We start from the raw sequence: 114,751 nt of genomic DNA, 5'->3' as shown, positions 1-114,751 counted from the left end.
TAACCGACAGCCGAGTACATCGCGGCCTTGGCCTCCTCGGTGGGCTCCACCCGGATGTTGCGGTAGCGGGACAGACCCGTACCGGCCGGGATGAGCTTACCGATGATGACGTTCTCCTTGAGGCCGATCAGGGAGTCCGACTTGGCGTTGATCGCCGCGTCGGTCAGAACCCGGGTCGTCTCCTGGAAGGACGCCGCCGACAGCCACGACTCGGTGGCGAGCGAGGCCTTGGTGATACCCATCAGCTGCGGACGGCCGGAGGCGGGGTGACCGCCCTCGGTGACCACACGACGGTTCTCCGACTCGAAGCGCGTGCGCTCCACGAGCTCGCCCGGCAGCAGCTCCGCGTCGCCGGACTCGATGATCGTCACGCGGCGGAGCATCTGCCGGATGATGATCTCGATGTGCTTGTCGTGGATCGACACACCCTGCGAGTTGTAGACCTTCTGGACCTCGCCGACCAGGTGGACCTGGACGGCACGCTGACCCAGAATGCGCAGGACGTCGTGCGGGTTGGTGGCACCCACGGTGAGCTTCTGGCCCACCTCGACGTGCTCGCCCTCGCTGACCAGCAGACGGGCACGCTTGGAGATGCCGAAGGCGGTCTCCTCGGAGCCGTCGTCCGGGGTGACGACGATCTTCTTGGTCTTCTCGGTCTCCTCGATCCGCACGCGGCCGGCGGCCTCGGAGATCGGGGCGACACCCTTGGGCGTACGGGCCTCGAAGAGCTCGACGACACGGGGCAGACCCTGGGTGATGTCGTCACCGGCCACACCACCGGTGTGGAAGGTACGCATCGTCAGCTGGGTACCGGGCTCACCGATGGACTGGGCGGCGATGATGCCGACCGCCTCACCGATGTCCACCAGCTTGCCGGTCGCCAGCGAGCGGCCGTAGCAGTAGGCACAGGTGCCGACCGCGGACTCGCAGGTGAGGACCGAGCGGGTCTTGACCGTCTCGACGCCGTGCGCGACGAGCTGCTCGATGAGCACGTCACCGAGGTCGACGTTGGCCGGCGCGATGACCTTGCCGTCGACGACGACGTCCTCGGCCAGCATGCGGGCGTAGACGCTCGTCTCGACGTCGTCGGTCTTGCGCAGGACACCGTCGGCGCCCTTGGTCGCGATCGCCAGCTTGAGGCCGCGCTCGGTGCCGCAGTCCTCCTCGCGGATGATCACGTCCTGCGAGACGTCCACCAGACGACGGGTCAGGTAACCCGAGTCGGCGGTACGGAGGGCGGTGTCCGCGAGACCCTTACGGGCACCGTGGGTGGAGATGAAGTACTCCAGCACGGTGAGACCCTCACGGAACGACGCCTTAATGGGTCGCGGGATGGTCTCGTTCTTCGCGTTCGACACCAGACCACGCATACCGGCGATCTGTCGCATCTGCATCATGTTTCCTCGGGCACCCGAGTCAACCATCATGAAGATGGGGTTCGTCTTGGGGAAGTTCGCGTTCATCGCCTCGGCGACCTCGTTGGTCGCCTTGGTCCAGATCGCGATGAGCTCCTGCGTGCGCTCGTCCTTGGTGATCAGACCGCGCTCGTACTGCTTCTGGACCTTCTCGTCCTGAGCCTCGTAGCCCTTGACGATCTCCTTCTTGGCCTCCGGCACGACGATGTCGGAGACGGCGACGGTGACGCCGGAGCGCGTGGCCCAGTGGAAGCCGGCCGCCTTCAGGTTGTCGAGCGTCGCCGCCACGATGACCTTGGGGTAGCGCTCGGCGAGGTCGTTGACGATCTCGGAGAGCTGCTTCTTGCCGACCGAGTAGTCGACGAACGGGTAGTCCTCGGGCAGCAGCTCGTTGAAGAGCGCGCGGCCCAGGGTCGTCCGCAGGCGGAAGGTGTCACCCTGCTGCCACTCCGGCTCGCCCTCCTCGGCGACCGGCGGGGTCCAGCCACGCGGCGGGACGGTGCCGATCGGGAAGCGGATGTCGACCTTCGCCTGGAGCGAGAGCTCCCGGGCGTCGAACGCCATGATCGCCTCGGCGGTGGAGCCGAAGGACCGGCCCTCGCCGATGACCTTGCGCTCCGCCTCGTCCGTGGTGAGGAAGAACAGACCCAGCACCATGTCCTGGGTCGGCATGGTGACCGGCCGGCCGTCGGCCGGCTTGAGGATGTTGTTCGAGGACAGCATCAGGATGCGGGCCTCGGCCTGCGCCTCCGCGGAGAGCGGCAGGTGGACGGCCATCTGGTCACCGTCGAAGTCCGCGTTGAACGCGGTGCAGACGAGCGGGTGGATCTGGATGGCCTTGCCCTCGACCAGCTGCGGCTCGAAGGCCTGGATGCCGAGGCGGTGCAGCGTGGGCGCACGGTTCAGCAGCACCGGGTGCTCGGCGATGACCTCTTCGAGGACGTCGTACACGACGGTGCGGCCGCGCTCGACCATGCGCTTGGCCGACTTGATGTTCTGCGCGTGGTTCAGGTCGACCAGGCGCTTCATCACGAACGGCTTGAAGAGCTCCAGCGCCATGGCCTTGGGCAGACCGCACTGGTGCAGCTTCAGCTGCGGACCGACGACGATGACGGAACGCGCGGAGTAGTCCACACGCTTACCGAGCAGGTTCTGACGGAATCGACCCTGCTTACCCTTCAGCATGTCGCTGAGGGACTTCAGCGGACGGTTGCCGGGGCCCGTGACCGGGCGACCACGACGGCCGTTGTCGAAGAGGGCGTCGACCGCCTCCTGGAGCATCCGCTTCTCGTTGTTCACGATGATCTCGGGGGCACCGAGGTCGAGCAGACGCTTCAGACGGTTGTTGCGGTTGATCACACGGCGGTACAGGTCGTTCAGGTCGGAGGTCGCGAAGCGGCCACCGTCCAGCTGCACCATCGGACGCAGGTCCGGCGGGATCACGGGGATGCAGTCCAGCACCATGCCGCTGGGGCTGTTGCGGGTCTGGAGGAAGGCGGAGACGACCTTGAGGCGCTTGAGCGCACGGGTCTTCTTCTGGCCCTTGCCGGTCCGGATGATCTCGCGGAGGCGCTCGGCCTCCTCGTCGAGGTCGAAGGACTCCAGGCGCTTCTGGAGCGCCGCGGCGCCCATCGCACCCATGAAGTAGGTGCCGAAGCGGTCGCGCAGCTCGCGGTAGAGCAGCTCGTCGCCCTCGAGGTCCTGGACCTTGAGGTTCTTGAAGCGGCTCCACACCTCGTCGAGGCGGTCGATCTCGCGCTGCGCGCGGTCGCGCAGCTGCTTCATCTCACGCTCGGCGCCCTCGCGCACCTTGCGGCGCACATCGGCCTTGGCGCCCTCGGCCTCGAGCTCGGCCAGGTCGGACTCGAGCTTCTTGGCACGGGCCTCGAGGTCGGCGTCACGGCGCTGCTCGATCTGCTGACGCTCGACGGAGACGTGCGCCTCCAGCGAGGGCAGGTCACGCGTGCGGCGCTCCTCGTCCACCCACGTGATCATGTAGGCGGCGAAGTAGATGACCTTCTCGAGGTCCTTCGGGGCGAGGTCGAGCAGGTAGCCCAGACGCGACGGGACGCCCTTGAAGTACCAGATGTGGGTGACGGGAGCGGCAAGCTCGATGTGGCCCATCCGCTCACGACGCACCTTGGCGCGAGTGACCTCGACGCCGCAGCGCTCACAGATGATGCCCTTGAAGCGGACACGCTTGTACTTGCCGCAGTAGCACTCCCAGTCCCGGGTCGGACCGAAGATCTTCTCGCAGAAGAGTCCGTCCTTTTCGGGCTTCAGGGTGCGGTAGTTGATGGTCTCCGGCTTCTTGACCTCGCCGTGGGACCAGGTTCGGATGTCGTCCGCGGTCGCCAGGCCGATCCGCAGCTCGTCGAAGAAGTTGACGTCGAGCACTGTTCGTCAATCCCTCTTTCAGGGTCGTGTCTTCATCATGGTCTGGGGGTCCGGGGACGGCGGGGGCTCCGCTAGGGAGCCCCCGCCAGACCCGTCAGACCTCTTCGACGCTGCTCGGCTCGCGCCGGGACAGGTCGATACCGAGCTCCTCCGCTGCGCGGAAGACGTCCTCGTCCGTGTCGCGCATCTCGATGGACATGCCGTCCGAGGACAGCACCTCCACGTTGAGGCAGAGCGACTGCATTTCCTTGATGAGCACCTTGAAGGACTCGGGAATGCCCGGCTCGGGGATGTTCTCGCCCTTGACGATCGCCTCGTAGACCTTCACTCGGCCGGTGACGTCGTCGGACTTGATGGTCAGCAGCTCCTGGAGGGCGTACGCGGCGCCGTATGCCTCCAGCGCCCACACCTCCATCTCACCGAAGCGCTGGCCACCGAACTGAGCCTTACCACCCAGCGGCTGCTGCGTGATCATGGAGTACGGACCGGTCGAGCGGGCGTGCAGCTTGTCGTCGACCAGGTGGTGCAGCTTGAGGATGTACATGTACCCGACCGAGATCGGGTCCGGGAACGGCTCGCCGGAGCGGCCGTCGAACATCCGGGCCTTACCGGACGGGAGCACCATGCGCTCGCCGTCGCGGTTCGGGATCGTGGACTCGAAGAGACCGGCGATCTCGTCCTCGCGGGCGCCGTCGAAGACCGGGGTCGCGACGTTGGTGCCGGCGGCGACGTCGTCGGCGCCGATCGCCTGGAGGCGCTTCATCCACTCCTCGTCGCCCTCGACCTTCCAGCCGCGGCTGGCGAGCCAGCCGAGGTGGATCTCGAGGACCTGTCCCGGGTTCATTCGGGACGGGACACCGAGCGGGTTGAGGATGATGTCGACCGGGGTGCCGTCCTCGAGGAACGGCATGTCCTCGACCGGAAGGATCTTGGAGATGACACCCTTGTTGCCGTGACGGCCGGCGAGCTTGTCACCGTCGGTGATCTTGCGCTTCTGGGCCACGTAGACGCGGACCAGCTGGTTCACGCCCGGCGGGAGCTCGTCGCCCTCTTCGCGGTCGAAGACGCGGACGCCGATGACCTTGCCGATCTCACCGTGCGGGACCTTCAGCGAGGTGTCACGGACCTCACGGGCCTTCTCACCGAAGATCGCGCGGAGCAGGCGCTCCTCCGGGGTCAGCTCGGTCTCACCCTTGGGCGTGACCTTGCCGACCAGGATGTCGCCGGCGACGACCTCGGCACCGATGCGGATGATGCCGCGCTCGTCGAGGTCGGCGAGGACCTCCTCGGAGACGTTCGGGATGTCCCGGGTGATCTCCTCCGGGCCGAGCTTGGTGTCACGGGCGTCGACCTCGTGCTCCTCGATGTGGATCGAGGAGAGGACGTCGTCCTGCACGAGGCGCTGCGACAGGATGATCGCGTCCTCGTAGTTGTGACCCTCCCACGGCATGAACGCCACGAGCAGGTTCTTGCCCAGCGCCATCTCGCCCTCGTCCGTGGACGGGCCGTCGGCGAGCACCTGACCGGCGATCACGCGGGCGCCCTCGTCCACGACGACCTTCTGGTTGAAGGACGTGCCCTGGTTCGAGCGGGAGAACTTGGCGACCCGGTACGTGTTGTACGTGCCGTCGTCGTTGGCGACCGTGACGTAGTCCGCGGAGACCTCCTGGACCACACCGTCCTTCTCGGCCTTGATGACGTCACCGGCGTCGACCGCGCAGCGGTACTCCATGCCGGTGCCGACCAGCGGGGCCTCCGCCTTGATCAGCGGAACGGCCTGGCGCATCATGTTCGATCCCATGAGCGCGCGGTTGGCGTCGTCGTGCTCGAGGAACGGGATCATCGCGGTCGCGACCGACACCATCTGGCGCGGGGAGACGTCCATGTAGTCGACGTCGTCGCCGGCGATGTAGTCGATCTCGCCGCCACGGCGGCGGACCAGCACGCGGGCCTCGGCGAAGCGCATGTCCTCGGTGAGGGCGGCGTTCGCCTGGGCGATGACGAAGCGGTCTTCCTCGTCGGCAGTCAGGTAGTCGACGTCGTCCGTGACGACACCCTCGACGACCTTGCGGTACGGGGTCTCGACGAAACCGAACGCGTTGACACGGCCGTAGGAGGCGAGCGAGCCGATCAGACCGATGTTCGGGCCTTCGGGCGTCTCGATCGGGCACATGCGGCCGTAGTGCGACGGGTGGACGTCTCGGACCTCGAAGCCGGCCCGCTCACGCGACAGACCACCCGGGCCCAGCGCGGACAGACGACGCTTGTGCGTCAGACCCGAAAGCGGGTTCGTCTGGTCCATGAACTGGGACAGCTGGCTGGTGCCGAAGAACTCCTTGATGGAGGCGACGACCGGCCGGATGTTGATCAGGGTCTGCGGCGTGATCGCCTCGACGTCCTGGGTGGTCATCCGCTCGCGGACGACGCGCTCCATACGAGCCAGACCCGTGCGGACCTGGTTCTGGATGAGCTCGCCGACGTTGCGCAGACGACGGTTGCCGAAGTGGTCGATGTCGTCGGTCTCGACGACGATCGAGGTGCCGTTCTCGCCGACCGTGTCCTGCTCGCCGGCGTGCAGCTTGACCAGGTACTTGATGGTCGCGATGACGTCGTCGACGGTGAGCACACCGGCGTCGAGGGGAGCGTCCGCGCCGAGCTTCTTGTTCACCTTGTAGCGGCCGACCTTCGCGAGGTCGTAGCGCTTCGGGTTGAAGTAGAGGTTCTCGAGCAGCGTCTGCGCGGCCTCGCGGGTCGGCGGCTCGCCCGGACGCAGCTTGCGGTAGATGTCGAGGAGCGCGTCGTCCTGGCCCTGGGTGTGGTCCTTCTCCAGGGTGGCGCGCATCGACTCGTACTCGCCGAACTCCTCGAGGATCTGCTCGGTCGTCCAACCGAGAGCCTTGAGCAGAACGGTCACGGACTGCTTGCGCTTGCGGTCGATGCGGACACCGACCATGTCGCGCTTGTCGACCTCCATCTCCAGCCAGGCACCCCGGGACGGGATGATCTTGGCCGTGAAGATGTCCTTGTCGGACGTCTTGTCGATGGAGGAGTCGAAGTAGACACCCGGCGAGCGGACCAGCTGCGAGACGACGACACGCTCGGTGCCGTTGATGCAGAAGGTGCCCTTGTTGGTCATGAGCGGGAAGTCGCCCATGAAGACCGTCTGGGACTTGATCTCGCCGGTCTCGTTGTTGGTGAACTCGGCGGTGACGAAGAGCGGAGCCGCGTACGTGAAGTCGCGCTCCTTGCACTCGTCGATGGAGTTCTTCGGCGGCTCGAAGCGGTGGTCGCGGAAGGTCAGCGACATCGACCCGGAGAAGTCCTCGATCGGGGAGATCTCTTCGAAGATCTCCTCCAGACCGGACTTGGTGGGGACGTCCTGTCCACTGTCCAGCGCAGCCTCGACGCGAGCCTTCCAGGCGGCGTTGCCGAGCAGCCAGTCGAAGCTCTCGGTCTGCAGCGCAAGGAGGTTCGGAACCTCGAGGGGCTCCTTGATCTTCGCAAAAGAGATGCGCAGCGGGGCGGTGCTGGCGCCGTTGTTCGTATTGGCAGTCGAGGCGTTGCGCGAGGCGGCCAAGAGGGGTCCTTCCGAGGGCTCGGACTCACTACGCGCGTACCGGCCCCACTCCGTGCACACGAGAGAAATCCCAGCTCAGCGGGTTTCCATCAGCATGGCTCGACAGTGGGCATGCCCCTGGTGACGGGCAGGGAGCAGCTAACAGGCAGCGCAAAGGGTCAGTGTAGCCACTTGGCCCACTGATGTCCAGAGCGGATTTCCGGAGACCGGTGCGATACCAATCTCTCCCTCCGGGATCCTGTTGTTCCTCATGCCTGGAGCAAGGCTTCCCTCTTCGCCGACGATCCATGCCTCGGTGGTGAATCGATGTGGCGACGCGTCCCTGAGAATTGCGCGCGGCGTGCCGTTCGTCAAGGCCCCTCGGCCTCCGGGTGCCTCCCGTGGCGGCCGAGCGGCTGCCCGCTCGGCAGACACCGATGATCACCATACTCGCCCCTGGCCTCAGGGCAACAAGCCGTCGCGGGAACGCCCAAGGGCGACCACCCGCATGGGTGATCGCCCTTGGTACGTGAAACAAGGAGTCAGGAGACTCCGCGGGTCACTTGACCTCGACGGAGGCGCCGGCGCCCTTGAGGGCCTCGGCGGCCTTCTCCGCGGCGTCCTTCGCGACCTTCTCGAGGACCGGCTTCGGGGTGCCGTCGACGAGGTCCTTGGCCTCCTTGAGACCCAGGGAGGTCAGCTCACGCACGACCTTGATGACCTGGATCTTCTTGTCACCGGCGGCGGTGAGGATGACGTCGAACTCGTCCTGCTCCTCAGCGGCCTCGGCGGCGCCACCGGCGACACCGCCGGCCATGACGACCGGGGCGGCGGCAGCGGCGGTGACGTCGAACTTCTCCTCGAACGCCTTCACGAACGCGGCGAGGTCGATGAGGGTCATGTCCTCGAACTGCGCGAGCAGCTCGTCCTGGGTGAGCTTCGCCATGATGGGCGATCCTTCCACTAATTCGGCAGGTGCCGGATGTACATTTCGGCGGGCGTACGTAGGGCCCGCTGCGACCGTGACGGGCGCGAGTGGTTCAGGCGTGAGCCCGAATTACTCGGCAGCCTCGGCCTCGACGGGAGCCGGCGTACCGGCACCGCCCTGCTCGACCTTGTCGCGAAGCGCGTCCACGGTGCGGACCAGCTTCGAGGGCAGGGCCTGGAAGAGCGAGGCAGCCTGGGACTGCTTGCCCTTCATGGCACCCGCCAGCTTGGCGAGCAGAACCTCGCGGGACTCGAGGTCCGCAAGCTTCTTGATCTCATCGGCGGACAGCGCCTTGCCATCAAGGACACCGCCCTTGATGATCAGGTTGGGGTTGTCCTTGGCGAAGTCACGAAGACCCTTCGCCGACTCCACCGGGTCACCGGTGACGAAGGCAACAGCCGTCGGACCAGCGAAAAGCTCGTCCTCCAGCGTGATCCCGGCGTTGCCAGCCGCGATCTTGGTCAGCGTGTTCTTCACCACGGCGTACTGGGCGTTCTCACCGAGCGAACGACGCAGCGTCTTGAGCTGCGCCACGGTGAGACCGCGGTACTCGGTCAGCACGGCGGCGTTCGAGCTGCGGAACTTGTCCGTCAGCTCGGCAACCGCAGCAGACTTGTCGGGCCTCGCCATGAGCCTCGGCCTCCTTCCGGGTGATTCGGACCGCTACGCGAAGGGACCTGGGCAAAACGAAACGCCCCGGCGCAGGCGCTCGGGGCGTGCACTCGACCATTCGGACCAGGGGTCCTCACGGGAGTTCATCCTCAAATCACCTGCGCAGGTCGCCCGCAGCTAGCGGATCCTTCGGCCACCACACCTTCTTGCGAAGGCACAGCAACGACCAGCGGTCTTTGGCTTCCGCATCAAGGTACGCGAACGGTTCGCCCGCAGGCAAATCGACCCGGGGGAAGGAGACCGAGGCCACAGCGGCCCGGCCGCGGGGCCCGGATCACGGCCGCCGACGGCCCGGCGGAGAGCCGCTACCGGGCCGTCCGCCCCCGGCACGGGCCGCCGGGGCGATGGGCGGGCAGCGCCCGCGCGCGGCCCTCTGCGGGGCCGTGGAGGGCCGCGCCGCCCTCCCCACGCAAAAAGGCCGGGCCCGCACCCCGAAGGGTGCGGGCCCGGCCCACAACGTGTGTCACACGCTACGAGACGTCGATCAGACGTTCTCGTCCTCCACGAGGAGGTTGCGGGTGCGGTTGGAGTCCAGCGGGATGCTGGGGCCCATCGTCGTGGTCATGGCCGCCTTCTTGATGTAGCGACCCTTCGCGGCGGAGGGCTTGAGACGGGTGATCTCCTCCAGCGCCGCAGCGTAGTTCTCGACCAGCTTGGCCTCATCGAACGACACCTTGCCGATGATGAAGTGCAGGTTCGAGTGCTTGTCGACGCGGAACTCGATCTTGCCGCCCTTGATGTCCGTGACAGCCTTCGCCACGTCCGGGGTGACCGTGCCGGTCTTCGGGTTCGGCATCAGACCACGCGGACCGAGCACGCGGCCGAGGCGGCCGACCTTGCCCATGAGGTCCGGGGTGGCGACGACGGCGTCGAAGTCCAGACGGCCCTTCGCAACCTCGTCGATCAGTTCGTCGGAGCCGACGATGTCGGCGCCGGCGGCTTCCGCGGCCGCAGCACGGTCACCGGTCGCGAAGACCAGGACCCGGGCGGTCTTACCGGTGCCGTGCGGAAGGTTCACGGTGCCACGGACCATCTGGTCGGCCTTGCGCGGGTCGACGCCCAGACGCATGGCAACCTCGACGGTCGCGTCGAACTTGGTGGCGGAGGTTTCCTTCGCGAGACGGACGGCCTCGAGGGGGGCGTACAGGCGCTCCGCCTCGATCTTGGCGTCCGCAGCGCGGAGAGTCTTGCTGCGCTTCACTGCTTCTCCTCAGTGGTTATGGAGTCGTGGTGCGGACCAGCGCTGGTCCTTCCACGGTTACTGCGAGGTGGCTGATCAGCCCGCGCTCTGGTCGCTCGGGCTTCCTCACTCGCTCGCTACGCGGACGGCCTCGCTGCGCTCGGCCGGCCACTGCGCGAACTCGTTCGTCAGCCCTCGACCGTGACACCCATGGAACGGGCGGTGCCGGCGATGATCTTCTCGGCGGCGTCCAGGTCGTTGGCGTTCAGGTCGGGCATCTTCGTGGTGGCGATGTCACGGACCTGGTCGCGGGTGATCTTCGCGACCTTCTTGGTGTGCGGCTCGCCGGAGCCCTTCTCCACACCCGCGGCCTTGAGGATCAGCTTCGCGGCCGGCGGAGTCTTGGTGACGAAGGTGAAGGAACGGTCCTCGTAGACCGTGATCTCCACCGGCACGACCATGCCACGCTGCGACTCGGTCGCGGCGTTGTAGGCCTTGCAGAACTCCATGATGTTGACGCCGTGCTGGCCCAGCGCGGGGCCGACCGGCGGGGCCGGGTTGGCGGCACCGGCGCTGATCTGGAGCTTGATAAGCCCCGTGATCTTCTTCTTCTTGGGAGGCATTGCTCTCTCCGGGTCCTAGTGAGAGTTTTTTGCCCGCGCACAGTGCGCGCAGGCATACCGCACCACGATAACGGGTAACATGCTGCGGCCAAAAACCGAGCAGGTCAGACCGGCTGTGAGCAGCCGATCTGACCTGTTCGGAAGTGCTTTGCCCAGAAGGAACTAGTTCTTCTGGATCTGGTCGAAGCTGAGCTCGACCGGGGTCTCGCGGCCGAAGATCTCGACGAGGCCCTTGACCTTCTTCGAGTCGGCGTTGATCTCGTTGATCGTGGCCTGGAGCGTGGCGAACGGGCCGTCCGTGACGGTGACCGAGTCGCCCACCTCGAAGTCCAGGACCTGGACCTCGACCTTGCGGGACGGAGCCGGCTTGCCCTCGGCCTCGGCGGCCTCGCGGGCGGCCTTCTCCTCGGCCTCCGGGGCGAGCATCTTGACGATCTCGTCCAGGGTCAGCGGGTACGGGTCGTAGGCGTTGCCGACGAAGCCGGTGACACCCGGGGTGTTGCGGACGACGCCCCAGGACTCGTTCGTCAGGTCCATGCGCACCAGGACGTAGCCCGGGAGCTTGTTCTGGCGGACGGTGCGGCGGTCGCCGTTCTTGATCTGGACGACCTCTTCCTGCGGCACCTCGGCCTGGAAGATGTAGTCCTCGACGTTGAGCGAGACGGCGCGCTGCTCGAGGTTGGTCTTCACGCGGTTCTCGTAACCCGCGTAGGTGTGGATGACGTACCACTCGCCGGGCAGACCACGCAGCTCGTCGCGGAGCGCGGCGACCGGGTCGACCGGGGCCTGCTCCTCGGCGGGCTCCTCGCCCGCCTCGACCGCCGCGGCGGCCTCGGACTCGGCGTCGCCCTCGACGTGGATCGCGGCCTGCTCGGCCGGCTCGCCCAGGGCGGCGTCCTCGGCGTCGAGCTCGTCGATGCCGTCGGCGTTCTCGACGATCTCCTGTGCGGTGTCGTCGCCCTCGACCTCGGCCGTAGCCGCGTCGACGTCGGCCTCTGCCGCCTCGACGGAGTCGACGGCGTCGTTCAGGTTCGGGTCAGACACGTGGCTGCTTCTTCCTGGCTTCAAGGGGTGGAACGTGCGAAGGGGCGGCTCTCCTGGAAGCAGCCGCCCTACGCGCGGGTTCAGCCGAAGACGTACTTGACGGCGTTGGAGAACCCATAGTCAATCACGGTGACGAGGCCGATGACGATGACGACAAAGACGATCACCACGGTGGTGTAAGTCGAGAGCTGGCCGCGCGTGGGCCAGACGACCTTGCGGAGCTCGGCGACGATCTGACGGTAAAAGAGCGCGAGGCGGCCGAAGGGGCCCTTCTTCCCGCGCTTCCCACCGCGGCGGCCCTTCTTGGTGGCCACCTCGTCCTCGGGACGACCGCTCTCAGGCGTCGCGGTGGAGCCAAGGGCTTCCGTCACTACGTCCTCACCTGAATCCGGGTCGTGAGCCGTGCCGCGCCCGGTTGAGCCGCACGGCGGTGCATTTCATTACCTACGCAAGCACGCAACCTGGTGAAGATGCGTGTAGCAGGGCCGAAGGGACTTGAACCCCCAACCGCTGGTTTTGGAGACCAGTGCTCTACCAATTGAGCTACGACCCTTTGTGGTTCCCTCAACGTACAGCATCCGGTCGTACGCACGCTGTGCGTCGATCGGATCGCCTGTGAGGGGCCAACGAGCCATGAGTGTACGTGTTCCGGCGGCCGTCGTCGAACAGCTTCGCCCGGGACACCCGGGGAAGGGGCCTTCCGCCGCCGCTTCCCCCGGGCGAGTGCCCCCTTCGGCCGCGGTCTGCGACGATGCGGGTATGACCGCTGCGACCCCTTCCCAGCCCCCCGTACAGTCCCCCACCGAGCGCCGGGTCTCGGCCCGCGTCGGGGCGATCTCCGAGTCCGCGACGCTCGCCGTGGACGCCAAGGCCAAGGCCCTGAAGGCCGCCGGGCGCCCGGTGATCGGCTTCGGCGCCGGTGAGCCCGACTTCCCCACCCCCGGCTACATCGTCGAGGCCGCCGTGGAGGCCTGCCGCGACCCGCGCTTCCACCGCTACACCCCGGCCGGCGGGCTCCCCGAGCTGAAGAAGGCCATCGCCGAGAAGACGCTCCGCGACTCCGGCTACGAGGTCGACCCGGCCCAGATCCTGGTGACCAACGGCGGCAAGCAGGCCATCTACGAGGCGTTCGCCGCGATCCTCGACCCGGGTGACGAGGTCATCGTCCCGGCTCCGTACTGGACCACCTACCCCGAGTCGATCCGCCTCGCGGGCGGTGTCCCGGTGGAGGTCGTCGCCGACGAGACCACCGGCTACCGGGTCTCCGTCGAGCAGCTGGAGGCCGCGCGCACCGAGCGCACCAAGGTCGTCCTCTTCGTCTCCCCGTCCAACCCGACCGGCGCCGTCTACAGCGAGGCCGACGCCCTGGCCATCGGCCGCTGGGCCGCCGAGCACGGCCTGTGGGTGCTGACGGACGAGATCTACGAGCACCTGGTCTACGGCGCCGCGAAGTTCACCTCGCTGCCCGCGCTCGTCCCCGAACTGCGCGAGAAGTGCATCGTGGTCAACGGCGTCGCCAAGACGTACGCGATGACCGGCTGGCGCGTGGGCTGGCTGATCGCCCCCAAGGACGTGGTCAAGGCCGCGACCAACCTCCAGTCGCACGCCACGTCCAACGTGTCGAACGTCGCACAGATCGCCGCCCTGGCCGCCGTCTCCGGCGACCTGGACGCCGTCGCCGAGATGCGCGTCGCCTTCGACCGCCGCCGGCAGACCATCGTGCGGATGCTGAACGAGATCGACGGCGTGCTCTGCCCGGAGCCGGAGGGCGCGTTCTACGCCTACCCGTCCGTGAAGGAGCTGCTCGGCAAGGAGATCCGCGGCAAGCGCCCCGCCACCTCCGTCGAGCTGGCCGCGCTGATCCTCGACGAGGTCGAGGTCGCCGTCGTCCCCGGTGAGGCCTTCGGCACCCCGGGCTACCTGCGGCTGTCCTACGCCCTGGGCGACGAGGACCTGGTCGAGGGCGTCTCCCGGATCCAGAAGCTGCTGGCGGAGGCCAAGGCGTAACGCCTGCCCTCCCCCGCTCGCGGGCCTCCGGCTGCCGCCGGGGGCCCGCAAGTCTTTTCGGGGCCGTGCCCGATTCGGTGCCCGTTCAAGGAAACTCCCTTCCGGTTGTCATGCTCGTACGGCAAGATCCTGGGATGGAGAGTGTCCGTGCCCGCGGCGGAGCCGCTGAAAGAAATCTTCGACTGCTGCCGAAGGCCCATCTGCACCTGCACTTCACGGGGTCCATGCGCCCGTCGACCATGCTGGAGCTGGCCGACAAGTACGGGGTCCACCTCCCCGAGGCGCTGAGCGGCGGCGAGCCTCCGCAGCTGCGCGCCACGGACGAGCGCGGCTGGTTCCGCTTCCAGCGCCTGTACGACATCGCGCGGTCCTGCCTGCGCTCTCCCGAGGACATCCAGCGGCTGGTCCGCGAGGCCGCCGAGGAGGACGTCCGCGACGGCTCGGGCTGGCTGGAGATCCAGGTCGACCCCACCTCCTACGCCCCGCGGCTCGGCGGGCTGATCCCCGCGCTGGAGATCATCCTCGACGCGGTGGACAGCGCCTCCCGGGAGACCGGCCTGGGCATGCGCGTCCTCGTCGCCGCGAACCGCATGAAGCACCCGCTGGACGCCCGCACCCTGGCCCGCCTCGCGGTGCGCTACGCGGACCGCGGCGTGGTCGGCTTCGGCCTCTCCAACGACGAGCGGCGCGGGCTCGCCCGTGACTTCGACCGCGCCTTCCAGATCGCCCGTGAGGGCGGCCTGCTGGCCGCGCCGCACGGCGGCGAGCTCTCGGGCCCGAGCAGCGTCCGGGACTGCCTGGACGACCTGCACGCGGGCCGCGTGGGCCACGGGGTGCGGGCGGCGGAGGACCCCCGGCTGCTGCGGAAGCTCGCGGAGCGCGGGGTGACCTGCGAGGTCTGCCCCGCGTCGAACGTGGCCCTGGGCGTCTACGAGAAGCCCTCGGACATCCCGCTGCGCACGCTCTTCGACGCCGGCGTGCCGATAGCGCTGGGCGCGGACGACCCCCTGCTCTTCGGCTCCCGCCTCGCCGCGCAGTACGAGCTGGCCCGCGAGCACCACGGCTTCACGGACCCGGAGCTGGCGGAACTGGCCCGCCAGTCCATCCGCGGCTCCCGGGCCCCGGCGGACGTCCAGGCTCGGCTGCTGGGCGGCGTCGACGAGTGGCTCGCGTCCTGACAGGTAGTGGGCAGTCGTTCCGCTGGGCTGGGGGCACCCCCAGCGGTAGCCGGGGGAGGGTGGGCACAACCGGACCCGCAGCCGGAACGCCTGACCAGCCCGTACCCCCTACAGGCTGACGCCCACGGTGACCGGCTCGTTCACCAGCGTCACCCCGAACGCCGAACGCACCCCGTCCCGCACCTCGCGCGCAAGCGCGAGAAGGTCCTCCGTCGTGGCCCCACCCCGGTTCGTCAGCGCCAGCGTGTGCTTCGTGCTGATGCGCGCCGCCCCCGAGCCGTACCCCTTCGCGAAGCCCGCCTTGTCGATCAGCCACGCGGCCGACGTCTTGACCATGCCGTCCCCCGCCGGGAAGGCCGGCGGCGTGACGTCCGCCCCGAGCCGCTCGGCCGCGCGGGCCAGGAACGCCTCGTGCTCGGCGGACGTGAGGATCGGGTTGGTGAAGAAGGATCCGGCGGACCAGGTGTCGTGGTCCTCGGGGTCGAGGACCATGCCCTTGCCCGCGCGCAGCTTCAGGACCGTCTCACGGGCCGTCGCGGCGGGCACCCGGTCGCCGGCCTCGACGCCGAGGGCGCGGGCCGTCTCGGGGTAGCGCAGGGGCGCGGACAGGCCGTCCGCGTCCTCCAGCCGGAAGCGGACGCGGAGGACGACGTAGCGCGCGGGGTCCTGCTTGAAGCGGCTGTGGCGGTAGGAGAAATCGCAGTCCGCGCCGGGGACGGTGACGGTCTCGCCGGCGTGCCGGTCGTAGGCGACGACCTCGGTGATGGTCTGGGAGACCTCCTGGCCGTACGCGCCGACGTTCTGGATGGGGGTGGCGCCGGCGGAGCCGGGGATGCCGGCGAGGCACTCGATGCCCGCGAGGCCGGCCTCGACGGTGCGGGCGACGGCGTCGGACCAGTTCTCGCCGGCGGCGAGTTCGAGGTCGGTGCCGTCGAGGGTGAAGCCGCTGGTGGCGATGTGCAGGGCGGTGCCGTCGAAGCCCTTGTCGGCGATGACGAGGTTGCTGCCGCCGCCGATGATCAGCAGCGGGGTGCCGTCCGCGTCGGCCTCGCGGACCGCCGCGACGACCTCGTCGTCGGTGACGGCGGTGACGAGCCGGGTGGCGGGGCCGCCGAGCCGGAAGGTGGTCAGGGGGGCGAGGGGGGCATCGTGGAGTTCCTGCACGCGCACAAGGGTACGGGGAGCTCCGCCGGGGTCCGGGGGCCGTGGTGCGGGCCGGGCGCCGGGGCCTCCGGGGGTGCCCCGGAATCGGATATTTACGGGCGGGAGCCGTTCCTGTGGGAGGCGCTCCGAACCGCCGCCCGCAAATATCCGGCAGCATTCCGGGGCACCCCCTGCGGCCCCGTCACCCTCCGTCGTCGTCTGCCGCCCGCCCGGGCATGCGTAAGGGGCGCCCGCCGTTGCGGACGCCCCTTACCTTGCTTGCCGGCCGGTCTCAGGCGAGGCGGATGACGGCCCGGGACATGCCCAGCACCTTCTGTCCGGCGCTCTTGACCAGGAGGTCGACGCGGACCGTGCGGGCCTCGTCGTCCTTGGCGCCGATCTTGCCGCCGACCTCGATGACCGCGCCCTCGTCGTCGTTCGGCACGACGACCGGCTTGGTGAAGCGCACCCCGTACTCGACCAGGGCGCCCGGGTCACCGGCCCAGTCGGTCGCCACGCGGACGGCCTCGGCCATGGTGAACATGCCGTGCGCGATGACGTCCGGCAGTCCGACCTCCTTGGCGAACTTCTCGTTCCAGTGGATCGGGTTGAAGTCGCCGGAGGCGCCCGCGTAGCGGACCAGGTCCGCGCGCGTCACCGGGAAGCTCCGGGACGGCAGCTCCTGGCCGACCTCGACGTCGTCGAAGGAAATCCGGGCAGCCATCACGCCTCCTCGGCCGCGCGGGCCACCAGCATCGTGTACGCGGTCACGACGTGCTCGCCGTGCTCGTCGTGGACGTCGCCGCGGACCGACACGAGGTCGTTGCCCGCCATGGACTTGATCGACTCGATCGTCGAGGTGACCGACAGGCGGTCGCCCGCGCGGACCGGGCGGCTGTAGGCGAACTTCTGGTCGCCGTGCACCACGCGGCTGTAGTCCAGGCCCAGCTGCGGGTCCTGGACGACGCGCTCGGCGGCCCGGAACGTGATGGCGAACACAAAAGTGGGCGGGGCGATCACATCGGGGTGACCGAGCGCCTTGGCCGCCTCGGGATCGGTGTACGCCGGGTGGGCGTCGCCCACGGCCTCGGCGAATTCACGGATCTTCTCCCGGCCGACCTCGTACGGATCGGTGGCCGGGTAGGTCCGTCCGACGAAGGACTGGTCGAGCGCCATGGGCTCGTTACCTCCTGGCTGGACTTTGCGTGGAAAAGGATGGAGATATGCCGCGAGGCCGCCCCCAAGGATGGGGACGGCCTCACGAGCTAGCCTGTCTTTATCGCGTCTCGCGGTGCGCGGTGTGAGCCTTGCAGCGAGGGCAGTGCTTCTTCATCTCAAGACGGTCCGGGTCATTACGCCGGTTCTTCTTGGTGATGTAGTTCCGCTCCTTGCACTCCACGCAGGCCAGCGTGATCTTCGGGCGGACGTCGGTGGCAGCCACGTGAGTGCTCCTTGACGGATGGACGGATGAACGCAGACAAGAGTAGCCGATCGGAGGACCGACCCCACAATCGGCTACTACATGTAGCGGTGACCGGACTTGAACCGGTGACACAGCGATTATGAGCCGCTTGCTCTACCGACTGAGCTACACCGCTGTGATGCAGGAGAGATCCTCACCCGAAGGTGAGGAACCCCCACACACCAGAGCCCCAATACGGAATCGAACCGTAGACCTTCTCCTTACCATGGAGACGCTCTGCCGACTGAGCTATTGGGGCGAGCGAGGAAGACATTACACGGTTGGCCGCCGAAGGTGAAATCCGTATCCGGAGGCCGCCCCACGGACCGCTTCCCGGCTCTTCGGCACCACACCAGTACGACTATTCGTCGCCTGCTCGAAGCCGATCCGAACGCGCCCTACGCTCGGAACACGCTGCGTGATCATGCACGCCCCGGCCCCCGGAGGAGCGCGATGCCCGACAGCCAGCCGCAGCCCCCGAAAAACCCGGGGGGAGACGCCACTCCGCCCGCCGCGCCGCCCGGCGACGGCGTCCTGCTGCTCTGCGGCGCCCGGCTCGCCGACGGCCGCACCGTGGACGTGCGCCTCAGCGACGGACGCATCGAGGCGGTCGGCACCGCCGGCAGCCTCGCCCCCGGCCCCCGCGTGGACCTCGGCGGCTATCTGCTGCTGCCCGCGCCCGCCGAGCCGCACGCCCACCCCGGCACCGCGCTCACCGCGGACGCCGACGGCCCGGTCCCGTACGCCCCCCAGGACGTCCAGCGCCGGGCCACCGAGGCCGCCCTGCTCCAGCTCGGCCACGGCGCCACGGCGCTGCGCGCGCACGTCCGGATCGGCGACGTCGAGGGCCTGCGCTCCCTGGAGGCCGTGCTCCAGGCCCGGCGGGCCCTGCGGGGCCTCACGGACCTCGGCACGGTCGCCGTGCCCCGGCTGCTCACCGGCGCCGCCGGGGCCGACGGCCTGGCCATGCTGCGCGACGCCGTGAAGATGGGCGCGGCCGTGGGCGGCTGCCCCGACCTCGACCCGGACCCGATCGGCTACGCCGAGGTCGCGCTCGGGGTGGCCGCCGAGCACGGCTGCCCCGTCGACCTGCACACGGACGCCGACGACCCGGCCCGGCTCGCCCGGCTCGCCGCGATGGCCGGCGGCCTGCGCCCCGGGGTCACCCTCGGCCCCTGCGGCGGCCTGGCCCGGATGCCCTACGAGCCGGCCGCGCGGGCCGCCGAGCGGCTCGCGGCGGCCGGGGTGACGGTGGCGTGCCTGCCGCAGGGTGACTGCGGCACGCTCGAACAGCGGGGAGCGCGGGTCTCCACCTGCGCGCCGGTGCGGCTGCTGCGCGCCGCCGGGGTGCGGGTGACCGCGGGCAGCGGCGCGCTCCGGGACGCGGCCAACCCCGTGGGCCGGGGCGACCCGCTGGAGGCCGCGTTCCTGCTGGCCTCCCGGGGCGAACTGCGCCCGGACGAGGCCTACGAGGCGGTGAGCGGGCGGGCGCGGGCCGCCATGGGGCTGCCGGAGGTGCGGGTGGAGGCGGGCTTCCCGGCGGAGCTGCTGGCCGTGCGCGGCGAGCGGATCGAGGGCGTGCTCTCGCTCGCGTACAGCCGCCTGGTGGTGCACCGCGGCCGGGTGGTGGCCCGGACGAGCGCGGTGCGCGAGTACTGCGACACCTCCGCCGCGGCCGCCCTGGAGCTGCCGAGGCAGTCCTCCCGCGGCGGCGAGCCGTCCTGAGGCCCGTGCCGCGCGGCCCTCTGGCGGTGCGCGGCACAGCGCGTACGGTCGGATCATGCGCATTGTCATCGCAGGTGGACATGGTCGGATCGCGCTGAGGCTGGAGCGGTTGCTCGCCGGGCGCGGGGACGAGGTCGCGGGTGTCGTCCGCCGGCCGGCACACGCGGGTGACCTGCTCGCCGCGGGTGCCGAACCGGTCGTGTGCGACCTGGAGTCGGCGACGGTCGGCGATCTCGTACGGCACCTGGAGTCCGCCGACGCGGCCGTCTTCGCGGCCGGCGCCGGGCCGGACAGCGGCATCGGGCGCAAGGACACCGTGGACCGGGGAGCCGCGGCCCTTTTCGCGGACGCGGCGGAGGCGGCCGGGGTCCGGCGCTTCGTGGTCGTCTCCTCGATGGGCGCCGACCGCGAGCCTCCGGAGGGTACGGATCCGGTCTTCGCCGCCTACCTGCGGGCCAAGGGCGCCGCGGACGCGGACGTACGCTCACGGGCCGGTCTGGACTGGACGATCCTGCGGCCCGGCCGGCTCACGGACGACCCCGGGACGGGCCTGGTGCGGCTGGCGGAGTCCACCGGCCGGGGCGAGGTGACCCGCGACGACGTCGCGGCCGTCCTGGCGGCCCTGCTGACCGAGCCGGGCACGGCGGGCCGGACGCTGGAGCTGGTCGGGGGCGACACGCCGGTGGCGGAGGCCGTGAAGAGCGTGGCGTGAGGGCGATCCCGGCGGCCTGATCCGTTCGCACGTGCCGCAGATCACATGATCATCGGCCCGGGGACTCCCCCGGACAACACAGAAGGCCCTCTCCGTAAGGAGAGGGCCTTCGCATGTGGCGGCGCCAGGGTTCGAACCTGGGTAGGCTGAGCCGGCAGATTTACAGTCTGCTCCCTTTGGCCACTCGGGCACACCGCCAAGGGTTGCCGCCCCGGATTCCGCCTTGCGGTGGTGCTCCGTGGCAACGACGTAAACCATACCCGATGACCTGGGGTGGTCCGCCACTCGATTCCTCACCGCTCACCGGCCCCCGGGTGGCTAGGCTGGCGGGGCGGCACCCCGGCCGCACCCCTGATGGATCTACGTACGAGGAGCCAACTCAATATGGCCGACTCCAGTTTCGACATCGTCTCGAAGGTCGAGCGGCAGGAGGTCGACAACGCCCTCAACCAGGCCGCCAAGGAAATCTCGCAGCGCTACGACTTCAAGGGCGTCGGCGCCTCGATCGCGTGGTCCGGCGAGAAGATCGAGATGCGGGCCAACGCCGAGGAGCGCGTGAAGGCCGTTCTCGACATCTTCGAGACCAAGCTGGTCAAGCGCGGCATCTCGCTGAAGTCCCTGGACGCCGGCGAGCCGCAGCCCTCCGGCAAGGAGTACAAGATCTTCGCCTCGATCGAGGAGGGGATCTCGCAGGAGAACGCGAAGAAGGTCGCCAAGATCATTCGCGACGAGGGCCCGAAGGGCGTCAAGGCGCAGGTCCAGGGTGACGAGCTGCGCGTCAGCTCCAAGAGCCGTGACGACCTCCAGGCGGTCCAGGCCCTCCTCAAGGGCAAGGACCTGGACTTCGCGATCCAGTTCGTCAACTACCGCTAGTCCGCCGTACCGCGAGGCGGCCAGGCGCGCAGTGAGGGCGTTTCACCGGGAGTTGTCCGGTGGGGCGCCCTCGCGGCGTTCAAGGGGCCTTGACGCGGCCCCTGTTGTCAGCGGGTGGCGAAGGGGCGGTCCGTCGGCACGATCTCCCGGCCGAGCGGCATCAGGGAGATCGGCACCAGCTTGAAGTTGGCGATGCCGAGGGGGATGCCGATGATCGTGACGCACAGGGCGATGCCCGTGACGATGTGGCCGAGCGCCAGCCACCAGCCGGCGAAGACGAACCAGATGACGTTGCCCAGCAGCGATCCCGCGCCGGCGTCCCGCCGTTCCACCGTCGTCCGGCCGAAGGGCCACAGGGCGAAGGAGGCGATCCGGAAGGACGCGATGCCCCAGGGAATGGTGATGATCAGAATGCAGCAGATCAATCCGGCCACGACGTAGCCGATCGCCATCCAGAGTCCGCAGAGGACCAGCCAGATGACATTAAGGATGAACCTCATAAAAACAGCCTCCCACGCGAAACAGCTCCTAGCGAGGGGGACGACCACGGGCGGCGCCGTGGTTGCCGGGGTCCCCGGCTGACCTGCGGGAGAGGGGCCCGGCGCCCCTCAGGGGCGGTGGCCGGCCATGCCTTCGAGGCGGCGGACGCGCTCGGCCATCGGCGGGTGCGTGGAGAAGAGCTTGGACATGCCCTCGCCCGCGCGGAACGGGTTCGCGATCATCATGTGGCTCGCGGTCTCGATGCGCGGCTCCGGGGGCAGCGGGAGCCGCTGGGTGCCCGCCTCCAGCTTGCGCAGCGCCGAGGCCAGGGCCAGGGGGTCGCCGGTGAGCCGGGCCCCGGAGGCGTCCGCCTCGTACTCCCGGGAGCGGCTGACGGCGAGCTGGATGAGGGAGGCCGCGATCGGGCCCAGCAGCATGATCATGATCATGCCGAGGATGCCGGGGCCCTCGTCGTCGTCGGATCTGCCGAAGGGGATCAGCCAGGCGAAGTTGACCAGGAACATCACCACCGAGGCGAGCGCGCCGGCGATCGAGGAGATGAGGATGTCCCGGTTGTAGACATGGCTGAGCTCGTGGCCGATGACGCCGCGCAGCTCCCGCTCGTCGAGCAGGCGCAGGATGCCGTCGGTGCAGCAGACCGCGGCGTTGCGCGGATTGCGGCCGGTGGCGAAGGCGTTGGGCGCCTCGGTCGGGGAGATGTACAGCCGGGGCATCGGCTGGCGCGCGGCCGTGGAGAGCTCGCGCACCATGCGGTAGAGCGCGGGCGCCTCGAACTCGCTGACCGGCCGGGCGCGCATCGCCCGCAGGGCCAGCTTGTCGCTGTTCCAGTAGGCGTAGGCATTGGTGCCGAGGGCCACCAGGACGGCGACGATCAGGCCCGTACGCCCGAACAGGCTGCCGATGACGATGATGAGCGCGGACAGGCCTCCGAGGAGGACGGCGGTCCTGAGCCCGTTGTGCCGGCGGTGCACGGTACGCCCTCCAAGTGGTGCGGCAGGGGAACCCTTTTGCTGTGGCGCTTCCACCTTCCAGTGGAACCTTCTCGTTCGGTCAACGCCAGATGAGCACAGCTGGTTCCCTCGCGCACGGGCGGGCACGCTGGGCCTTACGGGTGACGCCGGCTACAGCAGCGCCCCCGAGGCGAAGCGGAGCACGAGCTGCGGGGCGCCCGACAGGACGATGCCGAGGACCGCGGCGAGGGCCATGGCGGCCGCCAGCGGCAGCGGGACGCGCGCGGGGGCCTCCGGCTCCTCCCCCGCCTCCGCGGCCGGTCCCGCGGCCTGCTCCTCCGCCGGGCGGAAGAGCAGCGCCGTCCACTGGAGGTAGTAGTACAGGGCGATCACGACATTGACCGCCATGACGACCGCCAGCCAGCCCAGGCCCGCGTCGACGGCCGCCGAGAAGACCGTGACCTTGGCGAACAGCCCGATGACGCCCGGCGGCAGGCCGGCCAGGCAGAGCAGGAAGAAGCCGAGGGCGAGGGCGGCGAGCGGGCGGCGGGCGTAGAGGCCCCGGTAGTCGGCGAGGCGGTGCGCCGGGCTCGTACGGGCGACGAGCGCGGCGACGGCGAACGCGCCGAGGTTCACGGCCGCGTACATCAGGGCGTACGCGACGGTGGAGCCGATGGCGTGCGCCGGGTCGCCGGTGTACCCGGCGGCCGCGATCGGCACCAGCAGATAGCCGGCCTGGCCGACGGAGGACCAGGCGAGCAGGCGTACCGCGCTGTGGGCGCGGTCGGCGCGCTGGCGCAGGGCGGCGACGTTGCCCGCGGTCATGGTGAGGGCGGCGAGCACGGCGAGGGCCGGGCCCCAGACGTCCGCGTAGGACGGGAAGGCGACCACGGTCACCAGGATCAGACCGGTGAAGCCGACGGCCTTGCCGACGACGGAGAGGTAGGCCGCGACGGGCAGCGGCGCGCCCACGTAGGTGTCGGGCACCCAGAAGTGGAAGGGCACGGCCGCGGTCTTGAAGGCGAAGCCGACGAGGGTGAGGGCCACGCCCGTCTGGGCGAGGACGCCGAGGCGGGTGCCGTCGCCGGGCAGGCCCCCGGCGACCTGGGTGAGGTGGAGGCTGCCGGTGGCGGCGTAGACGAAGCTGACGCCGAGCAGCATGACGGCGGTCGCGGTGACCGACGACAGGAAGAACTTCAGGGCCGCCTCGGACGACTTGCGGTCGTCGCGGCGCATGCCGACGAGGGCGAACGCGGGCAGCGAGGCCACCTCCAGGGCCACGACGAGGGTCGCGAGGTCCCGGGAGGCGGGCAGCAGCGCGGCGCCCGCGGCGGAGGACAGCAGCAGGAACCAGTACTCGCCCGAGGGGAGCGAGAAGTCCACGAGGTCGCTCACGGACAGCAGGGCCGTCAGCAGGGCGCCGCCCAGCACCAGGAACTGGATGACGAGCGTGAAGTGGTCCGCCGTGTAGCTGCACGCCTGGGTGCCGGACGACGTCAGGCAGAAGGTGGAGCGGTCGCCGTCGAGGAGCGGCAGCAGGGAGAGCCCCGCCAGCACCAGGCCCACGAGGGCGATGACGCCGAGGAGGGGCTTCCGTCCCTCGGGCAGGAAGAGGTCGGCGACCAGGATGACGAGCGCCACCACCGCGGTGATGGTGGGCGGGGCGATGGCGAGCCAGTCGACGGACTGGACCAGGGAGCCCATCAGTTGCCTCCTCGGAGGAGCTGCGACACGGCCGGGTCGGTGAGGCCGAGGAGGGCCGCGGGCCAGAGTCCGGCGAGGACGGTGAGGACGACGAGGGGGGTCCAGGCGGCGAACTCGTACGTGCGGACGTCGGCGAGCGCGGGCTCGTGCGCGGGCCTGCCCTCGCCGTCGCCGCCCATGCACACCCGGCGCACGACGATCAGCATGTACGCGGCGGTGAGCAGGGTGCCGAAGCCGGCCAGGGCCATGAAGGTGAGGAAGGCGGGGCGGCTGAGGCCCTCCGCGGGGCGGAAGGAGCCGAACATCGCGAGCATCTCGCCCCAGAAGCCGGCCAGGCCGGGCAGCCCGAGCGAGGCGACGGCGCCGAAGGCGAGCAGGCCGCCCAGGCGCGGGGCCTTGCCGTAGAGCGCGGCGCCGGTGGCTCCGGAGAGGGCGTCGAGGTCGCTGGTGCCGTAGCGGTCCTTGACGGCCCCGACGAGGAAGAACAGCAGGCCGGTGATGAGGCCGTGGGCGATGTTGGCGAAGAGCGCGCCGTTCACGCCGGTCGGGGTCATGGTGGCGATGCCGAGCAGCACGAAGCCCATGTGGCCGACGGAGGAGTAGGCGACGAGGCGCTTGAGGTCGCCCTTGGCGCCGGTGCGGGCCAGGGAGAGGCAGACCAGGGAGCCGTAGATGATGCCGACGACCGCGAAGGCGGCCAGGTACGGCGCGAAGGTGTGGGCTCCTTCGGGGGCGATGGGCAGCACGATGCGGACGAAGCCGTAGGTGCCCATCTTCAGCAGGACGCCCGCGAGGAGCACCGAGCCCACGGTGGGGGCCGCGGTGTGGGCGTCCGGGAGCCAGCTGTGCAGGGGCCACATGGGGGCCTTGACGGCCAGTCCGGCGCCGATGGCGAGGACGGCGATCAGCTGGGTGGTGTGGCTCAGCTTCGAGCCGTTGTCAGTGGCCAGTGCCACCATGTCGAACGTGCCGCCCTTGATGCCGAGCAGGAGGAGGCCGAGCAGCATCACGACGGAGCCGAGCAGGGTGTAGAGGATGAACCGCCAGGCCGCGCGCTCACGGCCGTCACCGCCCCAGCGGGCGATGAGGAAGTACATCGGGATCAGCACCATCTCGAACGCCAGGAAGAACAGCATCAGGTCGAGGACGGCGAAGCTCGCGAGGGTGCCGGACTCCAGCACGAGGATCAGCGCGACGAATGCCTTGGGGCTGGTTCCCCGCTCACGCGGGGGTGAGCCGTAGCTGTACAGCGCGCAGAGGAAGGTCAGCAGCGCGGTCAGGACGAGGAGGGGGAGCGAGACGCCGTCCACGCCGAGGTGGATCCGGATGCCGAGGGAGGGGATCCAGCTGATGTCGGTGGTGCCCTGCATCCGGGCCGGGCGGTCGTGGTCGAAGCCGGCGGCCAGCGCGACGGTGAGGGCGAGCACGGCGCCTGTGACGGTGACGCCGTGCCGGAGCACCGCCTGCTCGGGGCTGCTCCCCTTGAGGCCGGGCGGGGCCGGGAGCAGGGCGGCGACGGCGCCGAGCAGGGGGAGGACGAGTGCGGCGGCGAGGAGGTACTGCATGACGGTGTGACTCATGTTCAGGCTCCGGTGGCTACGAGCACGGCGGCGACGGCCAGCACCACGGAGCCGGCGAGCAGGGCGCTGAGGTAGGTCTGCACATTGCCGGTCTGGGCCTTGCGGACGGCCGCGCCGAGCAGGCCGGGGGCGGTGCCCGCGCCGCGGACGTAGGTCTCGACGACCTCGCGGTCGAGGAAGTGCGCGAGCCGGGCGGCGCCGCGCACGGGCCGGACGAACAGGGCGTCGTAGACGGCGTCGAGGTGGAAGCCGGCCGCGGCGTGGCGGTGCAGGGGGCCGAGGAGGAGACGGCCGGGGTCGGCCGGGTCCTTCGCGGAGGCGATGTTCCCGTAGACGGCCTCGTGGGTGGCGATGGCCTCCTCCTCGGAGACGGCCGGGGAGGCGCCGGGGTCGGCGGCGACGGCGCCCATGGGGGTGCGGGCGGCGAGCGCGGCGGTGCGCCGCCAGGCCCCGTAGGTGAGGAGGCCGCCGACGAGTGCGGCGCCGGTGCCGAGGACGGAGGTGGTGAGGGTCGGGGTGAGGGAGTGCCCGTCGAACCAGTCGGGGAGCTTCCAGGCGGCGAGGCCGAGCCCGAGGGCGGGGACGAACAGCACCCAGAGGACGGCGTTCATGGCGACCGGTTCGCGGCCGTGCGCGGGGGCCTCGGGGCCCTTGCCGCGGAATGCCAGCAGCCACAGGCGGGTGGCGTAGGCCGCGGTGAGGAGGGCGGTGAGGAGCCCCGCGGCGAGGACGGTCCAGCCGGCCGCGCCCGGGATGCCGGGGGTGTCGCCGCTGGCGGCGTGCTCCGCGGCGCCGAGGACGGCCTCCTTGGAGAAGAAGCCGCTGAAGGGCGGGATCGCGGCGAGCGCGAGGAGGGCGACGGTCATCGTCCAGCAGGCGTCGGGGACGCGCTTGGCGAGCCCGCCGGTCCTGGCCATCGCGGCCAGCGAGTTCGTGCCGGCCGCGTGGATGATCACGCCTGCCCCGAGGAAGAGGAGGGCCTTGAACGCGCCGTGGGTGATGAGGTGGAAGACGGCCGCGTCGCGGTTGCCCACGGCGAGGGCGCCGGTCATGTAGCCGAGCTGGCCGACGGTCGAGTAGGCGAGGACGCGCTTGATGTCGTCCTGGGCGAGCGCGGCGAGGGCCGAGCCGGCCATGGTGACGGCGGCCGTCACGGCGAGCACGACCAGGGCCGCGGCGGAGGCCGCGAAGACGGGCAGCAGCCGGGCGATGAAGTAGACGCCGGCGGCGACCATCGTCGCGGCGTGGATCAGCGCGGAGACGGGCGTGGGGCCGGCCATCGCGTCCGGCAGCCAGGTGTGCAGCGGGAACTGCGCGGACTTGCCCGCGACGCCGGCGAGGAGCAGCAGCGCGATCAGCGTGGGGTGGGCGAGGTCGCCGGAGACGGCGGCGGTGAGGATGCCGTTGATCCGGAACGTTCCGGCGTCGGCGGCCAGCGCGAGGATGCCGATCAGGAAGGGGACGTCGCCGAGCTTGGTGACCAGGAAGGCCTTGAGGGAGGCGGCGCGGGCGGCCTCGGTCTCCCAGTAGTGGCCGACCAGGAAGTACGAGCAGATGCCCATGATCTCCCAGCCGACCAGCAGCACCATCAGGTCGCCGGAGTAGACGACGAGCAGCATGGCGGAGGTGAAGAGGGAGACGAGGGCGGCGTAGGAGGGGTAGCGGGGGTCGTCGCGCAGGTAGGCGGTCGAGTACAGCTGGACGCAGGACGCGACGACGCCGACGAGGACGGCGACGAGGACGGCGAAGCCGTCGAGGTGCAGGGCGAGGTCGATCGGGACGGAGCCGGTCGGGGTGAGCTCGACGGCGGCGTCGATCGCCTCCTCGCCGGTGCCGCCGCCCTGCCGCCAGGCGACGACGACGGCGAGGACGGCCGCGGCGACGGTCGGCAGCACGGCGAGGGGCCGTACGAAGCCGGGGGCGCGGCGGCCGAGCAGGAGGCCCGCGACGGCGCCGAGGAAGGGCAGCAGCGGGACGAGGACGGCGGTGGTCGTGGTCGTCATGCGGCGGCCTCCGCCTGGTGCTCGCGGTCGGCGGGTTCGGTGCGCTGCCCGCTCTCCGCGAGGTCGCGGAGCCGGTCGACGTCGGCGGTGCCGCGGTTGCGGTGGACGAGCAGCACGATCGCGAGGCCGATGCCGATCTCGGCGGCGGCGATGGCGATGGTGAAGAGGGTGAGGGCCTGTCCGGCGTGGAGCTCGTCGCGCAGCCAGACGTCGAAGGCGACGAGGTTGAGGTTGACGGCGTTGAGCATGAGCTCGACGGACATCAGGACGAGGATGGCGTTGCGCCGGGCGAGGACGCCGTAGAGGCCGGTGCAAAAGAGGAGCGCGGCGAGGACGGCGGGGTAGACGAGATGCATCAGCGCTGCTCCCCGCTCTTGCGCCGGGAGAGGACGATCGCGCCGACGAGCGCGGCCAGCAGCAGGACGGACAGCGCCTCGAAGGGCAGCACCCAGTGCCGGAAGAGGAACTCGCCGGTGACCTTGGTCGAGCCCTCCCCGGCGGCCGCGGCGCCCTCCAGGTCGATCCACGTCGCGCGGAAGGCGTCGGTCACCACCCAGACGAGGGCGGCGGCAGCGGCGACGGCGACGCCGAGGGCGGGCCATCGGTTGCCGGAGTCGGCGTCCGGGGAGCGGCCGATGGGGGCCTTGGTGAGCATCAGTCCGAAGAGCAGCAGGACGACGACGGAGCCGACGTAGATCAGCACCTGCACCCAGGCGATGAACTCGGCCGTGAGGAGGAGGTACTCCACGGCGAGGCCGCCGAGGGTGACCACCAGCCACAGGGCGGCGTGCACGAGCTGCTTGGTGGTGACGGTCACGAGGGCGGCGCCGAAGGTGACGAGGCCGACGAGGAGGAAGGCGACCTCGACGCCGGTCGGGGAGAGGAAGCCGTGCGCCTTCGCGGCGAGCGCGGTGGTGCCGTGCGCCTGGGCGGCGAGCGCGGTGAGGCCCGTGCCGGTCATGCTTCTCCCTCCTTCTTCTCCTGCTGCTCCTGGGCCGCGGCCGCTTCCTGGGCCGCCAGCTTCTCGGCGGTCTTGCGGGCCGCCGCGATCTCCTTGGGCTCCTCGGCCGCGGGGTCGAGCGCGGGCGGCTCGGGGACCGTCCACATCCACTCGCGGAGCTTGTCGCGCTCGTGGGTGAGGTCGTGGATGTCCGTCTCGGCGTACTCGAACTCGGGGGACCAGAAGAGCGCGTCGAAGGGGCAGACCTCGATGCAGATGCCGCAGTACATGCAGAGCGAGAAGTCGATCGCGAAGCGGTCGAGGACGTTCCGGCTGCGCTCGCGGCCGCCGGGGGCGGCCGGGGGCACGGTCTCCTTGTGGGAGTCGATGTAGATGCACCAGTCGGGGCACTCACGGGCGCACAGCATGCAGACCGTGCAGTTCTCCTCGAACAGGCCGATGACCCCGCGGGTGCGGGGCGGGAGCTCGGGCTGGACGTCCGGGTACTGGGCCGTGACCGTGCGCTTCGTCATCGTCCGGAGGGTGACGGCGAGGCCCTTGGCCAGGCCGGAGCCGGGGAACGGGGACACTACTGGATCACCACCTTGACGACGCCGGTGAGCGCGATCTGCGCGAGGGAGAGCGGGATGAGGACGGTCCAGGCCAGCTTCTGGAGCTGGTCCTCGCGGAGCCGCGGATAGGTCACGCGGAGCCAGATGACCACGAAGGCGAGCAGGGCGGCCTTGAGCAGCGTCCACAGCCAGCCGAGGCCGTCGGCGCCGAACGGGCCGTGCCAGCCGCCGAGGAAGAGGACCGTGGTCAGGCCGCACAGGACGACGATGCCCGCGTACTCGGAGAGCAGGAAGAGGGCGAAGCGGAGGCCGGTGTACTCGGTGTACGCGCCGAAGATGATCTCGGAGTCGGCGACCGGCATGTCGAAGGGCGGGCGCTGGAGCTCGGCGAGGCCGGCGATGAAGAACACCACCCCGCCGACGATCTGCCAGGGGACCCACCACCAGTGGAAGGCGTCCACGATGCCGGGCAGGGACACCGTGCCGGCGGCCATCGCGACCGAGGCGGCGGTGAGCAGCATCGGAAGCTCGTAGGCCATCAGCTGGGCGGCGGTGCGGAGGCCGCCGAGCAGCGAGAACTTGTTGGCGGACGCCCAGCCGGCCATCAGCGAGCCGAGGACGCCGACGCCCATGACGGCGAGCACGAAGAAGATGCCCGCGTCGACGAACTGCCCGACGGCGTTGCCCGGACCGACCGGGATCGCGACGAGGACGAGGAGGTAGGGCAGCAGCGCCACGGCGGGCGCGAGCTGGAAGATCCGCCGGTCCGCGCCCGCGGGGACGACGTCCTCCTTCTGCGCGAACTTCACCCCGTCGGCGACGAGCTGGGCCCAGCCGTGGAACCCACCGGCGTACATGGGCCCGAGGCGCCCCTGCATATGGGCCATGACCTTGTGCTCGGTCTGCCCGATCGCGAGCGGCAGCACGAGGAAGACGACGAACACGGCGAGGAGGCGCAGGACGACGTCGAGAGTGTCGCTCATGCGGGGTCGCCTCCGGCGGGGGTGTCGTCTTCGGGGGTGCCGTGTGCGGCTTTGCCGCGGGTGGGGTCGGTGGGGCCGGCGCCGGGGCCGGGCCCGGCCGGGGGCGCGGCGGGCTCGTCGGCGGGACCGCCGGGTTCCGCGGGGGCGGCGGTGCCGGCACCGGCCGGGGGCTCGGCCGGGGCCTGCGGCTCGGCGCCGGGCCTCGCGGGGGCGGGCTCGGCGGCCGGGGGCGCCGGGGCCGTGGCGGGGCGGGGCTCGGCGGACCGGGCGCCCGCGCCCGTACCGGAGTCCGGTGCGGCGGCCTGGCTCTCACGGGTGTGAGGTGTCTGCGGCTCGGCGCCCGGGACGGCACCGGCCGGGGACTCGCCGGACCCGGCCGCCGGGACTTCCGGTGCCGTGGCCGGCTCGGCGCCGGTCGGAGACGCGGCGGGCCCGGCCTCGCGGGCGGCGGGGGCCTGCGGCTCGGCGCCGGACCCTGCCTCGGCCGGGGGCTCCGGCGTCGAGGCAGGGCGAAGCTCGGCGGACCGGGCGGCCTGGTCCCCACGGATGTCAAGCGCCTGCGGCTCGGTGGCCGGAGCGGTGCCGGTCGGCGACTCGGCCGGCTCGGCCTCGCGGGCGGCGGGCGGCTCGGCGCCGGACCCCGCCTCGGCCGGGGGCTCCGGTGTCGTGGCGGGGCGGGGCTCGGTGGGTTCCGGCTTGGCTTCCGGGGCCGGGGGCGTGGGGGGCTTTGCCGGGGGGTTCTCGTCGAAGGCCGGGCGGGCGTGGTGCCAGGGGGCGTCCGAGGAGGACGGGGCCGGGCGGGTACGGGCGGGGCGCGGCTGGTCCGCCGCGGCCTGCTGGTCCGCCGCGGCCTGCTGGTCCGCCTCGATCGGCTGGTCCGCCTCGATCGGCTGGTCCGCTGCTGTCTGCCGGCCAGCCTGGTTCGGCTGGTCGGCCGCGGGCTGCCGGCTCGCGGAGCCCTCGTTCACGCCGCGGTTGCGGCGCGGACCGGCCACCGGGGCAGGCGCCTGCTGGCTCGCGGAGCCCTCGCTCGCGCTGCGGGTACGGCGCGGCGCCGGCTCCGCCTGGCTCGCCGAGCCCTCGCTCGCACTGCGCGCGCGCCGGGCCGGGGCCGCCGCCCCTTCCGTCTGGCTCGCGGAGCCCTCGCTCACGCTGCGGGTACGGCGCGGCGCCGGCTCCGCCTGGCTCGCCGAGCCTTCGCCCGTCGTGCGGGTGCGCCGGACCGGGCGGTCGCCCGCCGGGCGGGCCGCTCGGGCCGGGCGGGCGGGGGCCGGGGGGAGCTGGCCCTTGAGGGGGCCCCACTCGTTGGGGTCGGGGACGCCGGGCGGGAGCATCTGGCGTCGCTTCGGGCCGCCGTGCTCGGACTCGCCCGGTTCCTTCGCGCCCGGCCACGCCTTCGCGACCCGCGCCGCCAGGACGAAGTCCTTGCGCAGCGGGTGGCCCTCGAAGCCCTCCGGGAGCAGCAGCGGCGCGGGGTCGGGGTGCCCCTCGAACTCCACGCCGAACATCTCGCGCGTCTCGCGCTCGTGCCACGCGGCCCCGGCGTAGACGCCGATCGCCGTGGGCAGGACCGGCGCGTCGTGCGGCACGGTGGTCCGTACGATCAGCCGCCGCACGCCCTCGCCGGCCGTGCCCGGCAGCGCGGCGACGTGCGCGCAGACGCGGAAGCCCGTGCCCGGCTCGTCGACGGCGCTCAGCCAGTCGAAGAAGGTGCAGCCGAGCGTGGTGCGCGCCGTCTCCAGCGCGGCGATCCACGCCCCGGCGGGTACGTCGATCGTGAGGAGGTCGTAGGCCTCCGCCGCGCTCGCGCCCTCGCCGAAGAGCTCCGTCGCCGGGTGCGGCAGCCAGCCGACGGCCGGCTCGGCCACGGGCGGCGGAGCGGGAGTGTCGGCAGAGGCAGAAGAAGAAGAAGCAGCGGACGGCTCGGGAGTGGACCCGTCGGCGGTCCCGGCAGCGGCGGACGCGGGTGTCCCGGCCTCAGCCCCCGCAGCGGCCGGCTCGCCGGACGCGGGTGTCCCGGCACCAGCCCCGGCGGGCTCCGCGGCGGCCCCTGGCTTCGCGGTGTCCGGCCCGGCGGCCCGCGCCCCGGCCTCACGCCCGTCGGCGGACCCGGCGGACCCGGCGGACCCGGCGGCCCCCGCCGACTCGTCCCTCGGCTCGCTCATCGGCCCGTCTCACCGCCCGGCGCAACGCCCGGCTCGCCGCCCGGCACCGGCGGCGGCGTCACCAGCCCGCTGCGCAGCGCCGCCGTGGACGCGCCCGCGCCCCCGCCGGAGGCGTACCGCTCGCCCAGCGACTCCTTCGCGATCTTCTCCTGGAGCTTGAGGATGCCCTGGAGCAGCGCCTCCGGCCGCGGCGGGCACCCCGGCACGTAGACGTCGACCGGGATGATCTGGTCCACGCCCTTCGTCACCGAGTACGAGTCCCAGTACGGGCCGCCGCAGTTCGAGCAGGCCCCGAAGGAGATGACGTACTTCGGCTCGGGCATCTGCTCGTAGAGCCGCTTGACCGCCGGCGCCATCTTGTCCGTGACCGTCCCCGAGACGATCATGAGGTCCGCCTGGCGGGGACCCGGCGCGAAGGGGATGACGCCGAGGCGGATGAAGTCGTGCCGGGCCATGGACGCGGCGATGAACTCGATCGCGCAGCAGGCCAGGCCGAAGTTGAAGACCCACAGGCTGTAGCGGCGGCCCCAGTTCAGGACCACCTTCATGGGTTCGGGCGCGAGCCGGGACAGCACTCCGAGGCGGCGCGGCTCGGGCAGGTCCACGGGGGGTGCCGGGGGTGTCACGTCCACTCCAGGACGCCCTTCTTCCATGCGTACAACAGACCCACGGCCAGGAAGCCGAGGAAGATGAACATCTCCACGAGCGTCGCGCCGCCGAATCCGGGCGCGGCGAAGACCGTCGCCCAGGGGAACAGGAAGATCGAGTCGACGGCGAAGATCACGTAGAGGAAGGCGTAGACGTAGTAGCGGATCTGGGTGTGCGCCCAGCCCTCGCCGACCGGGTCCACGCCGCACTCGTACGTCAGGAGCTTCTCGGGCGTCGGCACGACGGGCCGCAGCAGCCGGCCGGCCGTGAAGGCGACGGCGACGAAGAGCACGCCGACGACCGCGAGCAGGCCGACCACGGAATAGCTGTGGAAGTAGTCCGCCGCGATGTGGACACCGGCCTCCGGCACGTCCGCCCCTCGCTCCCTGTCCCGCGTGTTCGACGATCTGTACGCACGGGAGTCTAGGCCCTGGTGGGGTTATCCCCACCCCTCACCACCCACGGCCCCCATGGCGGCGGCCCACTCCGGCCATGCAGGCTTAGGGCTATGACCGCCAGCAGTATGACCGGAAAAGCCGCGAAAAGCGCGGCCGGCCGTGGCCTCCCCCGGGGTCCGCACGGCGCCTCCGCCCAGGACGGCGGCGACCGCCTGCCGCCCGCCCGCTTCGCGTTCGACGCCCGGACGTGGCGGGAAGTGGCGTACCTGCTGCTCGATCTGCCGATGGGGCTGCTCGGCTTCGTCTACGTGGCCGTCTGGCTCTACGCGGGCGTCCTGCTCGCGGTCACCGTCGTCGGGCTGCCGATGCTGGCCGCCGGTCTGCTGGGGATGCGGGCGCTGGGCCGGTGGGAGCGCCGCCGGGCGCGGTGGCTGCTGGGGGTGCGGATCGACGAGCCGAGCCCGCTCTCGCGCCAGCGCCGCAACGCCGGATTCTTCGCGTGGGTGTGGACGGCCCTGAAGGACCCGGTGGCGTGGCGCGGCACGCTGTACGCGTTCATCCGATTGCCATGGGGCGTTCTCACTTTCGCGCTCACGCTGGTCTCGCTGTTCGTCGCCTGGCCGGTGCTGGGTCATCTGGCGCGGGCCATGTCGAACGTGGACCGGGCGATGGTGCGCGGTCTGCTCAGCCCGTCCAGCGAGCTGGAGCGGCGGATCGCCGAGCTGGAGGAGGACCGCGGCGTGGTCGTGGACACGGCCGCCGCGGACCTGCGCCGCATCGAGCGCGATCTCCACGACGGCGCCCAGGCCCGGCTCGTCGCCCTCGCCATGGGCCTGGGTCTGGCGAAGGAGAAGCTGCTGGAGGACCCGGAGGCCGCGGCCCGGATGGTCGACGAGGCGCACGGCGAGGTGAAGCTCGCCCTCCAGGAACTCCGCGACCTCGCCCGCGGCATCCACCCCGCCATCCTCACCGACCGCGGCCTCGGCCCGGCCCTGTCGTCGGTGGCCGGGCGGTGCACGGTGCCGGTGGCGGTCACGGCGGAGCTCGGGGAGCGGCCGGCGGCGGCGATCGAGGGCATCGCCTACTTCACCGTCTCGGAGCTCCTCCAGAACGTCAGCAAGCACAGCCGGGCCCGCTCGGCCGAGGTCGAGGTGTGGCGGAGCGGGAAGCGGCTGCTGATCCAGGTGCGCGACGACGGGCGGGGCGGCGCGTCCACGGAAGGCGGCAGCGGGCTGGCCGGGCTCGCCGAGCGGCTGGGCTCGGTCGACGGGCTGCTCGCCGTGGAGTCGCCGGCGGGCGGGCCCACCGTGATCACGGCCGAGCTGCCGTGGCGGGACCGCGCGGCGGGCTGAACCGGCCGCACGCACCCCGGGGGGTGGGGACAGCCCTACCCCCGGGACACCGACGCGCTCCATGGTCCGCGGCGCCGCCGTCGGCGAGCCTTGAGGCATCGAGCGGCGCACACGACGCGGCCGGACACGGCCGCACGCGGTCAAGGAGATCGGACGAGGAGATGGCCATGGATCACGGACAGGCGACGGCACCCCGGGCCCACCGGGTGCCCGCCGTGCTGCGCGCACCGCTGGAGGGCCGCACCTGGCGTGAGTTCCTCCATCTCCTGCTCAGCCTTCCGATCTCGGTGATCGCCTTCTCCTTCGCGATCACCATGGTGTCGACGGGCGTCGGACTGCTGATCACCTTCCTCGGTGTACCGGTGCTGGCCGGGGCGCTCGCCGGGGCACGGGCGCTGGGCGCGGTGGAGCGGGCGCGGGCGCGGGGGCTGCTGGGCCTGGAGGTCGCCGAGCCCGAGCCCGTACGCCCCGCCAAGGGCCGCGGCGGGCCGATGGCCTGGATGACGGCGCTGCTCAAGAGCGGCACGTCCTGGCGGCACCTGCTCTACGCGCTGGTGCACATGCCGTGGGCCGTCGCGGCGTTCTGCGTGTCGCTGACACTGTGGGCCGTCGGCTGGGCGGTGTTCCTCTACCCGCTCTACGCGTGGATGTACCCGGCGTACTGGGGGCAGCCGGGCATGCAGGTGTACGGCGACGCCGACGGCACCGCCCTCTACCTCGACAACCCCTTCGAGATCGGGGTCACCAGCGCCGCCGGTCTGGTCCTGGTCCTGGTCACCCCGTGGATCATCCGCGGCATGGCGTACGTGGACCGGATGCTGGTCGTGGGCCTGCTCGGGCCGTCCCGGCTGGCGACCCGGGTGTGGGAGCTGGAGGAGGACCGCGGCGTCGTCGTGGACACCGCCGCCGCCGACCTGCGCCGCATCGAGCGCGACCTGCACGACGGCGCCCAGGCCCGGCTCGTCGCCCTCGCCATGGATCTCGGTCTGGCGAAGGAGAAGCTGGAGGAGGACCCGGAGGCCGCGGCCCGGATGGTCGACGAGGCGCACGGCGAGGTGAAGCTCGCCCTCCAGGAACTCCGCGACCTCGCCCGCGGCATCCACCCCGCCATCCTCACCGACCGCGGCCTCGGCCCGGCCCTCTCCGCGCTGGCCGCGCGGTGCACGGTGCCGGTGACGGTCGAGGTGGACCTGCCGGCCCGCCCCGCGGCGGCGATCGAGGGCATCGCCTACTTCACCGTCTCGGAGCTCCTCCAGAACATCAGCAAGCACAGCCGGGCCCGCTCGGGGCGCGTCGACGTGTGGCGCTCGGGGCAGCGGGTGATGCTCCAGGTGTCCGACGACGGGCAGGGCGGCGCGTCCACGGAGGGCGGCAGCGGGCTGGCCGGCCTCGCCGAGCGGCTGGGCTCGGTCGACGGGCTCCTGGTGGTGGACTCCCCGGCGGGCGGCCCGACCACGGTCACGGCCGAGCTCCCCTGGCGCGGCTGAACCCCGGCGACGGGCGCCGGGCGGGCGGGAACCCCGCCCGCCCGGCGCTCGCGGGCACTCCGCGCGGAGCGCGGCGAAGGGCCCGCGCACCCGCCGCTCCCCACACCCCGCCCCGATTGCTGCGATGCTGGGAAGGTTGCAGCGAGAACCGGCGGACGCCGGGACAGGGGGCCGGAGGTCGTGATCGTGGAAGACAGGGTGCGGGTCGTCATCGCCGAGGACTCGGTGCTTCTCCGGGAGGGCCTGACCCGGCTCCTGACGGACCGTGGCCATGACGTCGTGGCCGGCGTCGGCGACGCGCAGGCGCTGCTCAAGGCCATCGCCGAGCTCGCCGCCGAGGGCGCCCTGCCGGACGTGGTCGTCGCGGACGTGCGGATGCCCCCGACCCATACCGACGAGGGCGTCCGGGCGGCCGTCCAGCTGCGCCGGGAGCACCCGGAGCTGGGCGTGCTGGTGCTCTCGCAGTACGTGGAGGAGCAGTACGCCACCGAGCTGCTGGCCGGCAGCAGCCGGGGCGTCGGCTATCTGCTGAAGGACCGGGTGGCCGAGGTCCGCGAGTTCGTGGACGCGGTGGTGCGCGTGGCGCGCGGCGGCACGGCCCTGGACCCCGAGGTGGTGGCGCAGCTGCTGGGCCGCAGCCGCAAGCAGGACGTGCTGGCCGGGCTGACGCCCCGGGAGCGGGAGGTCCTCGGTCTGATGGCCGAAGGAAGGACGAATTCCGCCATCGCCCGCCAGCTGGTGGTCAGCGACGGTGCCGTCGAGAAGCACGTCAGCAACATCTTCCTGAAGCTTGGGCTTTCCCCTAGTGACGGGGATCACCGCCGGGTGCTGGCCGTGCTGACGCACCTCCGGTCATGATCCACTGCCGGGTCGCCCGGCCGTGGAAGGTGTCCAGGTCGGAGGGGTCCGCCGGGCGCGCGGCCGGGAAAGGCCTAGAACCAAAGGACTAGTGGGGGACGTCTTCCCATCGAAGGCCCGTACGACCGTAAAAACCCACATTTTCCGGATATAAAGCCGCTGCTTCCTCGATTCGATCTTCTGATCCATCCCAGGTAGGCGACCCTTACCCACGTACGATGGCCCTGGGTAAGCCGGTCGGCACCACCGTGTGCGCGCCGCCGCCATGAGGGAGGTCCGAAGCAGTGACCAGCCAGGTCAGTAGCCCGGCCGAACAGGCCGAACCAGCCGAGCAGCCGGGTGGGGTCGCCCCGCCCACGGCGGAGCGGGACACAGCGCTCCTCGCCCCCCGGCGCGACCCCGCGGAGGGGTCCGGCGCCAAGGAGGTGCGGAAGCTCGAGCGGGTGATCATCCGGTTCGCGGGGGACTCGGGTGACGGCATGCAGCTCACGGGCGACCGTTTCACCTCGGAGACCGCGTCGTTCGGCAACGACCTGTCGACCCTGCCGAACTTCCCCGCCGAGATCCGCGCCCCCGCCGGAACCCTGCCCGGCGTCTCGTCCTTCCAGCTCCACTTCGCCGACCACGACATCCTCACCCCCGGCGACGCCCCCGACGTCCTGGTGGCCATGAACCCCGCCGCCCTCAAGGCGAACATCGCCGACGTCCCCCGCGGCGCCGAGATCATCGTCAACACCGACGAGTTCACCAAGCGCCCCATGGCCAAGGTCGGGTACGCCACCTCCCCGCTGGAGGACGGCTCCCTGGACGCCTACCGCGTCCACCCGGTCCCGCTGACGACGCTCACGATCGAGGCGCTCAAGGACTTCGGCCTGTCCCGCAAGGAGGCCGAGCGCAGCAAGAACATGTTCGCCCTCGGCCTGCTGTCGTGGATGTACCACCGGCCCACGCAGAACACCGAGTCCTTCCTGCGGAAGAAGTTCGCGAAGAAGCCCGAGATCGCCGAGGCGAACGTCGCGGCCTTCCGGGCCGGCTGGAACTTCGGCGAGACGACCGAGGACTTCGCCGTCTCCTACGAGGTCGCGCCGGCCTCCGCCGCGTTCCCCATGGGCACGTACCGCAACATCTCCGGCAACCTCGCCCTGTCCTACGGCCTGATCGCCGCCGCCCGCCAGGCGGACCTGCCCCTCTACCTGGGCTCGTACCCGATCACCCCGGCCTCGGACATCCTGCACGAGCTGTCGAAGCACAAGAACTTCGGCGTCCGCACCTTCCAGGCCGAGGACGAGATCGCCGGCATCGGCGCCGCGCTCGGCGCGGCCTTCGGCGGCGCGCTGGCCGTCACGACCACCTCCGGCCCGGGTGTGGCCCTGAAGTCGGAGACCATCGGCCTCGCGGTCAGCCTCGAACTCCCGCTGCTGATCGTCGACATCCAGCGCGGCGGCCCCTCGACCGGCCTGCCGACCAAGACCGAGCAGGCCGACCTGCTCCAGGCGATGTACGGACGCAACGGCGAGGCCCCCGTGCCCGTCGTCGCGCCGCGCACGCCCGCCGACTGCTTCGACGCGGCCGTGGACGCGGCCCGCATCGCCCTGACCTACCGGACGCCGGTGTTCCTGCTGTCCGACGGCTACCTCGCCAACGGCTCCGAGCCCTGGCGGGTCCCGGAGGTCCACGAGCTGCCCGACCTGCGCGTGCAGTTCGCGACCGGCCCGAACCACGAGCTCGCCGACGGCACCGAGGTCTTCTGGCCGTACAAGCGCGACCCGCAGACCCTCGCCCGCCCGTGGGCGGTCCCGGGCACGCCGGGCCTTGAGCACCGCATCGGCGGCATCGAGAAGCAGGACGGCACGGGCAACATCAGCTACGACCCGGCCAACCACGACTTCATGGTCCGCACCCGCCAGGCCAAGATCGACGGCGTCGACGTCCCCGACCTGGACGTCGACGACCCGCACGGTGCGAAGACCCTGGTCCTCGGCTGGGGTTCGACCTACGGCCCGATCACCGCGGCCGTCCGCCGCCTGCGCACCGAGGGCGTCCCCATCGCCCAGGCCCACCTGCGCCACCTCAACCCCTTCCCGAAGAACCTGGGAGAGGTGCTGAAGCGGTACGACAAGGTGATCGTCCCGGAGATGAACCTCGGCCAGCTCGCCACGCTCCTCCGCGCGAAGTACCTGGTCGACGCCCACTCGTACAACCAGGTCAACGGCATGCCGTTCAAGGCCGAGCAGCTCGCCACGGCTCTCAAGGAGGCCATCAATGACTGAGGCGCTGAAGCTGGTGCCCAAGGCCGAGGCCAAGCAGTCCATGAAGGACTTCAAGTCGGACCAGGAGGTGCGCTGGTGTCCCGGCTGCGGTGACTACGCCATCCTCGCCGCCGTCCAGGGCTTCATGCCCGAACTCGGCCTCGCCAAAGAGAACATCGTCTTCGTCTCCGGCATCGGCTGCTCCTCCCGCTTCCCGTACTACATGAACACCTACGGGATGCACTCCATCCACGGACGCGCGCCCGCCATCGCCACCGGCCTCGCCTCCTCCCGCCAGGACCTCTCCGTCTGGGTCGTCACCGGCGACGGCGACGCCCTCTCCATCGGCGGCAACCACCTCATCCACGCCCTCCGCCGCAACGTCAACCTCAAGATCCTGCTGTTCAACAACCGGATCTACGGGCTGACCAAGGGGCAGTACTCCCCCACCTCCGAGGTCGGGAAGATCACCAAGTCGACGCCGATGGGCTCCCTCGACGCGCCCTTCAACCCCGTGTCGCTGGCGATCGGCGCGGAGGCCTCCTTCGTGGCCCGCACGGTGGACTCCGACCGCAAGCACCTCACCGAGGTCCTGCGCCAGGCCGCCGAGCACCCCGGCACCGCCCTGGTGGAGATCTACCAGAACTGCAACATCTTCAACGACGGCGCCTTCGAAGCCCTCAAGGACAAGGAGCAGGCCCAAGAGGCCGTCATCCGCCTCGAACACGGACAGCCCATCCGTTTCGGCTCGGACAACACCAAGGGCGTCATCCGCGACCGGGCCACCGGTGACCTCCACGTCGTCGAGGTCACCCCCGGGAACGAGGCCGACATCCTGGTCCACGACGCCCACGCCGCGTCCCCGACCACCGCCTTCGCCCTCTCCCGCCTCGCCGACCCCGACACCCTCCACCACACCCCCATCGGCGTCTTCCGCAGCACCGAGCGCCCCGTCTACGACACCCTCATGGCCGACCAGCTCGAAACCGCCGTCGAGCAGAAGGGCAAGGGCGACCTCGCCGCCCTCCTCGCCGGCAACGACACCTGGACGGTCGTCGGCTAGCCGACGCGTAAGGGCCCCTGCGGAACACAGCACGGCCGGTCACCCGGGAGCGGGTGCCCGGCCGTTCGCATGCGCGCACCCCGCCCGGCACCCGGCACCCGGCCGCCTCCGGCGCACCTCCCGCGTGACCGGCCGCGCGATGTCATGACCGTCATTCGATACGGACATGACACCGCCCGGTGAGCGGCGCTACCTTCGCAAGGTCGACGTCGCCCCGCCCTCCGGGAGGAACCCGTGCTGCCGCCGCCCACCCCTCGCAACGAGACCCGCACAGGTCTGCTCTGCGCGGTCGCCGCCTATACGATCTGGGGCCTCTTCCCGCTCTACTGGCCCCTGCTGGAGCCGACCGGAGCGGTCGAGATCCTGGCCCACCGCATGGTGTGGTCGCTCGCCGCCGTCCTGGTCGTGCTGGCCGTGACGCGCCGCTGGAACTGGATACCCGGGCTGCTGCGGCAGCCGAAGCGGCTGGGGATGGTCGCGCTCGGCGCGGTCCTCATCTCCACGAACTGGGCCGCCTACATCTGGGCGGTGAACTCCGGACACGTCATCGAGGCGTCGATGGGGTACTTCTTCAACCCGCTCGTCAGCATCGCCGTCGGCGTGCTCGTCCTGCGCGAGCGGCTGCGGCCGGCGCAGTGGACCGCGGTGGGCGTCGGCGGCGCCGCGGTCGTCGTGCTGGCCGTCGGCTACGGCAAGCTGCCGTGGGTCGCGCTGACGCTGGCGCTGACCTTCAGCGCGTACAGCCTGGTCAAGAAGAAGGTCGCGCTGGGCGGGCTGGAGTCGATGGCCGCCGAGACGGCCGTGCAGTTCCTGCCCGCGCTGGGCTTCCTGCTCTTCCTCGGCGCGCAGGGGAGGAGCACCTTCACCGCCACCGGCCCGGGGCACGCCCTGCTGCTGATGGGCACCGGTGTGATCACCGCGCTGCCGCTGATCTGCTTCGGCGTGGCGGCGGTGCGGCTGCCGCTGTCGGTGATCGGGATGGTGCAGTACCTCACCCCCGTCTTCCAGTTCGTGCTGGGCCTCGTCGTCTTCCACGAGGCGATGCCCGCCGAGCGGTGGGCCGGCTTCGCGCTGGTCTGGCTGGCGCTGGCGCTGCTCACCTGGGACGCGGCGCGTACGGCCCGGAGTGCGCGGGCGCGGCTGCGGGACGCCCGGGACAAGGCGGAGGGCGTACGGGACGGCGGGGCGGCCGGCGGAACGGACTCCCCGGCGCAGCCCGCCGAGGAGCCCGAAGCGGACGCCGTCGCCAAGTAGGGCCGGGAGAGGGCGGAGCAGGCCCGACGCGGGGTCCGGGCGCGGGGTCCGGGCACGGGCCGGGCGCAACTTTTAACCCAGAAGTCACAACTGCCCCAGCCAGCACAGAAGTCACAGCTCAGAGCCGGTGCGGGACCGCCCGATATCCGGAAAGCGGTGTCCCGTGTCCGAAATCCGCCCTTGACGCACCTTCGGGCCGCCCCCAACATCATGGCCACGTCAAATGGAGTTGGGAGCCCCCCATGCTTGAGCTCACCGGACCAACCCTGCCCCGAAGATCTCGCGCCGTGGCCCTCCTGGCCACCGGCGCGGCTCTCACCGCGACCCTGCTCGGCGCGGCCTCCGGCACGGCCCTGGCGGAACCCACCGCCGCCAAGGCCCCCGCCAAGGCCGCCGCCGCGCCCGACATCTCCCTCGCCAACGTCAAGGCGCACCTGTCCCAGCTCCAGTCGATAGCCTCCGCCAACGGCGGCAACCGCGCGCACGGCCGCAGCGGCTACAAGGCGTCCATCGACTATGTGAAGGGCAAGCTGGACGCCGCCGGGTTCACCACCAGCGTCCAGCAGTTCACCTCCGGCGGCAGCACCGGCTACAACCTCGTCGCCGACTGGCCGGGCGGCGACGCGAGCCATGTGCTCTTCGCCGGCGCCCACCTCGACTCGGTCTCCGCCGGGCCGGGCATCAACGACAACGGCTCCGGCTCGGCCGCCGTCCTGGAGACCGCCCTCACCGTGGCCCGCGAGGGCTACAAGCCCGGCAAGCACCTGCGCTTCGCCTGGTGGGGCGCCGAGGAACTGGGCATGGTCGGGTCGCGGTACTACGTCAACAACCTGCCCGCCGCCGAGCGCGCGAAGATCGACGGGTATCTGAACTTCGACATGCTCGCCTCGCCCAACCCGGGCTACTTCGTCTACGACGACGACCCGACGATCGAGGGCGTCTTCAAGACCTGGTTCGCCGGCAAGAACATCTCCACCGAGATCGAGACCGAGGGCGACGGCCGCTCCGACCACGCCCCGTTCAAGAGCGCGGGCATCCGCGTCGGCGGGCTGTTCAGCGGCGCCGAGACCCGTAAGTCCGCCGCGCAGGCCCAGAAGTGGGGCGGCACCGCGGGCCAGGCGTTCGACCGCTGCTACCACTCCTCCTGCGACAGCACGTCGAACATCAACGACACCGCGCTCGACCTCAACAGCGACGCCATCGCGCACGCCGTGTGGACGCTGAGCGGCGGCACGACCAACCCGGGCGGTACCTCCTTCGAGAACGCGGCCGACGTCGCGATCCCGGACGCGGGCGCGGCCGTGGAGTCGTCGATCGCCGTCACCGGCCGCACCGGCAACGCGCCCTCGGCGCTCAAGGTCGGGGTCGACATCAAGCACACCTGGCGCGGTGACCTGGTCGTCGACCTGGTCGGGCCGAGCGGGCGCGCGTACCGGGTGAAGTCGTCCAGCGGCAGCGACTCGGCGGACAACGTCATCGACACGTTCACGGTCGACGCCTCGGCGGAGACGGCGAACGGGACGTGGAAGCTGCGGGTCCAGGACATCGGGGCGCAGGACACGGGGTACATCGACAGCTGGAAGCTCACGTTCTGAGGGGAGCGGGGCTCCGCCCCGGACCCCGGTCCGCACACGCCGGACGGGCTGAGAAGCAGCCCGTCCGGCGTCATGCCGTGACGTCCTTCGTCGTGAACCGGGCCCACGCCGCCGAGCCGAAGACCGCCGCGTACAGCGCCTGGAGACGGAAGTTGTCGAGCAGCTGGTCCCAGTAGACCGGCTGGCGCAGGACGTCCGCGAAGCTGAGCCAGTGGTGCGGGAAGAGATACGGCTGCACGGCGTCCAGCTGCGGGAACTGGTCGACGATCTGGGCCGTGATGAGCAGGCCCACCGTGGTGGCCATGGCCGCGATCCCGCTGTTGGTGAGCGTGGAGACGAACAGCCCCAGGGCCGCGATGCCCACCAGGGACAGCGCCACCGCGCAGGCGACGGCCAGCGCCCGCAGCAGCCCCTCGCCGAAGGACACCGTCGTCCCGCTGAGCAGGGTGACGTCGCCGAGCGGGAAGAGCAGCGCCCCCACCGCCAGCGCGGAGAGCGCGACCACCATGGTGGCGGCGAGGCAGAAGACCAGCGTCGAGACGAGCTTGGCGAGCAGCAGCCGCGTACGGCCGGCGGGCGCGACCAGGAGGTAGCGCAGGGTGCCGGAGGCCGCCTCCCCGGCCAGCGAGTCGCCCGCGACCACCCCGACGGCCATCGGCAGGAAGAAGGGCAGGGTCGCGGCGAGGGAGGTGAAGACCAGGAAGAGGCCGTTGTTGGTGACCTGGCTGAGGAACGCCGGGCCCCCGCCGCCCTGGCCGACCGTGCCGCCGTCGCCGGTCTCGACCTTCACGGCGATGCCGACGAGGACGGGCACGGCCGCGAGCACGCCGAGCAGGGCGAGCGTCCGCCAGCGCCGGAACACGGTGCCGATCTCGCTGCGGAACAGGGACAGCTGCCGGAGCGGATGCGCGCCCCGGCCGACCGCCGGGGCGGCACCGGGGAGCGGCCCGGCCGGGCGCTCCGTACGATCGGGACTCCGCTCAGCCCGCGACATCGAAGCCCTCCCCCGTCAGGGCGACGAACGCGTCCTCCAGCGAGGCCCGCTCCTGCCCGAAGGCCCGCACCCGGACCCCGGCGCCCACCAGCGCGGCATTGAGGTCGGCGAGGTCGGGGGCGCCCTGGGCGGGCAGTTCGCCGGTGACGCGGTCGAAGGCGGCCACGAGGTCGGTCACTCCGTGCTCCTTGAGGATCCGGACGGCGTCCGCGGTGTCGGGGGTGGTGACGGCCAGCCGACCGCGGGCCGAGGCGGCCCGCCCGGCCAGCTCGGCGACCGTGCCCTGGGTGAGCAGCCGCCCCTGGGCCATGACGGCGGCGTGGGTGCACACCTGCTCGATCTCGTCGAGGAGGTGCGAGGAGAGGAAGACGGTGGTGCCGTCGGCCGCGAGCTCGCGCACCAGGGTGCGGATCTCGCGCATGCCCTGCGGGTCGAGGCCGTTGGTCGGCTCGTCCAGGACGAGCAGCTCGCGCGGCCGGAGCAGGGCGGCGGCCAGGCCGAGCCGCTGCTTCATGCCGAGGGAGTACGCGCGGGCCTTCTTGCCGGCCGCGGCGACGAGGCCGACCCGGTCCAGGGCCGCGCCGACCCGGGCCGCGCGGGTGCGGGGATCGGCGGTGGGGTCGGCGGCGTCGAAGCGCACGAGGTTGTCGCGGCCGGAGAGGAAGCCGTAGAGCGCGGGCCCCTCGATGAGCGCGCCCACCCTGGGCAGCACCCGGCGGGCCGCGCGCGGCATGGGCTCACCGAGCACCTCGACGGTGCCCGAGGTCGGTTCGATCAGGCCCATGGCCATCCGGATGGTGGTGGTCTTCCCCGAGCCGTTGGGGCCGAGGAAGCCGAAGACGCTGCCACGCGGCACCCTCAGGTCCAGCCGGTCGACGGCGAGCTGCCCGCCCCGGTAGCGCTTGGTGAGCCCGCGGGCCTCCAGCGCGGCGCCGCCCGGCGGCACCCGGCCGGCCGGGGCCGGGGCCGCGGCGGGCCCTTCCCCCGGCGCGCTCGCCGGTCCCTCGCTCCGCGCGGGCAGCTCCTCCACCGGGGTCCCCTTCCGTCTTCCGGCCGTACGACGCCTTCCGCCGCCCGGCAGCGGGGCCACCGGGCGGCGGGGGCGGGCGGGAGTCCGTCTACTTGGCCGCGGCGATCAGCGCGTCCTTGGTGACCGCGCCCACGTACACCTCGCCGTCGTCCGTGATCAGGGCGTTGACGAGGCGGGTGGAGAAGACCTGGCCCGAGCCGAAGGAGCCCGAGACCTTGCTGCCGAACTTCTCGAACAGGCCACCGGCCGGGGCGCTCTTGCCCGCGCTGCCCGCCTTGCCCGCGGGCTTGTCGGCCGGCTTGAGGTCCTTGGGCACGGAGAAGTGCGCGATGGACGCCCAGTCCTTGCCGAGGATGTCGAGGCCGGGCGCCTGGGAGAGACCCGAGAGGCCGGAGAGGTCGGGCATCCCCTCGGCCTGGTGCGCGGCGCGGCCCTCCAGGTCCTTGTCCTCGGTGACCTTGGCGCCCTTCGGCGGGGTGAAGTCGAAGGTGCTCGCGCTCGGCTTGCCGAAGTCGACCTTGGTGAAGGCCGCGTCGACGACCGGCTTGCCGCCGCTCTTGGCCGAGAGCGTGAACTTCAGCGGCGTGCCCGTCTTCGCGTCCACCGCGATCCGCACGGCGCCGACGGTCGACTCGGCCGCCTTCGGCTTCACGGTCAGCTGGTAGGCGTCCCGGCCGGCCACCTTGGCCGTGCCGTCGACCGCCACGGAGGTCGAGTCGCCCACGGCGTCGAGGGCCTTCTTGGCGAGCTCCTGCGGGGAGGCGCCGCGCAGTTCCTCGGGCGCCTTGCCCTTGCCGCCCTTGCCGTCCTTCGCGCCCTCGCCGGCGGGCGCGGTCGAGTGGTGGACGGTGTTGCTGCCGCTGTCGTACGCCCAGACCTGGTCGCCGTTGCGGATCAGGCTGTACTCGGCGGCGCGCTCGACGATCGACAGCCGCTGCTTGTCCGGGCCGTCGACGGCGACGCGCAGCGTGTGCGTACCGGTGGCCAGTTCGGCGAGCTTGGCCTGCGGGGAGGCGTCCGAGCCCCCGCCGCCCTTGCCGTCCTTGCCGTCCTTGCCGCCCTCGCCGAGCGAGATGCCCGACGGCAGCGACGGCAGACCCAGGTCGGTGCTGAACTTCACCGAGCCGGAGAGCTGCTGGACGTCCGACTTCGCGACCTTGGCGATCAGCTCCTCCGCGCTGATCTTCGGCAGGTCGGGGTCACCGCTGCTGGCCAGCGCGGAGCCGATCCCGATCGAGGCGGCCGCGATGCCGGCGACCGCGACGGGCACGGCGTAGCGGACGGCCTTACGGCGGCCCCGCGCGCCCGGTATGCCCGAGGCGGAGTCCCCGGACCCCGCGTTGTCCTGGTGCGCTTCGTTCCGTGTCATCTGCTCTACCTCCGTCGTCGGCGGCGGCCGTCACGCGTCCTGCACTCGCCCACCCCCCAGGCTCATTGTGGCCCGGCCGCTCGGTGGTGGAACGGGGAACCGGAGGTTTTTCCCCGGCTCATGACGCTCTCGATTCCACCAAACCCCACCCCGCCGGGTCATCAGCCGACGGGATCAAGTCCGCGTACCTCTCGGGTATGACGCCCCTTAAGGGGGCGCCACCCGGACGGGGGACCCTGCCGTTCCCAGGGGCACCGGGAGGCGTCAGGAGACACGGGGAGCACGGGCGGCACGGCCGTCCGGGCCCCCGGCGGAGCAGGGCGGATCAGCCCGCGCGGTGCACGACCGCGTCGCAGAGGTTCTCCAGCGCGGCCTTGGCGTAGCAGTCGGGCAGCGGGGCCAGGATGGCCCGCGCCTCCTGGGCGTAGCGGATGGTGTCGCGCCGGGCCTGCTCCAGGGCCGGGTGGGCGCGCAGCCGACGCAGCACCTCGGCGTGCAGGGTGTCGTCGGTGAGGTCGCCGTCGAGCAGCTCGCACAGCTGGAGGTCGTCGGCCGCGCCGGTGGCGGCCGCCTGGGCGCGCAGGTGCAGCACGGGCAGCGTGGGGATGCCCTCGCGCAGGTCGGTGCCGGGGGTCTTGCCCGACTCGTGGGAGTCGCTGGCGATGTCGAGGACGTCGTCGGCGAGCTGGAAGGCGGTGCCGAGGCGCTCGCCGTAGTGGGTGAGGATGTCGATCGTGCGCTCGTCGGCGCCGGACATCATCGCGCCGTACCGCCCGGCGACGGCGATCAGCGAGCCGGTCTTGCCGGCGATGACGTCGAGGTAGTGCTCGATGGGGTCGCGGCCGTCGCGCGGTCCGGCCGTCTCCAGGATCTGGCCCGTCACCAGCCGCTCGAACGCCTCGGCCTGGATGCGGACGGCCTCCGGGCCGAGGTCGGCCAGGATGTGCGAGGCGCGGGAGAAGAGGAAGTCGCCGGTGAGGACGGCCACGGAGTTGCCCCAGCGGGCGTTGGCGCTGTCCACGCCGCGCCGCACCTCGGCCTCGTCCATGACGTCGTCGTGGTAGAGCGTGGCCAGGTGGGTGAGCTCGACCACGACGGCCGAGGGCACGACGCCCGGGGCGTAGGGGTCGCCGAACTGGGCGGCGAGCATCACCAGCAGCGGCCGGAACCGCTTGCCGCCGGCTCGTACGAGGTGCTGCGCGGCCTCGGTGATGAAGGGCACGTCGCTCTTGGTGGCCTCCAGGAGGCCCTCCTCGACAGCGGCCAGACCGGCCTGGACATCGGCTTCAAGAGCCTGGTCCCGCACGCTCAGCCCGAAAGGCCCGACGACGGTCACGAGGGGTACTCCTGTCTGCCTGCGAACACGGGGATTGTCGATGTGTCGCTGTCTCTACCGAAAGTCAGCGTATCCGGTCGGCTGTCGATCACCGTGGGCGCCTGCCTCTTCGATCGCTCTCCGCCGACGCCTCCCGTCACACCCCGTCACACGCGGTCGCCTCCCGGCGGCCGGCCGCCCCGGCGGCCACGCGCCGCCGTGGCAGGAGTATCGCGCCCCGCCGCGGGGCCGGTAACCCCCGCGGCGCGGTCCTTCGGCCACGCTCCCCGCCCACGGGGGCGGGGAGCGTGAGCGGGCCCGCCCGGGGCGGGCCCGCACCCGCTACGACAGTGCGCCCACCGCCTTGGCCAGGCGCGGCGACGCGTACTCCGTGCCGCAGACGAAGCGCATCACGGGGCCGTAGCTGGCCGCGGCCGGCAGGCCCGTGAAGAACAGGCCCGGCACCGAGGAGCGGTAGCCGGGGCCCAGCCGGGGGCCGCCCGCGGCGGCCACGAGGCGGGTGCGCAGGCCGTGGCCGAGGAAGTCCAGGGCCGCGAGGTCCATGCGGTAGCCGGTCGCGGCGACGACGTGGTCGGCGGCGAGCTCGCCCTCGGTGACGCCGTTCTCACCGGCCAGGGTGAGCACCGGACGGCCCTCGTCCACCCGTGCCCGGACGATCCGCTTCCCCTCGGAGACCTGGACCCGGCCGATGAAGCGGTCGCGCAGCCACCAGGCGCCCAGCGGTCCCAGCACCCGCTGGACGAGGTACTTCCGGGACGGCGCCGGAAGATGGCGGAAAGCGTCCGCGTGATACGAGAAGGCGTAGAGCGACCAGGCCCGCCCGAAGGGGGTGTCGGGCTTGCGCAGCGACTGGCCGTCCGGCGCGGCACCGAACCGGACCGCTCCCCTCCGGCGGGCGACGATCCGCACGGAAGCGGCCCCGGCGTCGGCCAGCAGCACGGCGGTCTCCAGGGCGGACTGCCCGGCGCCGACGACGACCACGTCCTTGCCGGTGAAGCGGGACAGGTCGCGGTGGTGCGAGCTGTGCGAGACCGGCCCGCTCGCCGAGGGGCCGTCGGGCACCGCCGCGGCCAGCTCGGGCGGCAGCGTCGCGAGTCCGCTCAGGCCCGTCGCCACGACCACCGCGCGGGCCGTGAACTGCTCCCCGGAGTCCAGCTTCAGCTCGAAGCCCTGCGCCCGGCGGTCGACGGAGACCACCCGCACCTGCTCCAGATCGGGCACCAGGCGCTCCTGGAACCACAGTCCGTAGCGGGCGAAGGTCTCCACCGGGATGGCGTCCCAGTCCGACTCGTACCGCCGCTCGCCGGTGCTCCGGCAGAAGTCGAGGAGGGTGTGACCGGGCTGCGGGGCATCGATGCTGGAGGCGACGGGGGTGGATTTCAGGAGCATGCCGACGGGCATGTGCTCGCGCCAGCTCACCATCGGCGAACCGAAGACGCGGGTGCTCATGCCGTGCGCCCTCAGATGGGCGGCGGTCGACAGACCGTACGGTCCGGCTCCGATGACTGCTACCGGAAGTGCCACGGATTCCCCTCCCAGGGCGTTACTCGACGACGGCAGCGGCACGGCGGGAGCGCCACAGCTGCCAAAGGTGCCGCACGCCCGGCCGCACGAACCGGGCGAGCATGGTGAAGAAGGGCTTGATGTCGTCCCGCGCGGCCCAGGCGAACTCCGTGCCGGTGGCGCGCGCGGGCGCGTGGGGGGTGGTGTAGCCGCTGCGGCGGTAGGCGAGCAGGGCGGGCAGGTCGATGTTCTCCACGACGAACCGCCGGCCGTCGGTCTGCTCGCCCTCGGGGACCGTGCGGCCGGTCAGGTCGAGGTGCTGGGCCCGCACGACGTCGACGCCGGCGGTGCTCTCGAAGAGCCGGAACTGCGCGCCCATCCGGGGGTTGAAGTCCAGGAGTTTGTACCGGCCGTCCCTGCGGTCGAACCGCCAGTCGAGGTCGATGACGCCGCAGAAGCCGATCTGCTTGATGAACTGGGCGGCCATGTCGGCCAGTTCGGCGTTCTCCACGACGTAGGCGTGGGCCGTCATCCCCGCGTGCGGCGGCCAGGAGCGCACCTTCACGCCCGTGAACATCGCCAGCGGGGTGCTCCGGCCGTCGAAATAGGCGTGCACGATCCAGTCCTCGGCGTCCTCGCGGGGCAGGTACTCCTGGAGGATCACGCCGGGCGAGGGGCCCCAGCCGCGCGCGAGGGCCAGCAGCTCCCGGGGGCCGCCGATGCGGGTGGTGCCGTGCACGGCGGGCTTGCGGCGCCGCTCGAACGCCTCCCGGTTCTTGGCGACGAGGGGGAAGCGGGCGCGCGCCGCGTACTCCTCGATTTCCTCGAACGACGCGGGGAAGAGGGCCTCCGGGGAGGGCACCCCGTGCTCCACACAGAGCTCGTGCAGCCCTTGCTTGCTCGCGAGCCTGCGGGGCAACTCGCGGTCCACGGGCGGGAAGAGGAAGGTGCCGGACAACTGCTCCGCGTGCTCCGCGATCAGCACGGCCGCCTCGTCGTCGGTGGGCAGCAGGACGCTGGGGCGGCCGATCCTGTGCCCTATCCTCAGCAGACCCTCGACGAGCACCTCGGGCCGCTCGGTGCCCGTGGTGGGCCAGACGAACCCCTGCCGCAGATAACGGGAGGCGGCGGCGGGCGTCCAGCGGTCCTCGGTGACGGCGTACACCGGGACACCGAGTCTGCCGAGGCTGCGTATCGCACCGACACCACCGTGGTGGAGGGGGTAGTTGCCGATCTTCACTATCAGCCCTGGAACGGTCCGGTCCGCCGCGATGGGCGTGCTCCTGCTCGCCACCAGCATCCCCCTCGGCCACCAGCCGCAGCGGCCCCCCCACTGTGCGTGACCCGACTAAGGACGCTACTTCGGAATCGCCGCCTCCAGCAAGGAATTACCGGACATTGCTAGCTCTTTAGTGAGCGGTCGGACAGCGGTTCGGGCAGGTGGGGCGCATTAGTTCGGGGAGTCCCCGGAACGGGGTCACACGACCGGCGCGTGGCGCTCCGGGCACGCCGGGCGCACCCGGAGGCGCCCGGCCGAAGCCGCCCCCGGCCACCCCTTGTCTGGCGGCCGCCAGCACGTAATGTGGGCACGGGCCCGCCACCGGGGCCACCAGGCTCCCAGGAGCGTCCAGGAGAGAGCGAGGCTGCGTCACCATGTCCCAGCAGAGCCCCCGCGAGCTTGCCGAAGGCGACCCCTTCGGCGCGGACACCCTCCCGTACGGCGTGTTCAGCACCGCCGACGCCCCGGACCGCCGCCGGATCGGCGTCCGCTACGGCGACCGGGTGCTCGACGCCGCCGCCGCGGCCGCCGCCCACGGCTCCGCGCACGCCGGCCTGCTGGACCGGCCGACGCTCAACCCGCTGCTGGCCGCGGGCCGGCCCGTCTGGCAGGCCGTCCGCGCCGAGGTGCGCGGCTGGCTGACCGACGGCCCACTGCTCCCGCTGGAGGACGTGACGCTGCACCTGCCGTTCGAGGTCGCCGACTACGTCGACTTCTACGCCAGCGAGCACCACGCCACCAACGTCGGCCGGATCTTCCGCCCGGACAGCGAGCCCCTCACGCCCAACTGGAAGCACCTGCCCATCGGTTACCACGGCCGCGCCGGCACGGTCGTGGTCTCCGGCACCGAGGTGATCCGCCCGCAGGGCCAGCGCAAGGCCCCCGGCGACGCCGTACCGTCCTTCGGTCCCTCGCTGCGGCTGGACATCGAGGCCGAGGTGGGCTTCGTCGTCGGCACCCCCGCGCCCGCCAACACCCCGGTCGCGCTCGGTGACTTCCGGGAGCACGTCTTCGGCGTCTGCCTGGTCAACGACTGGTCGGCCCGCGACATCCAGGCGTGGGAGTACGTGCCGCTCGGCCCGTTCCTCGGCAAGTCCTTCGCCACCTCCGTCTCCGCGTGGATCACCCCGCTCGACGCCTTCGACGAGGCCCGCACCGCGCCGCCGGAGCGCACGTACCCGCTGCTGCCCTACCTCGACGACGCCGCCGCCGAGCCGGGCGGCATCGACCTGCGCATCGAGGTCACCATCAACGGCGAGACGGTCTCCCGGCCGCCGTTCGCGTCCATGTACTGGACGGCCGCCCAGCAGCTCGCCCATATGACGGTCAACGGCGCCTCCCTGCGCACCGGCGACTTCTTCGCCTCCGGCACGGTCAGCGGCCCCGAGCCGGACCAGCGCGGCTGCCTGCTGGAGCTCACCGAGGGCAAGGGCCCCTACCTGGCGGACGGTGACGTGGTCACCCTCACCGCCTGGGCCCCCGGCCCCGGCGGTGCCCGCATCGGCCTCGGCGAGGTCACCGGCCGTGTCGTGCCCGCCCACGGGACCGCCGCGCCATGACCCAGGACGCCCCCGGCCTCACGCTGCCCGAGGAACTGCTGTTGCTCTGCTTCCACCCGGAGGACGGCCGGCGGCTGTGCATGCCGGGGGCCCTGGAGTACGGCGTCGCCGGCGCCGTGCTCGCCGAACTCCGGCTGCGCGGCCAGGTGATGGAGCAGTACGGGCGTCCGGTCGTGCTCGGGCCGGCCGGGCCCCGTGACCCGCTGCTGGCGATGGCGACGGCGAGCCTGCCGGCCGCCGGCACCCGGGGGCCGAAGACGCACCGCTGGGTGCGCAGCGCGGCCAAGCACATGGAGGAGCCCTGGCTGACCCGGCTGGTGGAGCGGCGGGCGCTGCGCGTGCACCGCCGCCGGTTCCTGGGCGTCTTCCCCTACAACCGCTACCCCGTCGGCCCGGCCGACCTGACGACGGCGGCGCGGCAGCGCTTCGACGCGGCCCGCGTCGCGGGCTTCCCCGATCCCCGCTCGCGCGCCCTGGCCGCCCTGGTGTCGGCGGTCGGCGCGGCCGGCCGGCTCTACCCGGGCTGGGACATGCGGACCGAGCGCAAGGCCATGCGGCGTCTCGTGCACGCCGATTGGGCGGCCAAGGCGGTCCACCGCAATGTGCAGCGGGACCAGTCGGACGGCAGCGGCGGCGGGGGCGACTCCGGTGGGGGCGACGGCGGCGGGGGCGGCGGCGACTGAACGCGAGGTTCCGGAACCCGCGATCAAGGCTGCTAACTTGTCGTGTCCAGATCCAATGGAGACGAAAGGGCGCACGTGCGCAAGGCAGTACAGATCACGGGGGCGGCGATCATCGCCGCTGTGCTGATGACCGGTTGCGGCAGCGAGAGCAAGGACGGCGGCGCCAAGGAGCCCGCCCAGGCCACACCGCCGGCCGACGCGCCGAAGGCCCCGAGTCAGGCGCCGGCCGAGGACCCGGCCAAGTCCGGCGGCGACGTCACGGCCGCCAAGCTGGCCGGCGGCTGGTCGAAGGGCAAGCTCCAGGACAACAGCTTCCTGGTCCTGTCCTTCGCGGGCAGGACCGCGGCGCTCAGCGGCCCGGGGCAGTCCTGCACCGGCACGGTGAACGACTCCGCGAAGCCGGTGACCCTCGCCTTCAAGTGCAAGCAAGGCGACCAGTACGCCTCCGGCACCGTCAAGGGTGTCGACGCAGGCTCCCTGACGGTGGCCTGGGCCTCCGGCAAGGAGGACACCTTCACGAAGGCCGTGGGCACGGACGGCAAGCCGGCGGCCGGCCTCCCCGGCAAGATCGGCTGAGCCACCCGCAGCACGACGCGCCGTCGCCCGGCACCCCTCCTCGGGGTGCCGGGCGACGGTCTCGTACGGGGGCGCCGGTCAGCGGACGAACGTACCCGCCTGCCCCGCGAGTTCCAGGAAGTACTGCGGCGCCACACCGAGCACCACCGTCAGCGCGACGCCGACCGCGATGGCCGTGGAGGTCAGCGCGCTCGGCACGGCGACCGTCGGCCCGTCGGCCTTCGGCTCGCTGAAGAACATCAGCACGATCACCCGGACGTAGAAGAACGCGGCGACCGCCGAGGACAGCACACCGACGATGACCAGCGGCGCCGCCCCGCTCTCGGCCGCGGCCTTGAAGACCGCGAACTTGCCCGCGAAACCGCTGGTGAGCGGGATGCCGGCGAAGGCCAGCAGGAAGATCGCGAAGACGGCCGCCACGAGCGGCGAACGGCGCCCGAGCCCCGCCCACTTCGACAGGTGCGTCGCCTCGCCGCCCGCGTCGCGGACGAGCGTCACCACGGCGAACGCGCCCAGCGTCACGAAGGCGTAGGTGACCAGATAGAAGAGGACGGAGGAGACGCCCTCGGGGCTGGCGGCCGTGACACCGGCGAGGATGAACCCCGCGTGGGCGATGGAGGAGTAGGCGAGGAGCCGCTTCACGTCCGTCTGGGTGACCGCCACGATCGCGCCGACGACCATGGTGACGATCGCGACGCCCCACATCACCGGGCGCCAGTCCCAGCGCAGGCCGGGCAGGACCACGTAGAGCAGCCGCAGCAGGGCGCCGAAGGCGGCGACCTTGGTGGCGGCGGCCATGAAGCCCGTGACCGGCGTGGGCGCCCCTTGGTAGACGTCGGGCGTCCACATGTGGAACGGGACCGCGCCGACCTTGAAGAGCAGGCCCATCAGGACCAGCGCGCCGCCGATGAGCAGCAGGGCGTCGTTGCCCGTCGTCGAGGCCAGGGCCGGGTCGACGGACCGGGTGGTGCCGTTCACCACGTCGGCGATGCCCGCGTACGAGACCGTGCCGGCGTAGCCGTACAGCAGGGCGACGCCGAAGAGCAGGAACGCCGAGGAGAACGCGCCGAGCAGGAAGTACTTGACCGCCGACTCCTGCGACATCAGCCGCTGCCGGCGGGCCAGCGCGCACAGCACGTACAGCGGGAGGGAGAACACCTCCAGGGCCACGAACAGGGTCAGCAGGTCGTTCGCCGCGGGGAAGACGAGCATGCCGCCGACCGCGAAGAGCACCAGCGGGAAGACCTCGGTGGTGGTGAAGCCCGCCTTGACCGCCTCCTGCTCGGCCTCGCCGCCCGGGACGGCCGCGCCCTGCGCGGCGAAGGAGTCCACGCGCCGGCCGTGCGCCGCCGGGTCCAGCCGCCGCTCGGCGAAGGTGAACACGGCGATCAGGGAGACCAGGAGGAGGGTCCCCTGGAGGAAGAGCGCCGGGCCGTCGACGGCGACGGCGCCCATGGCGGCGATGTGCGCCTTGTCCGTGCCGTACCCCCCGGCGGCCAGGGCGATCACGGCGGCGAACGCCGCGATCAGCCCGACGGTCGTCAGCAGCAGCTGCGCGGTGTAGCGGGTGCGGCGGGGCAGGAACGCTTCGACGAGAATGCCGAGGACGGCCGCGCCGAGCACGATCAGCGTCGGTGCCAGCTGGGCGTACTCGATCTGCGGGGCCGGGATCTTCTGCGGCGTGTCGGCCGCGGCCGTCCACAGGCTGTGGACGGATGCTGCGGAACTCACTTCGCGGCCTCCGCTTCGTTCACAGGGACATCGGGCTTGGGGTCGGACTTCTCGACCTGCGACATCGTGTGGCCGACCGCGGGGTCGATGATCTCGGTCAGCGGCTTGGGGTAGACGCCCAGGAAGAGCAGGAGCGCGATCAGCGGGGCGACGACGGCCAGCTCGCGCACCCGGAGGTCGGGCATCCCGCGCACGCTGTCCTTCACCGGCCCGGTCATGGTGCGCTGGTAGAGCACGAGGACGTAGAGCGCGGCGAGCACGATGCCGGCGGTGGCGATGATCCCGGCCGCCGGATAGCGGCTGAACGTGCCGACCAGGACGAGGAATTCGGAGACGAAGGGCGCGAGCCCCGGCAGCGACAGGGTGGCCAGACCGCCCACCAGGAAGGTGCCGGCGAGGACCGGCGCGACCTTCTGGACGCCGCCGTAGTCCGCGATGAGCCGCGAGCCGCGGCGCGAGATCAGGAAGCCCGCGACGAGCATCAGCGCGGCCGTGGAGATCCCGTGGTTGACCATGTAGAGCGTCGCGCCGCCCTGGCCCTGGGTGGTCATCGCGAAGATGCCCAGCACGATGAAGCCGAAGTGCGAGATCGAGGCGTAGGCCACCAGCCGCTTGATGTCCCGCTGGCCGACCGCGAGCAGCGCGCCGTAGATGATGCTGACGAGCGCCAGGGCGACGATCACCGGGGTGGCCCACTTGGAGGCCTCCGGGAAGAGCTGGAGGCAGAAGCGGAGCATCGCGAAGGTGCCGACCTTGTCGACGACCGCGGTGATCAGGACGGCGACGGGGGCGGTGGCCTCGCCCATGGCGTTGGGCAGCCAGGTGTGCAGCGGCCACAGCGGCGCCTTCACCGCGAAGGCGAAGAAGAAGCCGAGGAACAGGGCCCGTTCGGCGGCGGGCGCGAGGTCCAGCCGGCCGTCGGCGCGGGCCTGGACGATCTCCTGGAGGGAGAAGGTGCCCGTGCCCAGCTGGTCGGCGGTGACGGCGTAGAGGCCGATGACCGCGGCCATCATGATCAGGCCGCCGGCCAGGTTGTAGAGGAGGAACTTCACCGCGGCGTAACTGCGCTGGGCCGCCGTCTCCTCCTCGGACCGCTCGCCCGCGCGGTCGCCGAAGCCGCCGATGAGGAAGTACATCGGGATGAGCATGGCTTCGAAGAAGAGATAGAAGAGGAAGACGTCGGTGGCCTCGAAGGAGATCACCACCATCGCCTCGACCATGAGGATCAGCGCGAAGAAGCCCTGGGTGGGCCGCCAGCGCCGGTTGGGCGAGGCCCCTTCGAGGGGGTCGGCGTCATGCCAGCCGGCCAGCACGATGAAGGGGATCAGCAGCGCCGTCAGGGCGATGAGGACGACCGCGATGCCGTCCACGCCCAGTTCGTAGCGGACGCCGAAGTCCTTGATCCAGGCGTGGGACTCGGTGAGCTGGAAGGGCCCGGCCGCGTCCGGGTCGAAGCGCACCAGCTGGACGGCCGCGAGGACGAGCGTGGCGAGCGAGAAGCCCAGCGCCAGCCACTTCGCCGCGGCGCGCCGCGCGGCCGGGACCGCGGCGGTGGCGACCGCGCCGACGGCGGGCACCACGGCCGTGGCCGTCAGCAGGGGAAAAGACATATCAGACCGCCCTCATCAGCAGGGTCGCGGCGATGAGCACTGCCGCACCGCCGAACATCGAGACCGCGTACGACCGCGCGTAGCCGTTCTGGAGCCTGCGCATCCGGCCCGACAGGCCGCCGACGGCGGCGGCGGTGCCGTTGACGACGCCGTCGACCAGGGTGTGGTCGACGTAGACCAGGCTGCGGGTGAGGTGCTCGCCGCCGCGGACCAGCACGATGTGGTTGAAGTCGTCCTGGAGCAGGTCGCGCCGGGCCGCCCGGGTGAGCCGGCTGCCGCGCGGCGCGGTGACCGGGACGGGCTTGCGGCCGTACTGCGCCCAGGCCAGCGCGACGCCGAGGACCAGCACCACCATGGTGGCGGCGGTGACGGTGAGGGCGCTGACCGGCGGGTGGCCGTGGGCGTGGCCGGTGACGGGCTCCAGCCACTTCAGGAACGTGTCGTTGATGCTGAACAGCCCGCCCGCGAAGACCGACCCGAAGGCCAGGATCACCATCGGGACCGTCATCGTCCTCGGCGACTCGTGCGGGTGCGGGGCGTTCCCGTCCGCGTCGGGCTGCCAGCGCTTCTCGCCGAAGAAGGTCATGATCATCACGCGCGTCATGTAGAAGGCGGTGATGCCCGCGCCCAGCAGGGCCGCGCCGCCGAGGATCCAGCCCTCCGTGCCGCCCTTGGCGAAGGCGGCCTCGATGATCTTGTCCTTGGAGAAGAAGCCGGAGAGGCCGGGGAAGCCGATGATGGCGAGGTAGCCGAGGCCGAAGGTGACGAAGGTGACCGGCATGTACTTCCGCAGGCCGCCGTAGCGCCGCATGTCGACCTCGTCGTTCATGCCGTGCATCACGGAGCCCGCGCCGAGGAACAGCCCGGCCTTGAAGAAGCCGTGGGTGACCAGGTGCATGATCGCGAAGACATAGCCGACCGGGCCCAGCCCGGCCGCCAGGATCATGTAGCCGATCTGGGACATCGTGGAGCCCGCGAGGGCCTTCTTGATGTCGTCCTTCGCACAACCGACGATCGCACCGAAGAGGAGCGTGACCGCGCCGACCGTGACGACCGCGGTCTGCGCCGTGGGCGCCGCGTCGAAGAGGGCGCCGGAGCGGGTGATCAGATAGACGCCGGCGGTCACCATCGTCGCCGCGTGGATGAGGGCCGAGACCGGGGTCGGGCCCTCCATGGCGTCACCGAGCCAGCTCTGGAGCGGCACCTGGGCCGACTTGCCGCAGGCCGCGAGCAGCAGCATCAGCCCGATGGCCGTCAGCTTCCCCTCCCCCGCCTGCCCCGCGCCCGCCAGCACCGGCCCGAAGGCGAAGGTGCCGAACGTGGTGAACATCAGCATGATCGCGATCGACAGGCCCACGTCACCGACGCGGTTGACGAGGAACGCCTTCTTCGCCGCCGTCGCCGCGCCGGGCTTGTGCTGCCAGAAGCCGATCAGCAGGTACGAGGCGAGGCCGACGCCCTCCCAGCCGACGTACAGCAGGAGGTAGTTGCCGGCGACGACGAGCAGCAGCATGGCGGCGAGGAACAGGTTGAGATAGCCGAAGAAGCGGCGGCGCCGCTCGTCGTGCTCCATGTAGCCGACGGAGTAGAGGTGGATCAGCGTGCCCACGCCCGTGATCAGCAGCACGAAGGTCATGGACAGCTGATCGAGCTGGAAGCTCACGTCGGCCTGGAAGCCACCGACCGGCACCCAGCTGAAGACCGTGGTCGCGAGCGTCCGCTCCGCGCCGCTCCGGCCGAGCATGTCGGCGAAGAGCGCGACACCGAGCGCGAAGGACACGGCGGCGAGCAGCGTGCCCACCCAGGGGCCGGAGCGGTCCAGCCGCCGCCCGCCGCACAGCAGCACGGCGGCGCCGAGCAGCGGTGCCGCGACGAGCAATCCGATGAGGTTCTCCACGTCACCGTCCCCTTACAGCTTCAGCAGGTTCGCGTCGTCGACCGACGCCGAGTGGCGGGAACGGAAGATCGTCACGATGATCGCCAGGCCGATGACGACCTCGGCGGCGGCCACCACCATCGTGAAGAACGCGATGATCTGGCCGTCCAGATTGCCGTGCAGCCGGGAGAAGGTGACGAACGCCAGATTGCAGGCGTTCAGCATCAGCTCGACGCACATGAAGACGACGATCGCGTTCCGCCGGATGAGCACACCGGCGGCGCCGATGGTGAACAGCAGGGCCGCCAGATAGAGGTAGTTGACCGGGTTCACTTGCCGGCTCCCTTCGCGTCCTCGCTGCGGCCGAGCTCGCGCCACTCCTGCGCGCGCTGCTCCAGCGCGGCCAGCTCCCGGAGCGCGGTGCCCGAGACGTCGCGGATCTGGCCGCGGGCGCGCAGGGTCGGATTGACGGTGAGCTCGGACGGGGTGCCGTCCGGCAGCAGGCCGGGGACGTCCACGGCGTTGTGCCGGGCGTAGACACCGGGGGCGGGCAGCGGGGGGACCTGCTTGCCCGCGCGGACCCGGCGCTCGGCGAGCTCGCGCTGGGAGGCCGCGCGCTCGGTGCGCTCGCGGTGGGTGAGCACCATCGCCCCGACGGCCGCGGTGATCAGCAGGGCGCCGGTGATCTCGAAGGCGAAGACGTACTTGGTGAAGATCAGGGCCGCGAGACCCTCCACGTTCCCGCCGGAGTTGGCCGTGCCGAGGCCGGTGAACTCCTTCAGCGAGGCGTTGCCGATGCCCGCGATCAGCAGGATGCCGAAGCCCAGCGCGCAGAGCGCGGCCAGCCAGCGCTGCCCCTTGATCGTCTCCTTGAGGGAGTCGGCCGCGGTGACGCCGACGAGCATGACCACGAAGAGGAAGAGCATCATGATCGCGCCGGTGTAGACGACGACCTGGACGATCCCGAGGAAGTACGCCCCGTTGGCCAAGTAGAACACGGCCAGGACGATCATGGTGCCGGCCAGCGAGAGGGCGCTGTGCACGGACTTCTTCATCAGGACCGTGGCCAGCGCCCCGGCCACGGCGACGATCCCGAGGATCCAGAACTGGACCGCCTCGCCCGTGGAGGTGGCCGTGGCGGCGGTGTTCACGCTCCCGCCCCTTCCGCCGTGGGCGCCGGCGTCTCGCCCTGGGAGACGGCCGGCTGCCGGACCGTGCCCGGCGCCGCCTCCGAGACCAGGCCCCGGTAGTAGTCCTTCTCGGTCATGCCCGGGAAGATCGCGTGCGGGGAGTCGACCATGCCCTCCTCCAGGCCCGCGAGCAGCTCCTCCTTGGTGTAGATGAGCGATTCGCGGCTGGTGTCGGCCAGTTCGTACTCATTGGTCATCGTGAGCGCGCGGGTCGGGCACGCCTCCACGCACAGCCCGCACAGGATGCAGCGGAGGTAGTTGATCTGATAGACGCGGCCGTACCGCTCGCCCGGGGAGTAGCGCTCCTCCTCGGTGTTGTCCGCGCCCTCCACATAGATCGCGTCCGCCGGGCAGGCCCACGCGCACAGCTCGCAGCCGATGCACTTCTCCAGGCCGTCCGGGTGGCGGTTGAGCTGATGGCGGCCGTGGAAGCGCGGCGCCGTGTGCTTTTTCTCCTCCGGGTACTGCTCGGTCAGCCGCTTCTTGAACATGGCCTTGAAGGTCACGCCGAAGCCGGCCACGGGGTTCTGGAAGTCAGGCACCGTCAGCCCCCTCCTTTCCGTCTCGGGGACCGTCACTGACAGTATCGACGCCACCACTGACAATGAGCTCGCGGTCGTGGCGCGACCGGCGCCGCGGCACCGGCGGCAGCGTCTGGCCGGGCAGCGGCGGCACGGGGTAGCCGCCCGCCATGGGGTCGAACTCCCGCTCCTCCGCGGGCGCTTCCGGCTCCTCGCCCCGGCCGCGGAAGACGTCGGCCACGAACGACAACAGCAGGACCGCCACCACGGCGCCGCCGACGTAGAGCACGATCCGCTGGAAGTCGTAGTTCTCGTTCCGCAGCGCCCGTACGGCCGCGACCAGCATCAGCCACACCATGGAGATCGGGATGAGGACCTTCCACCCCAGCTTCATGAACTGGTCGTAGCGCAGCCGCGGCAGCGTGCCGCGCAGCCAGATGAAGAAGAACAGCAGCAGCTGGAGCTTGATCACGAACCAGAGGAGCGGCCACCAGCCGTGGTTGGCACCCTCCCAGAAGGCCGAGACCGGGTACGGGGCCCGCCAGCCGCCGAGGAACAGCGTCACCGCCACGGCCGAGACCGTGATCATGTTGACGTACTCGGCCAGCATGAACATCGCGAACTTGATGGACGAGTACTCGGTGTTGAAGCCGCCGACCAGGTCGCCCTCGGACTCCGGCAGGTCGAACGGCGCCCGGTTGGTCTCGCCCACCATCGCCACGATGTAGATGAGGAAGGAGACCGGCAGCAGCAGGACGTACCAGCGGTCGTGCTGCGCCTCCACGATCGCCGAGGTCGACATCGAACCGGAGTAGAGGAAGACGGCCGCGAAGGAGACGCCCATCGCGATCTCGTACGAGATCATCTGGGCGCACGAGCGCAGGCCGCCGAGGAGCGGGTACGTCGACCCGGAGGACCAGCCCGCCAGCACGATGCCGTAGATGCCGACCGACGCGGTGGCGAGGATGTACAGCACGCCGATCGGCAGGTCGGTCAGCTGCATCGTCGTGCGGTGCCCGAAGACGGAGATCTCGTTGCCCGCCGGGCCGAAGGGGATCACGGCGATCGCCATGAAGGCCGGGATCGCCGCGACGACGGGGGCGAGGAGGTAGACCGCCTTGTCCGCCCGCTTGACGATCAGGTCCTCCTTCAGCATCAGCTTGATGCCGTCGGCCAGGGACTGGAGCATCCCCCAGGGACCGTGCCGGTTGGGGCCGATGCGCAGCTGCATCCACGCGACGACCTTGCGCTCCCAGACGATCGAGAAGAGCACGGTCACCATGACGAACGCGAAGCAGAAGACGGCCTTGACGAGGACCAGCCACCACGGGTCGCGGCCGAACATCGACAGGTCCTCGGCGGCCAGTTGGTAAGCGTTCACTACCGCGCCTCCGGTGTCTCGGTTCCGGTGTCCTCGCCGGCCGCCCGGCCGATCCGTACGAGCTCACCCGGGCGGGCCCCCGTGTCACAGGCGACGCCCGCGCCCACGGAGTTCAGCGGGAGCCACACCACCCGGTCCGGCATGGCGGTGATCCGCAGCGGCAGCCGGACCATGCCCGCCGGGCCGGTCACCGCCAGCGGCTCGCCGTCGCGCAGCCCGGCCTCCGCGGCCGTGGCGGCCGACAGCCGGGCGAGCGCCGGGTGCCGGGTGCCGGCCAGGGCGTCGTCGCCCTCCTGGAGCAGGCCCCGGTCGAGGAGCATCCGGTGGCCCGCCAGCACGGCCTCGCCGGCGCCCGGCCGCGGCGCCGGCCGGGCCGGCTCGGCGGGGGCCGCCGCGTGGGCGCCGCGCCACGGCCCGAGCCGGGCCAGCTCCGCCCGTACGGCACCGGTGTCCGGCAGCGCCAGCGTCACGTCCATGGCGTCGGCCAGCATGTTCAGCACCCGGGCGTCGGGCGGCAGGGAGGTCCGGGTCAGGTGCTCGGGCCGGACGGCCGCCTCGAAGGGCCGCGCCCGGCCCTCCCAGTTCAGGAACGTGCCCGCCTTCTCGGCCACGGCGGCGACCGGCAGCACCACGTCCGCCCGGTCCGTCACCTCGCCGGGCCGCTGCTCCAGGCTGACGAGGAAGCCGATGGCGTCCAGCGCGGCACGCGCGCGTGCCGGGTCCGGCAGGTCGGCGACCTCCACGCCGCCCACCAGCAGGGCGCCCAGCTCGCCGCTGGCCGCGGCCTCGACGATCTGCCCGGTGTCCCGGCCCGTGCCGCGCGGGAGCTCGGCGACGCCCCAGGCGGCCGCCGTCTCCTCCCGCGCGCGCGGGTCGGTCGCGGGCCGCCCGCCGGGCAGCAGCCCGGGCAGCGCGCCCGCCTCCAGCGCGCCTCGCTCCCCGGCCCGGCGCGGGATCCACACCAGGGCGGCGCCGGTCGTCGCGGAGGCGGCGAGCGCCGCGGTCAGCGCGCCCGGCACACCGGCCAGCCGCTCGCCGACGACGATCACCGCGCCCTCGCCGCGCAGCGCCTCGGCCGCCGCCTGCCCGGCCGGGTCCAGCCCGGTGCCGTCGGCCAGCGCCCGCAGCCAGGGCGTCTCGGTGCCCGGCGCGGCGGGCAGCAGCGTGCCGCCCGCCTTCGTCAGGCCGCGCGTGGTGTGCGTGGCCAGCCCGAAGACGCGCTGACCGTGCTTGCGGTGCGCCTTACGGAGCCGCAGGAAGACGCCGGGCGCCTCCTCCTCCGCCTCGAAGCCGACGAGCAGCACCGCCGGCGCCTTCTCCAGCGCCGCGTACGTCACCCCCTGGCCGTCCAGGTCCCGGCCGCGCCCGGCGACGTGGGCCGCGAGGAAGTCGGCCTCCTCGCCGCTGTGCACGCGGGCGCGGAAGTCCACGTCATGGGTGGCCAGGGCCACCCGCGCGAACTTGGCGTAGGCGTAGGCGTCCTCGACGGTGAGCCGGCCGCCCGTCAGCACCCCGGCCCGGCCGCGCGCGGCGGCCAGCCCCTCGGCCGCGGCCGCCAGCGCCTCGGGCCAGCTCGCGGGCTCCAGGACGCCCTCCGCGCTCCGTACGAGCGGGGTGGTGAACCGGTCCGGCCGCTGGGCGTAGCGGAACGCGAAGCGCCCCTTGTCGCACACCCACTCCTCGTTGACCTCGGGGTCGTCGGCGGCGAGGCGGCGCAGCACCTTGCCGCGCCGGTGGTCCGTGCGCGTGGCGCAGCCGCCCGCGCAGTGCTCGCAGACCGACGGCGAGGAGACCAGGTCGAAGGGGCGGGAGCGGAAGCGGTACGCCGCCGAGGTGAGCGCCCCGACCGGGCAGATCTGGATGGTGTTGCCCGAGAAGTACGACTCGAAGGGCACGTCCTGGCCGGTGCCGACCTGCTGGAGCGCGCCGCGCTCCAGGAGCTCGATCATCGGGTCGCCCGCGATCTGCTGCGAGAAGCGGGTGCAGCGCGCGCAGAGCACGCACCGCTCGCGGTCCAGCAGCACCTGGGTGGAGATCGGCACCGGCTTCTCGAAGGTGCGCTTGCGGCCCTCGAAGCGGGTGTCGGCCTGCCCGGCGGACATCGCCTGGTTCTGGAGCGGGCACTCGCCGCCCTTGTCGCACACGGGGCAGTCGAGCGGGTGGTTGATGAGCAGCAGTTCCATCACGCCGCGCTGCGCCTTCTCGGCGACGGGCGAGGTGAGCTGGGTGCGGACCACCATCCCGTCGGTGCAGGTGATGGTGCAGGAGGCCATCGGCTTGCGCTGGCCCTCGACCTCGACGATGCACTGCCGGCAGGCGCCGGCCGGGTCGAGCAGCGGGTGGTCGCAGAACCGCGGGATCTCGATGCCGAGGAGCTCGGCGGCGCGGATGACCAGCGTCCCCTTGGGGACGGAGAGCGCGATGCCGTCGATGGTGACGGAGACGAGGTCCTCCGGCGGAACCACCTCGCCCCCTCCGGAGGGGGCAGACGTGGTGACTGTCATGCGTTCACCTCCAGGTGGGAGTTCTTCGGCCCGTCGGCCCACAGGGTCGACGCGGCCGGGTCGAAGGGGCAGCCCCTGCCCGTGATGTGCCGCTCGTACTCGGCGCGGAAGTACTGGAGCGAGGAGAGGATCGGCGCGGCGGCGCCGTCGCCCAGGGCGCAGAAGGACTTGCCGTTGATGTTGTCGGCGATGTCGGTGAGCTTGTCGAGGTCCGCCCGCCGGCCCTTGCCGTCCTCGATGTCGCGCAGCAACTGGACGAGCCAGTAGGTGCCTTCGCGGCAGGGGGTGCACTTGCCGCAGGACTCGTGCGCGTAGAACTCGGTCCACCGGGTGACGGCGCGCACGACGCAGGTGGTCTCGTCGAAGCACTGGAGCGACTTGGTGCCGAGCAGCGAGCCGGCGGCGCCCACGCTGTCGAAGTCCAGCGGCACGTCGAGGTGTTCCTCGGTGAACATCGGGCTGGAGGAGCCGCCGGGGGTCCAGAACTTCAGCCGGTGGCCGGGCCGGATGCCGCCGCTCATGTCGAGCAGCTGGCGCAGCGTGATGCCCATGGGGGCCTCGTACTGGCCGGGGCGCGCGACGTGGCCGGAGAGGGAGTAGAGGGTGAAGCCGGGGCACTTCTCGGTGCCCATCGACCGGAACCACTCCTTGCCCCGGTGCAGGATCGCGGGAACCGACGCGATGGACTCGACGTTGTTCACCACGGTGGGGCAGGCGTAGAGGCCCGCGACGGCCGGGAAGGGCGGCCGGAGCCGGGGCTGGCCGCGGCGCCCCTCCAGGGAGTCGAGGAGCGCGGTCTCCTCGCCGCAGATGTACGCGCCGGCGCCGGCGTGCACCGTGAGCTCCAGGTCCAGGCCCGAGCCCAGGACGTTCCTGCCGAGGTAGCCCGCCTCGTAGGCCTCGCGCACCGCCTCGTGCAGCCGCCGCAGGACGGGCACGACCTCGCCGCGCAGATAGATGAACGCCCGCTCCGAGCGGATCGCGTGGCAGGCGATCACGATGCCCTCGATGAGGCTGTGCGGCGAGGCGAAGAGCAGCGGGATGTCCTTGCAGGCGCCGGGCTCCGACTCGTCGGCGTTGACGACGAGGTAGTGCGGTTTGCCGTCGCCCTGCGGGATGAACTGCCATTTCATCCCGGTGGGGAAGCCGGCGCCGCCGCGGCCGCGCAGCCCCGCGTCCTTGACGTAGGCGATGACCTCGTCGGGGGGCATCGCGAGCGCCCTGCGCGCGCCCGCGTAGCCGTCGTGCCGCAGATAGGTCTCCAGCGTCCAGGACCGGGGCTGGTCCCAGTGCGCGCTCAGTACGGGCGCGAGCAGCTTCTCGGGGCCGTCCCCCGGCCCCGCCCCTGGTTGGGGCCGGGGGGTGCCCCCGTTCGCGGGTGCCATGGTCATCCCTCCCCCTCCTCGCCGACCGGCCCGGCGGGGTGCTCCGGGTCCGAGGCTGACGTCTGCTGGGGCGCGTCGTGCGAGCTGAGGTGCTCTCCGGACGTTCCGCCCGCGTCCGGGCTCCCGCCCGGCGGGGCGCCGCGCGGCGGGCCCACCCGGGCCGGGCCGCTCTCCCCCTTGGCCAGCCGCAGCCCCGCCAGGGACGCGGGTCCGGCCCCGCCGCTCGCCTCGACGGCACCGGGCCGCTCGTCGGGGAAGCCCGCCAGGATGCGGGCCGTCTCCCGGTACGTGCACAGGGGCGCCCCGCGGGTGGGCGAGGCCGGGCGGCCGGCGCGCAGGTCGTCGACGAGCGCGGTGGCGCTCTCGACGGTCTGGTTGTCGAAGAACTCCCAGTTGACCATCACGACGGGCGCGAAGTCGCAGGCGGCGTTGCACTCGACGTGCTCAAGGGTGATCTTGCCGTCGGGGGTGGTGCCGCCGTTGCCGACGCCGAGGTGGCGCTTGAGGCCGTCGAAGATGGCGTCGCCGCCCATCACCGCGCACAGCGTGTTGGTGCAGACGCCGACGTGGTAGTCGCCGCCCGCCTCGCGCCGGTACATGGTGTAGAAGGTGGCGACCGCCGTGACCTCCGCGACGGTCAGCTCCAGGATCTCGGCGCAGTAGCGGATGCCGGTCCGGGTGACGTACCCCTCCTCCGCCTGGACCAGGTGGAGCAGCGGCAGCAGCGCGCTGCGGCTGTCGGGGTAGCGGCCGATCACCTCCTTCGCGTCCCCGTCGAGCCGGGCCCGTACGTCGGCCGGATAGTCGGGCGCGGGAAGCCGGGGCATTCCCAGCTGGACGTCACTCACCGGTCGACGCCTCCCATCACGGGGTCGATGGACGCCACCGCCACGATGACGTCGGCGACCTGGCCGCCCTCGCACATCGCCGCCATGGCCTGGAGGTTGGTGAAGGACGGGTCGCGGAAGTGGACCCGGTACGGGCGGGTGCCGCCGTCGCTGACGACGTGCACGCCCAGCTCGCCCTTGGGCGACTCCACCGCCGCGTAGGCCTGGCCGGGCGGCACCCGGAAGCCCTCCGTCACCAGCTTGAAGTGGTGGATCAGGGCCTCCATGGAGGTGCCCATGATCTTCTTGATGTGGTCGAGGGAATTGCCGAGCCCGTCCGGCCCCAGGGCCAGCTGCGCGGGCCAGGCGATCTTCTTGTCGGCCACCATGACCGGCCCGGGTGCCAGCCGGTCCAGGCACTGCTCGACGATCCGCAGGGACTGCCGCATCTCCTCCAGGCGGATGAGGAACCGCCCGTAGGCGTCGCAGCTGTCGGCGGTCGGGACGTCGAACTCGTAGGTGTCGTAGCCGCAGTAGGGCTGGGCCTTGCGCAGGTCGTGCGGGAGGCCGGCGGCGCGCAGGACGGGCCCGGTGGCGCCGAGCGAGAGGCAGCCGGCGAGGTCGAGGTACCCGACGTCCTGCATCCGGCCCTTGAAGATCGGGTTGCCGGTGGCGAGCTTGTCGTACTCGGGGAGGTTGCGGCGCATCTTCTTCACGAACTCGCGCACCGCGTCCACCGCGCCCGGCGGCAGGTCCTGGGCGAGCCCGCCGGGCCGGATGTACGCGTGGTTCATCCGCAGGCCGGTGATCAGCTCGTAGAGGTCCAGGATCATCTCGCGGTCCCGGAAGCCGTAGATCATGATCGTGGTGGCGCCGAGCTCCATCCCGCCGGTGGCGATGCAGACCAGATGGGAGGAGAGACGGTTCAGCTCCATCAGCATCACGCGGACGACCGTGGCCCGGTCGGGGATCTGCTCCTCGATGCCGAGCAGTTTCTCCACGCCCAGGCAGTACGCCGTCTCGTTGTAGAACGAGGTGAGGTAGTCCATCCGCGTGACGAAGGTGGTGCCCTGCGTCCAGTTGCGGTATTCGAGGTTCTTCTCGATGCCGGTGTGGAGATAGCCGATGCCGCAGCGGGCCTCGGTGACGGTCTCGCCGTCGATCTCCAGGATGAGCCGGAGCACGCCGTGCGTGGAGGGGTGCTGCGGGCCCATGTTGACGACGATCCGCTCGTCGTCGGCCCGCCGGGCCGCGGACGCGATCTCGTCCCAGTCGCCGCCGGTGACGGTGTAGACGGTGCCCTCGGTGGTGTCGCGGGGGCTCGCATGGGATGTGCTCATCAGGTGTACGACCTCCGCTGGTCCGGAGCCGGGATCTGGGCGCCCTTGTATTCGACGGGGATGCCGCCGAGGGGGTAGTCCTTGCGCTGCGGGAAGCCCTGCCAGTCGTCCGGCATCATGATCCGCGTCAGTGCCGGGTGGCCGTCGAAGACGATGCCGAAGAAGTCGTACGTCTCGCGCTCGTGCCAGTCGTTGGTCGGATAGACGTCGACGACCGACGGCAGGTGCGGGTCGGCGTCGGGGACCGCGACCTCCAGCCTGATCAGCCTGTTGTGGGTGAGGGAGCGCAGGTGGTAGACGGCGTGCAGCTCACGGCCCTTGTCCCCGGGGAAGTGCACCCCGCTGACGCCCGTGCACAGCTCGAAGCGGAGCGCCGGGTCGTCGCGGAGGGTGCGGGCGACGATCTGGAGGTGCTCGCGGGCGATGTGGAAGGTGAGTTCACCGCGGTCGACGACGGTCTTCTCGACGGCGTTCTCGGGGACGATGCCCTGTTCCTCCAGGGCGCCCTCCAGCTCGTCGGCCACCTCGTCGAACCAGCCGCCGTACGGGCGGGAGGTCTCGCCCGGCAGCCGTACGGTCCGGACGAGGCCGCCGTAGCCGGAGGTGTCGCCGCCGTTGCGGGCGCCGAACATGCCGTGCTGGACACGGACGGCCTCGCCCTGGTCGCCACGCTGGCCGGGGAGGTTCTGGGCGTTGACGTCCTTGTCGGGGTTCACGCCGTTCCGGCCGGGGGTGTTCCCGGGGGTGCCGTTCGGGGTGCTCTTGGGGTCGCTCACCGCAGCAGGCCCTTCATCTCGATCAGGGGCCGCGCCGTCAGGGCCGCCTGCTCGGCCTCGCGGGCCGCCTCCTCGCGGTTCACGCCGAGCTTCTCGCCCTGGATCTTGCTGTGCAGCTTCAGGATCGCGTCCATCAGCATCTCGGGGCGCGGCGGGCAGCCGGGGAGATAGATGTCGACCGGCACGATGTGGTCGACGCCCTGGACGATCGCGTAGTTGTTGAACATTCCTCCGCTGGAGGCGCAGACGCCCATGGAGATGACCCATTTGGGGTTGGGCATCTGGTCGTAGACCTGCCGCAGCACGGGCGCCATCTTCTGGCTGACCCGGCCCGCCACGATCATCAGATCGGCCTGCCGCGGCGAGCCGCGGAAGACCTCCATGCCGAAGCGGGCCAGGTCGTAGCGGCCCGCGCCGGTCGTCATCATCTCGATGGCGCAGCAGGCCAGTCCGAACGTGGCCGGGAAGACGGAGGACTTGCGCACCCAGCCGGCGGCCTGCTCGACGGTGGTCAGCGCGAAGCCGCTCGGCAGCTTCTCTTCGAGTCCCATTGCGTGGTGCCCCCTAGTCCCATTCCAGGCCGCCGCGGCGCCAGACGTAGGCGTAGGCGACGAAGACGGTGAGCACGAAGAGCAGCATCTCCACGAGCCCGAAGAGCCCCAGGGCGTCGAAGGTGACGGCCCAGGGGTAGAGGAAGACGATCTCGATGTCGAAGACGATGAAGAGCATCGCCGTCAGGTAGTACTTGATCGGGAAGCGCCCGCCACCGGCGGGCTGCGGGGTGGGCTCGATGCCGCACTCGTAGGCCTCGAGCTTGGCGCGGTTGTACCTCTTGGGCCCGATGAGCGAGGCCATGACCACGGAGAAGATCGCGAAGCCTGCCCCGAGGGCTCCCAGTACGAGGATGGGCGCGTAGGCGTTCACCGCTCCTCGCTCCTTCCAGTCGACGCTGACTGCCGGCTTACGGGACCCCGGCGGGCGCACCGCCCTCTGGGAGCTCGCGGGCGATCGTCGCGAAGATCACCCATATGTGAGGCAGTTCACAAGCCCGGGTCGCACGCATCCTATGCCCGTCGGCCTGTGATCTGCGACACGGGGTACGCCACCGTGTTTGTGATCTCCACCACCTGACGAACGATCATCAAGTCGGATGAGCGGCGATCTTCGTACGCGAAGCGCCCGAGTGATCACCAGAGGTGACATTCCGGGGCTCTGATGCAGGTCGGGGGCGTGCGGCTTTATCAAGAGATGGCGCGTGCACACAAATTCGCCTCACGGTCCGTCAAGTGATAAAGGATGGCCGTCCGGTGAGTCGGCGACAGCCGTCGGCCACCCCCGGGCACCGGTTCGCGATCCGGTTCACGAGCGCGCTCCAGGGACGGGCGGGGCGTGAGCTGCGCCACGCGGGAAGAGGTTCGGAGGACGGATTCCGTGGGTAGCCTCGACATGTGAGCCGCATGAGTGATAGAGCGGCCAGTGATCCCTTTCGGCGGCCAAACGCCGTGCTGAGGCGCCTGTTGACGATCGGCGGCCCGGTCGGGACCGTGACGTCCCCGTGATCAAATGCCCGAATTCTCGGCACGCACATGCCAATTGTGGCGCACGTCACTTTTGTTGAACTCAACCTGCGCGGACTGGTAGTCCGTTGTTCCATGTCCCCCAATGCGCAGATAACCAGCCACCGGAAGCCCCGTCGTACGGCCACCCAGTCGTGGGTCGTCCGCACTGGTGTCGCCGGTGGCGTCCTCAGCACGCTGGCCGTGGCGGGTGCCGGTTCCGCCACCGCCGCCGAGAAGCCCGTCGAGTCGACCATGGAGATGCCGGCGGTCAACGCGACCCTGGCCACCTCCATCGCGCAGAGCGCGGTGGCCACCCAGCAGACCGCCTTCGACTACACGGTTCGCGCGGAGCAGGACAAGGCGGCCGACACGGCCCGCACCGCCGCCAAGAAGGCGAAGCAGGAAGCGGACCGCAAGGCCGAGGCCGAGAAGAAGGCCGCCGAGGCCCAGGAGAAGCGCGACGCCGAGCAGGCCCGCGCCACCCGCGCCACCGAGCGCAAGAACCTCAGCGTCAAGTCCGCCTCGAACACCTCCGAGGACGCCGCCGAGGCCGCCTCCACCTCGACCGGCTCGAAGTCGACGACCGGTTCCGGCAGCTCCGCGACGCTGGTCTCCTTCCTCCAGGCGCAGGTCGGCAAGGCCTATGTGATGGGCTCCACCGGCCCGTCCTCGTACGACTGCTCCGGCCTGGTCATGGCCGCGTACAACCAGATCGGCATCGACCTCCCGCGCGTCTCGCAGGACCAGTCGACCGCCGGCACCCAGGTGTCGCTGAGCAACCTCCAGGTCGGCGACATCCTCTACTGGGGCTCCGCGGGCAGCGCGTACCACGTCGGCGTCTACATCGGCGGCGGCAAGTTCATCGGCGCGCAGAACCCCAGCACCGGCGTGGTCGAGCGCGACCTCAGCTACTCCCCGCCCACGGGTGCCGTCCGCGTCATGTGACCCGCCCGCACCGGCAACACCGAAGGCCGCCGCTCCCACCGCTCGGAACGGCGGCCTTCGGCGTGTCCGGCTCCCCCGCGCCCGGCGGCACCCGGCGGCCCGTCAGCGCGGGCAGGGGTTGCCCATGTCGGCGACGCAGAGGTCTCGCACGCCGGGCCGGGCGTCGGCGAAGCCCTGGTTGTTGTGGACGTGGATGTCGTCGTCGCCCTCGTCGCCGAAGAGCTGGCCGGACGCGGTGACGGTGCCGCGGACGACGATCCTGTCGTCCCCCTCGCCGCCCTCGACCAGCCCTGACACCTCGACACCGTCCGCGATCCGGATGGTGTCGTTCCCTTCGTCGCCGTGGAGACCGGCGCGCGGCGCCTGTCCGGCGCCCGGCAGGGCCAGCAGGCCGTCGTCACCCGGCCCGCCCCGGACATCGCCCTCCACGGGCCCGCTGAGCACAAGGGTGTCGGCGCCGCCGAGCCCCTCGACGGAATGCCCCGCCGCCACCGAGGAGCACTCGATCCGGTCGGCGGACGCGGTGCCCACGACGTCGGGCCCCGGCCGGAGGACGCCGTCGACGGTGCAGACGGTCGGGCCGCCCGCCCTCGCCGGAGCCGCCGGCGGGGCGCCCGCCAGGGCCAGCAGCACCGTCAGCGCGGGCGCCGCCACGAGGGCGGCGCGCCGGACGGCCGGCCGGACGGGTCGTGCGGCGTCTCTCCTGGCGTACAGCACGGCTACCGGCCCCTTCACCGTCGGCTCCCCGGACGCGGCCCGGAGCCGACGAGGCCCGGCCGCCCCCGGAGCCTCCCCTGAACCCACGGCCTCAAAGCGCCGCATACGCCACACAAAGGGGTGAACCCGGGCAGGGAACCGCCCGCCGTGCGGGGGCTGTTCGCACGACGGGCGGGGATATGTGGCGGCTGCCCGCCGCCGGGTGTTCGCTGTGCAAACGGTCTCCTCTCCAGTCGGACGGACAGGGGGTCCGGCGGCGCCCGCGAGGGGCGCGATTCCCTTCGCGTCACGAGGGAACCGCCCCGAGCGGGAGCGGGCTCTGCTCGTTTACTTCCGTAAAGCCAACACGCCGAAACGGCATGAAAGTTACCCGAATGGGTGAATCTCTTGCCGAATCATCCCGACGGCCCGGCCGGATGCCGTCCGACCTGCGCTTTCAGGACCGCGGGGCGACCTTGCTCAGCCCGTTGATGATGCGGTCCATCGCGTCGCCGCCCGTCGGGTCGGTCAGGTTGGCCAGCATCTTCAGCGAGAACTTCATCAGCAGGGGGTGCGTCAGACCGCGCTCGGTCGCCAGCTTCATGATCTTCGGGTTGCCGATGAGCTTCACGAAGGCGCGGCCGAGCGTGTAGTAGCCGCCGTAGGTGTCCTTGAGGATCTTCGGGTAGCGCTGGAGGGCCAGCTCACGCTGGGCGTACGAGGCGCGGGCGTGCGCCTGGGTGATGACGTCCGCGGCGATCTGCCCGGACTCCATGGCGTACGCGATGCCCTCGCCGTTGAAGGGGTTGACCAGGCCGCCCGCGTCTCCGACGAGCAACAGCCCGCGCGTGTAGTGCGGCTGACGGTTGAAGGCCATCGGCAGGGCCGCGCCGCGGATCGGGCCGGTCATGTTCTCCGGGGTGTAGCCCCAGTCCTCCGGCATGGAGGCGCACCAGGCCTTGAGGACCTCGCGCCAGTCCAGCTCCTTGAAGGAGTCGGAGGTGTTGAGGACACCGAGGCCGACGTTGCTCGTGCCGTCGCCCATGCCGAAGATCCAGCCGTAGCCGGGCAGCAGCCGGTCCTGCGGGCCGCGCCGGTCCCACAGCTCCAGCCACGACTCCAGGTAGTCGTCGTCGTGGCGCGGCGAGGTGAAGTACGTGCGCACGGCGACGCCCATCGGGCGGTCGTCGCGCCGGTGCAGGCCCATGGCGAGCGACAGGCGGGTGGAGTTGCCGTCGGCTGCCACGACGAGCGGAGCGTGGAAGGTGACCGGGGTCTTCTCCTCGCCGAGCCTGGCGTGGACGCCCGTGACGCGGCCCGTGCGGTCGTCGATGACGGGCGCGCCCACGTTGCAGCGCTCGTACAGCCGCGCGCCGGCCTTCTCGGCGTTCCGGGCCAGCTGCTCGTCGAAGTCGTCACGCTTGCGGACGAGTCCGTAGTCCGGGAAGGAGGCGAGCTCCGGCCAGTCGAGCTGGAGGCGGACGCCGCCGCCGATGATGCGCAGGCCCTTGTTGCGCAGCCAGCCCGCCTCCTCGGAGATGTCGATCCCCATCGCGACGAGCTGCTTGGTGGCGCGCGGCGTCAGGCCGTCGCCGCACACCTTCTCGCGGGGGAACGACGTCTTCTCCAGGAGCAGGACGTCCAGGCCCGCCTTCGCCAGGTAATAGGCGGTGGTGGAGCCGGCCGGGCCGGCCCCGACGACGATCACATCTGCGCTGTGTTCGGTAGGGGACTCGGTCACGGTGGGGACTCCCGTAGCTCGGCGGTGTGCGTGCGCCGGTCAGGCCGGGCACCGGACATGAGAAGTCTATGGGGGCGGGTACGGCGGGGAGAGAAGGGTCGCCCAAGCCGTACGCGCCCCCGGCCCGGGGCACGGCCCGGCCGTGCCCCGGCGGCGGTTCACTCGTGGTCGACGGACCAGTGCTCCAGGGCCGCGTCGAAGACCTTCCTGCCACCGGACCAGCCGTCGTCGTAGCCCTGGAAGAACACCGCGTACTCCGTACCGGACTCCGTCACGTACGCCTGGTCGACGGCGTGCATCGTGCGGCCGGTGCCCTTCTCGGTCCAGGTGAACTCCCAGCGGGCGCCGGGGCGGCCGTTGAAGGTGTTCTTCTCCAGGGCGACCCGCTTGTAGCCCGGCTTCTTCCTTACGGTCTTCTCCAGCTCGCCGAAGTGGTCGTACGAGCTCTGCCCGCTGTCCTTGAGCACGCCCACCCGGAGGAACGCGTCCTCGTTGGGGGACGCGTAGTCGATCTGGCCGCCGCCCTTGTCGTCACGGCGCCAGGCCTCCGGGACGGCCATGCTGAAGCCGAGCGGGTCGCTGACCTTCTCGAAGCCGCCCGGAAGCGTGACCGGTCCGGAAGGGGAGCCGGAGGGGGTGGCGGAGGCGCTCTCGGAGGGACTCGCCGACGCGCTCTCCGAAGGGCTCGCCGAGGGCGACGCGGACGGGCTCGCCGAAGGGGACGGGAGCGGCGAGGCGGAGGGCGCGGGCGACGGCGGCGCCTCGAAGGGCGCCGGGTCGAGCTCCGGCTGATCCTCCCGCGTGGCCGCGTTGTCGTGCTTGCCGCCCTTGTCCCGGGTCAGCAGCACGCCACCGGCCACCGACCCGCCGACCAGGAAGGCGGCCAGGGCTATCGCCACCCACTTGAGGGAACGGCCGGAGGCGGGCGGTGCCGTCGGCAGCGTGGTGAAGCCGGTGCCGGGACCGGAGCGGTGCAGCGCCGGCGGTACGGGAGCCGCGGCGGGGTTCGGGGCCGCCGCGGGCGTGACGGGCGTGGCGGCCGTGGGAGGCGCGAAGGGCGCCGGCGGCGCGGGGGGCGTGACGGGCAGCGGGGGCGCCGCCGGGGCGCCGGGGACGGCCGCCGGCGCGCCCGGGACGGACTGCGGCATCGGCGGTACGGAGAAGCCGGGCGCGAGCCCCGGCGCGAGACCGGCGAACCCGCCGGGCCCCGCGGGCCGGTTCGTACGGAGGAGGAACGCGGCCACCAGCACCGCGCCGGCCGTCCACAGGAGCCCGAAGAGCAGCAGCTCGCCCTGGTCCGCGCCGTACTCCAGGTCCATCGAGCGGGTGCGGCCGAAGCCGAACGTGGTGCCCGCGGACATCTTCATCGAGAAGCCGGCGACGAAGGACAGCAGCCAGAAGGCGGCGACGAAGAAGCCGCCGGCCAGCGCCTGTTCGCGCCGGTCCGCGGAGCGCCGCGCCATCAGCACGGCCAGGATCAGGGCGCAGGCCGCGCCCCCGGCCAGCGCGCCGGCCTGTGCCCAGCCGCCGGCGGCGTGCCCGAGGTCGGAGAGGCCGAAGCTCCCGGCCTCCCGGGTACCGCGCTCGGTCGCGCTGCCCTCCAGGTCCGCGCCCCAGGCCAGACCGAGCGCCATCAGGCCCATGTTGGCCAGGAACAGCAGCGAGGGCGCCACGGCCCAGCCCGCGCCCTCGTCGGAGTGCGCCGCGAGGACGACGAACATCACGAGGCCGCCCAGGGCCGCCGACAGACCGAGGGCGCGCATGGCCGTGCCGAACGCCCTCACGGCCATCTGCGCGCCGGCGCCCAGGCGCGCGACGAGCTGGTCGCGGCACAGCACCGCGCCGCTCACCGCGCCCGCCAGCACGCAGCTGACCAGGGTGGCGAGGACAGGGGTCGTGGAGACCGACAGGCCGTCGAGGTCGGGCTGACCGACGAGGCCGAGCACGAGCACCGCCACCGCGCTCAGCAGCGCGATCCGCAGGGTGTCCTCCGGGCCGCCGGCGGCGCCCGGCGGACGGGTGCGGCGCAGCCGGCGCGCGCCGACGGCCAGGGCCCCCGCCCACAGCAGCGTCACCGTCAAGGGCCATACGGACACCGAGCCGTTGCCCCGGATGAAGAGGGTGACGAGCCCGCCGCCGCGCTTCGTCTCGAAGTCGAGGGTGCCGCCGAGGCCCTGCATCAGCACGGCGAGCGCGCTCTGGAAGCGGTCGCCCCAGGTGTGCAGCCCCACCTCCGCGTAGGCGTCGGGGTCGGGCAGCGACGCGAGGAGCGCGAGGACGAGCAGCAGCCCGGTGGGCCACAGCACGGCCTTCGCCGAGCCGGCCCAGCCGCCGCCGAAGGCGCGCCGCAGGAAGAGCGCGGCGGCACCGGGCGGGACCGGCGCGCCCGGCGCGTGCCCCGGGGCGAAGGGCGGGGGGCCGCCCGGTACGGGTGGCTGATCAGGTCTGGGCGGACCGGCGGGCATCGCCGGGGCCGCCGGTGCGGCGGCCGCGGCCGGTTGCGCGAGTTCGTGCCCGCACTTCATACAGAAGCGCGCGTCCGCGGTGGACGCGACACCACAGGCAGGACAGGACGACGGCATAGGGTGCTCCGGGGCTCGGGCAGTGTCGTGCGGCGGGGGGCATGATCGTATCGACTCGGCGCGCGCTGCCCATGACAACTGCGGGGACGGACCCGCGGCCCGTGCCCCGAAAGCCCGGCCGGTCCCTTCCGGGCCCCGCCGGGGCTCCGTCCGGACCGGCGCCGGGCGCTCCCTCAGATCCCTTCAGGGCCCCGGAACCCCGGCGTCACGCGGGGAGTTTGGTCCCCCGGTGCAGCGCGACGACGCCGCCGGTGAGGTTGCGCCACGCGACCTTCGACCAGCCCGCGTCCTGGAGCCGCGCGGCGAGCGCCGGCTGGTCGGGCCAGGCGCGGATCGACTCGGCGAGGTAGACGTACGCGTCGGGGTTGCTGCTGACGGCCCGCGCGACCGGCGGGAGCGCGCGCATCAGGTACTCGGTGTAGACGGTGCGGAACGGCGCCCACGTCGGCTGGCTGAACTCGCAGATCACCACGCGCCCGCCGGGCTTCGTCACCCGCAGCATCTCGCGCAGCGCGGCGTCGGTCTCCTGGACGTTGCGCAGCCCGAAGGAGATGGAGACGGCGTCGAACACGCCGTCCGCGAAGGGGAGCCGCGTCGCGTCACCGGCGGTGAGCGGCAGCCACGGGTTGCGCTTCTTGCCCTCGCGCAGCATGCCCACGGAGAAGTCGCAGGGCACGACGTACGCGCCGGCGGCGGTGAACGGCATCGAGGAGGTGCCCGTGCCCGCCGCCAGGTCCAGCACCTTCTCCCCCGGCCGGGCGTCGACGGCCCGGGCGACGGCCTTCCGCCAGGAGCGGGCCTGCCCCAGCGACAGCACGTCGTTGGTCAGGTCGTATTTGGCCGCCACGTCGTCGAACATCGCGGCGACTTCGTGCGGCTGCTTGTCCAGGGATGCTCGGGTCACTCCCCCATTCTTCACCCGGCGTCCCCTCCGGGGAGCACGGGGGCGCCACGGGCGCCGGGGGCGTGTCCCGGGCGCGTGGTCCCCGGACAGGAAAGGGCTACGGACGAGGCCCGGCCGCTCGGACCGGGGCCCCGTGCCTCGGAGGCGTCCGGCCGCTCGGACCGGGTCCGGTACCTCGGAAGGCGTCCGGCCGCTCGGACCGGGCCCGGTGCCTCGGATGACACCCGGCCGCCGGGGCGGCCCGGGACCTTGGACGAGGTCCGGCCGCTTCCCACCCCCCGAGGGTGGCCGCCTCACGATGCCGACTGCGCCGTCCCGGGGACCCCCGCCCCCGGCACCCGCCCGGACCCCCCGGCCGGCGGTGCGCGCCCTTACGACCCGGCGTCCAGCCGTTGCCAGGGTCCTCCACGGTTCGCATCGCGAGGCGGCCGAAGCGGCCGTCCCCGCGGTTCTCATCCTGGCGGGCGAAAGCGGTAGGAGAGGCTCCTCTTAATGCCTCTCTGACGTGCGACGACGCCGTCCTTACGGATCACTGACGGAGGGCCCGGCCCGCTCGGGGGCCAAGTGCGGGGAAGGTCAGGCCCGGCGGTGCACCAGGCGGCCGGCCAGCACCGTGGCCACGCACCTGCCGTCCTCCGCGAAGGCGGCCAGATCCGCCCGGCCGCCCTCGGCGAGCGCCACCGCCCGGGGCCGCTCCAGGACCGCCACGCCGACCCGGCCCGCGGCCGCCCGCAGCCCCGGCTCGTCCGCGTGCTCGGCCAGCACGGCCGCGGCACCCCGCTTCAGCACCTCGTGCACCCGCTCGCGCGGACTCGGCGCGTCCGGCAGCGGGCCCTCGTGGACGAGCGCCGGGCCCAGCGTGGCGGGCCAGCGCCGCACCCGGGCGCCCGGGAACCGCTCCAGCAGCTCCGCGAGCGGGCCGACGGCCGCGATCCGGTCGCCCTCGACGGCGACGGCGCCGTCGGCGACCGGCTCGGCGTCCCAGGCCGGGCGCACGGCGGGCGCGGCGTGAAGCGTCAGCACGGCCGGCCTCAGTTGGAGCTGACGAGCTTCAGCTCGGGGTGCGCCGTGCCGCCCTCGATCGCCGTCGACGACAGGTGCGACACCACGCGGTCGTCGACCGGGTCGTTCGCCGGGTCGTCGTGCACGAGCAGGTGCTCGTACGTCGTGGCGCGCTGCGCCGGGACCCGGCCCGCCTTGCGGATGAGATCGATGATCTCCATCCGGTTGGAGCGGTGCTTGGCGCCGGCGGAGGAGACGACGTTCTCCTCCAGCATGATCGACCCGAGGTCGTCCGCGCCGTAGTGCAGCGACAGCTGGCCGATCTCCTTGCCCGTGGTCAGCCACGAGCCCTGGATGTGGGCGACGTTGTCGAGGAACAGCCGGGCGATCGCGATCATCCGCAGGTACTCGAAGATCGTCGCGTGGGTGCGGCCCTTGAGGTGGTTGTTCTCGGGCTGGTAGGTGTACGGGATGAAGGCGCGGAAGCCGCCCGTACGGTCCTGCACGTCACGGATCATGCGCAGGTGCTCGATCCGCTCGGCGTTGGTCTCGCCGGTGCCCATCAGCATCGTGGAGGTCGACTCGACGCCCAGGTTGTGGGCGATCTCCATGATCTCCAGCCAGCGCTCGCCGGACTCCTTCAGCGGCGCGATGGCCTTGCGCGGCCGCTCCGGCAGCAGCTCGGCGCCCGCGCCCGCGAAGGAGTCGAGGCCGGCGGCGTGGATGCGGCGGATGGCCTCCTCGGCGCTCACGCCGGAGATCCGCGACATGTGCTCGATCTCGGAGGCGCCCAGCGAGTGGATGACGAGCTGCGGGAACGCCTTCTTGATCGCCGAGAAGTGCTCCTCGTAGTACTCCACGCCGTAGTCCGGGTGGTGACCGCCCTGGAACATGATCTGCGTGCCGCCCAGCTCGACGGTCTCCGCGCAGCGGCGCAGGATGTCGTCGAGCGGACGGGTCCAGACCTTGTCGCTCTTCGGCGGGGCGTAGAAGGCACAGAACTTGCACGCGGTGACGCAGGAGTTCGTGTAGTTGATGTTGCGCTCGATGATGTACGTCGCGATGTGCTCGACACCCGCGTAGCGCTTGCGGCGCACGGCGTCGGCGGCCTTGCCCAGCGCGTGCAGCGGCGCGGACCGGTACAGGTCGAGCGCCTCTTCGGGGGTGATGCGGCCACCGGCGGCGGCGCGGTCGAGGACGGACTGGAGGTCGGCGTTCTCGGTCACCGGGGCGTCCCTTCGGAGGGGGTTTGACACGACGGTTCAGCCTACGCCAGGCCCGTCCGGCGTCCGAGGGCGGCCGGTCAGCCACCCCCCTTGGTGAGCGTGGCGGTGGGCCTGCCGCCCCTGACGTCCTCCGAGGCGTAGGCGAGCTTGCCGTCCTTGGCGAGGGTGAAGGTGATCCGCGCCTTGTCACCGGTGCACAGGGGGCTCGGCGTGCCGTCGGAGACCTCCTCCAGGGTGATCCGGGTGGCGGTGGCGGCGGTGAGCGAGGCCTTGCTGCGGCACTCCAGGGTGCCCAGCAGGGAGTACGTCGTACGGGCCACGTAGGCGCCCTTGCGGCCGCTGGTGATGACCGCGGTCAGGCTGCCGTTGGGGGTGCCGTCGGACTGGCGGACCTCGCCGCTCCAGGTGCCGAGGAAGGCCTCGGGCACGCCGGCGGCGGCCGGGGAGTCGGCGTCCAGGCCGCCGTCCGACGAACCCGCGGAGGGCCGGCTCGCCGCCGACCCCGGGCTCGCCTCCTTCGCGTCGCCCCCGCTCCCGGGCAGCAGGTCGAGGACGAACACCATCGTGGTGGCGACCGCCAGCGCCGCCGCCACGGACACCACGAAGGTGCAGCTCAGCTTGCGCCGGCCGTCCTTGCCGCCGCCCGCGGTCGCGGACAGCGCGAGGCGCTTCTCCGCCGCCTTCCCGTCCCCCGGCGCGCCCGGCCCGGCGGCGGACCCCGGGCCCCCGGGCCGGCCCGGCACCGGCGGTGCGGCGTCCGCGAGCCCCTTGCCGTACGAGGGGTCGGGCGGTCCGAAACCCGCCACGTCCGCGAGGGGCTCCACGCCCGACGCTCCCGGAGCCGCGGCGTCCGCGACCCCGTTCCCGTACGACGGGTCGGGCGGCCCGAAGCCCCGGGGCGCGCCGGGGCCGCCGGAGCCGCTGGAGGTACCGGTAGCGCCGGGGGTGCCGGAAGCGCCGGAGCCGCCGGGGGTGCCGCCCCCGTCGCCCCCGCCCGGCAGCGGCCCCTGCGCCTCCAGGTCCAGCAGTTCCACGGCCCGCCGGCTCACCCGCTCCAGCAGCGGCGCCGGCAGCCAGCCGTGCCGGACGAGCCCGCGCACCCCGCCCTCGGGGGCCAGCCGGCCTGCCAGCTCGGCCGGCGCGGGCCGCTCCCCGGGCGCCTTGGCCAGGCACTCCTCCACCAGGGCCCGGAGCTCGCCCGTCAGGGCGGAGCCGAGCACCGGAGGCTCGTGGACGACGCGGTAGAGCAGGGCCGCCGAGCTGTCGCCGGGGAAGGGCGGCTCGCCGGACGCCGCGTAGGCCAGGACGGCGCCCAGCGAGAAGACGTCGGCCGCGCCGGTGACCTCCTGGCCCAGGATCTGCTCGGGCGACATGTAGCCGGGCGAGCCGATCGAGGCGCCCGTGGCCGTGAGCGAGGCCGTGGCGTCCGTCGCCCGCGCGATGCCGAAGTCGATCAGCCGGGGGCCGTCCAGGGTCAGCAGGACGTTGGACGGCTTCACGTCGCGGTGCACCAGGCCCAGCGCGTGGACCGCGGCCAGCGCCTCCGCGAGGCCCGCGCCCAGCGCCCGTACCGTCGGCTCGGGCTGCGCCCCGGTGTCCCGGACCGCCTCCGTCAGCGAGGGCCCGGCCACATAGCCCGTGGCGACCCAGGGCACGGCGGCCTCCGGATCGGCGTCCAGCACCGGAGCCGTCCAGGCGCCGCCCACCCGGCGCGCGGCCTGGACCTCGCGCCGGAAGCGCGCCCTGAACTGCTCGTCGAGGGCGTAGTGCGGGTGCACGACCTTGACGGCGACCGTACGGCCGCCCGCGCTGCGCCCCAGGTACACCCGCCCCATACCGCCCGCACCGAGCCGCCCGAGCAGCCGGTACGCGCCTATGACCTGCGGATCTTCCGCCAGCAATGGCTGCATCGGGACCTTCGCCTCCCCCGTCGGGGCCTCCCGGCCCGATTTTCAGCCTATGACTCAATTCACTGGGTGTCCCAGGAACCCCCGGGCCTGATTCGCCCATCCACAAGGGCGGAACAAACCGTCATGTCCTTCGGGGCAGCAGCATCATCCGGAGCGACGCGATGACGCATTCGAACCCCCATGGGGCTTACCAGTCCCAAGGCCACCGCCGGGCATCCCGCGCCAAACGATGGACCATCGTCGTGGCGTCCATAGCCGTGCTCGGGCTGATAACCGCCGGCGTCCTGAACTACTTCAAGATCGGCCCGTTCTCGGACAAGGGCAAGCCGGTCACCTTCGGCCAGGACGAGCCGAGCGGCGGCCAGGCGGGCGGCGCGAACGGCGCGCAGAAGCCGGACTCCAAGGTCTCGCTGCCGACCGGCCCCAAGACCGTGTTCAAGAACACCAGCACCCTCTCCGACGGCACCCAGGTCGGCGTCACGACGCTGGAGGGCAAGAAGTCCGGCTTCACGGGCAAGGTGTGGGTCTGGGCGCCCAAGGCGTACAACGACCCGAAGTTCAAGGACCACGGCTTCCCGGTCCTCGTCGCGCTCCCCGGCGGCCCCGGCTTCCCCAACAACTACTGGATGGACGACGGCGGTCTGCACCTCGAGTCGTCGATCACCAAGTGGTACAACGAGGGCAAGGGCAAGCCGTTCATCCTGGCCATGCCGGTCCTCAACCCGAAGCCGGACGACGGCGGCCTGTACTGGGACGGCAGTGACATCCCCGGCCAGCCGAAGATGGGCACCTGGCTCACCGAGGACGTCCCGGACCTGATGAAGGCCAACTTCCGCACGGTGAAGTCGCGCGACGGCTGGGCCTTCATGGGCTCCTCCTCCGGCGCCTTCGCCGGCCTCAAGGCCGTCCTGAAGCACCCGGACAAGTTCAAGGCCGTGATCGCCTCCGGCCCGGACATCGTCCCGGACTCCCCGCTGTGGAAGGGCCACGAGAAGGAGAAGAACGAGAACAACCCCGAGCTGCTGGCGAAGGACCTCATCGCCCGCAAGGGGCCGGACGTCTACCTCGCCTTCCAGTACGGGTCGAAGGAGAGCAGCGTCATCCCGCACGTGGACAAGTTCATCGCGACCTACGGCAACAAGGGTCCGGTGCACACCAACCTTCAGGTGATCCAGGGTGGCAGCCACAACGCGAAGACGTACATCCAGGGGATGGACGCGAGCAGCATGAAGTGGATCAGCGACCACATGGAGGGGCCGGTCGCGCCCTGACCCGGTCCTGAGGGGGCGGTTGCCGCTGCGCGGGGCTTTGTCCCCTACCCGCCCCTTCCCGAATGTCCTCAAGCGCCGGACGGGCTTGACTTCGCCCGGTTCCGGGCGACAACTCAGCCCGTCCGGCGCTTGAGGACCGGGGTCCGGGGCGGAGCCCCGGTTCCGGGAAGGGGCGGGGTGGGGAACAGGCCCGCCGCAGGCGCACCACCGCACCCCGCACCCGCCGCACCCCCACGGCGCGCGGCCCGGCCCGTTCCCCCAGGCCGCCCGCCGTACCCCACCCGGCCCCGACCGCGTCAGGGCCGCAGCAACTCCACCCGCACATCCCCCGGGAACCCCGTCGTCGGCCCCGTCCGCCGCGCGAACTCCGTCACGCCCGCCAGCTGCTCCGCCCCGAAGCGGAAGTCCAGCGTCGTGAAGTAGCGCTCCAGCAGCTCCGCGTCGAAGGCCTCCCAGCGGGCCGCCTGCTCGGCCACCTTCGCGACCTCGTCCAGGGAGAGGTCCCGGGAGGCGAGGAAGGCCTCGTGGACCTTACGGACGATGCGCGGCTCCCGGGCCAGGTAGTCCCGGCGCACGGCCCACACCGCGAAGACGAACGGCAGCCCCGTCCACTCCTTCCACATCGAGCCCAGGTCGTGCACCTCCAGCCCGAGCCGGGGCGCGTCGTGCAGCGAGGCCCGCAGGGCGGCGTCGCCGATGAGCACGGCGGCGTCGGCCTCCTGCATCATCAGGCTGAGGTCGGGCGGGCAGGTGTAGTAGTCCGGCGTCACGCCGAACCGCTCGGCGAGGAGCAGCTGCGCGAGGCGTACGGACGTCCGCGAGGTGGAGCCGAGGGCGACCCGGGCCCCGTCCAGCTTGTCCAGCGGCAGCTGCGAGACGATCACACAGGACATCACCGGGCCGTCGCAGCCCACCGCGATGTCCGGCAGCGCGACGAGCTCGTCGGCGTTCCGCAGGAACTCGACCAGGGTGACCGGACCGATGTCCAGGTCGCCGCGGACCAGCCGTTCACTGAGCTTCTCGGGGGTGTCCTTGGTCAGGTCCAGGTCGAGCAGCGTGCCCGTACGGGCGAGCCCCCAGTAGAGGGGCAGGCAGTTGAGGAACTGGATGTGGCCGACGCGGGGGCGGGCTGAGGCTGAATTGTCCACATCTGGAGGCTAGCCCCGGACGGCGGGGGCGGCCGGGGCGGGGGTGCGCGGCGCGGCGCCGGGCGACTGACGGCCCGGTGCGGCCCGATGCGGCCCGGCCCGGAAGCCGTCCGGAACCGGCCCTGAACCAGCCCTGGACGAGCCCGGGACCAGGCCCGGAACCCGGTCCGGCGACCGGCTCGACAACCGGTGCCCGACCGTCGATCTTTTCCGGTCCGGAGAGCGGGAAAACCATCCGACAGCGTGATCTTCGACTCTTTCCCAGTGAGAACCTCGCGTGCTAGGCTCGCCGCAAGTTGCAGTTTGGTTTCCCTTGCAGTACAGAGCCTGCGGAGCATGTGACCCCGCAGGCTTTTGTAGTTTTCAGACTTCTCGCAGGTTCTGGAGCAGGGCAACCCTTTGGCCCAAGGAGGGCTTTATGGCTACCGGAACCGTGAAGTGGTTCAACGCTGAAAAGGGCTTTGGCTTCATCGCCCAGGACGGCGGGGGCCCCGACGTCTTCGTCCACTACTCCGCGATCAACGCCGCTGGCTTCCGCTCCCTCGAGGAGAACCAGCAGGTCACCTTCGACGTCACGCAGGGTCCGAAGGGCCCGCAGGCGGAGAACGTCACCCCGCAGTAGTCACCCCACCGGATCTTCATGATCCAAGGGTGCTGCCGCACCGACCGATCGCGGTCGCATGCTGTACCCAAGGAGCCCTGCCCCCGCCTTCTCCGGCGGAGTGGCAGGGCTCCTGCCTTTTTCACCTTCTGTTCGTCAGGCTTTCACTTAAACATGAAATTCTGACGTTTATTTTTCACTTTTGATCGGACGATGGTGGTAGAGGGCGTCTATCTCGCTCGCGTACCGTTCGGCGATCACCGCCCGGCGCACTTTCAGAGTGGGCGTCAGTGATCCGTCGGCCACCGTGAAGTCGCCGTCGATAATCGCGAACGCGCGAATCCGGGCGGGCCCGGAGAGCTGCTCGTTCGCCGCGTCGACCGCCTTCCGGCACAGCTCCCGTACGGTAGGGTGTCCGGCCGGCCGGGCCAGGGGCGCGAGGCCCTCGCGCTCCGCCCAGGCCGCGATCTCCTCGGCGTCCAGCGTGAGCAGCGCGACCGGGTACGGCCGCCGGTCGCCGATCATGATCGCGCGGGAGATCCAGCGCGACTGCTGGAGGGCGAACTCGACCGGCGCCGGGGCGAGGTTCTTCCCGCCCGAGGTGATCACCAGGTCCTTCTTCCGGCCGGTGATCCTCAGGAAGCCGTCCCCGTCGAAGGCCCCCACGTCACCGGTGTGCAGCCAGCCGTCCGGGTCCAGCACCGCGGCGGTCGCCTCCGGGGCCCCGTGGTAGCCGGCGAAGATCCCCGGGCCGCGGGCCAGCACCTCGCCGTCCTCCGCGATCCGCACCTCGCAGCAGTCCACCGGCCTGCCCACCGTCCCGGGCCGCAGCCCGCCCGGGTGGCTGATCGTGATCACCCCGCTGGACTCCGTCATGCCGTAGCCCTCGAAGACCGGGACCCCGCAGGCCCGCAGGAACTCCAGGGCACGCGGGGCGATCGGCGCGGCCCCGGTGATCGCCACCCGCAGCCGGCCGCCGAAGGCCGCCCGGACGGGCGCGAAGAGTCCCTCCTCCGCCACCTTCCAGGCCGCGAGCAGCGCACCGCCGGGCTCCGCGCCCCGGGCGCGCAGCTCGGCGACCTCCAGGCCGGTGCGTATCGCCGCGTCGAAGCGGGCCCGCGCCTCGGGCCCCTGGGACTCGGCCGCCGACAGCGCCCCGGCGTGGACCTTCTCGAAGAGGCGGGGCACGGAGGGCAGGTGCGTCGGGCGGACCTCGCGCAGCTCGGCGACGACGTCCCGGACGCTGCCGCCGAAGTAGCAGAGCGTACGGCCCTGGACGAGCGCCGACTGCTGGGCGAGCTGGGCGAAGACGTGGGCGAGCGGGAGGTAGAGGTAGAGGACGTCGCCCTCCTCGCTGCCGAGCAACGCGGCGGAGGCGTCGTCGACGACGGCGAGGTTGCCGTGCGTGAGCCGGCAGCCCTTCGGCGGGCCGGTGGTGCCGGAGGTGTAGACGAGGGAACACACGTCCTCGGGCGTCCGGGACGCGGCCCGCGCGAGCAGCTCCTCGACCGGCGCGGGGCCGGGCAGCGCGTCCAGGACGAGGACGTCACGACCGGGCGCGCCGGAGGAGAAGGCGTCACCACCGCCCTCGTCCAGGGGAGCCGGGCCGCCGCGGCGGAGGCCCTCGCCGGACGCGTCACCGCCGCGCGCGCCCTGGGCGGCGGCGTCCCCGCCCCCGTCCTCCATCAGCACCACGTGCCGCAGCTCCGGCAGCTTCACCCGTACCGCCGCCACCCGCTCCGCCTGCGCGGCGTCCTCGCAGATCACCACCGACGCCGCCGAGTCGGCCAGCACCCAGGCCAGCTCCTCCTCCCCCGCCGTGGGATAGACCGGCACGATCACCGCCCCGGCGGCCAGCGCGCCGAAGTACGCGCGGGTCCACTCCGGCCGGGTCTCCGCGAGGATCGCCACCCGGTCGTCCGGCCGCACCCCCAGCGCCAGGAGCCCGCGCCCCACCGCCCGTACGGAGTCGCGCAGTGCCGTGTAGCCGACATCGGTCCACCCGCCGCCCCCGGCGCGGGACCGGAACCGCAAGGCCGGTGCCCCGCCGTACCGTTCGGCCGCCCACTCCGTGAGCACAGCGAGCGTGCGGGGTCGTTGCCGCGACATGACGCCTCCCAAAAAGCTTGAAACTCAAGCCTGTCCGGCCATTGAGGACATCCATGACGCTAAGAACCCGGTCGGGCATTCGACATGACCGGAACCGTCAGCACCGCTGACCCCAACGCTCAACCGGGCTAACGTCGTCGCATGAGCCGTCGCACGATCACCGTGCACTACGTGCGAGCAGCCCTCGGCGGCGCCCGCCGCCTCGGCATCGACACCGTGCCCCTGCTCCAGGGCGCGCGGATCTCCCCGCTGCTCGTCGGCGACGACCGGGCGCGGGTCACCCCCGAGCAGTTCGCGCGGCTGGTCACGGCCCTGCGCCGGGCCACCCGCGACGAGTTCCTGGGGCTCGGCCCGGCGCCCAGCCGCCGCGGCACCTTCGCCATGATGTGCTACGCCTGCGTCGCCTGCCGGGACCTCGGCGCGGCCCTGGAGCGGGCCACCCGCTTCTACGGGCTGTTCCCCGGCGGCCCGGACCTCGTGCTCGAACACACCGACAGCGAAGCGGTGTTCGCCGTCCGCAGCGATCTGCGCGGCTTCGCCGAGGGCCGCTTCCTCACCGAGTGCCTGGTCGTCATCTGGCACCGGCTGGCCAGCTGGCTGATCGGCCGGCGGATCCCGCTGCGCTGGGCCGAGTTCGCCTATCCGGCGCCCCCGTACGCGAACGAGTACGACCAGCTGTTCGGCTGCCCGGTGCGCTTCGGCGCCCGCCGCACGGGCACCGGGTTCGACCCGCGCTGGCTGGCCGCGCCCCTCGTCCAGGACGAGACCGCCCTGGAGGAGCTGCTGCGGCGGGCGCCCGCCGAGCTGCTCAGCCGCCGGGAGTACGGGACGACCGTCGCGGAGCAGGTACGGCGTTCACTCGTTCTGGCGATGCGCGAGGGGCGGGCCGCCCGGCTGCCGGAGGTGGCGCAGCTGGCGTCCCTGCTCGCGGTGAGCCCGGCCACGCTGCGCCGCCGGCTGCGCGAGGAGGGCACCTCGTACCGGCGGCTGACGGACCAGGTGCGGCAGGAAGCCGCGGTCAGCAGCCTGCTGGAGGGCCGGGAGCCGATCGCGGAGCTGGCGGCGCGGCTGGGGTTCTCGGAGGACACCGCCTTCCACCGGGCCTTCCGCCGCTGGACGGGCACCACGCCGGGCGCCTACCGGCTGCTGGAGGAGACCGGCCGGGGGCGGCAGGGTCAGCAAAGCTGAGCTCCCCGGTCAACTCCAGGCCGACACCGCGGTCACTACGGTCACCCTCACTGACTCACCGCCACGGAAAGTCGGGAGAGCCGCATGCGCTTGCGATCCATCGCCCTCACCGCCGTCACCGCCCTGGCCGTCTCGCTCGGGGTGGGCACGGCCACGGCCTCGCCAACGGCCGCGGCCGGGCCGCGGGCGGAGGCGGCGAAGTCCCCCGGGGACGTCGTCAGCTCCGCCCCCACCTCCTTCCACCCGCTGCCCGGCCAGCCGACGAACACCAAGGCCTGGCACGTCACCTACCGCTCCACCACCGCCAAGGGCACCCCGAACGTCGTCTCGGGCACCGTGATCGTGCCCCAGGACGGCAGAAAGGGCCCGCGCCCGCTCGTCACCTACGCCGTGGGTACCGTGGGCCTGGGCGACCAGTGCGCGCCGTCGGCCGGCTTCCCGTACGGCACGACGCTGGAGGCCAACCTCATCCAGCAGCTCACGCTGCGCGGCTGGGCGGTCGCCGTGACCGACTACGAGGGCCTGGGCACCCCCGGCGAGCACACGTACACCGTCGGCCGGGCCGAGGGCCACGCCGTCCTCGACGCGGCGCGCGCGGCGCTGCGGCTGCCGGAGGCGGGCCTGTCCAAGGACGCGCCCGTCGGCATCATGGGCTACTCGCAGGGCGGCCAGGCCACCAGCTGGGCCGCCGAGCTGCACGACTCCTACGCCCCCGAGCTCAACCTCAAGGGCACGGCCACCGGCGGCGTCCCCGCCGATCTCCTCAAGACGGCCGACTACAACAACGGCGGCATCGGCGCGGGCCTCGTCCTCATGGCGGCGGTCGGCCAGGACGCGGCCTACCCCGAGCTCGGCCTGGAGCGCTACCTCAACGACAAGGGCCGCTTCTTCGTCAACCTGATGCGCGAGCGCTGCGTGGGGGTCGAGGCGGTCGCCGGTCTCTTCAAGAAGATCTCCGACGTCACCGTCCGCAACCCGCTCTACGAGGCCGACTGGCAGCGCGTCCTGCGCTCCTCCGACCTCGGCCGGCACGCCCCGGACCGGCCGGTCTACCTCTACCACGGCGTCATCGACGAGCTGATCCCGTACGAGGTCGGCACCCGGCTGCGCGCCGACTGGTGCGCCAAGGACGCCACCGTGCAGTGGAAGTCCCTCCCCCTCGGCGAGCATGTCCTCGGCGTGATCACCGAATCGATCCCCGCCGCGAACTGGCTCGCGGACCGCTTCGCCGGCAAGCCGACGAGCGGCAACTGCCGGGCGTAGCCGACGCCCGGCCCCGTCGCGCGCCGCGTCACGCCCTCGGGGCGGCGACGCGGCGCGTCCACGTCATCCCCTCGGGGCGCCGGGCCGACGCCGGGCGGAGGCCGGACCGAGGCGCTGACGTCTGACCGGTTTCCGCCCCTCGGACTGACAACCGGGCCCTGACCTAGTCCTTACGGCCGGCCCCGCTCTGCCCTTTTTGCCGATACGTGTACCGATGTGCCCGAAATAACTTCTGTGGTGTCGGGTCGCCGCACGGGCGGCACACACGGACTCCGTCAGGAGATCAGAGCCATATGAACACCACCACTCGCACCGCACTCCGCACCGTCATGGCCACCACCGTTCTCGCAGGCGTCGTCGCGGTCCCCACCGCCGCGTTCGCCTCCGACGGGAGCCCGGCACCGGGCACGGCGGGCGGTGGCAGCGCGCGGCCGACGGCGGACGTACAGAAGGAAGAGAAGGACGAGAAGGGCGAGAAGAAGGCCGGACCCTCCCGCACGGTGACGCTCCGGGACGGCAAGTACGCCGTGATCACCAAGCTCACCGACGGCTCGTACAAGGCGGTCGTCACCGGTCCCGACGGCTTCGTCTTCGGCACCCTCACCGCCTCCTCGCCCTCCGTCACGCTCGACGGTGGCCTGAAGGTCACTCTTGACCGGAAGACCGGGAGGATCACCCAGACGACGGTCAGGAGCGGGAACGGCGAGGCGGCCCGGGACACCGGGACCGCGAAGACGGACGCCAAGAAGGACACCAAGGCCGACGTGAAGACCGACGGCGGCAAGAAGCTGCCCAAGGGCGGCGTCGCGGCGGGCGAGGCCCCCGCCTCCCGCCCGGACACCGACCCGGGTCTGGTCGGCGGGGCACTCGCCGCGGCCGGCGTCCTCGGCGGGGCGGGCCTGCTCGCCGCCCGGCGCCGCAAGGGTTCCGAGAGCTGAGGCCCGAGGGGGCTCCGGAGGGGACGGCCAGGGACGGCCGGGGCCGCCCGCCGGGGGGGCGGCGTACGGGCGGCGGACCGGCCGGCACCTGGCCGGCAGCCGGGTCGGCGGCAGACCGGCAGCGGACCGGCAGCGGCTACGAACGGGCGGGCGCCCAGCGCCGCCCGTTCGCCAGGTTCCCCAGCCCCGCCCACGCGAGGTTCATCAGCGTCTCGGCCGCCTCCCGGTCGGAGCGCCCGGAGCCGGTGAGCCCGTTCGACCACCCGGCCAGCGACTCCGCCGCGCCCACCAGCGCGTGGGCCAGCCCCGTGACCTCCTCGCCCGGCAGCGGCGCCGTGCAGCCGCCGTCCCGGGCCGTGTCGGCGATCAGCTGGGTGACGACGTCGACGAGCCGCTGCCGCAGGGCGGCCACCTCCAGCGCGAACGGCTCCCCGTGGCTGCGGGCCTGGCAGTGCAGGACCGCCCAGCCGTCGGGGTGGGCCGCGGTGTGGGCGAAGAAGGCCCGCAGCCCGTTCCACAGCCGCCGGTCGGCGGGGGCGGCGGGGTCGACGGCCGCCCGGACGGCCGTGATCAGGGCCTCGGCCTCGCGCCGTATGCAGGCGCTGAAGAGGTCTTCCTTCGAGTTCAGATAGAGATAGACCAGCGGCTTCGAGGCACCCGCCAGCTCGGCGATCTCGTCCATCGACGCCGTGCGGTAGCCGCGGCGCGCGAAGACCTCCACGGCGGCGTCGACCATCTGGCGTTCGCGCACCTCCCGCGGCATGCGCTTGATCCTGGCCTTCGGCTTGGGCCTGTCCTTCGTCATCGTCCCGGCCTCAGCAGCGTCAGTTCGTGCAGCATTCACGACAAACGTCCCTCCGCCCCCGCTACGTTACCGGCAGGTAATGTTACGGGGAGGAGGGACGTCGGGGAGTGAGGTTCAGGCCGAACCGGCCCGACCGCAAGGATCAGGCCAGTCCGCGCCGGGCCGCGGGGGTGTCCGTCAGGCCGCGGCGGCGGTCGCCGGGACCGGCTCCAGCGGGGACGAGGTCGCCGCGTCGTACGCCTTGCGGTCCAGGATGCCCTCGCGGGCCGAGACCAGGATCGGCACGACGGACTGGCCGGCGACATTGGTCGCGGTGCGCATCATGTCCACGATCGGGTCGATGGCCAGCAGCAGGCCCACGCCCGCCATCGGCAGGCCCAGCGTGGAGAGCGTCAGGGTCAGCATCACCGTGGCACCGGTCAGACCGGCGGTGGCGGCGGAGCCGATGACCGAGACGAAGGCGATCAGGACGTAGTCCCGGATCTCCAGGTGCACGTCGAAGACCTGCGCGACGAAGATCGCGGCGATCGCGGGGTAGATCGAGGCGCAGCCGTCCATCTTGGTCGTGGAGCCGAAGGGCACCGCGAAGGACGCGTACTCCTTCGGGACGCCGAGGCGCTCGGTGACCTTCTGCGTCAGCGGCATCGTGCCCACGGAGGAGCGGGAGACGAAGGCCAGCTGAATGGCGGGCCAGGCGCCCTTGAAGAACTGGAGCGGGTTCACCTTGGCGACCGTGGACAGCAGCAGCGGGTAGACACCGAACATCACGATGGCGCAGCCGACGTAGATGTCCGCGGTGAAGGTCGCGTACTTGCCGATCAGGTCCCAGCCGTAGGTGGCGATGGCCGTGCCGACCAGGCCCAGGCTGCCCAGCGGGGCGAGCCGGATGACCCACCACAGGACCTTCTGGAGCAGCTCCAGGGCGGCCTGGCTGAGGTCGAGGACGGGCTTGGCCTTGTCGCCGACCTGGAGGATGGCGATGCCCGCGGCGGCGGCCATGAAGACGATCTGGAGGACGTTCAGCTCGGTGAACGGCGTGATGACGTCGGTGGGGACGATCCCGGTCAGGAAGTCCAGCCACGAGCCGTGCTTCTTGGGCTCCTTGCCGTCGGCCGCGGTGAGGCCGGTGCCCGAACCCGGGTCGGTGAGCAGGCCGATGGCGAGACCGATGACCACCGCGATCAGCGAGGTGATCATGAACCACATCAGGGTGCGGGTGGCCAGTCGCGCGGCGTTGGAGACGTTCCGCAGGTTGGTGATCGACACCATGATGGCGAAGAAGACCAGCGGCGCGATCACGACCATCAGCAGCTGGACGAAGACGCTGCCGATCTTGTCGAGGGTGACCTCGAGCCAGTGGACGTCACCGCTCTTGGCGACCCAGCCGAGCAGGGCGCCGAGCACGAGGCCGAGCAGGATCTGGGCCCAGAACGGGACCTTGGGTATGCGCCCGCGCAGGGACGCCGGGGAGGACGTGGGCGTAGATGGCAACGGAAACTCCGGGGACTTAAGTCAGAAAAAGGGCGTAACGCGCCAGGGAGGAGGTCCGTACTCCCCCGGCTCACGCCGGGAGGTGCCCCCAAGGTTCTGGCCGCGGGCGACATAGGTCAGCGGCGGCAACAGGCCGCGGAGACGCAGCGGCAAAGATCGACGTGCAGGCGCGCCACGAGCACGTGGCTCGTGAGGGATCGCTGCGCTGCTGCTGTCTTCATGTCCAATACGTTAACACTCGAACTTTGAGGGACTCAAAGCTCTTCTTTGGGAAGTTGTGGACTCCTGGGGTCCGGTAAGCCGCCCGGGAACGCCAACGCCCCGCCGTGGAGCGGTAGCTCCACGACGGGGCGGCGAATCGGTGTGACGAGGGTTACACCCCGTCCTCCTGACCGTTGCTGGCGGCCATCCGGGCCTTCGCGCGGTCGACGCGCTCCACGATCTGCTCGGACATCGCGTCGCGCTGCTTGCGCAGCAGGACCCAGCTGAGCGGCGCGGAGAGGATCAGCGCGAGCAGCACCATCCAGACCACGTTCGAGCCGTTGGCGCCGAACGGGATGACGTGCCAGTAGCAGAGCACCCACACGACGGCGAAGCACGCGACGAGCAGGCCGACACGCGAGGCGGTGTAGCGGAGCGAGGCGAACTTCTGGCTACTCACGGACAGGACCTTCTTCTCAACGGCAACCGAAAGGGTCGCTTCCAGTCAAGCACGACCCGGGGACACGGGTCACACCCGCATCGCCTGCGGCGATTCGCGCAGCGAGGCGTCCGGGCCCGGGTACTCACGGATGATCTCGTAGCGCGTGTTGCGCTCGACCGGCCGGAAGCCCGCGTCGCGGATGAGTTCCAGCAGGTCGTCGCGGGTCAGCTTGTTGGGCGTGCCGTAGTTGTCCGCGTCGTGCGTGATCTTGTACTCGACGACCGAGCCGTCCATGTCGTCCGCGCCGTGCTGGAGGGCGAGCTGGGCGGTCTGCACGCCGTGCATCACCCAGAACACCTTGACGTGCGGGACGTTGTCGAAGAGCAGCCGGGAGACCGCGAAGGTCTTCAGCGCCTCGGCGCCGGTGGCCATGGAGGTCCGCGCCTGGAGGCGGTTGCGGACCTTGCCGTCCTTCATGTCCACGAAGTCGTGCTGGTAGCGCAGCGGGATGAAGACGTGGAAGCCGCCGGTCTCGTCCTGGAGCTCGCGCAGGCGCAGCACGTGGTCCACGCGGTGGCGCGGCTCCTCGATGTGCCCGTAGAGCATGGTGCAGGGGCCCTTGAGGCCCTTGCTGTGCGCGAGGCGGTGGATGCGCGACCAGTCCTCCCAGTGGGTGTCGTGGTCGACGATGTGCTGGCGGACCTCCCAGTCGAAGATCTCCGCGCCGCCACCGGTCAGGGACTCCAGACCGGCGTCGATCAGCTCGTCGAGGATCTCGTCGGCGGGCAGCCCGGAGATCTTCTCGAAGTGCTGGATCTCGGTGGCGGTGAACGCCTTCAGGGAGACGTTCGGCAGCGCCTCCTTGAGGGCCTTCAGCGAGCGCGGATAGTAGCGCCACGGCAGGGTCGGGTGCAGGCCGTTGACGATGTGCAGCTCGGTGAGGTTCTCGTTCTCCATCGCCTTGGCGAGGCGGACGGCCTCCTCGATGCGCATCGTGTACGCGTCCTTCTCGCCCGGCTTGCGCTGGAACGAGCAGTACGCGCACGACGCGGTGCACACGTTCGTCATGTTGAGGTGACGGTTGACGTTGAAGTGGACGACGTCACCGTTCTTCCGCGTGCGGACGTGGTGCGCGAGACCGCCCAGCCACGCCAGGTCGTCGGACTCGTAGAGGGCGATGCCGTCCTCACGGGTCAGCCGTTCCCCGGCGAAGACCTTGTCCTCCAGCTCACGCTTGAGCCCAGCGTCCATTGCGTCCGCCTCTCCCATACATCCGCTTCTGCAACCTTGTCGAGCCTACGCCTAGCCGGCGGCCCCGCCCCGCCCGGACCCCCCGTCCCGCTCAGACCTCCTCGGGCAGCTCCCCGACCCGGTTCTCCCACTTCGTCGACAGCACGATCGTCGTACGGGTCCGGCTCACGCCCTTGGTCCCCGACAGCCGGCGGATCGTCCGCTCCAGGCCGTCCACGTCACCGACGCGCACCTTGAGCATGTACGAGTCGTCGCCCGCGATGAACCAGCAGTCCTCGATCTCCTCGAGGTCGCGCAGCCGCCGCGCCACGTCCTCGTGGTCGGCCGCGTCGGAGAGCTGGATGCCGATGAGCGCCGTGACGCCGAGGCCGAGCGAGGCGGCGTTGACGGTCGCGCGGTAGCCGGTGATCACACCGGCCGCCTCCAGGCGGTTGATCCGGTCCGTGACGCTCGGCCCGGAGAGGCCCACGAGCCGGCCCAGCTCCGCGTACGAGGCCCGGCCGTTCTCCCGCAGGGCCTGGATGAGCTGCCTGTCCACCGCGTCCATAACCTGGCACCTTTCAATAATCAGCGAACTCGCCGCTTTACATGTAGAATCTAAGGCATGCAGGGGTTCACGACCTGTGAATCTCTCTTCAGATCCCTAGATCAACGACGATCCTTCAGGAGTGATCTTCCCCGTGTACACGATCGAGATGGCCTACGCCCGTATGCGCGAGCTACAGGACCTGGCCAACCGCTCGGGTGCCCACCAGCCCGCCACCACCGAGCGCCAGGCCCCGAAGGCCAAGGCGGACCGCGCCGGCCGCGGCCGCAAGCGCTGACCCTCACCCCGGGGAGCGAGCTTCACCCAGCTCCCCTCTCCACCGGCGGTAGAGCTGGTGCGGCACACCCGCCGCGTCCAGCACCCGCCCGGCGACGAAGTCCACGAGATCCTGGATGTGCGTCGCACCCGCGTAGAACGCCGGAGAGGCGGGCAGCACCACGGCGCCCGCCTCGTCCAGCGCCACCAGCTGCTTGAGCGTCTGGCCGCTCAGCGGGGTCTCCCGCACCGCGACCACCAGGGGGCGGCGCTCCTTGAGCGTCACGCTCGCCACCCGCTGGAGCAGGTCCTTCGACAGCCCCAGCGCCACCCCGGCCACACAGGCCGTGCTCGCCGGGACGATCAGCATCCCCTTGGCGGGGTACGAACCGGACGACGGCCCGGCCGCGAGGTCACCGGCCGCCCAGTACCGCACGTCCGCGAGGGCCGGGTCCGCCACCTCCGCGCCGAAGGTGTGCGGCTTGCCGTCGGCGCCCCGCTCCAGCCAGCTCCGCAGGTCCTCGCGCCAGTGGGCGTCCCGGAAGGAGATCCCGGTCTCGTCCAGCAGCGTGAGCCGCGAGGCCCGGCTGACCACCAGGTCCACGGCCTCACCGGCGGCCAGCAGCCCCCGCACCACGGCCGCCGCGTACGGCGTCCCGGACGCGCCGGAGACACCGACCACCCAAGGCCGGCGTTCCTGACGTTGCGTTACGTGTTCGTACGGCTCCACGGCTCCGAGCCTAGCCGCAGGTGCCGGGCGCTCCCCGCCGCAGTCCTGGCCCGGGAATCCGGCGGGAAAGTCCTTTGACATGATTATTCGGACTGGATTCAGTTGTCTTATCGGCCGTCCCACCCGGCGGCCCTCACACGGGGAGCTCATCATCCACAGGAAGCGCAAGGTTCTCGCCGCAGTCGGCTGCGTGGCCGTTCTCACCGCCGGTACGGCGGCCTGCGACGGAGGGGACGCGAACCTCAGCCCGGACGCCAAGGTCAAGCAGGCGTTCGACAAGCTCGGCCGGCAGAAGTCGCTGAGCGCGGAGATAGGCTTCAACGCGAGCGCCGACCAGATCTTCGCCGCGATGAAGGACCAGAAGGACTTCAAGCGCGAGCACGCCGACATGCTGGCGGACCTGCGCCTCTCCTACTCCCTCAGCTACGACAAGCCGCTCAAGGACGTCGAGTCCGAGGACGAGAACGGCGAGGGCTCCGTCGCCCTGGGCAGCAAGGACGGCAAGCCGCTGGTCGAGATCCGCGCCTTCGGCGCGGACAAGGTCTACCTCCGCGGTGACCTCAAGGGCATCGGCGACCTGGCCGCCAAGGTCGACAAGAAGGGCCCCGGCAAGTCCACCGGTCGCCCCGACTTCGACGAGCTGGCCAAGAAGGCCGACACGCTGCCGTCCTCCATGGACTCCGTCAAGGGCGCCCTCAAGGGCGAGTGGGTCGCGATGGACACGAAGTCCTTCGAGGCCTTCAGCAAGGCCAACGGCAAGTCCGACGACAAGCCCAAGCTCGACCCGAAGGACCAGAAGCAGCTCTTCGACGCGCTTCAGAAGTCCCTCGACGGCAACGCGACCTACAAGGACGCGGGCAAGAAGAACGGCGCCGACCACGTCAAGGTCACCGTCCCGGCGAAGAAGTTCGCCGACGACCTCAACAAGAGCCTCAAGCCGCTCCAGGACAAGCTGGGCAGCAAGGGCAAGTCCGACAAGGTCGACGGCGACCTGGACAAGCTCAAGAACAAGGACGTGACCCTCGACGTCGCCGTGCGCGACGGCATGGTCTCCGCCCTGACCGTCGACCTCGCTCAGCTCGACGACGAGGTCAAGGGCGAGCTGCCGCTGACCCTCGGCATCAAGGGCGGCGCGGGCAAGGTCCAGGCCCCGGCCGGCGCCAAGGAGCTCAAGCCGCAGGACCTGATCGGCGCGGGCATGCTGCTCTTCAGCGACAAGCTCGGCGGCGGCAAGGACTCGGACATGGGGATCTGATCCCCGGCCCGGCCTGCTGAACGCAACGAAAAAGGGCGGCCCCTCCGTCGAGGAGGGGCCGCCCTTCGGCGTACGTACGGGCCGGCGTCAGACCGTCAGGCCCCGCACCAGCAGGTCCAGCAGCGCGCACACGAAAAGGGCAATTCCGATGAAGCTGTTGACGCTGAAGAATGCCCGGTTCAGGCGGGACAGGTCGTGCGGCTTGACGATCGTGTGCTCGTAGACGAACGCCACCGCGACCACCGCCAGGCCCACCCAGAAGAACACCCCGGCGTCCGTGGCCAGCGCGTACCAGACCAGCAGGGCCGTGGTGACGGCGTGGCAGGCGCGGGCGCCGTGCAGCGCGGCCGGGACGCCGAAGCGGGCCGGCGTGGACTTCACCCCGTGCGCCCGGTCGGCGATCACGTCCTGGCAGGCGAAGATCAGGTCGAAGCCGCCGATCCAGACGCCCACGGCCAGGCCGAGGATCACCGCGTCCCACGACCACGTACCCGTGATCGCCAGCCACGCGCCGACCGGGCCCATCGCCTGGGCCAGGCCGAGGATCGCGTGCGGGAAGTTGGTGAACCGTTTCCCGTACGGGTAGACGACCATCGGCACGACGGCGATCGGGGCCAGCGCCAGGCACAGCGGGTTGAGCAGCGCGGCCGCGCCCAGGAAGAGCACGACGGCGATCAGCGCGCCGGTCCAGGCCGAGCGCACCGACACGGCGCCGGTGACCAGCTCGCGGCCCGCCGTCCGCGGGTTACGGGCGTCGATCTCCCGGTCGATGATGCGGTTGCAGGCCATCGCGAACGTCCGCAGGCCCACCATGGCGACGGTCACCAGCAGCAGCCGCAGCCAGTGGATGTCGCCGTACTCCTGGAACATCGCCGTGAACGAGGCGATGTAGGCGAAGGGCAGCGCGAAGATCGAGTGCTCGATCAGCACGAGGCGCAGGAAGGCCCGGATTTTGCCCCCGGCGGGGGCGGGGCCGGGTCCGAGGACCCCTTCGGCGGTGGAGGTCACAGCCCGCACCCCGGTTCGCTCCGGCGGCCGCGGGGGAACCCCGCACCGTCCACGGTCATCGGCCCACGGGTCACAGCCCGTACTCCTTCCAGCGCTTCGTCACCCGATCGGCGACTTCCGGATCCGACTCGACCATCCGCGGCCAGCCGCCGTCCCGGGTGTAGCCCTCCTCGGGCCACTTCGCCGTCGCGTCGATGCCCGCCTTGCCGCCCCAGAACTGCTGGTACGACGCGTGGTCGAGGTGGTCGACCGGACCCTCCACGACCGTGAGGTCGCGGGCGTAGTCCGTGTTGCCCAGGGCGCGCCAGGAGACCTCGTGGAGGTCGTGGACGTCGCAGTCGCTGTCCACCACGATGATCAGCTTGGTCAGCGACATCATGTGGGCGCCCCAGATGGCGTGCATGACCTTCTGGGCGTGCTTGGGGTACTTCTTGTCGATCGAGACGATCGCGCAGTTGTGGAAGCCGCCGGACTCCGGCAGGTGGTAGTCCACGATGTCCGGCACGATGATCTTCAGCAGGGGCAGGAAGAAACGCTCCGTCGCCCGGCCGAGCGGCCCGTCCTCCGTCGGCGGCCGGCCCACCACGATCGACTGGAGCAGCGGGCGCCGCCGCATCGTCACACAGTCGACGCGCAGGGCCGGGAAGGGCTCCTGCGGGGTGTAGAAGCCCGTGTGGTCGCCGAAGGGGCCCTCCGGGAGCATCTCGCCGGGCTCCAGCCAGCCCTCCAGGACGACCTCCGCGTTGGCGGGGACCTGGAGCGGCACCGTCTTGCAGTCGACCATCTCGACGCGCTTGCCGGAGACGAAGCCCGCGAAGAGGTACTCGTCGATGTCGCCGGGGAGCGGGGCGGTCGAGGCGTAGGTGACGGCCGGGGGGCAGCCGAAGGCGATCGCGACGGGCAGCTTCTCCCCGCGCTTGGCGGCCACCTGGTAGTGGTTCCGGCTGTCCTTGTGGATCTGCCAGTGCATCCCGATGGTGCGCTTGTCGTGCCGCTGGAGGCGGTAGAGGCCGAGGTTGCGGACGCCGGTCTCGGGGTGCTTGGTGTGGGTGAGGCCGAGGTTGAAGAAGGAGCCGCCGTCCTCGGGCCAGGTGAAGAGCGCGGGCAGCTGGTCGAGGTCGACGTCGTCGCCGGTGAGGACCACGTCCTGGACCGGGGCGCTGTCGGACTTCACCTTCCGCGGCGGCACGTGCGCCACCGAGCCCAGCTTGCCGAAGGCCTCGCGGATGCCGACGAAGCCCTGCGGCAGCTCGGGCTTGAGCAGTCCGCCGATCTTCTCGCTGATCTCGTCGTAGGACTTCAGGCCGAGCGCCTTGAGCAGCCGGCGGTCGGTGCCGAAGACGTTCATGGCCAGCGGCATGGCCGCGCCCTTGACGTTCTCGAAGAGCAGCGCGGGCCCACCCGCTTTGTTCACTCTGTCGACGATCTCCCCGATTTCCAGGTACGGGTCGACTTCGGCCTTGATGCGCTTGAGGTCGCCGTCGCGTTCCAGCGCCCGGAGGAACGAGCGGAGATCGTCGTAAGCCATGCGTTCCAGTATCAAGCACGCACTACCCTGGACCGGTATCGGGGCCGCCCAGCGGCCCGTACCGCCGCACCGGGGAGTCCGCCACCATGCTCAGGTATCTGCCGTTCCTGCTGATCCTGGCGTTGTGGATCTATGCCTTCATCGACTGCCTGAACACCCCGGAGAAGGAGGTCCGCGGCCTGCCGAAGATCGCCTGGGTGTTTGTGATCCTGCTCTTCGGCGAGGTGCTGATCGGGCCCGTCGCCTGGCTGATCGCGGGGCGGCCGCGGGCCGCGGCGGGCGGCCGGGGCACGGCCGGCGGGCAGCGGTGGGTCGCGCCCGACGACAACCCCGAGTTCCTCAGGTCCCTCAAGCGGGACCAGGACGGCGGCACCGGCGGCCCTCAGGGCGAGGCCCCGCCCGCCGCCTGAGCGGCCACCGGTCACCCCTGTTCGCCTGCCCACCGTCCGGGGGACGGGCGCCGGCGCACGACCGGCCGTCCGGCGTAGCCGGGCGTCCCCCGATCGGGTAGCTCCACGGCGGGCACCGGGCGCGCCCCTCGCCCAACTGCCGCACCTCCACAGCCCTTTGATGCATCGTTCACGCATTCTCCCCTGTCCCGTGCACGGGCGTGACGGAAGAGTCCTGCGGGCAAGACTGAGGCCCCACGCGACTCCAGGGAGAGGGGCACGCATGCCCGACATGACCCGACGCAGACTCCTCGGCACGGCGGCGGGCGCGGTCGGCGGCGCCGCGGCACTGTCACTGCTGCCGCCCAGCGTGCGCCGGGCCGTCGCCGCCGGCCCGGCCCGCAGCGGCTCGCTGAGCGACATCGAACACGTGGTCCTGCTGATGCAGGAGAACCGCTCCTTCGACCACTACTTCGGCACCCTCAAGGGCGTCCGGGGCTTCTCCGACCCGGACGCCCTGACCCTGCCGGACGGCCGCTCCGTCTTCCACCAGCCGGACGAGGTGAACCCGGCGGGCTACCTGCTCCCGTTCCACCTCGACACCCGGCGCAGCAGCGCCCAGGCCATCCCGTCCACCAGCCACGCCTGGTCGGTGCAGCACGAGGCGTGGAACCGCGGCCGGATGGACCGCTGGCTGCCCGCGCACCGCAAGGCCGACGGCGCGAACGGCCCGTACGTGATGGGCTACCACACCCGCGAGGACATCCCCTTCCAGTTCGCCCTCGCCGAGGCGTTCACCCTCTGCGACAACTACTTCTGCTCGGTCTTCGGCCCCACCTGGCCCAACCGGCTCTACTGGATGACCGGCACCATCGACGCCGGCGGCACCCGGGGCGGCCCGGTCGTCGACAACCTCGCCCCCAAGCCGTACCGCTGGACCACCTACGCCGAGCGGCTCCAGGCCAAGGGCGTCAGCTGGCGCGTCTACCAGCAGCAGGACAACTACGGCTGCAACATGCTGGAGCAGTTCCAGGCCTTCAAGGAGGCCCGGCCGGGCGACCCGCTGTACGAGCGCGGCATGCGCCGGCTGCCCGAGGGCACCTTCGAGGAGGACGCCCGGAACGACCGGCTCCCGGCCGTCTCCTGGATCATCCCCACGGCGGCCGAGTCCGAGCACCCCCGGCACCTGCCGGCGGCGGGCGCCGACTTCGTCGCGAGGAAGATCGGGGCCATCGCCGACAACCCGGACGTCTGGCGGAAGACCGTCTTCATCCTGAACTACGACGAGAACGACGGCCTCTTCGACCACGTGCCGCCGCCGGTGCCCCCGGCGGGCACGGCGGACGAGTTCGTGAAGGGGCTGCCGATCGGCGCCGGCTTCCGGGTGCCGTGCCTGATCGTCTCGCCGTGGACGGTCGGTGGCTGGGCCGCCGGCGACCCCTTCGACCACACCTCCGTGCTCCGCTTCCTGGAGCGCTGGACGGGCGTCGAGGAGCCCAACATCAGCGACTGGCGGCGCTCCGCCTTCGGCGACCTGACCTCGGCCTTCGGCTTCTCCGGCACCCGGGCGGCGCCGCCCGCGCTGCCCCGGGACACGGGCCCCCGGCTGGAGCAGGCGCGGCGGGACGTCGCGAGCCTGCCCAAGCCGAAGCTGCCCGGGGCGGCGCAGGAGTTCCCGGTCCAGGAGGCGGGGACGCGCCCGCGAAGGTGAGGCGGGACCCCGGGACGGCCCGTACGGCGCGGCCCTACGAGCCCCTCAGCTCGTACTCCGCCCGCAGCTTGCGCCACCGCTCCAGCGTCCACCCCGACCAGTCCGCGGGCCGGCCCGCCAGGGCCTCCAGCAGGTACTCGAAGTGGTGGTGCCAGCCCGCCAGGCAGTCCAGACGGACGCTCTCGGAGCAGGCCAGCTCGTTGGTGAAGTGCAGCAGCGTCCCGCCGACGCTGTGCGGCGCGGGCTCCAGCTCGAAGCGGATCCGGCCGTGGATCTCGACGGTGTACTCGGCGACCCTCCGGGGCTGCCAGGCGGTCACCCGGCCGGGCGCGACCGTGGCGTGGCCCTCGGGGTCGGTGTTGAGCCAGCGCAGCGTGATGGCGCCGCCCTCGCGCTGTTCGAAGGGGTCGGCGGCGGCCAGCCAGGACGGCAGGCCCTCGGGGGTCGCGACGGCCTGCCAGACCTCCGCGACGGGGAAGGGCACCGACAGCTCGTAGCGGAGCAGGTGGTCGTCGGCGCCCCGCTTCTCGGACCGGCCGTACAGGGAGGGCATCTCCATGGGTCCAGCTCTATCACCGAGGCCCGCCTCCCGCGCGGCGGGAGACGGGCCCGGAGGGCGGCGCGAGGGCCGTACGGGTGGCTCAGACGCCGGCGTAGGAGTGCTTGCCGGTGACGAAGATGTTCACGCCGTAGTAGTTGAAGATGTACGTGGCGAAGGCGAAGAGCGCGATGTACGCGGCCTTGCGGCCCTTCCAGCCGGCGGTGGCCCGGGCGTGCAGGTAGGTGGCGTAGGCGACCCAGGTGATGAAGGACCAGACCTCCTTGGGGTCCCAGCCCCAGTAGCGGCCCCAGGCGGCCTCGGCCCAGATCGCGCCCGCGATGATCGTGAACGTCCACAGCGGGAAGACGGTCGCGTTGATGCGGTAGGCGAACTTGTCGAGGGTGGCCGCCGAGGGCAGGCGCATCACGAAGGAGTCCGTGCCCTTGGCGAGCTTCGCCTTGAAGCGGGCGACCTTACGGCCGTCGGCCGGGAGCTCGGCCAGCAGGCGGTTCAGGCCGTCGGTGCCGACGTAGCCCTGCTCCAGGCGCTCCTCGTAGCCGTTGCGGAAGAGGTAGAAGAGCGTGGCGGCCGCGCCCACCCACAGGGACGCGCCCGAGATGATCGCGCAGGAGACGTGGATCCACAGCCAGTACGAGTGGAGGGCCGGCACCAGCTGGTCGCTGTCGGTGTAGAGCACCGAGACGGCGAGGCCCAGGTCGAGCAGGATGGTGGTGACCAGCGGCAGGCCGAGCCAGCGCACGTTCTTCCTGGCGACCAGCAGGCCGAGGTAGACGGCCACCACGACCATGCCGAAGGTCGTGGAGAACTCGTACATGTTGCCCCACGGCGCCCGCTCCACGGAGAGCGCGCGGGTGAGCACGCCGCCCGCGTGGAGCAGGAAGGCGAGGACGGTCAGCGAGACCGCGATCCGGCCGAAGACGTCGCCCTTCTCGCTGGTGCCCGCGGCGCCCGGCCCGTCCGGGACGTCCCGGCCGCCGGCGACCGCGCGGGTGACGACCTTGGGGCGGTCCAGGACGGCCGTGCCGCCGCCCCCCTGGGCGCCCTGACCGGCGGCCGCGGTGGCGGCCTTCGCCTCGGTGGTGATCGCGGCGGCGGTCCGGGCGACCGCGCTGCGGCTGCCGAACACCCACTCCGCGATGTGCGCGAGGAAGGCCAGGGTGTAGACGGCCATGGCGGAGTACACCAGCACATTGCTGAGGTTCGCCATGTTCTCGTTGGCTGCGGCAGCGATGGGGATCACGCGCGCGCTCCTTCGGAGGGATCAGCGGAATCTGTGGGGTCGGTGACGGGCGGTGCGTCGGGGTACAGGGCGACGGCGAGGTCGGCGAGCTCCTCGGGGAGCCGCGCGGACTCGCTGCGGCCGAGCCCGGCGACCTCCACGACGGTCTGCCCGTCCTCGCCGGCGACGGCCCGCGCCCAGACCCGGCGGCGCTGGATGAACAGCGAGGCGGCCACGCCGACGAGCGCGGCGACGGCGCCGCCCAGCGCGGCCCCGTTCCCGGGCTGCTGGGAGACCTGGAAGGTGGCCCACGGCTTGATGCCGTCGAACTCCAGGGTGCCCGCGCCGTCCGGCAGGGTCATCTTGTCGCCGACCTTGAGGGCCTGCGCGAAGGGGCGCCCGTTCTCCTTCTTGAACTGCTTCATCTTGGACACGTCGAGGCGGTAGACGCTCTGCGGCAGGCCCGAGTCCAGGCCCAGGCTGCCGCGGTAGGCGGTCAGCACCAGGTGCGGGTTGTCCAGGGCGGGGAACTGCGAGTTCATCGACTCGGTCGACAGGTCGAGGGTGGGCACGAAGGAGCCCTGGAAGCCCAGGTCGTCCGGCTTGTTGTTCTTGTCCCGGTAGTCCGGGACCTTGATGACCGTGGTCTCCGTGATGTTGCCGTCGAGCGGCAGCGAGGGCACCGGGCCCCGGAAGGCGATGTCGCCCTGGCCGTCCTTGACGGTGACGACCGGCGCGTAGCCGTGGCCGATGAGGAAGACCTTGGAGCCGGCCACCTCCAGCGGCTTGTTCACCTTGATCGTCTTCTTGAGCAGCGGGCCGCCCGGCCGCTCCCGGTAGCTGACGTGCGCCTCGTAGGTGCGGGGCGTGCCGCGCTGGGGGCCGGTGCGCTCGTACGTCGCCTCGAAGCCGTCCAGCCAGAAGCTGAAGGGCTCCAGGTCGTCCGAGTCGAAGAGGGAGCCGGACTTGAAGTCGTCGTACTGCGCCAGCTTGTTCGAGAAGCCCTTGCCCTCGACGATCAGCGACTGGCCCTCGGACTTCCACAGCTGGCCGGAGGCGAAGGCCACCAGCATCACGATCAGGGAGATGTGGAAGAGGAGGTTTCCGGCCTCGCGCAGATAGCCCTTCTCGGAGCCGACCGAGTCGTCGGCGCGCCGGACGCGGAAGCGCCGCCGCTTGAGCAGCTTCTCCGCCGCCGCCAGCACCTGCTCGGGCTCGGCCTCGGTGCGCCAGGTGGTGTACGCGGGCAGCCGGGTCAGCCGGCGCGGCGCGGCCGGCGGGCGGCCGCGGAGCTGGCCGACGAACTGCCAGGTGCGCGGGACGATGCAGCCGATCAGGGAGGTGAACAGCAGGATGTAGATCGCCGAGAACCACACCGAGCTGTAGACGTGGAACAGCCCGAGCTTGTCGTAGACGGGCGCGAGGGTCTCGTGGGCCTTGCGCCAGTTCTCGGCCTTGACCGCGTCGATGCTGGTCTGCGGGATGAGCGAGCCGGGGATGGTCGCCAGCGACAGCAGGAACAGCAGGATCAGCGCGACCCGCATCGAGGTCAGCTGCCGCCAGATCCAGCGCGCCCAGCCGACCGCCTCACGGCCCGACCAGGCGAGCAGGCCCAGCGCGCCGGGCTTGCGGACGCCGCCGAACGAGCCGGGCACCGCCTGTCCGGTCTCCTCGGCCGGGGCCGTGGACAGCTGGGAGCCCGCGGCACCGACGTCCTTGTCCTCGGCGGCGGGCGTTGTCTCTGTCTTGGCCATGGTGATCAGACCTCGGGGACGAAGGAGTTGGACCACACCTGCATCTCGCCGATGATGCGGTCCCAGGCGCCGGTGAGGAGCAGCACACCGACGGCGACGAGCATGACACCACCGGCCCGCATGACCCACGCATAGTGCCGCTTGACCCAGCCGAAAGCGCCGAGAGCGCGCCGGAAGGCCACCGCGGCGAGTATGAAGGGCACACCGAGGCCGAGGCAGTAGGCGAACATCAGCAGCGCGCCGCGGCCGGCGCTGCCCTGGTTCATCGCCAGCAGGTTCACGGAGGCGAGCGTCGGCCCCACGCAGGGCGCCCAGCCGACGCCGAACATGGCGCCCAGCAGCGGTGCCCCGGCCAGGCCCATGGCCGGCTTGCGGTGGAAGCGGAACTCACGCTGGCCGAAGCGCGAGAGCAGCCCCATGAAGGCGAGGCCCATCACGATGGTGAGCATGCCGAGGACCTTGCTGATGGTGTCCTGGTAGCGCTGGAGGTCGTTGCCGAAGTTGCCGAAGAGGGCACCGCCGGAGACGAAGACCGCGCTGAAGCCGAGGACGAAGAGGGACGCGCCGGCGACCATCCGGCCGCGCTTGGCCTCGGCGATGTCGGTGCCGCTGACACCGGTGACGTAGGAGAGGTAGCCGGGTACGAGCGGCAGGACGCACGGGGAGAAGAAGGAGACCAGCCCGCCCAGCACGGCGACCGGCAGGGCGAGCAGCAGCGCCCCGGTGAGGACGGTCTGGTTCATGTCCCCGGCGTTGGCCGCCAGGGTCGTCGCGAGCGGGGTCACGCGGTCACTTCTCCGCGACCAGCGGGTCGAGCGTCTTGCGCAGCTCTTCCTCGCTCAGCGCCTTGATGGCACGCGCGGCGATCTTGCCGTCGCGGTCGATGAAGACGGTCGAGGGGATGAACTGCGGGTTGAGGCTGCCCTTGGGGAAGCGCAGCAGCAGCTCGCCGGCGGAGTCGTAGAAGCTCGGGTACGGGACCTCGAACTCCTTCTCGAACTTGATCGCCGGGGCGGGGTCGGTGTCGCGGGTGTTGAGCCCGACGAACTCCACGCCCTTGCTCTTGTAGTCGTTGGCGACCGCGACGAGGTTCTTGGCCTCGGCCCGGCAGGGCGAGCACCACGAGCCCCAGACGTTAAGGACGACGATCTTGCCCTTGTACTCCTTGGCGACGTCGAGCGCCTTGCCGTCCAGCGTCTTGCCGTCGAGGTCGGGAGCGCTCTGCCGGGCGCTCTTGTCGTTGACGACGCTGACGCCTCCCGTGCCCTGCACGAACTGCGTCTGGCCACCGCTCTTGGGGTTGTCGCCCGAGCCACAGGCGGTCAGGGCCATGGCCGCGACAGCGGCGAAAACGGCCGGCAGGGTGATACGCCGGCGTGGGACAGGGCGTCGAAAGGCGCGGCAGGCACTCATGTGAAAAGTTTCGCATGGTCCGTTTAGGGATCTTCCGCACCCCCCTCCGGGTCCCCTCGAACGGGTCGGGGGCCGCCGCGCGACGGCTCACCGCCCCTCCCCGCCCGCCTTCACCGGGGACCCGCCCCTCCGCCGCCTCAGTCGATGCGGGCCCGCCACTTCTGCCCGACCTCCAGCTTGCGCAGCCCGCTGAGGACCTTGGGGTCCTGGGCGTCCAGCCAGTCGACGAACTGCCGGAAGGAGACCACCCGGACGTCCTTGCGCTTGTCGTCGGCCATGTATTTGAACGCCTCTTCGACGGCGTCCATATAGATGCCGCCGTTCCACTGTTCGAAATGGTTGCCCACGAAGAAGGGCGCCCTGTTCGTCTCGTACGCGCGATCGAATCCCGCGATATACGATTCCGTCGCCTGCTGCCGCCACTCCGGATAGTTGGCGCGGGGGCCCCGGGTGGTGTTCTTCGACTGATTGGCCAGGATGTTGTAGTCCATCGAGAGGACTTCGAACGAATGGCCGGGGAAGGGTATCTGCTGCAACGGCAGGTCCCAGAGACCCCGCCTTTTCTTCGGCCACATCTGAAGGCCGCCCGGCGAACTCGCGTCGTACCGCCAGCCCAGCTTCGCGGCCGTCGGCAGCAGATTGTCCTGCCCCAGCAGACACGGCGTACGGGCGCCGATGAGCTCCTTGCGGTAATCGAACGGGAGCGGCTCCAGGTCCTTGAACCCGGTGTTGGTCCGCCACTCGGTGACGAACGACACCGCCTGCTCGATCTCGGACTCCCAGTCCTCGGGCGTCCAGTTCCCGACCGACCCGGAGCCCGAACAGAAGTGCCCGTTGAAGTGGGTGCCGACCTCGTGGCCCTCCAGCCACGCCTGCCGCAGGTTCTCCAGCGTCGACTTGATGTGGGCGTCGGTCAGATAGCCGATGTCCGATGCGCCGACCGGGTTGTTGGGCGGCTTGTAGAGATTCTTCTTGGACTCCGGGAGGCAGTAGACCCCGGACAGGAAGAACGTCATCCGAGCCCCGTGGTCCCGGGCCAGCTTCCGGAACCGCGGGAAGAGACCGTTGCCGACCTCGCCCGCGCCGTCCCAGGAGAAGATCACGAACTGAGGGGGCCGCTGCCCCGGCTCCAGCCGCTCCGGCTTGGGCGGCTGATTGGGCTGCGGTCCGGCATCGGCGGTGGAGCCGTCACCGATCGGGCTCGCCTTCGCCCGCTGGCTCGCCTTGGCCGAGGGATCGCGGACGGCGGCCGGGGAATGGGAGCACCCCGCGGCGCCTATCGCGGCGGCCGCTCCCATACCCATGCCGAGGAGACCTCGTCGGCTGATGTCGCGCATATCGTCTCCGTCCTTGCTCGACGTGCCCCCTACGCATCTTGTCGTCCATATAAAACGACATCGCGTGAGAGGGCGCGCCGAGCAAGGCGGTTGCGCGCTTTTGCCGGTCTTTACGGAGACTTACCGGACTTTATGCTTCAGGGCGCGGAACTCCGGCCCAGGCCTTACTCTCAGGCGCCGAACGCCTTGGCCCCGCCCTTTACCGGCTTCGCGCCCGCGAGAAGGTGCGCGGGAACGAGATCCCGGGCCGGCTCGCTGTAGCCGACCGACACGATTTTGTCCCCCCTGAAGGTGAACGTCGTCAGGCTCGCCAGCGTGCACTGACGTTTACGCGGGTCGTGCCAGAGCCGGCGCCGCTCCGCGAAACTCCGCACGATCCAGATCGGCAGCTGATGGCTCACGCACACGGCCTCGTGGCCCCGCGCGGCATCCCGCGCCGCGCCCAGCGCGCCCATCATCCGCACGACCTGCTCGACGTACGGCTCGCCCCACGAAGGACGGAAAGGATTCGTCAGGTACTTCCAGTTGGCCGGCTTCTTCAGCGCGCCGTCGCCGACACCGAACGTCTTGCCCTCGAAGACGTTCTCCGCCTCCAGCAGCCGGTCGTCCGTCGCCAGGTCCAGCGAGTGCGCCTTGGCGATCGGCAGCGCCGTCTCCTGCGCGCGCTCCAGCGGCGAGGCCACCACATGGGTGATGTCCCGCCCCGCCAGGTGCTCCGCCACCCGGTCCGCCATCCGCAGCCCGAGCTCCGACAGGTGGTACCCGGGCCTGCGCCCGTAGAGCACGCCCTCCGGGTTGTGCACCTCGCCGTGCCGCATCAGATGGACGACGGTCAGCTCGTCGCCCCCGGCCCTCCGGGCCCCGTTCATATCGGTGGTCATACCGTCCATCATTCCGTCGCCTCGGCAGCCGCCCGCGCCGCGGCCGGCAGCGCCGCCGCGATCCGCTCGATCGCGGCGCCGTCGTGCGCCGTCGACACGAACCAGGATTCGAACGCGGAGGGCGGCAGATACACACCCTGCGCCAGCATCGAGTGGAAGAACGCGTTGAAGCGGAACGCCTGCTGCGCCTTCGCCTGCTCGTAGTCCCGCACCTCGCGGTCGGTGAAGAACACGGAGAACATGTTGGACGCCACCTGGAGGCGGTGCGCCACGCCCTCCTTGGTCAGGGCCTCGGTCACCAGCCCCCGGATCTCCGCGGAGACCGCGTCCAGCTTCTCGTACGCCGCGTCGTCCAGCAGCCGCAGCTGGGCCAGGCCCGCCGCCGTCGCCACCGGGTTACCCGAGAGCGTGCCCGCCTGGTAGACCGGGCCCGCGGGGGCCAGGTGGCCCATCACATCGGCCCGGCCGCCGAACGCCGCCGCCGGGAAGCCGCCGCCCATGACCTTGCCGAAGGTCATCAGGTCCGGCTTCACACCGTCGACGCCGTACCAGCCGGCCCTGCTGGTGCGGAAGCCCGTCATCACCTCGTCGGAGATGAACAGCGCGCCGTTCTTCTCGCAGGCCGACTTCAGGCCCGCGTTGAACCCCGGCCGCGGCGGCACCACGCCCATGTTGCCCGGCGACGCCTCCGTGATCACACAGGCGATCTCGCCCGGGTGCGCGTGGAAGGCCTCGTGCACGGCCTCCAGGTCGTTGTACGGCAGGACGATGGTGTCGGCGGCGGACGCCCCCGTCACACCGGGCGTGTCCGGCAGGCCGAACGTCGCGACACCGGAGCCGGCCGCGGCCAGCAGCGCGTCCACGTGGCCGTGGTAGCAGCCGGCGAACTTGATCACCTTGGCCCGGCCGGTGAATCCCCGCGCGAGGCGGATCGCCGACATGGTCGCCTCGGTGCCCGAGGACACCAGGCGCACCTGCTCCACGGGCTCGACCCGGGCCACGATCTCCTCGGCCAGCGCGACCTCGCCCTCGCCGGGCGTGCCGAAGGACGTACCACGGGCCACGGCCTCCTGGACGGCCGCGATCACCTCGGGGCGCGCGTGCCCCAGGATCATCGGACCCCAGGAGCACACGAGGTCCACATACTCCCGGCCATCGGCGTCCGTGAGGTACGGACCCGTACCGGACACCATGAACCGGGGCGTACCGCCCACGGCACGGAACGCGCGCACCGGAGAGTTCACGCCACCGGGCGTCACGGCAGACGCGCGGTCGAAGAGGTTCTGCGAGACTGGGGCGTCATATGGGTAGCTCACGCTAGCCATGGTCTCAGAGCCTGCCGGGGACTCGCCCTCGGGCGTTTCGCGCGCTCTTCACGGGGGAGGTCTCTGAGACGATGATCGGGTTGCGCGGCGGGGGCTGCCCTGCGTAAAAAAGCGGTCGGGTGGAGATATGCATCGCGGTGGCGGACTGGGCGAGGGCACCGATGACCTGGGCCCCGAGCGAGCCCAGAGGTCCCGCAGGGGGCGCCACAGGGGCCGGCGCGAAGAAGACGGCACGCCCGGCGTGGACGGCACGGAGATCAGCGGGAGTGGTGGCCGGGTGGGGGTGACCTACAAATACTTCGGGGCACCCAACAGTGCGGCCGCGGCCAGCGTCCCGATCTCCATGCGCCCGGAGGAGCTCGGCGGCGACGAGCTCGGCATGGGCGGCATGTTCACCAAAATCAAGCCGGAGACGGTCGCCGCCATGGTGCTCACCGGCATCGAGGGCATACCCCTGCACAAGGTCCCCCCGCTCGAACTGGTCGTTCTCCATCCCGACTACGCGGTCGTCAAGCTCCCCATGACCGTCGTCGACCCGCTGCGCGGGGTCGGCGAGGAATCGGTGGGCGCCGCGGCGTTCATCTGGTCCACGGTCCCCGACCGCGGCGGCCCGCGTGACGCGTTCACCGTCTACCAGCTCCTGCGCGAATGGCAGGACTTCTCCCGCCGCCTCCACGAGAACGGCCACCAGCCCTACTGCCTCGTCTGGCCCTGACCCCGGCCCGCCGGGCCCGGGGGCCCGGCGGTCAGCGCGGCGCGAGCTCCGCCGTGTCCAGGGTGCCCTGGACCACCCGCTGGGCCAGGTCCGCCATCCGCAGCCGACGGGGGCGGGCATAGCTCCGCAGGGCCTCGAACGCCTCGTCCAGCCCCACCTGCCAGCGCTCGGCCAGCACTCCCTTGGCCTGCTCGATGACCACCCGGCTGTGCAGCGCGGCCTGCAACTGCGCCTTGTCGACATTGCCCTGCTCGATGGTGCGCTGCTGGAGGATGGCGATCGTCGCCACGTCCGCCAGCGCCTGGGCCAGCTGGGCGTCGGACTCGGAGATCTTCTCGGCACGGGAATGGAAGAGGTTCAGCGCGCCGATGATCTGGTGGCGCAGCCGCATGGGGATGGCGTGGGTGGTCCGGAAGCCGGCCTCCCGGGCGCGGGCGGCGAAGGGCCCGAACTCCACCGTGGCCCCAGGGGACTCCAGATCGATGTCGAGCTGGGCGTGCCCGGTGCGGTAGCACCGCACGCACGGTCCCTGGTCGTGCTGGAGGGCGAACAGCTCCAGCAGCCTGGTGTGCTCGTCGGAGGCGGCGATGACCTGGAGCTCGCCGAAGGGGTCGACGATCATCACGCCGACCGCGTCGATGTCGAGCAGTTCGACACAGCGGGTGGCGAGCCTGTGCAGGAAGTCGATCAGATCGAAGTCGTCGATGAGCGAATCCACGGCCTCGACCAGGATCTCCAGCGTGCGTTGCTGGCTAGCCATGGCCATCATCCCCTTTTCTTCTCGAAAGACGGGTCCGGCCCGTCACCAGTGTGTCGGAAGCGCAGACGGCGGGCGACCACGTCCTCGGCGACCCGCAGCAGAGGCGTCTCATGGCGGTAGGCGTGGGCCCGCAGCAGGATCAGGGCCTGGGCGACGGACACCCCGGCCTGGACGCTGATCATGCCGCTGGCCTGGTGGACCGCGGCCCGGTGCAGCGGAGCGCCGGACCCGGCCGTGGCGAAGGACTCCGTCCGCCCGGCGCCGTCCAGCACCACCGCGGTCACCGCGGCGGACAGGATCAGGGCGTCGTCCATCGCGGCCGCCGTCAGCGGGCCCGGCGCGCCCCGCTGCGCGGTCAGCACACCCAGGCACACCCCGCCGATGCGCAGCGGGAAGCAGAAGACGGCGCCCACCCCGAGCCCGGCCAGCGCGGGCAGCAGCACCGGCCACCGGTCGGCGCGGACCCGCGCCAGATCCGGCTCCACGACCACCGCGCAGGAGCCGACGGAGTCCACGCCCGGGCCCTCGCCCAGCGTGTACTGCTCGTCCTCGAGGCGTTCGCTGACTCCGGGGGACGACCACACCAGCTCGCTCAGGGCACCGCCCGTGACGAGGGAGACGGCCACCCCGTCCACACCCAGGACGCGGGCGCACTCCAGCGGATCCCCGCCGATCAGTCCCGGGCCCGATCGCGAGGACAGCTCGCGCAGCACCCGGGCCATGCCCGTGCTGGTCGCCACCGTCGGCACCTGCTTCCCGGGCCCGTCCGCCACGTGCCGCCCGGAACGAGCGACCCGCCGTCTTCACCCTACGCCCGGGAGCCCTTGTGAGGGCTGTCCTGGAGGGCTTCCAGATCAGCCAGATCCGTGAGCGAGGCGACCGGCCGGAAGACCTCCAGCAGGCCGGCCACGCGCATGACCTTGAGCGCCCACGGCCGGGTGCACAGCACCTCGAAGGAACCGCCCGCCGCGAGCACCCCGCCCCGGGCCCGGTACAGCGCGCCCAGGACGGCGCAGTCGAAGAAGGTCACCTGCCGCAGGTCGACCACGACGACGGGCCGGCCCAGCGCCACCAGCTGGAGGAGCAGCGACTCCATCTCCGGCACGGCCGCCACATCGGCCTCACCCGCCAGTTCCAGCACACCCCAACGGCCGACCACCCGGATCCTGGCCTCACCTTGCCACTCCGTCACCGCTGTTCCCCCTGCTCGGACCAGGTCGGACGGCCCCGGGAGCACACCCTTCGGGCACCGCCGCCACCAGGGTCCGGGGTGGCTCCCGCAACGGTATGTCCGATGCCCTCCGCCCAGAAGGGGCCATGCCTTCAGGCCCCCGAAGGTATGAAAATCGCCCGGGTTCGCCCACGCCGGGGAACGATCCGTGCTTAGGTGACGAGGTCCGCCTCGCGCATCCCCTCGCCGCCGCCCCCTCCCGGGGTTGGCCGAGACCCTCGCCACCGGGCCCGGGCCGCCTTCCGGGCGCCCCGCCCGTGCCCTAGGGTGACGCCCGTGGCCCAGGCCCCCGGCCGCATCCTCCCGCGGACGCTCCGGGTGCCTCCCAACCCTGCCGGTCCCTCCGCGGTCGAGGAAGAACCGGCCGGTGTCCCCGCCAGGGGAGGGTGGGCCACCGGCCGGTCCGTCCACCTCCGGCCCCTTCCGGCTCTCCGCCGTCCCCTTCCGTCCCCTTCCGGTTCCGGGCCCGCCGTAGCCTTCGCCCATGCTCACCGTGCGCTCCATCGCCCTCTTCGTCCTCGCCGCGCTGCTGGAGATCGGCGGCGCCTGGCTCGTGTGGCAGGGCGTCCGTGAGCACCGGGGCTGGGCGTGGATCGGCACCGGCATCGTGGCCCTGGGCGCCTACGGCTTCGTCGCCACGCTCCAGCCGGACGCCGACTTCGGCCGCATCCTCGCCGCGTACGGCGGGGTCTTCGTCGCCGGCTCGCTGGCCTGGGGCATGGTCGCGGACGGCTACCGCCCGGACCGCTACGACGTCCTCGGCGCGCTCGTCTGCCTGGCCGGCGTCGCGATCATCATGTACGTCCCCCGCGACCGCTGACGTCCGGCCGCCGGCGCCGCCGCACGGCCACCGCGGACGACGGCCGGAACGCCACGGGCAGCCGCCGCCCCGGCGCACCCGCCGCATATCCTGCGCACGGATCTGCCACGTCGCTTGCGCCCCAGGAGGCCCCTCATGAGCACCCGCACCGCAGTCATCACCGGCGCGAGCAGCGGAATCGGCGCCGCCACCGCCCGCCGGCTGGCCGCCGAGGGCTACCGTGTCGTGCTCACCGCCCGCCGCGCGGACCGGATCGAGGCCCTCGCCGCCGAGCTCACCGCCGCCGGCCACGAGGCCGTCGCCTACGAGCTCGACGTGACCGACCGCGCCGCCGTCACGGTCTTCGGCGTCTTCCTCGACGACTTCCCGGCCGTCGACGTCCTGGTCAACAACGCCGGCGGCGCCCTCGGCACCGAATCCGTCGCCACCGCCGACCCCACCGACTGGCGGGCGATGTACGAGGTCAACGTCCTCGGCGCGCTCAACGTCACCCAGGCCCTGCTCCCCCGCCTGCGCACCGCCCCCGACGGCGGCACCGTCCTGATCGTCTCCTCCACCGCCGGCCTCGCCACCTACGAGGGCGGTGGCGGCTACGTCGCGGCCAAGCACGGCGCCCATGTGATGGCCGAGACGCTCCGCCTGGAGCTGTGCGGCGAGCCCGTGCGCGTCGTGGAGATCGCGCCCGGCATGGTGAAGACCGAGGGGTTCGCCGTCACCCGCTTCCGCGGCGACGAGGAGAAGGCCGCCGCCGTCTACGCGGGCGTGGCCGAGCCGCTGACCGCCGAGGACATCGCCGACACCATCGCCTGGGCCGTCACCCGCCCGCCGCACGTCAACATCGACCTCCTCGTGGTCCGCCCGCGCGCCCAGGCCGCCAACCACAAGGTCCACCGCGAGAGCTGAGCCGCGGGCCCACCGGCCCCGGGGCCCCGGACGCGGGACGAAATGCGGATCGCGCTGAAGATCATCAAGGGTTACTTTCTTAGCGCGGCCGTCCTGGGGGACGGCCCTACGAAAGGGGAATCCCATGCGTGTCACCGGCTTCGACCACCTCGTGCTCAACGTCTCCGACGTCGAGCGGGCGCTGGCCTTCTACACCGGTCCGCTCGGCCTGGAGCCGGTCCGCGTGGACGAGTGGCGCGCGGGCGAGGTGCCCTTCCCCTCGGTCCGCGTCTCGCCGACGACGATCATCGACCTGTTCAAGCGCGACCGGGGCGAGTCCAACGTCGACCACATCTGCCTCGTCGTCGAGCCCCTCGACTGGCAGACCGTGATCGACGCCGGCACCTTC

101 protein-coding genes and 4 tRNA genes (2 of these 105 cut by a window edge) are annotated in these 114,751 nt (G+C 71.6%); 29 read left to right on the top strand and 76 right to left on the bottom strand.

The features are described from left to right. The 9 genes from SMD11_RS18850 to SMD11_RS18805 form a co-directional block, all read right to left on the bottom strand. Window positions 1–3,812, bottom strand: the 5' portion of a protein-coding gene (locus SMD11_RS18850; RefSeq protein ID WP_087927558.1) for a DNA-directed RNA polymerase subunit beta'. Its footprint begins 88 nt before the window's first position; the window shows 3,812 of its 3,900 coding nt (coding positions 1–3,812); it begins with the start codon at window positions 3,810–3,812; its stop codon lies off the left edge, out of view. Between the two features lie 94 nt (window positions 3,813–3,906). Further along, a complete protein-coding gene (rpoB, locus tag SMD11_RS18845) occupies window positions 3,907–7,389 on the bottom strand; it encodes a DNA-directed RNA polymerase subunit beta (protein ID WP_087927557.1) in 3,483 nt (1,160 codons plus the stop codon). A gap of 538 nt (window positions 7,390–7,927) precedes the next feature. Then, on the bottom strand, window positions 7,928–8,314 hold the full coding sequence (gene rplL / locus SMD11_RS18835) for a 50S ribosomal protein L7/L12 (RefSeq protein WP_087927556.1): 387 nt from the start codon (window positions 8,312–8,314) through the stop codon (window positions 7,928–7,930). A gap of 111 nt (window positions 8,315–8,425) precedes the next feature. Then, window positions 8,426–8,986, bottom strand: coding sequence for a 50S ribosomal protein L10 (gene rplJ, locus SMD11_RS18830; RefSeq protein WP_087927555.1), 561 nt, complete (start codon window positions 8,984–8,986; stop codon window positions 8,426–8,428). A gap of 526 nt (window positions 8,987–9,512) precedes the next feature. Further along, window positions 9,513–10,229 carry a 50S ribosomal protein L1 gene (gene rplA / locus SMD11_RS18825; protein ID WP_087927554.1) on the bottom strand — a complete coding sequence of 239 codons (717 nt, stop codon included), beginning with the start codon at window positions 10,227–10,229 and terminating at the stop codon, window positions 9,513–9,515. A 167-nt stretch (window positions 10,230–10,396) separates the two neighbouring features. Further along, window positions 10,397–10,831, bottom strand: a complete 435-nt coding sequence (gene rplK, locus SMD11_RS18820; protein WP_087927553.1) for a 50S ribosomal protein L11 — start codon at window positions 10,829–10,831, stop codon at window positions 10,397–10,399. Between the two features lie 162 nt (window positions 10,832–10,993). Next, on the bottom strand, window positions 10,994–11,875 hold the full coding sequence (gene nusG, locus SMD11_RS18815; RefSeq protein ID WP_087927552.1) for a transcription termination/antitermination protein NusG: 882 nt from the start codon (window positions 11,873–11,875) through the stop codon (window positions 10,994–10,996). Between the two features lie 80 nt (window positions 11,876–11,955). Then, window positions 11,956–12,246, bottom strand: a complete 291-nt coding sequence (secE, locus tag SMD11_RS18810; RefSeq protein WP_087927551.1) for a preprotein translocase subunit SecE — start codon at window positions 12,244–12,246, stop codon at window positions 11,956–11,958. 109 nt (window positions 12,247–12,355) lie between these two features. Next, window positions 12,356–12,428 (bottom strand) — tRNA-Trp (locus SMD11_RS18805). 206 nt (window positions 12,429–12,634) lie between these two features. Here SMD11_RS18805 and SMD11_RS18800 point away from each other — a divergent pair. Continuing rightward, on the top strand, window positions 12,635–13,882 hold the full coding sequence (locus SMD11_RS18800) for a pyridoxal phosphate-dependent aminotransferase (RefSeq protein WP_159395320.1): 1,248 nt from the start codon (window positions 12,635–12,637) through the stop codon (window positions 13,880–13,882). Between the two features lie 134 nt (window positions 13,883–14,016). Then, a complete protein-coding gene (locus SMD11_RS18795; RefSeq protein WP_087927549.1) occupies window positions 14,017–15,060 on the top strand; it encodes an adenosine deaminase in 1,044 nt (347 codons plus the stop codon). Window positions 15,061–15,168: 108 nt separating this feature from the next. On the opposite strand, the gene SMD11_RS18790 is transcribed toward SMD11_RS18795, so the two are convergent. The 6 genes from SMD11_RS18790 to SMD11_RS18765 all read right to left on the bottom strand — a co-directional run bounded on the left by SMD11_RS18790 (window position 15,169) and on the right by SMD11_RS18765 (window position 17,924). Beyond that, entirely contained in the window at window positions 15,169–16,224 is a 1,056-nt protein-coding gene (locus SMD11_RS18790; protein WP_087930600.1) for a UDP-N-acetylmuramate dehydrogenase, read from the bottom strand. A 271-nt stretch (window positions 16,225–16,495) separates the two neighbouring features. Then, complete coding sequence (locus tag SMD11_RS18785) at window positions 16,496–16,927, bottom strand: MaoC family dehydratase (protein ID WP_087927548.1); 432 nt, start codon at window positions 16,925–16,927, stop codon at window positions 16,496–16,498. After that, on the bottom strand, window positions 16,927–17,379 hold the full coding sequence (locus tag SMD11_RS18780; protein ID WP_087927547.1) for a MaoC family dehydratase N-terminal domain-containing protein: 453 nt from the start codon (window positions 17,377–17,379) through the stop codon (window positions 16,927–16,929). Before SMD11_RS18780 ends, SMD11_RS18785 begins: the two co-directional genes overlap by 1 nt. A gap of 100 nt (window positions 17,380–17,479) precedes the next feature. Continuing rightward, complete coding sequence (gene rpmG, locus SMD11_RS18775) at window positions 17,480–17,644, bottom strand: 50S ribosomal protein L33 (protein WP_087927546.1); 165 nt, start codon at window positions 17,642–17,644, stop codon at window positions 17,480–17,482. A gap of 84 nt (window positions 17,645–17,728) precedes the next feature. After that, window positions 17,729–17,801 (bottom strand) — tRNA-Met (locus SMD11_RS18770). Window positions 17,802–17,851: 50 nt separating this feature from the next. Further along, window positions 17,852–17,924, bottom strand: a tRNA-Thr gene (locus SMD11_RS18765). Between the two features lie 194 nt (window positions 17,925–18,118). On the opposite strand from SMD11_RS18765, the gene SMD11_RS18760 reads away from it, so the two are divergent. Both SMD11_RS18760 and SMD11_RS18755 read left to right on the top strand, forming a co-directional pair. Beyond that, window positions 18,119–19,390 (top strand): amidohydrolase family protein, encoded by a 1,272-nt coding sequence (locus SMD11_RS18760; RefSeq protein ID WP_087927545.1) that lies wholly within the window; start codon window positions 18,119–18,121, stop codon window positions 19,388–19,390. A gap of 55 nt (window positions 19,391–19,445) precedes the next feature. Beyond that, window positions 19,446–20,102: an NAD(P)H-binding protein gene (locus SMD11_RS18755; RefSeq protein ID WP_087927544.1), complete on the top strand. Its 657-nt coding sequence runs from the start codon at window positions 19,446–19,448 to the stop codon at window positions 20,100–20,102. A gap of 116 nt (window positions 20,103–20,218) precedes the next feature. Here the strand turns inward: SMD11_RS18755 and SMD11_RS18750 are convergent. Next, a tRNA-Tyr gene (locus SMD11_RS18750) sits at window positions 20,219–20,300 on the bottom strand. Window positions 20,301–20,486: 186 nt separating this feature from the next. On the opposite strand from SMD11_RS18750, the gene SMD11_RS18745 reads away from it, so the two are divergent. Then, complete coding sequence (locus SMD11_RS18745) at window positions 20,487–20,975, top strand: YajQ family cyclic di-GMP-binding protein (protein ID WP_087927543.1); 489 nt, start codon at window positions 20,487–20,489, stop codon at window positions 20,973–20,975. Window positions 20,976–21,082: 107 nt separating this feature from the next. Here SMD11_RS18745 and SMD11_RS18740 read toward each other — a convergent pair whose 3' ends face one another. From SMD11_RS18740 to SMD11_RS18685, 12 genes are all read right to left on the bottom strand, one after another. Beyond that, the gene (locus SMD11_RS18740; RefSeq protein ID WP_087927542.1) at window positions 21,083–21,475 is read right to left on the bottom strand and encodes a YccF domain-containing protein; all 393 of its coding nucleotides are present in this window, start codon (window positions 21,473–21,475) and stop codon (window positions 21,083–21,085) included. 108 nt (window positions 21,476–21,583) lie between these two features. Further along, window positions 21,584–22,447 (bottom strand): zinc metalloprotease HtpX, encoded by an 864-nt coding sequence (gene htpX / locus SMD11_RS18735; protein ID WP_087927541.1) that lies wholly within the window; start codon window positions 22,445–22,447, stop codon window positions 21,584–21,586. 150 nt (window positions 22,448–22,597) lie between these two features. Continuing rightward, a complete protein-coding gene (locus SMD11_RS18730) occupies window positions 22,598–24,130 on the bottom strand; it encodes an NADH-quinone oxidoreductase subunit N (RefSeq protein ID WP_087927540.1) in 1,533 nt (510 codons plus the stop codon). Beyond that, the gene (locus tag SMD11_RS18725; protein ID WP_087927539.1) at window positions 24,130–25,710 is read right to left on the bottom strand and encodes a complex I subunit 4 family protein; all 1,581 of its coding nucleotides are present in this window, start codon (window positions 25,708–25,710) and stop codon (window positions 24,130–24,132) included. Before SMD11_RS18725 ends, SMD11_RS18730 begins: the two co-directional genes overlap by 1 nt. A gap of 2 nt (window positions 25,711–25,712) precedes the next feature. Continuing rightward, window positions 25,713–27,713: an NADH-quinone oxidoreductase subunit L gene (locus tag SMD11_RS18720; protein WP_087927538.1), complete on the bottom strand. Its 2,001-nt coding sequence runs from the start codon at window positions 27,711–27,713 to the stop codon at window positions 25,713–25,715. Continuing rightward, a complete protein-coding gene (nuoK, locus tag SMD11_RS18715; RefSeq protein WP_087927537.1) occupies window positions 27,710–28,069 on the bottom strand; it encodes an NADH-quinone oxidoreductase subunit NuoK in 360 nt (119 codons plus the stop codon). Before nuoK (SMD11_RS18715) ends, SMD11_RS18720 begins: the two co-directional genes overlap by 4 nt. Continuing rightward, window positions 28,069–28,674: an NADH-quinone oxidoreductase subunit J gene (locus tag SMD11_RS18710; RefSeq protein ID WP_087927536.1), complete on the bottom strand. Its 606-nt coding sequence runs from the start codon at window positions 28,672–28,674 to the stop codon at window positions 28,069–28,071. The genes nuoK (SMD11_RS18715) and SMD11_RS18710 overlap by 1 nt, the downstream gene beginning before the upstream one ends. After that, a complete protein-coding gene (locus tag SMD11_RS18705) occupies window positions 28,671–29,243 on the bottom strand; it encodes a NuoI/complex I 23 kDa subunit family protein (RefSeq protein ID WP_087927535.1) in 573 nt (190 codons plus the stop codon). Before SMD11_RS18705 ends, SMD11_RS18710 begins: the two co-directional genes overlap by 4 nt. Then, a complete protein-coding gene (locus SMD11_RS18700) occupies window positions 29,243–30,208 on the bottom strand; it encodes a complex I subunit 1/NuoH family protein (RefSeq protein WP_087927534.1) in 966 nt (321 codons plus the stop codon). The genes SMD11_RS18705 and SMD11_RS18700 overlap by 1 nt, the downstream gene beginning before the upstream one ends. Beyond that, the gene (locus tag SMD11_RS36440) at window positions 30,205–32,076 is read right to left on the bottom strand and encodes an NADH-quinone oxidoreductase subunit C (protein ID WP_234366087.1); all 1,872 of its coding nucleotides are present in this window, start codon (window positions 32,074–32,076) and stop codon (window positions 30,205–30,207) included. Before SMD11_RS36440 ends, SMD11_RS18700 begins: the two co-directional genes overlap by 4 nt. 293 nt (window positions 32,077–32,369) lie before the next feature. Continuing rightward, window positions 32,370–33,026 (bottom strand): NADH-quinone oxidoreductase subunit B, encoded by a 657-nt coding sequence (locus tag SMD11_RS18690; RefSeq protein ID WP_283164915.1) that lies wholly within the window; start codon window positions 33,024–33,026, stop codon window positions 32,370–32,372. Continuing rightward, complete coding sequence (locus SMD11_RS18685; protein WP_087927533.1) at window positions 32,996–33,391, bottom strand: NADH-quinone oxidoreductase subunit A; 396 nt, start codon at window positions 33,389–33,391, stop codon at window positions 32,996–32,998. Before SMD11_RS18685 ends, SMD11_RS18690 begins: the two co-directional genes overlap by 31 nt. Window positions 33,392–33,529: 138 nt before the next feature. On the opposite strand from SMD11_RS18685, the gene SMD11_RS18680 reads away from it, so the two are divergent. The 7 genes from SMD11_RS18680 (at window position 33,530) to SMD11_RS18650 (ending at window position 43,277) form a co-directional block, all read left to right on the top strand. Then, complete coding sequence (locus SMD11_RS18680) at window positions 33,530–34,771, top strand: sensor histidine kinase (protein WP_418952455.1); 1,242 nt, start codon at window positions 33,530–33,532, stop codon at window positions 34,769–34,771. A 161-nt stretch (window positions 34,772–34,932) separates the two neighbouring features. Next, a complete protein-coding gene (locus SMD11_RS18675; RefSeq protein ID WP_087927531.1) occupies window positions 34,933–36,258 on the top strand; it encodes a sensor histidine kinase in 1,326 nt (441 codons plus the stop codon). A 198-nt stretch (window positions 36,259–36,456) separates the two neighbouring features. Then, entirely contained in the window at window positions 36,457–37,116 is a 660-nt protein-coding gene (locus SMD11_RS18670; RefSeq protein WP_283164979.1) for a response regulator transcription factor, read from the top strand. Window positions 37,117–37,400: 284 nt separating this feature from the next. Further along, window positions 37,401–39,386, top strand: coding sequence for a 2-oxoacid:acceptor oxidoreductase subunit alpha (locus SMD11_RS18665; protein ID WP_087927530.1), 1,986 nt, complete (start codon window positions 37,401–37,403; stop codon window positions 39,384–39,386). Then, window positions 39,379–40,428: a 2-oxoacid:ferredoxin oxidoreductase subunit beta gene (locus SMD11_RS18660; protein WP_087927529.1), complete on the top strand. Its 1,050-nt coding sequence runs from the start codon at window positions 39,379–39,381 to the stop codon at window positions 40,426–40,428. The genes SMD11_RS18665 and SMD11_RS18660 overlap by 8 nt, the downstream gene beginning before the upstream one ends. A gap of 234 nt (window positions 40,429–40,662) precedes the next feature. Then, on the top strand, window positions 40,663–41,682 hold the full coding sequence (gene rarD / locus SMD11_RS18655) for an EamA family transporter RarD (protein WP_418952454.1): 1,020 nt from the start codon (window positions 40,663–40,665) through the stop codon (window positions 41,680–41,682). 242 nt (window positions 41,683–41,924) lie between these two features. Next, window positions 41,925–43,277: a M28 family metallopeptidase gene (locus SMD11_RS18650; RefSeq protein WP_087927528.1), complete on the top strand. Its 1,353-nt coding sequence runs from the start codon at window positions 41,925–41,927 to the stop codon at window positions 43,275–43,277. Window positions 43,278–43,347: 70 nt separating this feature from the next. On the opposite strand, the gene SMD11_RS18645 is transcribed toward SMD11_RS18650, so the two are convergent. From SMD11_RS18645 to SMD11_RS18620, 6 genes are all read right to left on the bottom strand, one after another. Further along, on the bottom strand, window positions 43,348–44,271 hold the full coding sequence (locus SMD11_RS18645) for an ABC transporter permease (RefSeq protein WP_087927527.1): 924 nt from the start codon (window positions 44,269–44,271) through the stop codon (window positions 43,348–43,350). After that, window positions 44,258–45,301 carry an ATP-binding cassette domain-containing protein gene (locus SMD11_RS18640; protein WP_418952453.1) on the bottom strand — a complete coding sequence of 348 codons (1,044 nt, stop codon included), beginning with the start codon at window positions 45,299–45,301 and terminating at the stop codon, window positions 44,258–44,260. The genes SMD11_RS18645 and SMD11_RS18640 overlap by 14 nt, the downstream gene beginning before the upstream one ends. An 88-nt stretch (window positions 45,302–45,389) precedes the next feature. Beyond that, a complete protein-coding gene (locus tag SMD11_RS18635; RefSeq protein WP_234366086.1) occupies window positions 45,390–46,670 on the bottom strand; it encodes a LolA family protein in 1,281 nt (426 codons plus the stop codon). A 325-nt stretch (window positions 46,671–46,995) separates the two neighbouring features. Continuing rightward, on the bottom strand, window positions 46,996–48,006 hold the full coding sequence (locus SMD11_RS18630) for a polyprenyl synthetase family protein (protein ID WP_087927526.1): 1,011 nt from the start codon (window positions 48,004–48,006) through the stop codon (window positions 46,996–46,998). Window positions 48,007–48,327: 321 nt separating this feature from the next. Then, window positions 48,328–49,530 (bottom strand): FAD-dependent oxidoreductase, encoded by a 1,203-nt coding sequence (locus SMD11_RS18625; protein ID WP_087927525.1) that lies wholly within the window; start codon window positions 49,528–49,530, stop codon window positions 48,328–48,330. 19 nt (window positions 49,531–49,549) lie between these two features. Beyond that, a complete protein-coding gene (locus tag SMD11_RS18620) occupies window positions 49,550–50,809 on the bottom strand; it encodes an ATP-grasp domain-containing protein (RefSeq protein ID WP_087927524.1) in 1,260 nt (419 codons plus the stop codon). Window positions 50,810–51,162: 353 nt separating this feature from the next. Here SMD11_RS18620 and fahA point away from each other — a divergent pair, with 353 nt between their 5' ends. From fahA to SMD11_RS18605, 3 genes are all read left to right on the top strand, one after another. Continuing rightward, the gene (gene fahA, locus SMD11_RS18615; RefSeq protein ID WP_087927523.1) at window positions 51,163–52,347 is read left to right on the top strand and encodes a fumarylacetoacetase; all 1,185 of its coding nucleotides are present in this window, start codon (window positions 51,163–51,165) and stop codon (window positions 52,345–52,347) included. Continuing rightward, window positions 52,344–53,030 carry a GOLPH3/VPS74 family protein gene (locus SMD11_RS18610; RefSeq protein WP_087927522.1) on the top strand — a complete coding sequence of 229 codons (687 nt, stop codon included), beginning with the start codon at window positions 52,344–52,346 and terminating at the stop codon, window positions 53,028–53,030. The genes fahA and SMD11_RS18610 overlap by 4 nt, the downstream gene beginning before the upstream one ends. Before the next feature lie 75 nt (window positions 53,031–53,105). Next, window positions 53,106–53,606 (top strand): hypothetical protein, encoded by a 501-nt coding sequence (locus tag SMD11_RS18605; RefSeq protein ID WP_087927521.1) that lies wholly within the window; start codon window positions 53,106–53,108, stop codon window positions 53,604–53,606. 78 nt (window positions 53,607–53,684) lie between these two features. On the opposite strand, the gene nuoN is transcribed toward SMD11_RS18605, so the two are convergent. The 14 genes from nuoN to SMD11_RS18535 are packed head-to-tail and all read right to left on the bottom strand — an operon-like array spanning window position 53,685 to window position 69,671. Then, window positions 53,685–55,337: an NADH-quinone oxidoreductase subunit NuoN gene (gene nuoN, locus SMD11_RS18600; protein WP_087927520.1), complete on the bottom strand. Its 1,653-nt coding sequence runs from the start codon at window positions 55,335–55,337 to the stop codon at window positions 53,685–53,687. Then, on the bottom strand, window positions 55,334–56,947 hold the full coding sequence (locus tag SMD11_RS18595; protein WP_087927519.1) for an NADH-quinone oxidoreductase subunit M: 1,614 nt from the start codon (window positions 56,945–56,947) through the stop codon (window positions 55,334–55,336). Before SMD11_RS18595 ends, nuoN begins: the two co-directional genes overlap by 4 nt. 1 nt (window position 56,948) lies before the next feature. After that, window positions 56,949–58,844 carry an NADH-quinone oxidoreductase subunit L gene (gene nuoL / locus SMD11_RS18590; protein ID WP_087927518.1) on the bottom strand — a complete coding sequence of 632 codons (1,896 nt, stop codon included), beginning with the start codon at window positions 58,842–58,844 and terminating at the stop codon, window positions 56,949–56,951. A gap of 12 nt (window positions 58,845–58,856) precedes the next feature. After that, on the bottom strand, window positions 58,857–59,156 hold the full coding sequence (gene nuoK, locus SMD11_RS18585) for an NADH-quinone oxidoreductase subunit NuoK (protein WP_087927517.1): 300 nt from the start codon (window positions 59,154–59,156) through the stop codon (window positions 58,857–58,859). Beyond that, window positions 59,153–59,974 (bottom strand): NADH-quinone oxidoreductase subunit J, encoded by an 822-nt coding sequence (locus SMD11_RS18580; RefSeq protein WP_087927516.1) that lies wholly within the window; start codon window positions 59,972–59,974, stop codon window positions 59,153–59,155. The genes nuoK (SMD11_RS18585) and SMD11_RS18580 overlap by 4 nt, the downstream gene beginning before the upstream one ends. Next, window positions 59,971–60,555: an NADH-quinone oxidoreductase subunit NuoI gene (gene nuoI / locus SMD11_RS18575; RefSeq protein WP_234366085.1), complete on the bottom strand. Its 585-nt coding sequence runs from the start codon at window positions 60,553–60,555 to the stop codon at window positions 59,971–59,973. Before nuoI ends, SMD11_RS18580 begins: the two co-directional genes overlap by 4 nt. Continuing rightward, a complete protein-coding gene (gene nuoH / locus SMD11_RS18570; protein ID WP_418952529.1) occupies window positions 60,548–61,879 on the bottom strand; it encodes an NADH-quinone oxidoreductase subunit NuoH in 1,332 nt (443 codons plus the stop codon). Before nuoH ends, nuoI begins: the two co-directional genes overlap by 8 nt. A gap of 35 nt (window positions 61,880–61,914) precedes the next feature. Continuing rightward, on the bottom strand, window positions 61,915–64,419 hold the full coding sequence (locus SMD11_RS18565; RefSeq protein WP_087927514.1) for an NADH-quinone oxidoreductase subunit G: 2,505 nt from the start codon (window positions 64,417–64,419) through the stop codon (window positions 61,915–61,917). After that, window positions 64,416–65,810: an NADH-quinone oxidoreductase subunit NuoF gene (gene nuoF, locus SMD11_RS18560; RefSeq protein WP_087927513.1), complete on the bottom strand. Its 1,395-nt coding sequence runs from the start codon at window positions 65,808–65,810 to the stop codon at window positions 64,416–64,418. The genes SMD11_RS18565 and nuoF overlap by 4 nt, the downstream gene beginning before the upstream one ends. Beyond that, on the bottom strand, window positions 65,807–66,631 hold the full coding sequence (gene nuoE / locus SMD11_RS18555; protein WP_087927512.1) for an NADH-quinone oxidoreductase subunit NuoE: 825 nt from the start codon (window positions 66,629–66,631) through the stop codon (window positions 65,807–65,809). Before nuoE ends, nuoF begins: the two co-directional genes overlap by 4 nt. Before the next feature lie 17 nt (window positions 66,632–66,648). Then, window positions 66,649–67,971 (bottom strand): NADH-quinone oxidoreductase subunit D, encoded by a 1,323-nt coding sequence (locus SMD11_RS18550; RefSeq protein WP_087927511.1) that lies wholly within the window; start codon window positions 67,969–67,971, stop codon window positions 66,649–66,651. After that, entirely contained in the window at window positions 67,971–68,747 is a 777-nt protein-coding gene (locus SMD11_RS18545; RefSeq protein WP_087927510.1) for an NADH-quinone oxidoreductase subunit C, read from the bottom strand. Before SMD11_RS18545 ends, SMD11_RS18550 begins: the two co-directional genes overlap by 1 nt. After that, window positions 68,744–69,298, bottom strand: a complete 555-nt coding sequence (locus SMD11_RS18540; RefSeq protein ID WP_087927509.1) for a NuoB/complex I 20 kDa subunit family protein — start codon at window positions 69,296–69,298, stop codon at window positions 68,744–68,746. Before SMD11_RS18540 ends, SMD11_RS18545 begins: the two co-directional genes overlap by 4 nt. 13 nt (window positions 69,299–69,311) lie before the next feature. Beyond that, window positions 69,312–69,671, bottom strand: a complete 360-nt coding sequence (locus tag SMD11_RS18535) for an NADH-quinone oxidoreductase subunit A (protein ID WP_058047631.1) — start codon at window positions 69,669–69,671, stop codon at window positions 69,312–69,314. A 728-nt stretch (window positions 69,672–70,399) separates the two neighbouring features. Between SMD11_RS18535 and SMD11_RS18530 the strand changes: the two genes are divergently transcribed. Further along, window positions 70,400–71,251 (top strand): C40 family peptidase, encoded by an 852-nt coding sequence (locus SMD11_RS18530; RefSeq protein WP_087927508.1) that lies wholly within the window; start codon window positions 70,400–70,402, stop codon window positions 71,249–71,251. Window positions 71,252–71,353: 102 nt separating this feature from the next. On the opposite strand, the gene SMD11_RS18525 is transcribed toward SMD11_RS18530, so the two are convergent. The 7 genes from SMD11_RS18525 to SMD11_RS18495 all read right to left on the bottom strand — a co-directional run bounded on the left by SMD11_RS18525 (window position 71,354) and on the right by SMD11_RS18495 (window position 81,312). Continuing rightward, complete coding sequence (locus SMD11_RS18525; RefSeq protein WP_087927507.1) at window positions 71,354–71,986, bottom strand: hypothetical protein; 633 nt, start codon at window positions 71,984–71,986, stop codon at window positions 71,354–71,356. A 418-nt stretch (window positions 71,987–72,404) separates the two neighbouring features. Further along, the gene (locus SMD11_RS18520; RefSeq protein ID WP_087927506.1) at window positions 72,405–73,688 is read right to left on the bottom strand and encodes a geranylgeranyl reductase family protein; all 1,284 of its coding nucleotides are present in this window, start codon (window positions 73,686–73,688) and stop codon (window positions 72,405–72,407) included. Between the two features lie 158 nt (window positions 73,689–73,846). Next, window positions 73,847–76,213 (bottom strand): hypothetical protein, encoded by a 2,367-nt coding sequence (locus SMD11_RS18515; protein WP_087927505.1) that lies wholly within the window; start codon window positions 76,211–76,213, stop codon window positions 73,847–73,849. A 262-nt stretch (window positions 76,214–76,475) separates the two neighbouring features. After that, on the bottom strand, window positions 76,476–77,174 hold the full coding sequence (locus SMD11_RS18510) for a demethylmenaquinone methyltransferase (protein ID WP_087927504.1): 699 nt from the start codon (window positions 77,172–77,174) through the stop codon (window positions 76,476–76,478). 576 nt (window positions 77,175–77,750) lie between these two features. Continuing rightward, window positions 77,751–78,197: an imidazolonepropionase-like domain-containing protein gene (locus tag SMD11_RS18505; protein ID WP_087927503.1), complete on the bottom strand. Its 447-nt coding sequence runs from the start codon at window positions 78,195–78,197 to the stop codon at window positions 77,751–77,753. Window positions 78,198–78,205: 8 nt separating this feature from the next. Next, window positions 78,206–79,402 (bottom strand): cyclic dehypoxanthinyl futalosine synthase, encoded by a 1,197-nt coding sequence (mqnC, locus tag SMD11_RS18500; protein WP_087927502.1) that lies wholly within the window; start codon window positions 79,400–79,402, stop codon window positions 78,206–78,208. Between the two features lie 77 nt (window positions 79,403–79,479). Continuing rightward, complete coding sequence (locus SMD11_RS18495; protein WP_087927501.1) at window positions 79,480–81,312, bottom strand: serine/threonine-protein kinase; 1,833 nt, start codon at window positions 81,310–81,312, stop codon at window positions 79,480–79,482. Between the two features lie 251 nt (window positions 81,313–81,563). Here SMD11_RS18495 and SMD11_RS18490 point away from each other — a divergent pair, with 251 nt between their 5' ends. Then, complete coding sequence (locus tag SMD11_RS18490; RefSeq protein ID WP_234366420.1) at window positions 81,564–82,583, top strand: alpha/beta hydrolase; 1,020 nt, start codon at window positions 81,564–81,566, stop codon at window positions 82,581–82,583. 296 nt (window positions 82,584–82,879) lie between these two features. Here SMD11_RS18490 and SMD11_RS18485 read toward each other — a convergent pair whose 3' ends face one another. Beyond that, window positions 82,880–83,731, bottom strand: coding sequence for a menaquinone biosynthetic enzyme MqnA/MqnD family protein (locus SMD11_RS18485; protein ID WP_087927499.1), 852 nt, complete (start codon window positions 83,729–83,731; stop codon window positions 82,880–82,882). A 418-nt stretch (window positions 83,732–84,149) separates the two neighbouring features. Here SMD11_RS18485 and SMD11_RS18480 point away from each other — a divergent pair, with 418 nt between their 5' ends. After that, a complete protein-coding gene (locus SMD11_RS18480) occupies window positions 84,150–84,353 on the top strand; it encodes a cold-shock protein (protein ID WP_087927498.1) in 204 nt (67 codons plus the stop codon). A 168-nt stretch (window positions 84,354–84,521) separates the two neighbouring features. Here SMD11_RS18480 and SMD11_RS18475 read toward each other — a convergent pair whose 3' ends face one another. Then, entirely contained in the window at window positions 84,522–86,441 is a 1,920-nt protein-coding gene (locus tag SMD11_RS18475; RefSeq protein ID WP_087927497.1) for an AMP-dependent synthetase/ligase, read from the bottom strand. Between the two features lie 141 nt (window positions 86,442–86,582). On the opposite strand from SMD11_RS18475, the gene SMD11_RS18470 reads away from it, so the two are divergent. The 3 genes from SMD11_RS18470 to SMD11_RS18460 all read left to right on the top strand — a co-directional run bounded on the left by SMD11_RS18470 (window position 86,583) and on the right by SMD11_RS18460 (window position 89,830). Continuing rightward, complete coding sequence (locus SMD11_RS18470) at window positions 86,583–87,629, top strand: AraC family transcriptional regulator (protein ID WP_087927496.1); 1,047 nt, start codon at window positions 86,583–86,585, stop codon at window positions 87,627–87,629. An 84-nt stretch (window positions 87,630–87,713) separates the two neighbouring features. Beyond that, window positions 87,714–88,892 carry a lipase family protein gene (locus SMD11_RS18465; RefSeq protein WP_087927495.1) on the top strand — a complete coding sequence of 393 codons (1,179 nt, stop codon included), beginning with the start codon at window positions 87,714–87,716 and terminating at the stop codon, window positions 88,890–88,892. Window positions 88,893–89,185: 293 nt separating this feature from the next. Continuing rightward, complete coding sequence (locus SMD11_RS18460) at window positions 89,186–89,830, top strand: hypothetical protein (protein ID WP_087927494.1); 645 nt, start codon at window positions 89,186–89,188, stop codon at window positions 89,828–89,830. 136 nt (window positions 89,831–89,966) lie between these two features. On the opposite strand, the gene SMD11_RS18455 is transcribed toward SMD11_RS18460, so the two are convergent. From SMD11_RS18455 to SMD11_RS18435, 5 genes are all read right to left on the bottom strand, one after another. Next, the gene (locus tag SMD11_RS18455; protein WP_234366084.1) at window positions 89,967–90,635 is read right to left on the bottom strand and encodes a TetR/AcrR family transcriptional regulator; all 669 of its coding nucleotides are present in this window, start codon (window positions 90,633–90,635) and stop codon (window positions 89,967–89,969) included. 177 nt (window positions 90,636–90,812) lie between these two features. Then, entirely contained in the window at window positions 90,813–92,126 is a 1,314-nt protein-coding gene (locus SMD11_RS18450; RefSeq protein WP_087927493.1) for a dicarboxylate/amino acid:cation symporter, read from the bottom strand. Window positions 92,127–92,499: 373 nt separating this feature from the next. Continuing rightward, window positions 92,500–92,787, bottom strand: a complete 288-nt coding sequence (locus SMD11_RS18445; RefSeq protein ID WP_087927492.1) for a DUF4229 domain-containing protein — start codon at window positions 92,785–92,787, stop codon at window positions 92,500–92,502. Window positions 92,788–92,856: 69 nt separating this feature from the next. After that, a complete protein-coding gene (gene mqnE, locus SMD11_RS18440) occupies window positions 92,857–94,020 on the bottom strand; it encodes an aminofutalosine synthase MqnE (RefSeq protein ID WP_087927491.1) in 1,164 nt (387 codons plus the stop codon). A gap of 91 nt (window positions 94,021–94,111) precedes the next feature. Continuing rightward, on the bottom strand, window positions 94,112–94,567 hold the full coding sequence (locus SMD11_RS18435) for an Lrp/AsnC family transcriptional regulator (protein ID WP_087927490.1): 456 nt from the start codon (window positions 94,565–94,567) through the stop codon (window positions 94,112–94,114). A gap of 121 nt (window positions 94,568–94,688) precedes the next feature. Here SMD11_RS18435 and SMD11_RS35480 point away from each other — a divergent pair, with 121 nt between their 5' ends. Then, window positions 94,689–94,844 carry a hypothetical protein gene (locus tag SMD11_RS35480; RefSeq protein ID WP_159395319.1) on the top strand — a complete coding sequence of 52 codons (156 nt, stop codon included), beginning with the start codon at window positions 94,689–94,691 and terminating at the stop codon, window positions 94,842–94,844. A gap of 3 nt (window positions 94,845–94,847) precedes the next feature. Here the strand turns inward: SMD11_RS35480 and SMD11_RS18430 are convergent, their stop codons facing one another. Further along, window positions 94,848–95,504 (bottom strand): UbiX family flavin prenyltransferase, encoded by a 657-nt coding sequence (locus SMD11_RS18430; protein ID WP_234366083.1) that lies wholly within the window; start codon window positions 95,502–95,504, stop codon window positions 94,848–94,850. 238 nt (window positions 95,505–95,742) lie between these two features. On the opposite strand from SMD11_RS18430, the gene SMD11_RS18425 reads away from it, so the two are divergent. Next, the gene (locus SMD11_RS18425; RefSeq protein ID WP_087927488.1) at window positions 95,743–96,807 is read left to right on the top strand and encodes a hypothetical protein; all 1,065 of its coding nucleotides are present in this window, start codon (window positions 95,743–95,745) and stop codon (window positions 96,805–96,807) included. Between the two features lie 87 nt (window positions 96,808–96,894). On the opposite strand, the gene mqnP is transcribed toward SMD11_RS18425, so the two are convergent. Together mqnP and SMD11_RS18415 are read right to left on the bottom strand one after the other, a co-directional pair. Next, window positions 96,895–97,815: a menaquinone biosynthesis prenyltransferase MqnP gene (gene mqnP / locus SMD11_RS18420; protein WP_087927487.1), complete on the bottom strand. Its 921-nt coding sequence runs from the start codon at window positions 97,813–97,815 to the stop codon at window positions 96,895–96,897. Window positions 97,816–97,885: 70 nt separating this feature from the next. After that, window positions 97,886–99,343, bottom strand: coding sequence for a menaquinone biosynthesis decarboxylase (locus SMD11_RS18415; RefSeq protein WP_087927486.1), 1,458 nt, complete (start codon window positions 99,341–99,343; stop codon window positions 97,886–97,888). Between the two features lie 86 nt (window positions 99,344–99,429). Between SMD11_RS18415 and SMD11_RS18410 the strand changes: the two genes are divergently transcribed. Together SMD11_RS18410 and SMD11_RS18405 are read left to right on the top strand one after the other, a co-directional pair. Next, complete coding sequence (locus SMD11_RS18410; RefSeq protein ID WP_087927485.1) at window positions 99,430–99,753, top strand: PLD nuclease N-terminal domain-containing protein; 324 nt, start codon at window positions 99,430–99,432, stop codon at window positions 99,751–99,753. 262 nt (window positions 99,754–100,015) lie between these two features. After that, on the top strand, window positions 100,016–101,443 hold the full coding sequence (locus SMD11_RS18405; RefSeq protein ID WP_087927484.1) for an alkaline phosphatase family protein: 1,428 nt from the start codon (window positions 100,016–100,018) through the stop codon (window positions 101,441–101,443). A 34-nt stretch (window positions 101,444–101,477) separates the two neighbouring features. Here the strand turns inward: SMD11_RS18405 and SMD11_RS18400 are convergent, their stop codons facing one another. From SMD11_RS18400 to hemL, 8 genes are all read right to left on the bottom strand, one after another. After that, window positions 101,478–102,002: an SRPBCC domain-containing protein gene (locus tag SMD11_RS18400; protein ID WP_087927483.1), complete on the bottom strand. Its 525-nt coding sequence runs from the start codon at window positions 102,000–102,002 to the stop codon at window positions 101,478–101,480. An 82-nt stretch (window positions 102,003–102,084) separates the two neighbouring features. Beyond that, complete coding sequence (gene ccsB, locus SMD11_RS18395) at window positions 102,085–103,242, bottom strand: c-type cytochrome biogenesis protein CcsB (protein WP_087930592.1); 1,158 nt, start codon at window positions 103,240–103,242, stop codon at window positions 102,085–102,087. Next, entirely contained in the window at window positions 103,242–104,978 is a 1,737-nt protein-coding gene (gene resB / locus SMD11_RS18390; protein WP_087927482.1) for a cytochrome c biogenesis protein ResB, read from the bottom strand. Before resB ends, ccsB begins: the two co-directional genes overlap by 1 nt. A 5-nt stretch (window positions 104,979–104,983) precedes the next feature. After that, window positions 104,984–105,721, bottom strand: a complete 738-nt coding sequence (locus tag SMD11_RS18385) for a cytochrome c biogenesis CcdA family protein (protein ID WP_087930591.1) — start codon at window positions 105,719–105,721, stop codon at window positions 104,984–104,986. 46 nt (window positions 105,722–105,767) lie between these two features. Further along, window positions 105,768–106,391 (bottom strand): TlpA family protein disulfide reductase, encoded by a 624-nt coding sequence (locus SMD11_RS18380; RefSeq protein WP_087927481.1) that lies wholly within the window; start codon window positions 106,389–106,391, stop codon window positions 105,768–105,770. A gap of 137 nt (window positions 106,392–106,528) precedes the next feature. Continuing rightward, window positions 106,529–107,728 carry a hypothetical protein gene (locus SMD11_RS18375; protein WP_087927480.1) on the bottom strand — a complete coding sequence of 400 codons (1,200 nt, stop codon included), beginning with the start codon at window positions 107,726–107,728 and terminating at the stop codon, window positions 106,529–106,531. A gap of 170 nt (window positions 107,729–107,898) precedes the next feature. Continuing rightward, window positions 107,899–108,609, bottom strand: coding sequence for a histidine phosphatase family protein (locus SMD11_RS18370; RefSeq protein ID WP_234366082.1), 711 nt, complete (start codon window positions 108,607–108,609; stop codon window positions 107,899–107,901). Between the two features lie 8 nt (window positions 108,610–108,617). Continuing rightward, window positions 108,618–109,934: a glutamate-1-semialdehyde 2,1-aminomutase gene (hemL, locus tag SMD11_RS18365; RefSeq protein WP_087927479.1), complete on the bottom strand. Its 1,317-nt coding sequence runs from the start codon at window positions 109,932–109,934 to the stop codon at window positions 108,618–108,620. A gap of 127 nt (window positions 109,935–110,061) precedes the next feature. On the opposite strand from hemL, the gene SMD11_RS18360 reads away from it, so the two are divergent. Then, window positions 110,062–110,649, top strand: coding sequence for a hypothetical protein (locus SMD11_RS18360; RefSeq protein WP_087927478.1), 588 nt, complete (start codon window positions 110,062–110,064; stop codon window positions 110,647–110,649). 31 nt (window positions 110,650–110,680) lie between these two features. Here SMD11_RS18360 and SMD11_RS18355 read toward each other — a convergent pair whose 3' ends face one another. The 3 genes from SMD11_RS18355 to SMD11_RS35475 form a co-directional block, all read right to left on the bottom strand. Then, entirely contained in the window at window positions 110,681–111,409 is a 729-nt protein-coding gene (locus tag SMD11_RS18355; RefSeq protein WP_324614753.1) for a GAF and ANTAR domain-containing protein, read from the bottom strand. 5 nt (window positions 111,410–111,414) lie between these two features. Further along, entirely contained in the window at window positions 111,415–112,149 is a 735-nt protein-coding gene (locus tag SMD11_RS18350; RefSeq protein ID WP_234366081.1) for an ANTAR domain-containing protein, read from the bottom strand. A gap of 68 nt (window positions 112,150–112,217) precedes the next feature. Next, the gene (locus SMD11_RS35475) at window positions 112,218–112,601 is read right to left on the bottom strand and encodes an STAS domain-containing protein (RefSeq protein WP_159395318.1); all 384 of its coding nucleotides are present in this window, start codon (window positions 112,599–112,601) and stop codon (window positions 112,218–112,220) included. Between the two features lie 523 nt (window positions 112,602–113,124). Here SMD11_RS35475 and SMD11_RS18340 point away from each other — a divergent pair. The 3 genes from SMD11_RS18340 to SMD11_RS18330 all read left to right on the top strand — a co-directional run. Then, a complete protein-coding gene (locus SMD11_RS18340; protein ID WP_087927476.1) occupies window positions 113,125–113,460 on the top strand; it encodes a YnfA family protein in 336 nt (111 codons plus the stop codon). A 135-nt stretch (window positions 113,461–113,595) separates the two neighbouring features. Continuing rightward, window positions 113,596–114,363 carry an SDR family NAD(P)-dependent oxidoreductase gene (locus SMD11_RS18335; RefSeq protein WP_087927475.1) on the top strand — a complete coding sequence of 256 codons (768 nt, stop codon included), beginning with the start codon at window positions 113,596–113,598 and terminating at the stop codon, window positions 114,361–114,363. A 124-nt stretch (window positions 114,364–114,487) separates the two neighbouring features. Beyond that, window positions 114,488–114,751, top strand: the 5' portion of a protein-coding gene (locus SMD11_RS18330; protein WP_087927474.1) for a VOC family protein. 117 nt of this gene lie beyond the right edge of the window; 264 of the gene's 381 nt are visible here — the first part of the coding sequence; its start codon is at window positions 114,488–114,490; its stop codon lies off the right edge, out of view.

Origin of the sequence: Streptomyces albireticuli, assembly GCF_002192455.1 — a bacterium.
GTDB classification, from domain to species: Bacteria; Actinomycetota; Actinomycetes; order Streptomycetales; family Streptomycetaceae; genus Streptomyces; species Streptomyces albireticuli_B.
Note: the sequence above shows the minus strand (reverse complement) of the source record. Positions and strands in the feature narration are given on the sequence as shown.

Bases quoted from the DNA above. Each gene is read 5' to 3' on its own strand.
- rplL (WP_087927556.1), bottom strand. From the start codon at position 8,314: ATGGCGAAGCTCACCCAGGACGAGCTGCTCGCGCAGTTCGAGGACATG.
- rplJ (WP_087927555.1), bottom strand. From the start codon at position 8,986: ATGGCGAGGCCCGACAAGTCTGCTGCGGTTGCCGAGCTGACGGACAAG.
- rplK (WP_087927553.1), bottom strand. From the start codon at position 10,831: ATGCCTCCCAAGAAGAAGAAGATCACGGGGCTTATCAAGCTCCAGATC.
- SMD11_RS18800 (WP_159395320.1), top strand. From the start codon at position 12,635: ATGACCGCTGCGACCCCTTCCCAGCCCCCCGTACAGTCCCCCACCGAG.
- SMD11_RS18795 (WP_087927549.1), top strand. From the start codon at position 14,017: ATGGAGAGTGTCCGTGCCCGCGGCGGAGCCGCTGAAAGAAATCTTCGA.
- SMD11_RS18785 (WP_087927548.1), bottom strand. From the start codon at position 16,927: ATGGCTGCCCGGATTTCCTTCGACGACGTCGAGGTCGGCCAGGAGCTG.
- SMD11_RS18780 (WP_087927547.1), bottom strand. From the start codon at position 17,379: ATGGCGCTCGACCAGTCCTTCGTCGGACGGACCTACCCGGCCACCGAT.
- SMD11_RS18760 (WP_087927545.1), top strand. From the start codon at position 18,119: ATGCCCGACAGCCAGCCGCAGCCCCCGAAAAACCCGGGGGGAGACGCC.
- SMD11_RS18755 (WP_087927544.1), top strand. From the start codon at position 19,446: ATGCGCATTGTCATCGCAGGTGGACATGGTCGGATCGCGCTGAGGCTG.
- SMD11_RS18745 (WP_087927543.1), top strand. From the start codon at position 20,487: ATGGCCGACTCCAGTTTCGACATCGTCTCGAAGGTCGAGCGGCAGGAG.
- SMD11_RS18740 (WP_087927542.1), bottom strand. From the start codon at position 21,475: ATGAGGTTCATCCTTAATGTCATCTGGCTGGTCCTCTGCGGACTCTGG.
- SMD11_RS18730 (WP_087927540.1), bottom strand. From the start codon at position 24,130: ATGGGCTCCCTGGTCCAGTCCGTCGACTGGCTCGCCATCGCCCCGCCC.
- SMD11_RS18725 (WP_087927539.1), bottom strand. From the start codon at position 25,710: ATGAGTCACACCGTCATGCAGTACCTCCTCGCCGCCGCACTCGTCCTC.
- SMD11_RS18720 (WP_087927538.1), bottom strand. From the start codon at position 27,713: ATGACGACCACGACCACCGCCGTCCTCGTCCCGCTGCTGCCCTTCCTC.
- nuoK (WP_087927537.1), bottom strand. From the start codon at position 28,069: ATGCATCTCGTCTACCCCGCCGTCCTCGCCGCGCTCCTCTTTTGCACC.
- SMD11_RS18710 (WP_087927536.1), bottom strand. From the start codon at position 28,674: ATGACCGGCACGGGCCTCACCGCGCTCGCCGCCCAGGCGCACGGCACC.
- SMD11_RS18700 (WP_087927534.1), bottom strand. From the start codon at position 30,208: ATGAGCGACACTCTCGACGTCGTCCTGCGCCTCCTCGCCGTGTTCGTC.
- SMD11_RS18690 (WP_283164915.1), bottom strand. From the start codon at position 33,026: ATGGAAGAAGGGCGTCCTGGAGTGGACGTGACACCCCCGGCACCCCCC.
- SMD11_RS18680 (WP_418952455.1), top strand. From the start codon at position 33,530: ATGACCGCCAGCAGTATGACCGGAAAAGCCGCGAAAAGCGCGGCCGGC.
- SMD11_RS18675 (WP_087927531.1), top strand. From the start codon at position 34,933: ATGGCCATGGATCACGGACAGGCGACGGCACCCCGGGCCCACCGGGTG.
- SMD11_RS18660 (WP_087927529.1), top strand. From the start codon at position 39,379: ATGACTGAGGCGCTGAAGCTGGTGCCCAAGGCCGAGGCCAAGCAGTCC.
- SMD11_RS18650 (WP_087927528.1), top strand. From the start codon at position 41,925: ATGCTTGAGCTCACCGGACCAACCCTGCCCCGAAGATCTCGCGCCGTG.
- SMD11_RS18645 (WP_087927527.1), bottom strand. From the start codon at position 44,271: ATGTCGCGGGCTGAGCGGAGTCCCGATCGTACGGAGCGCCCGGCCGGG.
- SMD11_RS18635 (WP_234366086.1), bottom strand. From the start codon at position 46,670: ATGACACGGAACGAAGCGCACCAGGACAACGCGGGGTCCGGGGACTCC.
- SMD11_RS18620 (WP_087927524.1), bottom strand. From the start codon at position 50,809: ATGCTGGTGGCGAGCAGGAGCACGCCCATCGCGGCGGACCGGACCGTT.
- fahA (WP_087927523.1), top strand. From the start codon at position 51,163: ATGTCCCAGCAGAGCCCCCGCGAGCTTGCCGAAGGCGACCCCTTCGGC.
- SMD11_RS18610 (WP_087927522.1), top strand. From the start codon at position 52,344: ATGACCCAGGACGCCCCCGGCCTCACGCTGCCCGAGGAACTGCTGTTG.
- SMD11_RS18595 (WP_087927519.1), bottom strand. From the start codon at position 56,947: ATGTCTTTTCCCCTGCTGACGGCCACGGCCGTGGTGCCCGCCGTCGGC.
- nuoH (WP_418952529.1), bottom strand. From the start codon at position 61,879: ATGTTCGGCCGCGACCCGTGGTGGCTGGTCCTCGTCAAGGCCGTCTTC.
- SMD11_RS18565 (WP_087927514.1), bottom strand. From the start codon at position 64,419: ATGACAGTCACCACGTCTGCCCCCTCCGGAGGGGGCGAGGTGGTTCCG.
- nuoF (WP_087927513.1), bottom strand. From the start codon at position 65,810: ATGACCATGGCACCCGCGAACGGGGGCACCCCCCGGCCCCAACCAGGG.
- nuoE (WP_087927512.1), bottom strand. From the start codon at position 66,631: ATGCCCCGGCTTCCCGCGCCCGACTATCCGGCCGACGTACGGGCCCGG.
- SMD11_RS18550 (WP_087927511.1), bottom strand. From the start codon at position 67,971: ATGAGCACATCCCATGCGAGCCCCCGCGACACCACCGAGGGCACCGTC.
- SMD11_RS18540 (WP_087927509.1), bottom strand. From the start codon at position 69,298: ATGGGACTCGAAGAGAAGCTGCCGAGCGGCTTCGCGCTGACCACCGTC.
- SMD11_RS18530 (WP_087927508.1), top strand. From the start codon at position 70,400: ATGTCCCCCAATGCGCAGATAACCAGCCACCGGAAGCCCCGTCGTACG.
- SMD11_RS18515 (WP_087927505.1), bottom strand. From the start codon at position 76,213: ATGAAGTGCGGGCACGAACTCGCGCAACCGGCCGCGGCCGCCGCACCG.
- SMD11_RS18495 (WP_087927501.1), bottom strand. From the start codon at position 81,312: ATGCAGCCATTGCTGGCGGAAGATCCGCAGGTCATAGGCGCGTACCGG.
- SMD11_RS18480 (WP_087927498.1), top strand. From the start codon at position 84,150: ATGGCTACCGGAACCGTGAAGTGGTTCAACGCTGAAAAGGGCTTTGGC.
- SMD11_RS18475 (WP_087927497.1), bottom strand. From the start codon at position 86,441: ATGTCGCGGCAACGACCCCGCACGCTCGCTGTGCTCACGGAGTGGGCG.
- SMD11_RS18470 (WP_087927496.1), top strand. From the start codon at position 86,583: ATGAGCCGTCGCACGATCACCGTGCACTACGTGCGAGCAGCCCTCGGC.
- SMD11_RS18465 (WP_087927495.1), top strand. From the start codon at position 87,714: ATGCGCTTGCGATCCATCGCCCTCACCGCCGTCACCGCCCTGGCCGTC.
- SMD11_RS18460 (WP_087927494.1), top strand. From the start codon at position 89,186: ATGAACACCACCACTCGCACCGCACTCCGCACCGTCATGGCCACCACC.
- SMD11_RS18455 (WP_234366084.1), bottom strand. From the start codon at position 90,635: ATGACGAAGGACAGGCCCAAGCCGAAGGCCAGGATCAAGCGCATGCCG.
- mqnE (WP_087927491.1), bottom strand. From the start codon at position 94,020: ATGGACGCTGGGCTCAAGCGTGAGCTGGAGGACAAGGTCTTCGCCGGG.
- SMD11_RS18435 (WP_087927490.1), bottom strand. From the start codon at position 94,567: ATGGACGCGGTGGACAGGCAGCTCATCCAGGCCCTGCGGGAGAACGGC.
- SMD11_RS18415 (WP_087927486.1), bottom strand. From the start codon at position 99,343: ATGGCTTACGACGATCTCCGCTCGTTCCTCCGGGCGCTGGAACGCGAC.
- SMD11_RS18410 (WP_087927485.1), top strand. From the start codon at position 99,430: ATGCTCAGGTATCTGCCGTTCCTGCTGATCCTGGCGTTGTGGATCTAT.
- SMD11_RS18405 (WP_087927484.1), top strand. From the start codon at position 100,016: ATGCCCGACATGACCCGACGCAGACTCCTCGGCACGGCGGCGGGCGCG.
- SMD11_RS18400 (WP_087927483.1), bottom strand. From the start codon at position 102,002: ATGGAGATGCCCTCCCTGTACGGCCGGTCCGAGAAGCGGGGCGCCGAC.
- resB (WP_087927482.1), bottom strand. From the start codon at position 104,978: ATGGCCAAGACAGAGACAACGCCCGCCGCCGAGGACAAGGACGTCGGT.
- SMD11_RS18385 (WP_087930591.1), bottom strand. From the start codon at position 105,721: ATGAACCAGACCGTCCTCACCGGGGCGCTGCTGCTCGCCCTGCCGGTC.
- SMD11_RS18380 (WP_087927481.1), bottom strand. From the start codon at position 106,391: ATGAGTGCCTGCCGCGCCTTTCGACGCCCTGTCCCACGCCGGCGTATC.
- SMD11_RS18375 (WP_087927480.1), bottom strand. From the start codon at position 107,728: ATGCGCGACATCAGCCGACGAGGTCTCCTCGGCATGGGTATGGGAGCG.
- SMD11_RS18370 (WP_234366082.1), bottom strand. From the start codon at position 108,609: ATGACCACCGATATGAACGGGGCCCGGAGGGCCGGGGGCGACGAGCTG.
- hemL (WP_087927479.1), bottom strand. From the start codon at position 109,934: ATGGCTAGCGTGAGCTACCCATATGACGCCCCAGTCTCGCAGAACCTC.
- SMD11_RS18360 (WP_087927478.1), top strand. From the start codon at position 110,062: ATGCATCGCGGTGGCGGACTGGGCGAGGGCACCGATGACCTGGGCCCC.
- SMD11_RS18355 (WP_324614753.1), bottom strand. From the start codon at position 111,409: ATGGCTAGCCAGCAACGCACGCTGGAGATCCTGGTCGAGGCCGTGGAT.
- SMD11_RS18340 (WP_087927476.1), top strand. From the start codon at position 113,125: ATGCTCACCGTGCGCTCCATCGCCCTCTTCGTCCTCGCCGCGCTGCTG.
- SMD11_RS18335 (WP_087927475.1), top strand. From the start codon at position 113,596: ATGAGCACCCGCACCGCAGTCATCACCGGCGCGAGCAGCGGAATCGGC.